Annotated in this window: 101 protein-coding genes, 1 pseudogene and 2 riboswitches (2 of these 104 cut by a window edge); of the genes and pseudogenes, 51 read left to right on the top strand and 51 right to left on the bottom strand. The window is 64.6% G+C overall.

Annotated features, from left to right (window positions below):
- From parE to K8374_RS21445, 5 genes are all read right to left on the bottom strand, one after another.
- Positions 1-852, bottom strand: the 5' end (the start) of a protein-coding gene (gene parE / locus K8374_RS21425) for a DNA topoisomerase IV subunit B (RefSeq protein ID WP_084854134.1). 1053 nt of this gene lie to the left of the window's left edge; 852 of the gene's 1905 nt are visible here — the first part of the coding sequence; it begins with the start codon at positions 850-852; its stop codon lies beyond the left edge, outside the window.
- A gap of 36 nt (positions 853-888) precedes the next feature.
- Positions 889-1497: a YqiA/YcfP family alpha/beta fold hydrolase gene (locus tag K8374_RS21430; protein ID WP_224457108.1), complete on the bottom strand. Its 609-nt coding sequence runs from the start codon at positions 1495-1497 to the stop codon at positions 889-891.
- A gap of 229 nt (positions 1498-1726) precedes the next feature.
- On the bottom strand, positions 1727-2542 hold the full coding sequence (gene cpdA, locus K8374_RS21435; RefSeq protein ID WP_224457109.1) for a 3',5'-cyclic-AMP phosphodiesterase: 816 nt from the start codon (positions 2540-2542) through the stop codon (positions 1727-1729).
- Between the two features lie 85 nt (positions 2543-2627).
- Positions 2628-3080 carry a DUF1249 domain-containing protein gene (locus K8374_RS21440; RefSeq protein ID WP_084854129.1) on the bottom strand — a complete coding sequence of 151 codons (453 nt, stop codon included), beginning with the start codon at positions 3078-3080 and terminating at the stop codon, positions 2628-2630.
- On the bottom strand, positions 3071-3688 hold the full coding sequence (locus tag K8374_RS21445; RefSeq protein WP_084854127.1) for an NUDIX domain-containing protein: 618 nt from the start codon (positions 3686-3688) through the stop codon (positions 3071-3073). Before K8374_RS21445 ends, K8374_RS21440 begins: the two co-directional genes overlap by 10 nt.
- Before the next feature lie 184 nt (positions 3689-3872).
- Here K8374_RS21445 and K8374_RS21450 point away from each other — a divergent pair, with 184 nt between their 5' ends.
- Positions 3873-4619: an RsiV family protein gene (locus K8374_RS21450; protein WP_224457110.1), complete on the top strand. Its 747-nt coding sequence runs from the start codon at positions 3873-3875 to the stop codon at positions 4617-4619.
- On the opposite strand, the gene cytX is transcribed toward K8374_RS21450, so the two are convergent.
- Together cytX and thiC are read right to left on the bottom strand one after the other, a co-directional pair.
- Positions 4588-5871, bottom strand: a complete 1284-nt coding sequence (gene cytX, locus K8374_RS21455) for a putative hydroxymethylpyrimidine transporter CytX (RefSeq protein WP_224457111.1) — start codon at positions 5869-5871, stop codon at positions 4588-4590. The two genes, K8374_RS21450 and cytX, sit on opposite strands and share 32 nt — an antisense overlap.
- A 166-nt stretch (positions 5872-6037) precedes the next feature.
- Positions 6038-7924 carry a phosphomethylpyrimidine synthase ThiC gene (gene thiC / locus K8374_RS21460; protein ID WP_070090502.1) on the bottom strand — a complete coding sequence of 629 codons (1887 nt, stop codon included), beginning with the start codon at positions 7922-7924 and terminating at the stop codon, positions 6038-6040.
- A gap of 145 nt (positions 7925-8069) precedes the next feature.
- Positions 8070-8176, bottom strand: a riboswitch (TPP riboswitch).
- Between the two features lie 158 nt (positions 8177-8334).
- Between thiC and K8374_RS21465 the strand changes: the two genes are divergently transcribed.
- A complete protein-coding gene (locus tag K8374_RS21465; protein ID WP_224457112.1) occupies positions 8335-9765 on the top strand; it encodes a TolC family outer membrane protein in 1431 nt (476 codons plus the stop codon).
- 97 nt (positions 9766-9862) lie between these two features.
- On the opposite strand, the gene waaA is transcribed toward K8374_RS21465, so the two are convergent.
- On the bottom strand, positions 9863-11131 hold the full coding sequence (waaA, locus tag K8374_RS21470) for a lipid IV(A) 3-deoxy-D-manno-octulosonic acid transferase (RefSeq protein WP_224457113.1): 1269 nt from the start codon (positions 11129-11131) through the stop codon (positions 9863-9865).
- A 52-nt stretch (positions 11132-11183) separates the two neighbouring features.
- Complete coding sequence (locus K8374_RS21475) at positions 11184-12074, bottom strand: LysR family transcriptional regulator (protein WP_224457114.1); 891 nt, start codon at positions 12072-12074, stop codon at positions 11184-11186.
- A gap of 88 nt (positions 12075-12162) precedes the next feature.
- Here K8374_RS21475 and K8374_RS21480 point away from each other — a divergent pair, with 88 nt between their 5' ends.
- The 4 genes from K8374_RS21480 to K8374_RS21495 all read left to right on the top strand — a co-directional run bounded on the left by K8374_RS21480 (position 12163) and on the right by K8374_RS21495 (position 15567).
- Positions 12163-12495 carry a DMT family transporter gene (locus tag K8374_RS21480; protein WP_084854115.1) on the top strand — a complete coding sequence of 111 codons (333 nt, stop codon included), beginning with the start codon at positions 12163-12165 and terminating at the stop codon, positions 12493-12495.
- Positions 12496-12582: 87 nt separating this feature from the next.
- The gene (locus tag K8374_RS21485; protein ID WP_224457115.1) at positions 12583-13758 is read left to right on the top strand and encodes an NAD(P)/FAD-dependent oxidoreductase; all 1176 of its coding nucleotides are present in this window, start codon (positions 12583-12585) and stop codon (positions 13756-13758) included.
- Positions 13755-14567, top strand: a complete 813-nt coding sequence (locus tag K8374_RS21490; RefSeq protein ID WP_224457116.1) for an aldo/keto reductase — start codon at positions 13755-13757, stop codon at positions 14565-14567. Before K8374_RS21485 ends, K8374_RS21490 begins: the two co-directional genes overlap by 4 nt.
- Before the next feature lie 37 nt (positions 14568-14604).
- Entirely contained in the window at positions 14605-15567 is a 963-nt protein-coding gene (locus K8374_RS21495) for a metal ABC transporter ATPase (RefSeq protein ID WP_224457117.1), read from the top strand.
- Positions 15568-15683: 116 nt separating this feature from the next.
- Here K8374_RS21495 and hldE read toward each other — a convergent pair whose 3' ends face one another.
- The 3 genes and pseudogenes from hldE to K8374_RS21510 all read right to left on the bottom strand — a co-directional run.
- Complete coding sequence (gene hldE, locus K8374_RS21500; RefSeq protein ID WP_224457118.1) at positions 15684-17105, bottom strand: bifunctional D-glycero-beta-D-manno-heptose-7-phosphate kinase/D-glycero-beta-D-manno-heptose 1-phosphate adenylyltransferase HldE; 1422 nt, start codon at positions 17103-17105, stop codon at positions 15684-15686.
- Between the two features lie 130 nt (positions 17106-17235).
- Positions 17236-19044 (bottom strand): lipid A export permease/ATP-binding protein MsbA, encoded by a 1809-nt coding sequence (gene msbA, locus K8374_RS21505; protein ID WP_224457119.1) that lies wholly within the window; start codon positions 19042-19044, stop codon positions 17236-17238.
- Between the two features lie 15 nt (positions 19045-19059).
- Positions 19060-19308: pseudogene (locus K8374_RS21510) on the bottom strand (polymerase); the annotation flags it as partial.
- Between the two features lie 94 nt (positions 19309-19402).
- Between K8374_RS21510 and K8374_RS21515 the strand changes: the two are divergent.
- Positions 19403-20008: a toluene tolerance protein gene (locus K8374_RS21515; RefSeq protein ID WP_224457120.1), complete on the top strand. Its 606-nt coding sequence runs from the start codon at positions 19403-19405 to the stop codon at positions 20006-20008.
- A gap of 2 nt (positions 20009-20010) precedes the next feature.
- Here K8374_RS21515 and K8374_RS21520 read toward each other — a convergent pair whose 3' ends face one another.
- The 9 genes from K8374_RS21520 to putP form a co-directional block, all read right to left on the bottom strand.
- Positions 20011-21105, bottom strand: a complete 1095-nt coding sequence (locus K8374_RS21520) for a glycosyltransferase (RefSeq protein WP_224457121.1) — start codon at positions 21103-21105, stop codon at positions 20011-20013.
- A 47-nt stretch (positions 21106-21152) separates the two neighbouring features.
- Positions 21153-21926 (bottom strand): glycosyltransferase family 2 protein, encoded by a 774-nt coding sequence (locus tag K8374_RS21525; RefSeq protein ID WP_224457122.1) that lies wholly within the window; start codon positions 21924-21926, stop codon positions 21153-21155.
- A gap of 64 nt (positions 21927-21990) precedes the next feature.
- Complete coding sequence (locus K8374_RS21530) at positions 21991-22947, bottom strand: glycosyltransferase (RefSeq protein ID WP_084854099.1); 957 nt, start codon at positions 22945-22947, stop codon at positions 21991-21993.
- Positions 22948-22976: 29 nt separating this feature from the next.
- Positions 22977-24392 carry a PIG-L deacetylase family protein gene (locus K8374_RS21535; RefSeq protein ID WP_224457123.1) on the bottom strand — a complete coding sequence of 472 codons (1416 nt, stop codon included), beginning with the start codon at positions 24390-24392 and terminating at the stop codon, positions 22977-22979.
- A complete protein-coding gene (locus K8374_RS21540; protein WP_224457124.1) occupies positions 24389-25285 on the bottom strand; it encodes an antimicrobial resistance protein Mig-14 in 897 nt (298 codons plus the stop codon). Before K8374_RS21540 ends, K8374_RS21535 begins: the two co-directional genes overlap by 4 nt.
- A complete protein-coding gene (locus K8374_RS21545) occupies positions 25285-26415 on the bottom strand; it encodes a glycosyltransferase (RefSeq protein ID WP_224457125.1) in 1131 nt (376 codons plus the stop codon). Before K8374_RS21545 ends, K8374_RS21540 begins: the two co-directional genes overlap by 1 nt.
- On the bottom strand, positions 26399-28156 hold the full coding sequence (locus tag K8374_RS21550) for a carbamoyltransferase (protein WP_084854092.1): 1758 nt from the start codon (positions 28154-28156) through the stop codon (positions 26399-26401). Before K8374_RS21550 ends, K8374_RS21545 begins: the two co-directional genes overlap by 17 nt.
- 242 nt (positions 28157-28398) lie before the next feature.
- Entirely contained in the window at positions 28399-29235 is an 837-nt protein-coding gene (locus tag K8374_RS21555; RefSeq protein WP_224457126.1) for a 23S rRNA (adenine(2030)-N(6))-methyltransferase RlmJ, read from the bottom strand.
- Between the two features lie 157 nt (positions 29236-29392).
- Complete coding sequence (putP, locus tag K8374_RS21560; RefSeq protein ID WP_224457127.1) at positions 29393-30871, bottom strand: sodium/proline symporter PutP; 1479 nt, start codon at positions 30869-30871, stop codon at positions 29393-29395.
- Positions 30872-31226: 355 nt separating this feature from the next.
- Here putP and putA point away from each other — a divergent pair, with 355 nt between their 5' ends.
- Positions 31227-35177 carry a trifunctional transcriptional regulator/proline dehydrogenase/L-glutamate gamma-semialdehyde dehydrogenase gene (gene putA, locus K8374_RS21565; protein ID WP_224457128.1) on the top strand — a complete coding sequence of 1317 codons (3951 nt, stop codon included), beginning with the start codon at positions 31227-31229 and terminating at the stop codon, positions 35175-35177.
- Between the two features lie 97 nt (positions 35178-35274).
- Here the strand turns inward: putA and K8374_RS21570 are convergent, their stop codons facing one another.
- Positions 35275-38085, bottom strand: a complete 2811-nt coding sequence (locus tag K8374_RS21570) for an RHS repeat domain-containing protein (protein WP_224457129.1) — start codon at positions 38083-38085, stop codon at positions 35275-35277.
- A 786-nt stretch (positions 38086-38871) separates the two neighbouring features.
- A complete protein-coding gene (locus K8374_RS21575) occupies positions 38872-39468 on the bottom strand; it encodes a hypothetical protein (protein WP_224457130.1) in 597 nt (198 codons plus the stop codon).
- A gap of 327 nt (positions 39469-39795) precedes the next feature.
- Between K8374_RS21575 and K8374_RS21580 the strand changes: the two genes are divergently transcribed.
- The 6 genes from K8374_RS21580 to yccS all read left to right on the top strand — a co-directional run bounded on the left by K8374_RS21580 (position 39796) and on the right by yccS (position 49232).
- Entirely contained in the window at positions 39796-41238 is a 1443-nt protein-coding gene (locus tag K8374_RS21580) for a TldD/PmbA family protein (protein WP_224457131.1), read from the top strand.
- The gene (locus K8374_RS21585; RefSeq protein ID WP_224457132.1) at positions 41238-42566 is read left to right on the top strand and encodes a TldD/PmbA family protein; all 1329 of its coding nucleotides are present in this window, start codon (positions 41238-41240) and stop codon (positions 42564-42566) included. The genes K8374_RS21580 and K8374_RS21585 overlap by 1 nt, the downstream gene beginning before the upstream one ends.
- A 136-nt stretch (positions 42567-42702) precedes the next feature.
- Positions 42703-44130, top strand: coding sequence for a multidrug transporter subunit MdtD (gene mdtD / locus K8374_RS21590; RefSeq protein WP_224457133.1), 1428 nt, complete (start codon positions 42703-42705; stop codon positions 44128-44130).
- 112 nt (positions 44131-44242) lie between these two features.
- Complete coding sequence (gene dbpA, locus K8374_RS21595; protein WP_263498543.1) at positions 44243-45580, top strand: ATP-dependent RNA helicase DbpA; 1338 nt, start codon at positions 44243-44245, stop codon at positions 45578-45580.
- A gap of 72 nt (positions 45581-45652) precedes the next feature.
- Positions 45653-46834, top strand: a complete 1182-nt coding sequence (locus K8374_RS21600) for an NAD(P)/FAD-dependent oxidoreductase (RefSeq protein ID WP_224457135.1) — start codon at positions 45653-45655, stop codon at positions 46832-46834.
- Between the two features lie 217 nt (positions 46835-47051).
- Positions 47052-49232, top strand: coding sequence for a YccS family putative transporter (gene yccS, locus K8374_RS21605; RefSeq protein WP_224457136.1), 2181 nt, complete (start codon positions 47052-47054; stop codon positions 49230-49232).
- Here the strand turns inward: yccS and K8374_RS21610 are convergent.
- The 10 genes from K8374_RS21610 to tkt all read right to left on the bottom strand — a co-directional run bounded on the left by K8374_RS21610 (position 49229) and on the right by tkt (position 58475).
- Entirely contained in the window at positions 49229-50176 is a 948-nt protein-coding gene (locus tag K8374_RS21610; RefSeq protein ID WP_224457137.1) for an ornithine cyclodeaminase family protein, read from the bottom strand. The two genes, yccS and K8374_RS21610, sit on opposite strands and share 4 nt — an antisense overlap.
- The gene (locus tag K8374_RS21615; RefSeq protein ID WP_224457138.1) at positions 50173-51150 is read right to left on the bottom strand and encodes a threonine/serine dehydratase; all 978 of its coding nucleotides are present in this window, start codon (positions 51148-51150) and stop codon (positions 50173-50175) included. The genes K8374_RS21610 and K8374_RS21615 overlap by 4 nt, the downstream gene beginning before the upstream one ends.
- Before the next feature lie 88 nt (positions 51151-51238).
- Positions 51239-51535, bottom strand: coding sequence for a helix-turn-helix domain-containing protein (locus K8374_RS21620; RefSeq protein ID WP_224457139.1), 297 nt, complete (start codon positions 51533-51535; stop codon positions 51239-51241).
- Positions 51536-51547: 12 nt separating this feature from the next.
- Positions 51548-52048 carry a M48 family metallopeptidase gene (locus K8374_RS21625; RefSeq protein WP_224457140.1) on the bottom strand — a complete coding sequence of 167 codons (501 nt, stop codon included), beginning with the start codon at positions 52046-52048 and terminating at the stop codon, positions 51548-51550.
- Positions 52049-52189: 141 nt separating this feature from the next.
- Positions 52190-53254, bottom strand: coding sequence for a class II fructose-bisphosphate aldolase (fba, locus tag K8374_RS21630; protein WP_084854068.1), 1065 nt, complete (start codon positions 53252-53254; stop codon positions 52190-52192).
- A gap of 98 nt (positions 53255-53352) precedes the next feature.
- Positions 53353-53682 (bottom strand): MliC family protein, encoded by a 330-nt coding sequence (locus tag K8374_RS21635; protein WP_084854066.1) that lies wholly within the window; start codon positions 53680-53682, stop codon positions 53353-53355.
- Positions 53683-53841: 159 nt separating this feature from the next.
- Positions 53842-54057, bottom strand: coding sequence for a hypothetical protein (locus tag K8374_RS21640; protein ID WP_224457141.1), 216 nt, complete (start codon positions 54055-54057; stop codon positions 53842-53844).
- Positions 54058-54089: 32 nt separating this feature from the next.
- Positions 54090-55253 carry a phosphoglycerate kinase gene (locus K8374_RS21645; RefSeq protein WP_224457142.1) on the bottom strand — a complete coding sequence of 388 codons (1164 nt, stop codon included), beginning with the start codon at positions 55251-55253 and terminating at the stop codon, positions 54090-54092.
- 12 nt (positions 55254-55265) lie between these two features.
- Positions 55266-56327, bottom strand: coding sequence for an erythrose-4-phosphate dehydrogenase (gene epd, locus K8374_RS21650; protein WP_224457143.1), 1062 nt, complete (start codon positions 56325-56327; stop codon positions 55266-55268).
- 150 nt (positions 56328-56477) lie between these two features.
- A complete protein-coding gene (tkt, locus tag K8374_RS21655; RefSeq protein WP_224457144.1) occupies positions 56478-58475 on the bottom strand; it encodes a transketolase in 1998 nt (665 codons plus the stop codon).
- Positions 58476-58785: 310 nt separating this feature from the next.
- On the opposite strand from tkt, the gene K8374_RS21660 reads away from it, so the two are divergent.
- From K8374_RS21660 to K8374_RS21680, 5 genes are all read left to right on the top strand, one after another.
- Entirely contained in the window at positions 58786-59778 is a 993-nt protein-coding gene (locus K8374_RS21660) for an ArsR/SmtB family transcription factor (RefSeq protein WP_224457145.1), read from the top strand.
- Between the two features lie 19 nt (positions 59779-59797).
- Entirely contained in the window at positions 59798-60988 is a 1191-nt protein-coding gene (gene metK, locus K8374_RS21665) for a methionine adenosyltransferase (protein WP_196145943.1), read from the top strand.
- Between the two features lie 197 nt (positions 60989-61185).
- Positions 61186-62859, top strand: a complete 1674-nt coding sequence (gene ligB, locus K8374_RS21670) for an NAD-dependent DNA ligase LigB (protein ID WP_224457146.1) — start codon at positions 61186-61188, stop codon at positions 62857-62859.
- A 61-nt stretch (positions 62860-62920) separates the two neighbouring features.
- Positions 62921-63316, top strand: coding sequence for a DUF1090 domain-containing protein (locus tag K8374_RS21675; RefSeq protein ID WP_224457147.1), 396 nt, complete (start codon positions 62921-62923; stop codon positions 63314-63316).
- A 126-nt stretch (positions 63317-63442) separates the two neighbouring features.
- The gene (locus K8374_RS21680) at positions 63443-63838 is read left to right on the top strand and encodes a DUF1090 domain-containing protein (RefSeq protein ID WP_224457148.1); all 396 of its coding nucleotides are present in this window, start codon (positions 63443-63445) and stop codon (positions 63836-63838) included.
- A gap of 122 nt (positions 63839-63960) precedes the next feature.
- Here K8374_RS21680 and K8374_RS21685 read toward each other — a convergent pair whose 3' ends face one another.
- Positions 63961-64407: a c-type cytochrome gene (locus K8374_RS21685; protein ID WP_224457149.1), complete on the bottom strand. Its 447-nt coding sequence runs from the start codon at positions 64405-64407 to the stop codon at positions 63961-63963.
- Positions 64408-64525: 118 nt separating this feature from the next.
- On the opposite strand from K8374_RS21685, the gene K8374_RS21690 reads away from it, so the two are divergent.
- Positions 64526-65677 (top strand): murein transglycosylase A, encoded by a 1152-nt coding sequence (locus K8374_RS21690; protein ID WP_224457150.1) that lies wholly within the window; start codon positions 64526-64528, stop codon positions 65675-65677.
- Positions 65678-65763: 86 nt separating this feature from the next.
- Here the strand turns inward: K8374_RS21690 and K8374_RS21695 are convergent, their stop codons facing one another.
- Positions 65764-66150 carry an MAPEG family protein gene (locus K8374_RS21695; protein WP_224457151.1) on the bottom strand — a complete coding sequence of 129 codons (387 nt, stop codon included), beginning with the start codon at positions 66148-66150 and terminating at the stop codon, positions 65764-65766.
- Between the two features lie 28 nt (positions 66151-66178).
- The gene (locus K8374_RS21700; RefSeq protein WP_196145950.1) at positions 66179-67012 is read right to left on the bottom strand and encodes an EamA family transporter; all 834 of its coding nucleotides are present in this window, start codon (positions 67010-67012) and stop codon (positions 66179-66181) included.
- Between the two features lie 384 nt (positions 67013-67396).
- Here K8374_RS21700 and K8374_RS21705 point away from each other — a divergent pair, with 384 nt between their 5' ends.
- Positions 67397-68632 carry a cation:proton antiporter gene (locus K8374_RS21705; RefSeq protein ID WP_224457152.1) on the top strand — a complete coding sequence of 412 codons (1236 nt, stop codon included), beginning with the start codon at positions 67397-67399 and terminating at the stop codon, positions 68630-68632.
- Positions 68633-68704: 72 nt separating this feature from the next.
- Here K8374_RS21705 and K8374_RS21710 read toward each other — a convergent pair whose 3' ends face one another.
- Together K8374_RS21710 and K8374_RS21715 are read right to left on the bottom strand one after the other, a co-directional pair.
- A complete protein-coding gene (locus tag K8374_RS21710) occupies positions 68705-69433 on the bottom strand; it encodes an AAA family ATPase (RefSeq protein WP_224457153.1) in 729 nt (242 codons plus the stop codon).
- 533 nt (positions 69434-69966) lie between these two features.
- Complete coding sequence (locus K8374_RS21715) at positions 69967-70368, bottom strand: acyl-CoA thioesterase (protein WP_043207235.1); 402 nt, start codon at positions 70366-70368, stop codon at positions 69967-69969.
- A gap of 179 nt (positions 70369-70547) precedes the next feature.
- A riboswitch (S-adenosyl-L-homocysteine riboswitch) is annotated at positions 70548-70643 on the top strand.
- A gap of 21 nt (positions 70644-70664) precedes the next feature.
- Between K8374_RS21715 and ahcY the strand changes: the two genes are divergently transcribed.
- The 6 genes from ahcY to K8374_RS21745 all read left to right on the top strand — a co-directional run bounded on the left by ahcY (position 70665) and on the right by K8374_RS21745 (position 78961).
- Positions 70665-72074, top strand: coding sequence for an adenosylhomocysteinase (gene ahcY, locus K8374_RS21720; protein WP_224457154.1), 1410 nt, complete (start codon positions 70665-70667; stop codon positions 72072-72074).
- Positions 72075-72219: 145 nt separating this feature from the next.
- Positions 72220-73065: a methylenetetrahydrofolate reductase [NAD(P)H] gene (metF, locus tag K8374_RS21725; RefSeq protein ID WP_196145954.1), complete on the top strand. Its 846-nt coding sequence runs from the start codon at positions 72220-72222 to the stop codon at positions 73063-73065.
- 93 nt (positions 73066-73158) lie between these two features.
- Positions 73159-74235: a hypothetical protein gene (locus K8374_RS21730; protein WP_224457155.1), complete on the top strand. Its 1077-nt coding sequence runs from the start codon at positions 73159-73161 to the stop codon at positions 74233-74235.
- 48 nt (positions 74236-74283) lie between these two features.
- Positions 74284-75072, top strand: coding sequence for a substrate-binding periplasmic protein (locus tag K8374_RS21735; protein WP_224457156.1), 789 nt, complete (start codon positions 74284-74286; stop codon positions 75070-75072).
- Between the two features lie 219 nt (positions 75073-75291).
- The gene (locus K8374_RS21740) at positions 75292-77181 is read left to right on the top strand and encodes a DEAD/DEAH box helicase (RefSeq protein WP_224457157.1); all 1890 of its coding nucleotides are present in this window, start codon (positions 75292-75294) and stop codon (positions 77179-77181) included.
- Between the two features lie 253 nt (positions 77182-77434).
- A complete protein-coding gene (locus K8374_RS21745; RefSeq protein WP_224457158.1) occupies positions 77435-78961 on the top strand; it encodes a M60 family metallopeptidase in 1527 nt (508 codons plus the stop codon).
- A 127-nt stretch (positions 78962-79088) separates the two neighbouring features.
- Here K8374_RS21745 and K8374_RS21750 read toward each other — a convergent pair whose 3' ends face one another.
- From K8374_RS21750 to K8374_RS21760, 3 genes are all read right to left on the bottom strand, one after another.
- Positions 79089-79667, bottom strand: a complete 579-nt coding sequence (locus K8374_RS21750; protein WP_224457159.1) for a YceI family protein — start codon at positions 79665-79667, stop codon at positions 79089-79091.
- Between the two features lie 34 nt (positions 79668-79701).
- Positions 79702-80253 carry a cytochrome b gene (locus K8374_RS21755; RefSeq protein ID WP_084854029.1) on the bottom strand — a complete coding sequence of 184 codons (552 nt, stop codon included), beginning with the start codon at positions 80251-80253 and terminating at the stop codon, positions 79702-79704.
- Positions 80254-80500: 247 nt separating this feature from the next.
- Complete coding sequence (locus tag K8374_RS21760; protein WP_224457160.1) at positions 80501-82141, bottom strand: flavin monoamine oxidase family protein; 1641 nt, start codon at positions 82139-82141, stop codon at positions 80501-80503.
- Between the two features lie 230 nt (positions 82142-82371).
- Here K8374_RS21760 and K8374_RS21765 point away from each other — a divergent pair, with 230 nt between their 5' ends.
- A complete protein-coding gene (locus K8374_RS21765; RefSeq protein ID WP_224457161.1) occupies positions 82372-83778 on the top strand; it encodes an adenosylmethionine--8-amino-7-oxononanoate transaminase in 1407 nt (468 codons plus the stop codon).
- A gap of 150 nt (positions 83779-83928) precedes the next feature.
- Positions 83929-84648 (top strand): 16S rRNA (uracil(1498)-N(3))-methyltransferase, encoded by a 720-nt coding sequence (locus tag K8374_RS21770; protein ID WP_224457162.1) that lies wholly within the window; start codon positions 83929-83931, stop codon positions 84646-84648.
- A 157-nt stretch (positions 84649-84805) separates the two neighbouring features.
- On the opposite strand, the gene trhA is transcribed toward K8374_RS21770, so the two are convergent.
- The 7 genes from trhA to K8374_RS21805 all read right to left on the bottom strand — a co-directional run bounded on the left by trhA (position 84806) and on the right by K8374_RS21805 (position 94360).
- The gene (gene trhA, locus K8374_RS21775; protein ID WP_224457163.1) at positions 84806-85423 is read right to left on the bottom strand and encodes a PAQR family membrane homeostasis protein TrhA; all 618 of its coding nucleotides are present in this window, start codon (positions 85421-85423) and stop codon (positions 84806-84808) included.
- A 125-nt stretch (positions 85424-85548) separates the two neighbouring features.
- A complete protein-coding gene (locus K8374_RS21780; RefSeq protein ID WP_224457164.1) occupies positions 85549-86022 on the bottom strand; it encodes a chemotaxis protein CheW in 474 nt (157 codons plus the stop codon).
- Positions 86015-90910, bottom strand: a complete 4896-nt coding sequence (locus K8374_RS21785) for an Hpt domain-containing protein (RefSeq protein WP_224457165.1) — start codon at positions 90908-90910, stop codon at positions 86015-86017. Before K8374_RS21785 ends, K8374_RS21780 begins: the two co-directional genes overlap by 8 nt.
- Positions 90911-90920: 10 nt before the next feature.
- A complete protein-coding gene (locus K8374_RS21790; RefSeq protein WP_224459379.1) occupies positions 90921-92945 on the bottom strand; it encodes a methyl-accepting chemotaxis protein in 2025 nt (674 codons plus the stop codon).
- Between the two features lie 50 nt (positions 92946-92995).
- Positions 92996-93550, bottom strand: a complete 555-nt coding sequence (locus K8374_RS21795) for a chemotaxis protein CheW (RefSeq protein ID WP_224457166.1) — start codon at positions 93548-93550, stop codon at positions 92996-92998.
- Positions 93547-93912, bottom strand: coding sequence for a twitching motility response regulator PilH (gene pilH, locus K8374_RS21800; protein WP_084854018.1), 366 nt, complete (start codon positions 93910-93912; stop codon positions 93547-93549). The genes K8374_RS21795 and pilH overlap by 4 nt, the downstream gene beginning before the upstream one ends.
- Before the next feature lie 46 nt (positions 93913-93958).
- Entirely contained in the window at positions 93959-94360 is a 402-nt protein-coding gene (locus K8374_RS21805; RefSeq protein WP_084854016.1) for a PleD family two-component system response regulator, read from the bottom strand.
- Positions 94361-94696: 336 nt separating this feature from the next.
- On the opposite strand from K8374_RS21805, the gene gshB reads away from it, so the two are divergent.
- The 14 genes from gshB (at position 94697) to K8374_RS21875 (ending at position 108598) form a co-directional block, all read left to right on the top strand.
- Positions 94697-95650: a glutathione synthase gene (gene gshB, locus K8374_RS21810; protein ID WP_084854014.1), complete on the top strand. Its 954-nt coding sequence runs from the start codon at positions 94697-94699 to the stop codon at positions 95648-95650.
- Positions 95651-95741: 91 nt separating this feature from the next.
- Positions 95742-96638 carry an energy transducer TonB gene (locus K8374_RS21815; RefSeq protein ID WP_224457167.1) on the top strand — a complete coding sequence of 299 codons (897 nt, stop codon included), beginning with the start codon at positions 95742-95744 and terminating at the stop codon, positions 96636-96638.
- Between the two features lie 136 nt (positions 96639-96774).
- A complete protein-coding gene (locus tag K8374_RS21820; RefSeq protein ID WP_224457168.1) occupies positions 96775-97344 on the top strand; it encodes a YqgE/AlgH family protein in 570 nt (189 codons plus the stop codon).
- Positions 97344-97769 (top strand): Holliday junction resolvase RuvX, encoded by a 426-nt coding sequence (ruvX, locus tag K8374_RS21825; protein ID WP_084854011.1) that lies wholly within the window; start codon positions 97344-97346, stop codon positions 97767-97769. The genes K8374_RS21820 and ruvX overlap by 1 nt, the downstream gene beginning before the upstream one ends.
- Positions 97770-97818: 49 nt before the next feature.
- The gene (gene pyrR, locus K8374_RS21830; protein ID WP_084854009.1) at positions 97819-98337 is read left to right on the top strand and encodes a bifunctional pyr operon transcriptional regulator/uracil phosphoribosyltransferase PyrR; all 519 of its coding nucleotides are present in this window, start codon (positions 97819-97821) and stop codon (positions 98335-98337) included.
- Between the two features lie 12 nt (positions 98338-98349).
- On the top strand, positions 98350-99354 hold the full coding sequence (locus tag K8374_RS21835; protein ID WP_224457169.1) for an aspartate carbamoyltransferase catalytic subunit: 1005 nt from the start codon (positions 98350-98352) through the stop codon (positions 99352-99354).
- A complete protein-coding gene (locus K8374_RS21840; RefSeq protein ID WP_224457170.1) occupies positions 99351-100622 on the top strand; it encodes a dihydroorotase in 1272 nt (423 codons plus the stop codon). Before K8374_RS21835 ends, K8374_RS21840 begins: the two co-directional genes overlap by 4 nt.
- Positions 100623-100826: 204 nt before the next feature.
- Entirely contained in the window at positions 100827-101357 is a 531-nt protein-coding gene (hslV, locus tag K8374_RS21845; RefSeq protein WP_043207181.1) for an ATP-dependent protease subunit HslV, read from the top strand.
- 74 nt (positions 101358-101431) lie between these two features.
- Complete coding sequence (gene hslU / locus K8374_RS21850; RefSeq protein ID WP_084854003.1) at positions 101432-102775, top strand: ATP-dependent protease ATPase subunit HslU; 1344 nt, start codon at positions 101432-101434, stop codon at positions 102773-102775.
- Between the two features lie 159 nt (positions 102776-102934).
- Entirely contained in the window at positions 102935-103312 is a 378-nt protein-coding gene (locus K8374_RS21855) for a gamma-butyrobetaine hydroxylase-like domain-containing protein (protein ID WP_224457171.1), read from the top strand.
- Between the two features lie 350 nt (positions 103313-103662).
- The gene (gene phaC / locus K8374_RS21860; RefSeq protein ID WP_224457172.1) at positions 103663-105339 is read left to right on the top strand and encodes a class II poly(R)-hydroxyalkanoic acid synthase; all 1677 of its coding nucleotides are present in this window, start codon (positions 103663-103665) and stop codon (positions 105337-105339) included.
- A 63-nt stretch (positions 105340-105402) separates the two neighbouring features.
- Positions 105403-106248 carry a poly(3-hydroxyalkanoate) depolymerase gene (gene phaZ, locus K8374_RS21865; protein ID WP_224457173.1) on the top strand — a complete coding sequence of 282 codons (846 nt, stop codon included), beginning with the start codon at positions 105403-105405 and terminating at the stop codon, positions 106246-106248.
- Between the two features lie 48 nt (positions 106249-106296).
- Positions 106297-107979, top strand: a complete 1683-nt coding sequence (phaC, locus tag K8374_RS21870) for a class II poly(R)-hydroxyalkanoic acid synthase (protein ID WP_224457174.1) — start codon at positions 106297-106299, stop codon at positions 107977-107979.
- A 4-nt stretch (positions 107980-107983) separates the two neighbouring features.
- Positions 107984-108598, top strand: coding sequence for a TetR/AcrR family transcriptional regulator (locus tag K8374_RS21875; protein ID WP_224457175.1), 615 nt, complete (start codon positions 107984-107986; stop codon positions 108596-108598).
- A gap of 116 nt (positions 108599-108714) precedes the next feature.
- Here K8374_RS21875 and K8374_RS21880 read toward each other — a convergent pair whose 3' ends face one another.
- The 3 genes from K8374_RS21880 to K8374_RS21890 all read right to left on the bottom strand — a co-directional run bounded on the left by K8374_RS21880 (position 108715) and on the right by K8374_RS21890 (position 110416).
- Positions 108715-109464 carry a phasin family protein gene (locus K8374_RS21880; protein ID WP_224457176.1) on the bottom strand — a complete coding sequence of 250 codons (750 nt, stop codon included), beginning with the start codon at positions 109462-109464 and terminating at the stop codon, positions 108715-108717.
- A gap of 10 nt (positions 109465-109474) precedes the next feature.
- Positions 109475-109897: a phasin family protein gene (locus tag K8374_RS21885; protein WP_224457177.1), complete on the bottom strand. Its 423-nt coding sequence runs from the start codon at positions 109895-109897 to the stop codon at positions 109475-109477.
- A gap of 243 nt (positions 109898-110140) precedes the next feature.
- The gene (locus K8374_RS21890; RefSeq protein ID WP_224457178.1) at positions 110141-110416 is read right to left on the bottom strand and encodes a polyhydroxyalkanoic acid system family protein; all 276 of its coding nucleotides are present in this window, start codon (positions 110414-110416) and stop codon (positions 110141-110143) included.
- Between the two features lie 124 nt (positions 110417-110540).
- Between K8374_RS21890 and ubiE the strand changes: the two genes are divergently transcribed.
- The 8 genes from ubiE to tatC all read left to right on the top strand — a co-directional run.
- Positions 110541-111311, top strand: a complete 771-nt coding sequence (gene ubiE / locus K8374_RS21895; protein WP_084853987.1) for a bifunctional demethylmenaquinone methyltransferase/2-methoxy-6-polyprenyl-1,4-benzoquinol methylase UbiE — start codon at positions 110541-110543, stop codon at positions 111309-111311.
- Positions 111311-111934, top strand: coding sequence for an SCP2 domain-containing protein (locus K8374_RS21900; protein WP_224457179.1), 624 nt, complete (start codon positions 111311-111313; stop codon positions 111932-111934). Before ubiE ends, K8374_RS21900 begins: the two co-directional genes overlap by 1 nt.
- Positions 111931-113541, top strand: a complete 1611-nt coding sequence (gene ubiB, locus K8374_RS21905) for a ubiquinone biosynthesis regulatory protein kinase UbiB (RefSeq protein ID WP_224457180.1) — start codon at positions 111931-111933, stop codon at positions 113539-113541. The genes K8374_RS21900 and ubiB overlap by 4 nt, the downstream gene beginning before the upstream one ends.
- 73 nt (positions 113542-113614) lie before the next feature.
- Positions 113615-114007 carry a phosphoribosyl-AMP cyclohydrolase gene (hisI, locus tag K8374_RS21910; protein ID WP_013974544.1) on the top strand — a complete coding sequence of 131 codons (393 nt, stop codon included), beginning with the start codon at positions 113615-113617 and terminating at the stop codon, positions 114005-114007.
- 1 nt (position 114008) lies between these two features.
- A complete protein-coding gene (locus K8374_RS21915; RefSeq protein WP_224457181.1) occupies positions 114009-114344 on the top strand; it encodes a phosphoribosyl-ATP diphosphatase in 336 nt (111 codons plus the stop codon).
- Positions 114345-114463: 119 nt separating this feature from the next.
- Positions 114464-114736: a twin-arginine translocase TatA/TatE family subunit gene (locus K8374_RS21920; protein WP_224457182.1), complete on the top strand. Its 273-nt coding sequence runs from the start codon at positions 114464-114466 to the stop codon at positions 114734-114736.
- Positions 114737-114739: 3 nt separating this feature from the next.
- A complete protein-coding gene (gene tatB / locus K8374_RS21925) occupies positions 114740-115096 on the top strand; it encodes a Sec-independent protein translocase protein TatB (protein WP_224457183.1) in 357 nt (118 codons plus the stop codon).
- On the top strand, positions 115093-115343 hold the 5' portion of the coding sequence (gene tatC, locus K8374_RS21930) for a twin-arginine translocase subunit TatC (RefSeq protein ID WP_224457184.1). The gene runs 541 nt beyond the window's last position; 251 of the gene's 792 nt are visible here — the first part of the coding sequence; it begins with the start codon at positions 115093-115095; its stop codon lies beyond the right edge, outside the window. Before tatB ends, tatC begins: the two co-directional genes overlap by 4 nt.

Genomic DNA, 115343 nt, shown 5'->3' on the forward strand with positions numbered 1-115343 from the left:
GACATGGGTGCCGCCCTGGGCGGTGGGGATCAGGTTGACGTAGCTCTCCTGGACACTGTCGCCGCCCTCCGGCAGCCATAGCAGGGCCCAGTCCACAGCCTCCTTGTTGCCAGCCAGGCTGCCGCAGAACGGCTCGTCGGGCAGGCGCAGGAACTCGCTGACCGAGTCGACCAGGTAGGAACGCAGGCCGTCCTCGTAGTGCCACTCGACCTTCTCGCCGCTGGCCTTGTCCTCGAAGCTGACCAGCAGGCCCGGGCAGAGCACCGCCTTGGCCTTGAGCACATGCTTGAGGCGGCTGACGGAGAACTTGGCCGAGTCGAAGTATTTGGGGTCGGGGCTGAAGTACACGCTGGTGCCGGTGTTGCGCTTGCCCACCGTGCCGACCACCTCCAGCTCGCTGGCCTTGAAGCCATCGGCGAAGGTCATCTGGTATTCGTTGCCATCGCGCTTGACCCGCACGCGGACCTGGGTCGACAGGGCGTTGACCACCGAGATGCCGACGCCGTGCAGGCCGCCGGAGAACTGGTAGTTCTTGTTGGAGAACTTGCCGCCGGCGTGCAGCTTGGTGAGGATCAGCTCGACCCCGGACACACCCTCTTCGGGGTGGATGTCCACTGGCATGCCGCGACCGTCGTCGCACACTTCCAGGGAATGGTCGGCATGAAGGATCACCTGCACCGAGCGTGCGTGGCCAGCCAGAGCTTCGTCGACACTGTTGTCGATGACTTCCTGGGCCAGGTGGTTCGGCCGGCTGGTATCGGTGTACATGCCCGGCCGCTTGCGGACCGGGTCAAGGCCCGAGAGGACTTCGATGGCGTCTGCGTTATAGGCGCTAGCGCTGGGATTGGCCATGGGGTCTCGTCGTCAGTCTGGTGAATGCAAAAAAGGTCAAAATACAGAAAAATCGAGGGTCGCATACTGCCCGCGGGCAATGCCGGCGAAGGCCAGCAGGGCCGGCAGACGGTCGGCGAAGCCTTGGAAGCTGTGGTCGCCGCCGGCCTGGATACGCAAGGCACAAGCCTGGTAATAGCGTTCGGCCTGGCGATAGTCCAGGGTTTCGTCGGCCGTCTGCAACCATACCTGATAGCGGCTGGCGTCCTGGGGCGGCGGCACTTCGAGTTCGGCCAAGGCCTGTACATGGTCCAGGGTCAGTTCCCAGGATTCGTCGGTGTACAGGTTGCGCTGGGTACCCAGGTAGCCGTCGAACAGCCGGTGCGGCCCGACCGCCGGGTTGATCAGCAGGGCCTTCAGGCCATGGCGCTCGGCCAGGTAGGTGGCATAGTAGCCACCGAGCGAACTCCCCACCAGCAAGGGGGTACCGAGCTCGGCGATGGCCGCTTCCAGCTGGGCGATGGCCTGGCGCGGGTGATGATGCAAGGCCGGCACGCGCAGTTGCCCGGCCAGGCCCAGGGCCTGCATCACCGCCTCGAGCTGGCGTGCCTTCTTCGACAGCGGCGAGCTGTTGAAACCATGGATATAGAGGATGGAACCCGACATGCTGCCCCTCGGTATCGACTGCTGTGCACCCGTCCATGCGGGCGCGGGGACGCGCAGTGTAGCGCGTTCACCGGGTTTTGGCGTCGCATCGGACTTTTCGCAACACATTCTTCAACCGCGAGTAGATCGCTCATGTTCGCGGGTAAACCCACAGATTTGACAGTGAGCCTGTGGGAGCGGGTTTACCCGCGAACGGGCCAGGCAGGCATTCACAGGGACATTTCAAGCTTCAGTATCCCGGGCTGTCGAAGTCCAGCTTCACCTCGAAATCCCGCGCCCGCTCAACACCCGTCTCCACCCGCCCATCGCCATGCAGGCGCAGCCAGCGATAACCCGGCTGCTCCTCGCTGACCTGGAAGTCCTCGCTGCGGGCCGCGAACTGGATGCAGGTCGATGGCGTGGCCAACAGGCGGATACCATCACGTTGTTCATCCCACGGCTGGTGGACATGTCCCCAGAGCACCGCCTTGACCTGTGGATAACCATGCAGGCGCGCCCACAGTTCATCGGCATTACGCAGCCCGATCGGGGCGATCCAGGCACAACCGATATCCACCGGCTGATGATGCAGGCACACCAGGCAATGCCGCTCACCGGCAGCGGCCAATGCCTGGTCCAGAATGGCCAGCTGGTCGTCGGCGAGCCAACCGTGGGTGGCATCGGGCACGTTCGAATTGAGCATGACGATGCGCCAGGCACCCAGGTCGGTCACCGCCTGCACCAGGTCGCTTCCCTGGGCCACCTCGGCCATCACCCGGGCCTCGTCATGGTTGCCCGGGAGCCAGCGGCTCGGTGCGCCAAGCGAAGCGCTCACGTGTCGAAAAGCTTCGTAGGAGGCAACGCTGCCATCCTGGGAAAGGTCGCCCGTGCACAGCAGCAGGTCGATGCGCGGCTGCTCGCGGCGCACCTGTTCGACCACATGACGCAGGCTGTCTCGGGTATTCATGCCCAGCAAGGTGCCGCCAGGGCTGGCGAACAGGTGGGCATCGGTCAGTTGCACCACATGAAGCGGCGCCGGGTCTTGGGCGTGGTTGGGCTGCGGCAAGGGCCGTCTCCTCGAACGGATTCAGGGCGATTATCGGCTGCCTGCACGCATCGGGCAAAGGGCCTTGCCCGACCTGCATCACATTTCAGCGAACGGCTTCCAGTTCATGACCACAGGCCAGGCAGTGGCTCAGCCATTCGCCCAGGAACAGGTTGAGCTGGGCCTTCTCGTCCGGCTGGTGCATCGCTGCGTTGGGGTACGGGTAGATGCTGCGCAGGCGCCGGGTGTGTTCAGCACTGACCACCTCGGCCATGCGCGCGTCGTGGTACACCTGCACCTCCAGATGCGGCACCGGCAGCCACGGCAGACTGTGCTCCTGGCGCACCCGCAGGGTGGTGGTGTACGGGCAGGCCAGCAGCACATCGAGCACCAGCACGCCGAGCATCTGGTCGCCCTGGGTCATGCCGATGCGGCGCGAGCTCTGGGTGGTGCGCATGTCCGGCAACAGGCGCATCAGGCGGGCATAGTTGGCCTCGCAGGCGGCCTGCAGCCCGGCCAGGTCGACCCGGTAGCGCTCGCGCAACAGGTTCACTTCCACATACCTCGCACTTCGTCGCGGTTCAGCGCCAGCCATTGCAGGCCGATGATGGTCGCGGCGTTGCAGATGCGCCCGTCGCGCACGGCCTGCAAGGCATCCTCAAAGGCCCAGACGCGTACACGGATGTCCTCGCCCTCCTCCTCCAGACCGTGAAGCCCTCCAGCGCCTTCGCTGCTGCAACGTCCCAGGAACAGGTGCACGTACTCGTCGCTGCCACCGGGGGATGGGAAGTAACGGGTCATCGGCCACAGCGCGCTGAACGTAAGGCCCGCTTCTTCCTCGGCCTCGCGGTGAGCGACCTCCTCGGGCTGCTCGTCCTTGTCGATCAGCCCGGCGACCATCTCGATCAGCCAGGGGTTTTCCACCTTGCCCATGGCTCCGACGCGGAACTGCTCGATCAGCACCACTTCGTCGCGCAACGGGTCGTACGGCAGCACACAGACTGCGTCGTGGCGCACGAACAGTTCGCGGCTGATCTCACGGCCCAGGCCACCGGCGAACAGTTCGTGGCGCAGGCGCAGCTTGTCGAGCCGGTAGAAGCCCTGGAAGCAATTGGCCCGTTCGACGATCTCGACCGCCTTGGGTTGCGAATTCAACGTGTCTGACATGGAAATCCTCGTTACCTCGTTTACCGCATCGCGCCATCCTACTCTGCGTGCCGCCGTGTTTCACCCCTTTCCGGCGACCGCTCAGGCAGCCGGGACAGAGCCTCTGTACTCTGTTAGCTTAGTGGCGAACCGACGGCTTCGCCGACGGTCAAAGGCCGACTCCCTTTGTTCTGCAAGGATCATCATGACGCTTGTCAAACTGACTTCCGTGGCCGTGCTGGCAATGGCCCTGGGCGCCTGCCAGAGCCTGTTCGAGCCCAACTACCGAGCCCCGCTCGAGGTCAAGCGCGACGCCTGGGAACACGTCAAGCCCGGCTGCAGCGAGAGCGACTGCCCACTGGTGAACATCGACACCATCCACTTCCCGGCCCTGCCCAAGCTCGACGCCATCGTCGAAAAACGCCTGTTGCAGCTGACCGAAGACAACCAGCGCAGCAGCGCGCCCACTTCGTTGCAGGCCTACGAACAGCAGTACCTGGCCAGCGCCGAGAAGCGCAACAGCAGCTACCTGCAAGCCAAGGTACGCGAGCAGCATGACGGGCTGGTGATCATCGAGCTGTCCAGCTACCTGGACAGCGGCGGCGCCCACGGCATGCCCGGGCGCGGTTTCATCAACTACTCACGCAAGCTGGACAAGGTCCTGACCCTGCAGGACATGCTCCTGCCAGGCCAGGAAGACACCTTCTGGAAGACCGTGGAAGAGTCCCACCGCGCCTGGATGATCAGCACCGGCATGGACAAGGACCCGGAGTTCGCCAAGACCTGGCCGTTCCGCAAGTCCCCCCATGTGGCCCTGACCTACGGTGCGGTCGTGGTCAAGTACGAGGTCTATGCCATCGCGCCCTATTCCATGGGCCACATCGAGCTGAAGATTCCCTACCCGCGCCTGAACGGCGTGCTCAGGCCCGAGCTGTTTCCCGGCCGCGGCTGAGGCTCAGCAGGCCATGCAGCCCCCCTGCCAGCAGCAGCGCTGGCAGGGTCGCCCCCAGCTCCGGCGCGACATTGGCCATCAGGTGATACGCCGCCACGCCCACCGCCCAGGCCAGCAGTGCCTGCCAGTGTAGCCCGGCCACCAGCACCGGCAGCTGCCGCCGACGAACGACGAAGTGGTCGACCAGCACCACGCCGAACAGCGGCGCGAACACCGAGCCGATCAGCAACAGGAAGTTCTGGTATTGGGCCAAGGGCGCCAGCAGCGCGACCAGGGTACACAGCACGCCGATGGCCAGGGCCAGGTGTTCGACCTTCAAGCGTACCAGCAGGCCGGTGGACACCGCCGCCGAATGGATATCGGCGAAGGCGTTTTCCGATTCGTCCAGCAGGATCAGCAACAGTGGAATGCCCAGCCCTGCTCCGGCCAGGGCCAGCAGCAGCGCATTGACTTCACCGCTGGGCGCGAACGCCAGGGTGTAGGCCACACCCAGGCTCATCAGCCAGGCATTGCCGATGAAAAAGCCCAGTGCCGTGCCGCCGAACACACGGCTGGCGCGCTGGCCGAAACGCGAGTAGTCGGCGATCAGCGGCAACCACGACAGCGGCATGGCGATGACGATGTCGAAACCGACCGCCAGCGACAGCGAACCATCGCCGGCCCGCTGCCACAGCCCAGCCAGGTCGGCCTTGGCGAACAGGTTCCAGGTCAGCCACAGGCAGGCGCCAAGCAGCAGCCAGATCCCCCATTTGCGCAGCACTTTGCGCACGAAGGCCAGCGGCCCGCTGACGGCGAGCAAGGTGGCCAGGGCGCCGAAGCACAGGGTCCAGAGCACCGGGCTGGTCCAGGCGCTGCCTTCGCCGAAGGCACGAGCGCCCAGCAGGCTGGCGGCATCACGCATGACGATGATCTCGAACGAGCCCCAGCCGACCAGCTGCAGCAAGTTGAGCAGCGCCGGCAGGCGCGCGCCATGGCGACCCAGGGTCAGGCGCAGGGTGGCCATCGCCGACAGGCCCGTGTCGCTGCCGATCACCCCGGCGGCGGCCAGCAACAGTACACCGACCGCCGTGCCCAGGACGATGGCCAGGACCGCCCCCGACAGGCCCAGGCCGGGCGCCAGCAGGGCACCGACCTGCAGGACCATCAGGCCGATGCCGAGGGAGAACCAGAGGGAAAACAGGTCGCGGGCACCGAATTGGCGCTGGCTGTGGGGGACCGGATGGTCCGGGGAGAAATGGCTGGGTGTGCTCATGAAGGCGCTCGCCGGGATGTTATTGATGTTCTTGGCGAGGACTTACGTCCTCGAATCGCGGCACAAGGCCGCCCCTACAGGGACCGCGCCGGGCGTGAACCTTGCGCTGCCCCTGTAGGAGCGGCCTTGTGCCGCGAAAGGGCCGCGAAGCGGCCCCTCAACCTGCCTAGACTTTCTTGTACAGCTGGCTGCCTTCCTGGCGGAACCGCTCGGCCTGCTCGCGCATGCCCTCCTCCACCGAGACATCGGTCGCCTCGATACGCTGGTTGGCGGCGTACTCGCGCACTTCCTGGGTGATCTTCATCGAGCAGAACTTCGGCCCGCACATCGAGCAGAAGTGCGCCACCTTGGCCGACTCCTTGGGCAGGGTTTCGTCATGGAACGCACGGGCTGTGTCCGGGTCCAGGCCGAGGTTGAACTGGTCTTCCCAGCGGAACTCGAAGCGCGCCTTGGACAGCGCGTTGTCACGGATCTGCGCGCCCGGGTGGCCCTTGGCAAGGTCAGCGGCATGGGCTGCGATCTTGTAGGTGATGATGCCGGTCTTGACGTCATCCTTGTTCGGCAGACCCAGGTGTTCCTTGGGCGTCACGTAGCAGAGCATGGCGCAGCCGAACCAGCCGATCATCGCCGCACCGATGCCGGAGGTGATGTGGTCGTAGCCCGGTGCGATGTCGGTGGTCAGTGGGCCGAGGGTATAGAACGGCGCCTCGTCGCAGCACTCGAGCTGCTTGTCCATGTTCTCCTTGATCAGCTGCATCGGCACGTGGCCGGGGCCTTCGATCATGCACTGCACGTCATGCTTCCAGGCGATCTTGGTCAGCTCGCCCAGGGTCTCGAGCTCACCGAACTGGGCCGCATCGTTGGCATCGGCGATCGAGCCCGGGCGCAGGCCGTCGCCCAGCGAGAAGCTGACGTCGTAGGCCTTCATGATTTCGCAGATCTCATCGAAATGCGTGTACAGGAAGTTTTCCTTGTGATGCGCCAGGCACCACTTGGCCATGATCGAGCCGCCGCGGCTGACGATACCGGTCACGCGCTTGGCGGTCAGCGGCACATAGCGCAGCAGCACGCCTGCGTGGATGGTGAAGTAGTCCACGCCCTGCTCGGCCTGTTCGATCAGGGTGTCGCGGAACAGCTCCCAGGTCAGGTCTTCGGCGACGCCACCGACCTTTTCCAGGGCCTGGTAGATCGGCACGGTACCGATCGGCACCGGCGAGTTGCGGATGATCCATTCGCGGGTCTCGTGGATGTGCTTGCCGGTGGACAGGTCCATGACCGTGTCCGAGCCCCAGCGAATGCCCCAGGTCAGCTTGGCCACTTCTTCCTCGATGGAGGAGCCCAGGGCACTGTTGCCGATGTTGCCGTTGATCTTCACCAGGAAGTTGCGGCCGATGATCATCGGCTCCAGCTCCGGGTGGTTGATGTTGGCCGGAATGATCGCGCGGCCACGGGCGATTTCTTCACGGACGAACTCGGGGGTGATTTCCTTCGGAATGCTGGCACCGAAGCTATGGCCGGCATGCTGCTGGTCGAGCAGGCCAGCGGCGCGGGCTTCCTGCAGCTTCATGTTCTCGCGGATGGCGACGTATTCCATCTCGGCGGTGATGATGCCCTGGCGCGCGTAATGCATCTGGGTGACGTTGGCACCGGGCTTGGCACGGCGCGGGTTGCGCACATGGGCGAAGCGCAGCTTGGCCAGGTCGGCATCGTTCAGGCGCTGCTGGCCGAAGTTCGAGCTCAGGCCGTCCAGGCGCACGGTGTCGCCGCGAGCCTCGATCCACGCCGAACGGACGTCACCCAGGCCCTTGCGTACATCGATGACGACGTTCGGGTCGGTGTACGGCCCGGAGGTGTCATAGACCAGCACCGGGGCGTTCTGCTCGCCGCCGAAATCGGTGGGGGTGTCATGCAGGCTGATTTCACGCATCGGCACGCGGATGTCGGGGCGCGAACCTTCGACATAGACCTTGCGCGAACGGGGGAACGGTTGCACGGACTGCTGGTCGACTTGCGCCGACTCGCTGAGGTGGATCGATTTTTCTTGTTGGCTCATCACAGGCTCTCCAGACAGCGTGGAATGTCGGGGAGAACCTGAAGGGGGCGCGGATTGCACCTGGGACGGTGCTGGTGCCGGATACACGGAGGTGCCTTGAGCGTGAGCTTCGACAATCCCGGACCTGGCACAAGATCTCGCCGGGAAAGCGAGCAATCTTGTTCCCTACGCAGGCGCTAACCTGATCAGGTTCAACGGGATCCGGAACTGTCCGATCTCAGCCTTCGATTCAAGGCACCCCGACAAGAACATGCGCAGTCTAGACTCAAGTGGCCAGCAAAGCCAAGCGGGTAAATGCCAGGATGATGAAAGGCACCGGGACGATTGTTGGCCGAGGCACGGGGCACTACACTGGGCCATCGTTCGATACTCAACAGTTCAGTAATTAAATTTCGTACAAGGATTGCCCTATGCTGCGCAAACTCTCACTGGCGATTGCCGTGTCTTGTGCGTCCAACGGAGTGGTCTGGGCAGTGGATGTGCCCACGACGGTGAAGACCGACCTGATCAGCGTCTACCAGGAAGCGGTCGACAACAACGCCGACCTTGCCGCCGCCCGTGCCGACTATGGCGCTCGCCGCGAAGTGGTGCCCCAGGCCCGTGCAGGGCTGCTGCCGAACCTGTCGGCCGGCGCCGAGATGATGAACACCCGCACCAAGTTCGATGAACCTTCGGTCACCTCCAACCGCAGCGGCAACTCGTGGAACGCGACCCTGGCGCAGCCGATCTTCCGCGCCGACCGCTGGTTCCAGCTACAGGCTGCCGAAGCGGTCAACGAGCAGGCCGCCCTGGAGCTTTCCGCGACCGAACAGAACCTGATCCTGCAAACCGCCGAAAACTATTTCGCGGTGCTGCGTGCCCAGGACAACTTGGCCTCGACCAAGGCCGAGGAAGCCGCCTTCAAACGCCAGCTGGACCAGTCCAACGAACGCTTCGACGTCGGACTTTCGGACAAGACCGACGTGCTGCAGTCACAGGCCAGCTACGACACCGCCCGGGCCAACCGGATCATCGCCGAGCGCCAGGTCCAGGACGCCTTCGAGGCCCTGGTGACCCTGACCAACCGCGAATACGCCTCGCTCCAGGGCGTGGTCCACACCCTGCCGGTGCAAGTGCCCACGCCCAACGACGCCAAGGCCTGGGTCGAGACTGCGGCACGGCAGAACCTCAACCTGCTGGCCACCAACCATGCCGTCACCGCCGCCGAGGAGACCCTGCGCCAGCGCAAGGCCGGCCATGCACCGACCCTGGATGCGGTGGCCCGTTACCAGAAGGGCGACAACGACAGCCTGGGCTTCTCCAACCCGCAGCCCGGCGTGCGCTACAGCGGCGATGTCGAGCAGACCAGCATCGGCCTGCAGCTGAACATCCCGATCTACAGCGGCGGCCTGACCAGCTCCCAGGTGCGCGAGGCCTACCAGCGCCTGAGCCAGAGCGAGCAGCAACGTGAAAGCCTGCGTCGCCAGGTGGTGGAAAACACCCGCAACCTGCACCGGGCGGTGAATACCGACGTGGAGCAGGTGCAGGCACGCAAGCAGTCGATCATCTCCAACCAGAGTGCCCTGGAGGCCACCGAGATCGGCTACCAGGTCGGCACTCGCAACATCGTCGATGTGCTCGACGCCCAGCGCCAGCTGTACACCTCGGTGCGCGACTACAACAACAGCCGCTACGACTACATCCTCGACAACCTGCGCCTGAAACAGGCCGCTGGTACCCTCAGCCCGCAGGACCTGCAGGACCTGGGGCGCTACCTGAAAGCCGACTACAACCCGGACAAGGACTTCCTGCCGCCGGACCTGGCCGCGGCGGCGGCCAAGAACTTCGAACGCAGGCCTTGAGCGGGGGGGGGGGGGCGAGGTGAGCGGTGCTGGTGAGATCGAGCGCCGCGCGGGCGGCGCGCGATCCCACCGGCACAGAATCAGCTCCGACGAACGCTCACAACAATTCCCCCAGCCCATCCAACAGCCGCTGCAACGCCCCCTGGTTGGCCAGCATCACCGCCCTGCCCGCCTCGCCCATGCGCCGGGCATCCTGAGGCAGCTCGACCAACCGACGCACCGCCCCGGCCAGGCCGCTGGCATCGTCCACCTCCTGCAACGCCCCTGCCTCGCGCAGCATCGCGCTGATTTCCAGGAAGTTGAACACGTGCGGGCCCGTCAGTACCGGTAGCGCCAGTGCCGCCGGCTCCAGCGGGTTGTGCCCGCCGGTGGGCACCAGGCTGCCGCCCACGAAGGCAATGTCGGCCAGGGCATAGAGGAACAGCAGCTCACCCATGGTATCGCCGAGCAAGACCTGGGTCTGGGCCTGCACCGGCATGCCGGAAGAACGGCGCACGGTGGCGAACTGTGCGTCACACAAGGCATGCACCGTATCGAACCGCTCGGGATGGCGCGGCACCAGCACCAATAGCGCATCGCCATGAACCTGTAGCAATTGCCGATGAGCCTCGAGGATCAATTCATCCTCACCCTCGTGGGTACTGGCGGCGATCCACACCGGGCGCTGCCCGGCGCCCCATTGCTCACGCAGGTCACGCGCGCGAGGCTGCAATTGCGCGTCGACCTCCAGGTCGAACTTGATCGAACCAGTCACCTGCACACACTCAGGCCGCGCCCCCAGGCTGCGGAAACGCTGCGCCTCGGTCTCGGTCTGCACTGCGATCAGACTCATCTCGGCCAGCATCGGCCGGGTCAGGCCGGCGAAACGTGCATAGCCACGGGCCGAGCGCTCGGACAGCCGCGCATTTGCCAGGGCCACAGGAATGCCGCGTTTGGCGCACTGGTGGATATGGTTGGGCCACAGCTCGGTCTCCATGATGATGCCCAGCCGCGGCCGGACATGATCGAGAAAGCGTCCCGCCGCCCAGGGCAGGTCATAAGGCAGGTAGCAGTGCTGGATACGCGGCTCGTCAGCGAACATCGCACGGATCCGCTCCGAACCGGTGGGCGTCATGCAAGTGAGCGTGATCGGCAGGTCCGGGTAGGCCTTGAGCAGGGCACGAATCATCGGCGCGGCAGCGATGCTTTCGCCCACCGACACCGCGTGCACCCAGATGCCGCCCTGGCGCATCGGCGCCAGCTTGCAAGCGAAGCGCTCGGCGATGCGCTGGCCGTAGGCCGGCGCCTTGCGCGCACGCAGGTACAGGCGCAGCGCAACCAGTGGCAGGCCCAGGTGGAAAAGCAAGGTATAGAGGGTTCTGTTCATGGCGACGCAGTGTACTAGGAACTGTGCGAAAAGGCCTGTCGGGAACCGGTCCTCAGCCAATGGCCCGCAGGTGCACGGCAAAGCGTTCCGCCAACCACTGCGCCGCCGGCCCCAGGGGCTGGTCGCGGCGCCAGGCCAGTTCGACGACCAGCGCGGGCGGGCGCCACTCGCTGTCGAGTTCGACCATCTGCGCCTGGTAGGTCGGGTACTGCACCACATGCCTTGGCAGCCAGGCCCAACCCAGCCCACGCATCAGCAGCTCGGCCATGGCGTAGAAGCTGTCGGCGCGCCACACCTGCGGGCTGATCGCTTCACCTCCGGGGTAACCGCTTTGTTGCGGGGTGATCAACAACTGCCGGTGGCGGGCCAACTGCTGGCGAGTCACCTGCCGTTCACCCGCCAGCGGATGGTCCACTGCACATACGGTGACCATCTCCACACTGCCCAGGGCACGGCGCTCCAGCGACGCAGGGATGCGCTCGTGATGAAAGAACAACCCCAGGTCGGCACGACGCTCCACCAGCTTACGCGCCACATCGCCCTGGGCGCCGCTGGCCACCTGCACTTCCAGGAAGGGGAAGCGTCTGGCCAGCTCGTCGAGGCTGTCGATCACCGGCTGGTAGGGCATGGCCTCATCCTGGGCCACACGCAGCAAGGCCTCCTGGCCGCGCATCAGGGCCATGGCCCGGCCGTCCAGGCGCTCGCACTGGCGCAGCAGCTCGCGGGCATCCTCGAGCAGGGCCGCCCCGCTTTCGGTCAGGCGCGGCTGGCGGCCGCTGCTGCGCTCGAACAAGGTCACGCCCAGATCGGCCTCCAGCAGCGCGATAGCATTGCTGATCGCCGATTGCGCCTTGTGCTGCTCCCTGGCGACAGCGGAAAACGAGCGCAGCTCGGTGACCCGTAAAAAAGTGCGCAGTTGGTCGAGATCCCAGCGTTGGGCCATGAAACCTATCTCCATAGCAGATAGGTAATGACTTTACCGCATCCGACGAAAGTCTAGAATGCCCAGCCAGCAACGGAGGACCCCGATCATGAATGCCTACACCTACCTGGCCATTGCCATCTGTGCCGAAGTCATCGCCACCGCCTCCATGAAGGCAGTCAAAGGCTTGAGCACGCCATTGCCGTTGCTGTTGATGGTCTGCGGCTATGCCGTGGCGTTCTGGATGCTGACGCTGGTGGTGCGCAGCATTCCGGTAGGTATCGCCTACGCCATCTGGTCGGGCCTGGGCATCGTGCTGATCAGCGTCGCCGCCCTGGTGATCTACGGGCAGAAGCTGGATGTGCCGGCCATGCTGGGGATGGCCATGATCGTCGGTGGCGTGGTGGTGATCCAGCTGTTCTCCAAGACTGCCGGCCACTGACCCCACTGGCTGTAGCGCCGGCGATGAGGCCCGCGCGAGCCCACAGCCTGTATACTGGGCAACTGTCCCAGTTCTAGAGGTGCCCGCATGCCATCTGCCATTTCCACTGACGTGCTGATCGTCGGCGCCGGGGTCGCTGGCCTCTGGCTCAACGCAAGGCTGCGGCGCCTGGGGTATTCGACGGTGCTGGTGGAACGCGCCAGCCTCGGTGGCGAGCAGACCATCAAGTCCCAGGGCATCATCCATGGCGGCACCAAGTACGCCCTGCATGGGGCCCTGACCGGCGCCTCCGAGGCCATCGCCGATATGCCGCGCCGTTGGCGCGAAGCCTTGGCCGGCAATGGCGAACTCGACCTTGGCAAGACCCGCCTGCTGTCCGAGGCCCACTACCTGTGGTCCCCAGGCACCCTGGCAGGCAACCTCACCAGCTTCTTCGCCAGCAAGGCCGTACGTGGAAGGGTCGATCAGGTCAAGGGCGAGCAACTGCCCCCTGCCCTGCAGGACCGCGCCTTCAAGGGCAAGGTCTATCGCCTCGCCGAACTGGTCATCGACGTGCCGAGCCTGCTCGCCAACCTGGCCGAACTGGCCGGTGACAGCCTGCTGGCTGGCGAACGGGTCGAGCCACTGTGTGAGGGCGACGAACTGATCGGTTTGCGCGTGGATGGTCGTGAAATACGCGCCCAGCGTATCGTGCTCAGCGCCGGTGCCGGCACCGAAGGCCTGCTCCACGCGCTGGGGCTGGAGCAGCCGGCCATGCAGCGCCGACCGCTGCACATGGTCATGGCCAAGGGGCCGAACCTCAAGCCACTGTATGCCCATTGCCTCGGCGGCGGGCCCAAGCCGAGAGTCACCGTCACCACCCACCCGGCCCGCGACGGCCAATGGGTCTGGTACCTCGGTGGAGACCTCGCGGAGGCCGACGGCGTGGCACGAGAACCCGCCGCACAGATCGCCGCGGCGCAGAAGGAAATCGCCAGCCTGCTGCCTTGGGTCGACCAGAGTCAGGTGCGCTGGGCCACCTTACGGGTCGACCGCGCCGAACCTGCGCAGTCGGGGTTGGTGCGCCCGGACAACGCCTTCCTCACGCAGCAGCGGCGGCTGCTGGTGGGCTGGCCGACCAAGCTGGCCCTGGCACCCGACTTTGCCGACCGCGTGCTGGCGAGCCTGGAGCACGACGGCATCCGCCCCGCCGCGCAACCTGACCTCGCCGAGCTGCCTCGCCCCGCCCTGGGCGTTCCTGCCTGGGAGCAACTGCTGCCATGAGCCTGCCGACCCTGCACGACTTCCTGCGTCCCTTGGGCAGCACCGGCCTGAAGGTCTCTCCGCTGGGCCTGGGCACGGTCAAGCTCGGCCGTGACCAGGGCGTCAAATACCCCAATGGCTTCACCATCCCTGACGATGAGCAAGCGCGCCTGTTGCTGGCCCAGGCCCGCGAGCTGGGCATCAACCTGATCGACACCGCGCCAGCCTATGGCCGCAGCGAGGAACGCCTGGGCCCGTTGCTGCGCGGCCAGCGTGACCAATGGGTGATCGTCAGCAAGGTGGGCGAAGAGTTCGACAATGGCCAGTCGCACTTCGACTTCAGCGCCGCCCATACCCGCCTGTCGGTGGAGCGCAGCCTGCGCCGCCTGGAAACCGACCGTATCGAGCTGGTGCTGGTGCATTCCGACGGCAACGACGTGCAGATCCTGGAGCAGCAAGGCGTCTACCAGACCCTGGCCGAGCTCAAGCAGGAAGGCAAGATCCTCGGCTACGGCCTATCCGGCAAGACCGTGGCAGGTGGCCTCAAGGCCCTGGAGCAAGGCGATTGCGCCATGGTCACCTACAACCTCAACGAGCAGGCGGAGCGCCCGGTACTGGACTACGCTGCCGAACACGGCAAAGCCATCCTGGTGAAGAAGGCCCTGGCCAGCGGGCATATCTGCCTGGCGCCGGGGGTCGACCCGGTGCAGGCCAGTTTCGAGCTGCTGTTCGCCCACCCCGGGGTGAGCAGTGCTATCGTCGGCACCATCAACCCGTTGCACCTGGCCCATAACGTGGCCACCGTCGCCCGAATCCTGGGCCAGCCTTGAGTCGCCCTGACGGGCGCCCAACGCAAGGAGGAGCCTCGTGCCGCGAACGCTGATCCGCAAGAACCCGAGCAACTTCAAGACCCTGCCGCTGCACGTCGAAGCCACACCCGACGGCCTGACCTACCAGAGCATCGGCATGCCGTTGAACTTCGGCCAGGTACAGCAGCGGCGCAAGGCCATCGAGCTGGCCGACCACGAACGCTTCGTGGTCGAGCTCGCCAACCTGGGGGTTTCGGTGCGCCTGACACTGCATTGGCAGCACCGGGACTACTGGGTGCTGGTGCGCCAGCGCCGGCAGGACCGCGGCGACGTGGTGCTCAAGCTGATCTCAGGCTACGTGCCCGCCCAGGAGATCAACCTGCCCCTGCATACCGCCATCCAGGAAGTGGCCGAGGAATGCCTGCTGGAAACCCCGGAAGGCTGGCTCGGCGGGCGCTTCAGCGATACCTGGCTGCCCGCGCCCTATGCCGACGCGCTGCATTATCGCGAAGCCCTGCCGTTCGTGCTCACGCCCGAGTCCGGCGCAGCGCGCCCGGTGCATTGCGGTAACCTGATGCTGCTGGAGCGGCCCCGTGCCTATGTGCACCTGCCGACGGCCTCGTTGCAGCTTATCTATGACCTGCGCTTGCAGGTGCCCCGGGAAGCCAAGTCGCTCAGCCTGTTCCATGTGGACGAGCGACTGGAAGGCGACCAATTGGTGGCGCGGCTCAATCGCAAGCGGCCGGACCTCTACCTGATGCCGCTGGTCGATGGCCAGCCGACAGCCGAACTCTATACCTTGAAGAAGGACGAACTGGTGCCAGCCAGTACCCGTGGCCTGTACCTGGCCGAGAGCTTTGCCCGGCAGGACGGCTGGGTGGTCGAGGATGAGCGGGTTCGCTGGAAGGACTGGATCAGGCAGCAGGGGCTGGTGGAGCACAAGCCGGAGCCGGCGTCACACCTGCAGCGCTTTGGTGACAAAGCGCGGGCGTTGCTGCAGCGAGCCTTGCACAACAAATGATACCTGGGCGCTGCGCGCCCCTTTCGCGGCACAAGGCCGCTCCTACAGGCCCGGCTCGGTTTTTGTAGGAGCGGCCTTGTGCCGCGAGAGGGCTGCACAGCAGCCCCAAGGGTGGGTCAATTCTTGCGAATCTTCTCGACGATCGCCGTGGTCGAGCTGTTTTCCACCAGCCCCAGCACCTTCACGGTGCCACCATAACCCTTGACGATATCGGCGCCGACCACCTGGTCGATGCCATAGTCCCCCCCCTTGACCAGCACATCCGGCTTGACCTGGCTGAGCAGGTTCTCCGGCGTGCCTTCGGGGAAGCTGATGACCCAGTCCACCGCGCCCAGGCCAGCCAGCACGGCCATGCGCCGGTCGACGCTGTTGATCGGCCGACCAGGGCCCTTGAGCCGGCTGACCGAGGCATCGTCGTTGACCGCCACGATCAGGCGATCGCCTTGGGCACGGGCCTGCTCCAGGTAGGTCACGTGGCCTGCATGGAGAATGTCGAAGCAACCGTTGGTGAAGACGATCTTCTCGTTGTGCGCCCGGGCGTCATCGATCGCCAGCAGCAGTTGCTCGAGGGCCAGCACGCCGCGCTCGGAACCTTCCTCGCGCTGGATCGCGCGGCGCAGTTCAGGGGCGCTGATGGCTGCTGTACCCAACTTGCCGACCACGATGCCTGCGGCGAGGTTGGCCAGGGCCACCGCGTGGGGCAGGTCCTCGCCGGCTGCGATGGCCGCCGCCAGGGTGGAAATCACGGTATCGCCCGCACCGGTGACATCGAACACTTCGCGGGCACGCGCCGGCAGGTGCAACGCCGGGTGGCCGGTGCGCAACAGGGTCATGCCGTGCTCACCACGGGTCACCAGCAGCGCGCCCAGGTCGAGCTCCTGCAGCAATTGCAGGCCCTTGGCGACCAGTTCGCCCTCGTCGGCGCAGCGACCGACGATGGTCTCGAACTCGCTGAGGTTCGGGGTGATCAGGCTGGCGCCGCGGTAGATGGAAAAATCCTTGCCCTTGGGGTCGGCCAGGACCGGGATGCCCTTGGCACGTGCGGCCTGGATCAGGCTCTGGTGGTTCTTGAGCGCGCCCTTGCCGTAATCCGACAGCACCAGCACCTTGATACCTTCGAGCAGGCCATCGACCTCCTCGCCCAGTGACAGCGGGTCGGTGGCGAACGGCTCTTCGAAATCGATGCGCAGCAATTGTTGGTGACGGCTCATGACCCGCAGCTTGACGATGGTCGGCTGGTGGGCAATGCGCTGGAACACCGAGCGCACACCCGCTGCATGCAGGCTGTTGGCGAGGCTGTCGGCAGCCTCGTCCTGGCCGGTCACGCCAACCAACGAGGCTGGCGCGCCCAGGGCGGCGATGTTCAATGCGACGTTGGCCGCGCCACCGGGGCGATCCTCGATCTGTTCGACCTTGACCACCGGCACCGGGGCTTCGGGAGAGATCCGCGAGGTACCGCCATGCCAGTAGCGGTCGAGCATGACATCGCCGACCACCAGAACCGGGGCTTGATCGAAACGCGGCATGGACAACTTCATGGGCAACCCATATGAAAATAGTGAACAGGGGCAGGATATTAGCACAGGGTCGGTGACGGCTTTACGGCCAGCTTCGATCTGTACGTTACCGATGATGATCGGGACCGACACGGCCCCGACCCAGGGGATATCAGGTGATGTCGGCCTTTTCCGGCGCGTCCAGCCCCATGGCATGCAGGCGGGCATAATGGCCATTTGCCTGGAGCAGCTCGGCATGGGTGCCGCGCTCGACCAGCCGGCCCTGGTCCATGACCAGGATCAGGTCGGCCTTTTCGATGGTCGACAGGCGGTGGGCGATCACCAGGGTGGTACGCCCCTGCATCACATGGTCCAGGGCAGCCTGGATGTGGCGCTCGGACTCGGTGTCCAGGGCCGAGGTCGCCTCGTCGAGGATCAGCAGCGGTGCGTTCTTCAGCAGGGCACGGGCGATCGCCAGACGCTGGCGCTGACCACCGGAGAGCAGCACGCCGTTCTCGCCGACCTCGGTGTCGAAGCCCTTGGGCAACTGGTCGACGAACTCCTTGGCATAAGCATCGGCGGCGGCGGCCTCGATGTCCGCGCGCGGCGCACCGGCCAGGTCGCCGTAGGCGATGTTATTGGCCACCGTGTCGTTGAACAGCGTGACATGCTGGGTCACCTGGGCCACATGGCGGCGCAGGTTGCGCAGGCGATACTGCTCGATCTCCACACCGTCGAGCAAGATCTGCCCGTTGGTGTGGTGGTAGAAGCGCGGGATCAACGAGGCCAGGGTGGATTTGCCGCTGCCTGAGCGCCCCACCAGGGCGATCATCTGCCCAGGCTCGGCGGTGAAGCTGATATCGCTGAGCACCTGGCGGTCGGTACCGGGGTAGGTGAAGCTAAGGTTGCGCACCTCCAGGCGACCTTCCACGCGGTCTTTTTCCACGGTGCCGGTGTCCACTTCGGGCTGCTCGTCCAGTTGCTCGAAGATGCTCTCGGCGCCCGCCAAGCCCTTCTGGATGGTCGAGCTGACTTCCGAAAGCTGGCGGATCGGCTTGGGCAGCAGGCCTGCAGCGGTGATATAGGCCACCAGGTCGCCCGCCGAAGCATCGCCACGCAGGAACAGCACCAGGAACATCAGCGATGCCATGGCGCTATAGATCACCAACTGCAGCAATGGCGTGTACAGCGCGCCGGTCTTGGTCATGCGCAGTTGCTTTTCGGTGTTGCCCTGGCTGGCGTCGTGGAAGCGCCGCTCCTCGTAGGCCTCGCCACCGAAGCTGCGCACCACGCGGTAGCCCTGGATGGTCTCGGAGGCCACATGGGTGACATCCCCCATCGCGACCTGGATCTTCTTGCTCTGCTTGCGGAATTTCTTGCTGGCAGTGCTCACCATCAGCGCGATCACCGGCAGAATGGCGACCATCACCAGGGTCAGCTTCCAGTTCATCCACAACAGGTAGGCGAACAGGAAGACCACGGTCAGGCCTTCACGGATCACCACCTTGATCGCATCGGTCGCCGCACCGGTGACCATGGTCACGTTGAAGGTGATGCGTGAGATCAGGTGGCCGGAGTTGTGGTTGTCGAAGTAGCGGTTGGGCAGTACCAGCAGCTTGTTGAACAGCTGCACCCGCAGGTCATGCACCAGCCCCAGGGAGACCTTGGCCAGGTAGTAGTTGCCCAGGAACGACCCCAGCCCCTGCCAGGCCGCGATCAGGATGATCAGCAGCGGCACGGCCTGCAGCAGTTGCAAGTCGCGCAGGTAGGGGACATTGGGGAACAGCACCGCTTGCGGATTGCTCAGCCCATCGACGAAATATTTCAAGATCCCGGCCAGCATCGGCTGGGTCGAGGCAAAGATCACGAAACCCACGATGCTCAGCAGGAAGATGCCGATATAGGGTTTGACGTAGCTCAGCAGCCGGAAATAGATCTTCAGGCTGGAGGTATGCTCCGCCGGTAGCGGTGTTTCGGCCATCATCGAGCTCGCTGTTCAGGTTGAACCGGGAATTTTACCACAGGCATCGTTTTCGGCACGCACCCAGGGCAGCAGCATGGCCAGGCCCACCGGCAACCAACTGATGAACCATTCGGCACGCGGGGTATCGGTGAGGCTGGCAGCATCGAATTGCATGGCAAGGGTGGAGAAGATCCAGTAGCCGAGCAGCACCTTGCCGAACAGCGTGCCACGGGCGCGCAGGATCTCGCCGAGGGCGAACAACCATACCGCCACCCACAGCACCCAAAAGAATCCAAATCCGTCATCATGGTGCTGACGCTTTATTTTCGGCATTATGGCCGGTCATTTTTGCTTGCCAGACGACAAGGCCCTACCCATGCAATGCTCCCGGCTCTCCCAGGTCGACTTCGATCAGCTGACACTCGGCGCCAAGGTTCTAGAGGCAGATAGCCACGGTGCCAAAGTCTACCTGCTCGGGGATGGAAATATCCTCAAGGTTTTTCGTCGCAAGCGTCTGATTTCATCTGCGCTGCTGCGCCCCTACTCACGGCGCTTCATCGATAACGCTGCGCGCCTGGCGCAGATGGGGATCCCGACGCTGGAAGTGATCAGCCATCACAAGCTCGATCTGCCGGGCCGTACCGCCGTGCTCTATCGACCGTTGCCGGGCCAGACGCTGCTGCAACTGTCGCGCGAACCGGGGTTCAGTTGGGATGTCCTGCTGCCGCAGTTGGTCGAGCTGATCCGCCAATTGCACCGTTCGGGTATCTACTTTCGCTCGCTGCACCTGGGCAACGTGGTGATGACGCCTGACCAGCGCCTGGGCCTGATCGACGTCGCGGACATGCGCTTCCTGCGTGCCCCGCTGCCGGCGCGGATGGTACGCCGCAATGTGCAGCACATGGCGCGCTATATCGAGCGTGAGAATCTCGCCAATACGTTCCCGCTGGCGGCCTTGGAGGCCGCCCTGCTTCCGGGCTGAGGCTAGCGCCCCAACAGGCTGGCGACCCCGGCCAGGAATGCTTGCCAGCTCTGCTCCGGCGCCAGCGAGCGCCGCTGGGCTGCCGCCGCGGCCTGGGTATCGAGACTGGCGCAGCGTGCGATGGCCTGGCTCCACGCTTCGACGTCAGCGACCGGCAGGTAGCAATCGGCTTCGCCCAGTTGCTCGCGGAACACCGCAAGATCGCTGCAGATCACCGGGATATCCGCCAGCACTGCCTCTTGCAGCACCAACCCAAGCCCCTCTGAGCGTGAAGGCAGCAGCAAGCCATCGAAGGCACGGTACAGCTGGGAAATGTCCGGTCGATAGCCGCACAAGCGCACGCTGCCCTCGAGCCCCAGCGCCTCGATCCGCGCCGCGAGACGATCGCGCAACTCACCATCGCCGAAAATCATCAAGTGCAGGTTGGGTTGCTGCTCGCGCGCTCTGGCGAAGGCCTCGATCAGCATTTCGAAGCCTTTGCTTTCCACCAACCGGCCCACGGCGCACAGCACACGGCCTTCGCCCTGGACAGGCAGGCCAAGTGTCTGCCGGGCGGCGTTGCGTGCAAGCAGTTGGCCGCAGAACACGGCCGGGTCCATGGCAATGCGCAGGGTGCGCACCGGCAGGCCGAGGTCCTGCTCGAGCGAGCGGGCCAGTGTACCGGACACCGCGGCGATGGACAGGCGCTCACGAGGCACACTGCGCAACAGGCTTATGTCACTGCCGCGCAGCCGGGTGGAGCCATGGAACAGGACTGCCGCGCGAACCCCGGGCAACTGGCGCAGCAGCGGCAGCATCAAGCGCGCGACACCCAGGCCATCGAGCAGCAGCACGTCAGGCTGCGCCTGGCGCAAGGCCGCGCGCAGGCGCAGGCGCAACCAGGGCACCATGAGACGCTCCGGCAGGCGGCCCTTGAGGGCCCGTTGCGGCAGGTTCCAGAGGTGGGTTTCACCCAGCCCGCCACACCCCTGCTCACCGAGCAGCAGCCAATTGCTCACGCGCACATCGGCCGGGGCATGCCCCAGCACCTGCCGGTGAACCGTGTGGATGGACGTATATTGCGCACCGCCCGACCACATCACATTGACGATGTTCATCGGGTCACGCCCCTCCGGAAAATGAATGGGCCATCAGGCACGCCGCTTCAACCGACAAGGAAACCGATCCCCGTGCCGACCACCAGCCCCACCAACAGCGTCAGTATCAGTTTCTGGCGGTCCCGCTTGCGTCGCCTGGCCTTACGCTGGACTTCCTCGGGCAAGGTCACGTGGTTGCCGAAGCCCGTGTGCAGCACCGCGTCCCCTTCCAGGGTGACCGCGCCCAGGTCCAGCTCGGCGTACCGGCGCGACAACGCCTTCTCACCAGAATAGGCGGCAAACGGCGCACAACGTTGGTAGTCGCTCAGGCGGCGCAGGCCTGGGTTGAGCGAGAAGGCTTGCCACTCGGCCTTGTCGGATAACAGCGGGTAGCACGGCACGCCTGCGATCACCTGGCGCTCGCCCAAGTGGATATACGGGCTATGGACCGCCAGGTCGTGGGCATGGCTGCGCAGCCAGACCTGCAACAGGTTCGGGCTGACCTCCAGGATTGCACGGGAATCCTCGACGAACCCCTGACGGTAGAAGCGCCAGTCGTCTTCGCAATGGAAGATGTACGGCGTCTTCACCTGGCCGTAGGCCAGATCGATGGACGGCAACTGGCCCAGCTTGGGCCGATTGACGAATACCGTGCAGTGAGGCTTCCAGTGCGCAGGTACTGCATCGTGGACCGCATCGTCCCCGGAGTCTTCGGTGATGAAGACTTCGCGGATCGGCGCGGTGTTGTATCGGTCGAAACTCTCGAGCGTTTCCTTGAGCAGGTCGAAACGCCCGCAACTGGTCACGACCACGGTGATATCACTGTTCTCAGAGAAGCGCACGGGGCTCCCTCCACCTTTGGACTGTCAACGACTCACGCATTCCCTGCGACAGGAGCGCCATTGCTCAGAACCCCAGCCTCAGGCGCAGTCGCTGCCAGGCACTCAGCGGTGGCTGCGGCCGCAGCGGGGGTTCCATGTGTTCGACGATGCTACGGCCAACCTGGGCGAAGCTGAAGCGCGAAACCGCCAGCTCCCGACCGTTGGCAGCGATGCGTGCAGCCAACGCTGGGTCCTGCCGCAGCGTGCGCAGTTTTTCCTGTAGCGTCGGGACGCTGTCGTACAGCACCACGTTGTGCATGTCCTCGAGGCCCAGGGCGCGGTTTTCCGACTCACCCTGGTCGTAGGCCAGCAGCACGCAGCCGCAGGCCATGGCCTCGAAGTTCTTGATCATGTATTCGCCCATGCCCACATCGGCGCTGACGAAGAAACGGATGCGGTTGAGCGTGTTGCAGTAGTCCTCGCCTGACTTGGTGCGAGTGACCACCAGGTTTTCCACTTGGCCGAGCTCATCGAGCAAGGCTTTTCGGCCGCTATAGGCCACGCTGCCGGTGCTGCCGACGAAGGCCAGCTCGATATCACGCTCGCGCCCCTGGTCGGTGAGCAGCTGTTCGTCATAGCCTTTGGGCACGAACACCGCGTCGAAACCTTCCTGGCGCAGGCGTTCGCTGACCATGTAGCCGGAACTGATCACTCGCGCCCACGGCAGGTGGCGGTAATGCGCACTGAACTTGCCGGTGTACTTGCAGGGGATGTAGTTCTGGTAGGCATCGTGCTCGAGGATTACCAGGTTGGGCACGGTGCGAATGAAACCGACCTGGCGGATCTCCTGCTTGAAACGCAGGAAGAATACGATCCGGTCATAGCGGGTGACATCGACTTCCCGCTTGAAGTAGCGGCGCAGGTTGCGCTGGTCCTCGCTGGTCAGCCAGCGCAGGTCGCAGTCGCAATGGGCGGCGACGCCATCGTACAGGCGGTCCAGGATCGCCCGCTGCTCCTTCTGCACCAGAAATAGGACTTTCATTGCTTTCCTTGGGCTCTGTGCGCCATCAATCATTCGTCACGCTCGCACGGGCGATGCCAGAGCAGTTCGTGGCGGCGGACCGCCTTGCGGAAGAATTCGTTTTCGCCATACACCGAAGGCTTGCGCCCGGCCAGCCAGTGCTGCAGCACCCGGCGCAGGCGGCGCTTGAACGGCGCAGGCGGCTGCAGGTCATGCATCATGCCCAGGGCCATGGCCTTGTCGCGCTGGGTGGCCAGGTCCAGTACCCGGCTGTAGGGCACCCAGGCCTGCTCGGCGCTCAGCTGTGGCGGCAGGGCCACGCCATCACCGCTGTCGCCCATGGGCCAACGGTCGTTGTCGTGCAGGTGGTTGGCGTAGTACAGCAGTGTTTCGGGTTGCCAATCGAGCCTTCGCAGGGCTTCGTGTACCGCCGCCTGGGCACAGACGTGATCAGGGTGCGGGTCGAGTTGTGGGTGCGGCATCACCAACACGTGCGGCCGGGCCTGCTCCAGCAACGCACGCAGGTCGGCCAGCAGGTTGTTCCAGGTCGGCGCGCCATCGGCGTCGCCTGGCAGAGTGAAGGCATTGAAGCGGCGGAACGGGCGGGTGTCGGCCAGGTCCGCCTCGCGCGAGCCCACCGGCTGCTGCGGCGCCGCCTGCATCGCGGGCAATTGCAGGCAGAAATAGCCCAGCTGGACGCAATGCGCCTCGGGCACCCCGGCCCAACGCGGCACGGCAATGCTGTCCCAGGCGCGCAGGCGGCCCTTCAGGCGTGCCGCCTCGGCCTTGGGCAGGCCCATCTGCTGGTAATGCTCCGCCTCGATCTCGCCGGCGGTCAGGGTGACCACCCAGGCTTCATCAGCTTGGCTGTAGAGGCCGTAGGCAGCCAGCTCGGCGTCGTCGGCATGGGGGGCGATGACCATGACTCGGCGTTGGTCCAGTTCGACCGACGGGGTTATCCACAGGCGCGGCTCGCCGACCAAGCGGCAATGGCGGCCCCGCAGGCGCAAGGCACCGGCCATCAATGGCGCCGCGAAACCGGTGAGGTTGAGAAAGCGCACGCCATCCACGCCACGCTCGAAGGCCTGGCTGTCCTGCTCCGCCTCGCCATGCAGCTCCACGCGTGGATCGAGCCAGCGCCCCAGCCAGCTGCTTTTCAGCCGCATTTCGAGAATCAGCGTTTCATCCCCGGCCAAGGCCATGTCGACCTGCAACACGCCCTCGCGAAGGCTGGCGGCAACCTGGCGAGCCTGGTCACCGAAACGGTAGGCATAGTCTTCGGCGGGCGAATAGAACAGGTGGTCGGCGAACCAAGCCTCGTGCGCCACCCACAGCAGCGGCAACAGCACCAGCGGCAACCACCACCAGGTGAATACCCCCAGTGCGCCCAACGCGATCAGGCCTGCCAGCAGGCCCACGCGCTTGTTGCGCCGATGGCGCTTGAGCAACTGCTGCTTGCGGCTCACGACTGGAACACCGGCACGGGGTTGCACCAACGGTCCTTGTATTCACGATCGGCACGACCGAAGGAGAACCGCAGCGGCTTGTTGCGCGCCCGGGCATCTTCCCAGGCGGCCTGGGTATTGAGGAAGCTCAACACGCTGCCGGGGCTGAAGGCCTTGGTCTCGGGGTCCACGCCGCCATTGACGTACTCGACGCTGACCCACTCCGGCGCCTCGACCCGGTACACCAGCTGGATGGCGATAGGGGCGCCGTCGAGCAACAGCACCGAGCCGATCAACAACTCGCGCAGGCGCTCCAGCACCTCGGCCATGCGTGCCGCGCCGGTGGCCGGAAAGCCCCAGCGACGCTGGAACAAGTCGCAGTACATGGTTGCGATTTCGGCGGCGGAGAAATCACTGATCGGTCGCACCACACCGCCCGCCTCTTCCAGCAGGCGCAACTCGCGGCGCTGGTTGTAGCGAAACTTCTTGGACAGGTCTTCGTGGGCACGCGCCATGGCCAGTTGCTCGGGCTGTGCCTTGAGCCCCTGGAACCGGCCCTGGTTCAGCTCCGACAGGTAGCGTGCGGCATGGCGCAACGGCGCACGTGCATCACCGGCGGCCGGCAGGATGATCTCGGCATTGCCGAGGTCGAACAGGCCTTTCTTGCCGTGACGCTTGAGCACGTCCTTGGACAGCGCCAGGTGCCGGCCCCAGGTAGGAATGGCCGCCTTAAGTTCGCCATCGACCTCCCAGCCCAGATAACGCACCGGAATCTGCGCCAGGTCGGCCAATTGCTCGATCACCAATGGATGGGTCGCGACGCTGCCGCCGAAACGTTGCCAGGCAGCGGCATAGGTGGCTGCATCGACAGGCGCCCAACCACGTTCGCGAAAGGCCCGGATATGATTGAGCATCACGCCTCCGCTACCAGTGCGCGCACCTGCGGCAACGCCCAGAAGGCATCGCGCACGGCCTGGTCGGAGAAGCGCTGGTGCAGCCGTTGCAGCATATGTTCGGCGCATGCCTGGCGCTGCGACGCATCGAGCCCCGCCATGTGCTTGAGGCCCTGGGCCAACTGGCCGGCGTCACCCAACGGGAACAACACGCCCACGCCTTCGACCACTTCCTGGGCACCACCACAGGCCGTGGCCAGCAAGGGCACGCCCGCGACCATGGCCTCCAGCAGGACCATGCCGAACGGCTCGTGGTCCGAACTCAGGGCGAATACGTCGAAGGCCTGGAAATACCGACGGGCATCGGGCACCTGGCCGAGGAAATCGACCTGCCCGGCAATGCCCAGCGCCATGGCCTGGGCCTTGAGCGCCGCTTCCAGACGGCCCTTGCCCAGGATCGCCAGGCGAGCACCGGCGGGCAGGCCCGGCAGTGCCTCGGCGAAACCACGCAGCAAGGTGGCCTGGTCCTTGTCCGGGTGCAGGCGCCCGACGTTGCCGACGATCCACGCCTGCGGGTCGAGCCCCAGGGCCCGGCGCGCTTCTTCGCGGGGCACCAGGCTGGCCTGCAGCGCCTGTACGTCGATGCGGTTGTACAGGGTCTGGATACGCTCGTCCGGCCACTGCGCCAGGCAGCGGCGCATGTCGTCGCGCACCGCGTCCGAGACGCCCAGCAGGCTCAGGCGCTTGCGAAAGAGGTTGGCGAACAGCCGCCGGCCCTTACGCTGGTAGTCGCCGAACGCATGGTGCACGCCGATCACCGGCAGGCCGGTGCCCAGCAGCGCCACGTAGATCGGCTTGAAGCGGTGGGCGATGCAGAAGCTGAAATCGCGCGTGGCCGTGATCTTGCGCAGGGCCGCGATGGCCCCGAGCTTCAGGCCGCGCACGGCCTTGGAGCTGAACTCCAGGAACAGCACCTCGTCCGAAGCGCAGCCAGCCGCGACCTGGGGGTCGGCCTCGCCGGTCAGGAAGACCGTGGTGACCTGGTAGCCGCGGCCCTGGAACAGGCTGGCGTATTGACGGGCGCAATCGAGGAACGGCCCGTCATAGCCATGGCAGAACTGCAGGACGCGCCGTTCAGAGCGGTTGGTCATAAGGCGCTGCGCCATCCTTGACCACCAGGATGTCTTCCATGATCAGGTACTGCAGGTCCGAGCCGAAGAACATGTTCAGCGCATCGGTCGGCGAGCAGATCATGGGTTCGCCACGACGGTTGAGCGAGGTGTTCAGCGACACGCCGTTGCCGGTCAGGTCTTCGAGGGCCTTCATCATGTCGTAGTAGCGCGGGTTGTATTCGCGCTTGAGCACCTGGGCGCGGGAAGTGCCGTCCTCGTGGACCACTTCAGGCACGCGGGTTTTCCATTCCTCGGCCACCTCGAAGGTGAAGGTCATGAACGGCGCCGGGTGGTCGACCTTGATCATCTGTGGAGCGACGGTGTCGAGCATCGACGGGCAGAAGGGTCTCCAGCGCTCACGGAACTTGATCTGCTCGTTGATCCGGTCGGCCACGCCCGGCACGCTCGGGCAACCGATAATGGAGCGGCCGCCCAAGGCACGCGGGCCGAACTCCATGCGGCCCTGGAACCAGGCCACCGGGTTGCCATCGACCATGATCCTGGCGATGCGCTGGGGCATGTCGTCGAGCTTGCGCCACTTGGGCGCGTTCGGGTGGCGGGCACAGGCGGCGATCACATCTTCGTTGGAGTACGCAGGGCCGAGATAGACATGCTCCATCTTCTCGACCGGCACGCCACGGGCGTGGGACACATAAGCCGCGGCACCGACCGCGGTACCGGCGTCGCCAGAGGCCGGCTGCACGAACAGCTCCTTGACGTCCGGGCGGGCGATGATCTTCTGGTTGAGCTTGACGTTCAGCGCACAGCCGCCGGCGAAGGCCAGTTTGCCGGTCTGCTTGAGGATGTCGCCCAGGTAGTGGTCGATCATCTGCAGGGCGAGCTTCTCGAACAGCGCCTGCATGCTGGCTGCGTAATGGATGTACGGCTCGTCGGCGATGTCGCCTTCGCGCTTGGGCCCCAGCCACTCGATCAGCTTGGGCGAGAAGTAGAAGCCCTTGCCCTTCTCTTTATAGCGACGCAGGCCGATGACGTTGGCGTACTCGGTGTTGATCACCAGCTCGCCGTTCTCGAAGCTGGCCAGGCGGGAGAAGTCGTACTTGCTGGCATCGCCATACGGGGCCATGCCCATGACCTTGAACTCGCCGTCGAGCATTTCGAAGCCGAGGAACTCGGTGATCGCGCCATACAGGCCGCCCAGGGAGTCCGGGTCGTAGAACTCCTTGATCTTGTGGATCTTGCCGTTCTCGCCGTAGCCGAAGAAGGTGGTGGCGTACTCACCCTTGCCGTCGATGCCGAGGATCGCGGTCTTTTCCTTGAAGCCCGAGCAGTGGTAGGCACTGGAGGCGTGGGCCAGGTGGTGTTCGACCGGTTCGATCTTGATCTTCTTCGGGTCGAAGCCCAGCTGTTCCAGGCACCAGACGATCTTCTTGCGGTAGCGCTTGTAGCGACGGTTGCCCATCAGGATCGCATCGAGGGCGCGGTCCGGGGCGTACCAGTAGCGCTTGGCGTAGTGCCAGCGGGCCTTGCCGAACAGGCTGATGGGGGCGAAGGGAATGGCCACCACATCGACGTCGGACGGCTTGATACCGGCCTGCTCCAGGCAGAACTTCGCCGACTCGTAAGGCATGCGGTTCTTCGCATGCTTGTCACGCACGAAGCGCTCTTCTTCGGCGGCGGCAACCAATTTGCCGTCGATGTACAGGGCCGCGGAAGGGTCATGGCTAAGGGCGCCGGACAGGCCAAGAATCGTCAATGCCAAGGGTCTAGCCTCTTCATTCGGTAGAGATGCGCCGACGGCCTCATAGGCGGACGGCGGCTAAAGGGCGGGATTATAACGCAAACATCGCGAACTGCGCGGTCGTTGTAGGAGCGGCCTTGCGCCGCGAAAAGGGCGCGCAACGGCCTCTGGCTCTCAGCTTTGGCCGTCGAGTTTTTTCCGGGGCTGCTTCGCAGCCCTTTCGTGGCGCGAGGCCGCCCCTACAAGGGAAACGTGGGGCTGGTTTATTCGGCGATCAGCCAGTCCATGCGGAAGCTACCGGCGGTCTGCGCCAGCTCCTTGGCCAGCCAGGGCAGCAGCGTCTTGAGTTCCTCCTCCAGGCCCCACGGCGGGTTGGCGATGGCCAGGCCCGAGCCGTTCAGCCCCTGCGGGCTGTCCTGGTGATGCACGTACAGCTCGACCCGCAGCAGCTTGGGCGCACCGGTGCTGGTCAGGTCCTGGTAGAAGCGCGTCAGGGAACGCTGGTCTTTGATCGGGTACCAGATCGCCGCGACGGTCTGGCGCATGCGGCCGATCGCCTCCTTCATCGCCACGGTGCAGCGCTTGAGCTCATCGGCCTGCTCGAAGGGCGGGTCGATCAACATCACGGCGCGCTTTTCCTGCACCGGCAGCAAGGCCCGGGGGACATGCCAACCCTCGCCCAGGTGCACGATCACCCGCGGGTCCTTCTTCATGTTGTCCTTGAGCAGCGGACCATCCTCGGGGTGTTTCTCGTTGAGCAACGCACGATCCTGCTGGCGCATCAGGCGCCGCGCCAGCTCCGGGGACCCTGGGTAGTAGCGCAGCTCGCCATCGGGGTTCATGCGCTTGATGATGCGCAGGTAATCGGCGGTGACGGCTGGCAGGTCATCGCGGTTCCACAGGCGGGCGACGCCTTCGAGGTATTCACCGGTACGGGTCGCCTGGTCACCCTGCAGGTCATACAGGCCAAGGCCGGCATGGGTGTCGATATAGGCGAAGGGCTGTTCCTTGCGCGACATCAAGGCGATGAGACGGGTCAGCACGATGTGCTTGAGGACGTCGGCGTGGTTGCCGGCGTGGAAGGCGTGACGATAGTTCATGGCGACTCCTGCGGGGGTGACAAGTTTACCTTGTCATGCAGGTGGCGTCAGGCCTGGATGCCAGAGTTGGCCTCATCGCCGGCGAGCCGGCCCCACAGAAACCCTGGAACCTTCAGGCCAGTGCTTGCTGTGGGGGCCGACGCCTATTCGACAGGTATTACTTGTCAGCGTGATACGCCGCGTCAGCCTTCTCGAAGCGCGAGACCATGCTGGTCGACGGACGGCCCAGCTTGCTCACCACGACGATGGCGATGCTGGCGAACAGGAAGCCCGGGATGATCTCGTACAGGCCCAGGCCAACGTAGTTCTTCCACAGGATCACGGTCAGCGCACCGACCACGATACCGGCCAGGGCGCCGTTGCGGGTCATGCCCTTCCACAGTACCGAGATCAGCACCACCGGACCGAAGGCGGCACCGAAGCCGGCCCAGGCGTAGGCCACCAGGCCCAGCACGCGGTTTTCCGGGTTGGCGGCCATGGCGATGGCGATCAGGGCCACGGCCAGGACCATCAGACGACCGACCCAGACCAGCTCAAGCTGGGAAGCGCCCTTGCGCAGGAAGGCCTTATAGAAGTCTTCGGTCAAGGCGCTGGAACACACCAGCAGCTGGCAGCTCAAGGTGCTCATCACCGCAGCCAGGATGGCCGACAGCAGCACCCCGGCGATCCAGGGGTTGAACAGGATCTTGGCCAGCTCGATGAACACACGCTCGTGGTTCTCGGTGACAGGGCCCGCTACCTCGGGGTGCGCCGAGAAATAGGCAATGCCGAAGAAGCCTACGGCACAGGTACCGGCCAGGCACAGGATCATCCAGGTCATGGAGATACGGCGGGCCTTGGCGATGGATTTCACCGAATCGGCGGCCATGAAGCGCGCCAGGATGTGCGGCTGGCCGAAGTAGCCCAGGCCCCAACCCATCAGCGAGATGATGCCGATGAAGGTCGCGCCCTTGAACATGTCGAAGTTCGTCGGATCTTGCAGCTCGATGGCCTGGAACGTCGCATCGAAGCCGCCAGTGGAGATCAGCACGATGACCGGTGTGAGGATCAGCGCGAAGATCATCAGCGAGGCCTGCACGGTGTCGGTCCAGCTCACGGCCAGGAAGCCACCGATGAAGGTATAGGCGATGGTCGCTGCGGCACCGGCCCACAGGGCGGTCTCGTACGACATGCCGAACGTGCTTTCGAACAGGCGGGCGCCGGCGACGATGCCGGAGGCGCAATAGATGGTGAAGAACACCAGGATGACGATGGCCGAGATGATTCGCAGCAGGCCCGACTGGTCTTCGAAACGGCTGGAGAAGTAGTCCGGCAGGGTCAGCGCGTCACCGTTGTGCTCGGTCTGCACACGCAGGCGGCCAGCGACGAACAGCCAGTTGAGGTAGGCGCCGACGGTCAGGCCGATGGCGATCCAGGCCTCGGACAGGCCCGCGAAATAGATGGCCCCAGGCAGGCCCATCAACAACCAGCCGCTCATGTCGGAAGCACCGGCGGAAAGCGCGGTCACCACGCTGCCGAGGCTACGGCCGCCGAGAATATAGTCGGAGAGGTTCTTGGTGGAGCGATAGGCGGCGAAGCCGATCAGCACCATTACTGCGATATAGATCACGAAAGTGATCGTCAATGGATTGCCCATGGTTGTGCCCTGGCATTTGTTTTTATGTTTAGCGACCGCCCGCGAGGCGGTTGCACCTAGGCGACGAATCCTATGCAACAACGCGAATCAGGTGCAACCATTTTTCGATGGCAAGTTGCACCCACTCGGGCATTTTCAGAAAAATCCTGCTTTTTGTATCTTTTTGGAGCATAGACAATGGTTTTCAGAAGAAAACGCACCAAGAACGTGCCTTTTCGCCGCGTAAGAAAAACCTCCAGACGAGTTGCACCTTTTCAACATAAAAATCGGGTTGCACCCGGTTGCACCTGATTTGTCCTACAGCTAATCTTGCGTCCAGCTTAGGCCACACCCGTGGCAATAACGAGGATAAAAAATGGCGACGACCACCCTTGGGGTCAAACTCGACGACCCGACCCGTGAGCGACTCAAAGCAGCTGCGCAGTCCATCGACCGCACGCCGCACTGGTTGATCAAGCAAGCGATCTTCAATTACCTGGAGAAGCTCGAGGGTGGCGCCACCCTGAACGAACTGAGCGGCCACGGCAGCAGCGCTGGCGATGACGCCGGCGAAGTCCAACCCGACCACAGCCACCAGTGCTTCCTGGAGTTCGCCGAGAGCATCCTGCCGCAATCGGTGCTGCGCTCGGCCATCACCGCCGCCTACCGCCGCCCCGAGCCGGAAGTGGTACCGATGCTGCTCGAGCAGGCTCGCCTGTCGGTCGAGCAGGCAGACGCCACCAACAAGCTGGCCGCCGGTATCGCCGAGAAACTGCGCAACCAGAAGAGCACCGGTGGTCGTGCCGGTATCGTCCAAGGCCTGCTGCAGGAATTCTCCCTGTCGTCCCAGGAAGGCGTGGCCCTGATGTGCCTGGCCGAGGCCCTGCTGCGCATCCCCGACAAGGGTACCCGCGATGCGCTGATCCGCGACAAGATCAGCACCGGCAACTGGCAGCCGCACCTGGGCAACAGCCCGTCGCTGTTCGTCAACGCCGCCACCTGGGGCCTGCTGTTGACCGGCAAGCTGGTCTCCACCCACAACGAATCCGGCCTGACCTCCTCGCTCACCCGCATCATCGGCAAGAGCGGCGAGCCGATGATCCGCAAGGGTGTCGACATGGCCATGCGCCTGATGGGCGAACAGTTCGTCACCGGTGAGACCATCGCCGAAGCCCTGGCCAACGCCAGCCGCTTCGAGTCCAAGGGCTTCCGCTACTCCTACGACATGCTCGGCGAGGCCGCCCTGACCGAACATGACGCGCAGAAGTACCTGGCGTCCTATGAGCAGGCGATCCACTCGATCGGCAAGGCTTCCCACGGCCGTGGCATCTATGAAGGCCCAGGCATCTCCATCAAGCTGTCGGCCCTGCACCCGCGCTACAGCCGCGCCCAGTACGAGCGCGTGATGGAAGAGCTGTATCCGCGTCTGCTGTCGCTGACCCTGCTGGCCAAGCAATACGACATCGGCCTGAACATCGACGCCGAGGAAGCCGACCGCCTGGAACTGTCCCTGGACCTGCTGGAGCGCCTGTGCTTCGAGCCGTCGCTGGCCGGCTGGAACGGCATCGGCTTCGTCATCCAGGCCTACCAGAAGCGTTGCCCGTACGTGATCGACTATGTCATCGACCTGGCCAAGCGCAGCCGCCACCGCCTGATGATCCGCCTGGTGAAAGGCGCGTACTGGGACAGCGAGATCAAGCGCGCCCAGGTCGAAGGCCTGGAAGGCTACCCGGTCTATACCCGCAAGGTGTACACCGACGTGTCCTACATCGCCTGCGCACGCAAGCTGTTGTCGGTACCCGAAGCCATCTACCCGCAGTTCGCCACCCACAACGCCCACACCCTGTCGGCCATCTACCACATCGCCGGCCAGAACTACTACCCGGGCCAGTACGAGTTCCAGTGCCTGCACGGCATGGGCGAGCCGCTGTACGAGCAGGTGGTGGGCAAGGTTTCCGAAGGCAAGCTGAACCGCCCGTGCCGCGTCTATGCACCGGTCGGCACCCATGAAACCCTGCTGGCCTACCTGGTGCGTCGCCTGCTGGAAAACGGCGCCAACACCTCGTTCGTCAACCGCATCGCCGACCACTCGATCTCCATCCAGGAACTGGTCGCCGACCCGGTCGCCAGCATCGAGCGCATGGCTACCCAGGAAGGCCAGATCGGCCTGCCGCACCCGCGCATCCCGCTGCCACGCGACCTCTATGGCAACGAGCGGGCCAACTCGGCCGGTATCGACATGGCCAACGAGCATCGCCTGGCGTCGCTGTCCTGCGCTCTGCTGGCCACCGCCCACAACGACTGGAAGGCTGCCCCGCTGCTGGCCTGCGCCGCCAGCGACCAACCTGCCGCACCCGTGCTCAACCCGTCGGACCACCGCGATGTGGTGGGCCACGTGCAGGAAGCGACGGTCGCCGATGTCGACAATGCCATCCAGTGCGCCCTCAACGCCGCACCGATCTGGCAGGCCACACCGCCGGCCGAGCGCGCCGCGATCCTCGAGCGCACCGCCGACCTGATGGAAGCCGAGATCCAGCCGCTGATGGGTCTGCTGGTACGCGAAGCCGGCAAGACCTTCGCCAACGCTATCGCCGAAGTGCGCGAGGCCGTGGACTTCCTGCGCTACTACGCCGTCCAGGCTCGCAACGACTTCAGCAACGACGCCCACCGCCCGCTGGGCCCGGTGGTATGCATCAGCCCGTGGAACTTCCCGCTGGCGATCTTCACCGGCCAGGTTGCCGCCGCCCTGGCCGCCGGCAACCCGGTATTGGCCAAGCCGGCCGAACAGACCCCGCTGGTCGCTGCCCAGGCCGTGCGCCTGCTACTCGAAGCCGGCATCCCCGAAGGCGTGCTGCAACTGCTGCCGGGTCGCGGCGAGACCGTCGGTGCCGGCCTGGTCGGCGATGAACGCGTCAAGGGCGTGATGTTCACCGGCTCCACCGAAGTGGCGCGCCTGCTGCAGCGCAATATCGCCGGCCGCCTGGATGCCCAGGGCCGCCCGATCCCGCTGATCGCCGAAACCGGCGGCCAGAACGCCATGATCGTCGACTCCTCGGCGCTGACCGAGCAGGTGGTGATCGACGTGGTGTCCTCGGCTTTCGACAGCGCCGGCCAACGTTGCTCGGCCCTGCGCGTGCTGTGTCTGCAGGAAGACTCCGCCGACCGCGTGGTCGAGATGCTCAAGGGCGCCATGGCCGAAAGCCGCCTGGGCAACCCAGAGCGCCTGTCCGTGGACATCGGCCCGGTGATCGACGCCGAAGCCAAGGCCGGTATCGAGAAGCACATCCAGGGCATGCGCGAGAAAGGCCGCGCGGTGTATCAGGTGGCCATCGCCAATGCCGAGGAATGCAAGCGCGGCACCTTCGTCATGCCGACCCTGATCGAGCTGGAGAGCTTCGACGAGCTCAAGCGCGAGATCTTCGGCCCGGTGCTGCACGTGGTGCGCTACAACCGCAAGGACCTCGACCAGCTGATCGAGCAGATCAATGCCTCCGGCTACGGCCTGACCCTGGGCGTGCATACCCGTATCGACGAGACCATCGCCAAGGTGGTGGACAACGTCAACGCCGGCAACATGTACGTCAACCGCAACATCGTCGGTGCCGTGGTCGGCGTGCAGCCGTTCGGTGGTGAAGGCCTGTCCGGCACCGGCCCGAAAGCCGGTGGCCCGCTGTACCTCTACCGCCTGCTGTCGACCCGCCCAGCCGACGCCATCGCCCGCCACTTCCAGTGCGCCGACGGTGAAAGCAAGGTCGACAGTGCTCTGCGCGACCAGTTGATCAAGCCGCTGCACGCCCTCAAGACCTGGGCTGGCAGCAACCAGCCCGAGCTGGCCACGCTGTGCGAGCAGTTCGCCGAGCAGTCCCAGAGCGGCATCACCCGCGTACTGCCAGGCCCGACCGGCGAGCGCAACACCTACACCGTACTGCCGCGTGAGCACGTGCTGTGCCTGGCCGACAACGAAGCCGACCTGCTGGCCCAGTTCGCCGCGGTGCTGGCCGTGGGCAGCTCGGCAGTATGGGCCGAAGGCGAGCCGGCCAAGAGCCTGCGCGCCCGACTGCCCAAGGAGCTGCAGGCCAAGGTCAAGCTGGTGGCCGACTGGCAGAAGGATGAAGTCGCCTTCGACGCGGTCATTCACCACGGCGACTCCGATCAGCTGCGCAGCGTCTGCGAGCAAGTGGCCAAGCGCGCCGGTGCCATCGTCGGTGTGCATGGGCTGTCCAGTGGCGATCACCAGATCGCCCTGGAGCGCCTGGTGATCGAGCGGGCGGTGAGCGTGAATACCGCTGCGGCGGGTGGTAACGCCAGCCTGATGACCATTGGCTGACGCTGGGGTTGTCGAAAAAAGGAGAGCTTCGGCTCTCCTTTTTTGCTTTCAGAGATATAACGATACCTGCAGCAGTGATATCAATTAACCTTGCCTATTATGTATTACGAGGATTCCCTCTATTGGCTTTAACCGCCTTCGAATAGCTTATACTGACTTCCACTCGATTTTCATTAATACCCTCGTATGACAAGGTTGGTATGCCGCCATTCTGCACCACATCAAAATACGCAGTCCGCTCGATACCAATAGCAAGCCCCTCCGTCTTCACAATTTCCGATCCGATCTGCACTTGCTCAAGTTCTATCTCTGCTTTCACCATCCATTGATCCTTCCCCTGAGTTATTGTAAATCTGGCTCCTTTGGCGTCCTGTGTGCCCAGCCTGCGCTCTGGCTGGAAGAATAGATCTTCCTTTGGACGCCCAAAAGCCAACATTACTTCATCCGCAAGCCCGTTTAGAGCACCTTGATGCACAATTTCCGACAACGCAGGCAGATAAGCACCCAACACCCGCTCATAGTTATCTTTTGTTATCTCGATATCCCTGAAGTTATCGGAAAGAGTGTCTATGGGACTACGAAAAATATATTCGGCACGAGGAAGATCCTTGAGAAACTGCTCGGAAACCGTCTTACCCTCCTGCAGGCGCTCATACTCATTTTTCGGGCGATAGGCGGGCACCCCCCCAACGAAACTAACCGTGATATTTTCACTTTCCGCTTCGCTGTTTTTATTACCCTTGATCACGACATTTTGGTCTATCTCTGGGAAATTAAGATGTTGATCCAGCGCGCTATATTCATCGCCGACCTCATCCGCAAACGTCGGCCGCCCCGTTCGCCCATCTTCATCCTTTAGCCTCACGGGATTGTTCCGCACCATTGCATAAAGATTCAGCCCATCCACCGTCCCCGCCGGGTCCGCACTCAACCAACGCCCCACCCACGGCTGGTAATAGCGATAACCGTAGTAATACAGCCCTGTCGCATCCCGTTCCTTACCCGAATACCTGATCGTTTTGTAACGCCCTTCGATCTCGTTTCGTGCCACCCAGACCGCCGTACCGCCGAACGGGTAATACTCCTCCTGGCTGATCACATTGCCCGCCCCATCGAGCTCCAATGCACTGCTGCCAATCAGGCTGTCGTAGCTGTAGCGCAGTTGATCGTTCGCAATGTCCAGCGGCTTACCGGTCTCCCAGTGCAGCATTCGAACCTGCGCGCGACCGGCTTCGCCCACCGTCATGACCTGCAGGCTTTCTGCAACCTTCTCGCCAAAGGAGGTACGCCGAAGCTCCAGCCCCGGAAGATAGGTCACCCGCTGAGTCAGCATGCCTCCAGCCGTGCGCTGGAGGCTGCTCTTGAGCACACGCTGACTGGCACTGTCGTACCGGTAGCTTTCGCGGTCGTCCAAGCCGCCTTCACGCGTCACCGGCGCGACGTATCGCACCTCGGCACGCGACGTCCAGGCCAGCTGCTGGCCTGGTAACAACACGTTCTGCTGGCCTGCTGCGCCGAACAACGCCTCGACCTGCCGTGGGTCTGTCGCAAGGCTGCTCAACACCGCACGGTTGCTGCGGTCACTAACGGTGATCTCAGTGGTATAGCTGTTGTTGGTGGCTGGGGCGCTATGACGGATCTGGATCAGATTGCCTGCGCGGTCATAGCGATAGGTGCGGGTGTATTGGGTGTAGGTGGCGCTGTCGAAGGGAGTGAGGTGCGGGAGGTTACGACCTTGCCCGGAATTCGCCATTTCGCGGCCAGTGGCACTGGCCAGTTGGTAATGGCTGTCGTAGGTATAAATGCTTTCCGGCACCATCTTCTGGTTGCGCCAGAACCGGGTAGCCTCGGCGTCGTTGCGCACACTGAGCACATTGCCCACAGGGTCGTAGGTATAGCGCAGGTCTTGAAGCACACTCGCGCCGCTCGAGTAGCGTGGCGGGCGCGTCGTCTTGATGCCAGCCAAGCGTTGCGTCATGGCCTCGTAGGTGTAGGTGGTAACCACGCCGTTGCCGTGCTCTTCGCGCAGTTTCTGCCCTGCCGCCGAGTAGGTCAGGGACTTGACGATTACCTGCTCTGCCGCCCCTTTGCGGGTCAGCCAACTGCCAACGAGCCGGCCAGCTACATCGTAAGCCAAGCGCTGCGCATTACCTGCGGCATCGATGATACCCAGCGCGGTGCCGGTAGCATCTGTGGTCGCTAACGTCGTGTGGGCCTGGGTCATCGGCTCCAGATTGCTATCCCAGGCAACAGCGTCATCGCCTCGCCAATCGATGGCTGTGTCAGGATCGTCGCCATTATTCAAAAGGCGCCGAGTGGTCGACAATGCAGCCCCCGTCAGGGCAATGCTGCCGCGCTGAACCACGCCAGCCGTGTCGTAGTGGTGGATGCACATTCCAGCCAAGTTCAGGCGTTGCTCTTCTACACTGCGGCCACCGTAGACAAAGCGTTCGGTGATGCAGCAAGCACCGCCAGCCGTTTGCTCGGTCACGTACAGCGGGCGCCCTGGGAGGGCAGCATCCTCATACTGGAAAGTTTGCGTCACGGCCTGGCTGCAATCCGCCTGGCCATCTTCATGCGTTTGTATATGGCTTATTTTCAGGCACAACCGGCCGGCAGCATCATTCAGGGAAACGGTGGTACCGGCATCGACACTTTGGGTATGCACGGCGTTCCCCAGCAAGTCGGTGATATGAATAAAGTTTGCCTGGCCCGCCTCGCCCAGCCGCGGATCCGCACTTCGACGTAAAGCACCACGGGCGTCATAGTGATGACGGGTAATACGCGAATCTGTCCGCTCCACGTCAGAGGGGTGGCGATAAAAGGCGATTTCGCGAACGGTCAGGCCACGGTCAAATACCGTCACCGTCGGGGTATTGCAATGAACTGCAGGTTCAATAACAGTCATGGAGAAAGCTGCCCTACTAAAATGACCGGGCCCCGTGGGACAGTGCTTGTGCCGCTCATACGTGATAAATAGCAAACTCAGACTACGCGCACGGCACCCAAGAAACGAAACAATTGTTCGAACCCAGCGCGGGGATATTTAAATTACAATAGCCATCCCATTTGCTCGTAAACAACCCCTAAAAGTGGCGAGCCGTACATTCCGATAGTTCTGACTGCCCCTTCTCTCCGTAGGCTGAACATCCCATCTACGCCTAGGAGACGACCGGCCAGCCAAGTCATAAACGGGTCCGTTTAAATAGCTTTAGGAAAAATTGATAGATCGACACTTGTTGTGGCGGCACCGGAACGATCCGTACGCAAATGTCCTGTCCGGCGCCTGACCGGGCTCAAGCGCTGGAGGCGGCGTGAAGTGTTGAAGCTCTGGTCGCTCTGGTTCTTCGGGACACGAAAGGTCGCGCGCGCTGTGCCTGTGGGCAGAGAACAAGTGGCTAGCGCCGCCTTCTTCTGTAGGAATGGCGGTGCGGCGGTCCTACAGGCCTTGTCAAATCAATGAGTTATGCGTTGTTCTATGAGAGCTGGCGGAGCCTGCGATGGGCCGCAAAGCGGCTCCACCGTTTGAAGGCTTGGGGCTGCTTTGCAGCCCATCGCAGGCTGTCGCCAGCTCCCACCGAGATTGCACCGCTCTCATGACTTGCGAAATCCCTGCGCGGCGGTCCGATTTACCCGGGCCAGTACAGACATCGATCAGCATCGAGCTAGCGACACGATCGGACTCACCGCAAAATCAAATCGAGCGGCCACAGCATGCCGCCAATACGAACAGGGCCATGAGAATCCATACCAGGTTGGCAACCGTCAGCGTCGCATTGCCACGCCCCAATGAATCGCCCTGTGAAACGTTGATCACCTGCTGAACCTTGACCATGGCCACCAAGGGAAGGCTCAGGCAAAGCAGAACCGACACCGCCACGGCGAACACGTATCGCACGGTCGCGGGCGTCACACCGGCCTCTTGCACCTGCATCCCGAGAAAAACCCAGGCGCAGAACAAGGCAACGTGAGGCAGCCATAGCATCAAGGTAATCCCCAATGGCGACCAGTCTACCGATCGTCCCGCGTCGCGCTCATACCGCGCTACCCGCGTAAGCAACGGGTACAGCAGCAGCCCACCGAACAGGCAAAGCAACAGCGGGACCAGCCGGACACCCTGTTCCTTTCGGTACAACAACCATTGCCGGTAGTACCAGTACGTCGTGTAGCTGCCCATGGAGAGCATTATCATCAGGATGAGCTTGGGAATGGCGACTACCTGAAAACGCGGAAGCGGCTCAGCCGGAGTCGAGGCCGAGAGGGATTCCATAGAAACACTTGTGTTGGGCATGACAACGACCTTCGTTCAAGAAAGCCGTCATCAAAAACGATGCGTGAAAGTCGTGCAGCAAGACCGTTCCCAAACCTGCATCGGACCGTTCGCAAAAAAATTGACGGAATGTAACTTCACCGTATCGCTCCCTTACAGCTGTTTCGACTCCCTGAGCTCATCGAGGCTGCCGGTTCGCCTGGGTGCGTAGCCGGCTGCGCGTTAATTCCTGACCGACAAGTACCGGGCTGCCATAATGTCCAGACATCGCCCCAGGCCAAGCCCCTAGCCGCCAAGGCAATGTATGAGGGTGGTTCTAGGGGGAGCCACCGCGCACCGGAGGTTCCCATGTTCGATTCCAGCGCCCTGCTGCATCAACGCTTCAAAGCGCTGCGCAGCTCGGCCGAGATATTTTCCCTGCGCCATGTGAAGCAGTCGCACCAGAGCCTGTCGGTGCGCCGCAATGTGGCCGAACCGCCTTCTTTCAGCCAGGACGAAGGCGCGATGCTCACCGTGCGCGTCAATGGCGTCGAGGCCTATGCCGCCACCGCCGACCTGTCCCAGGCCGGGCTGCAGCACGCCCTGGAGCAGGCCGAAGCCCTGGCCCGCACCATCGCCGCCCACAGTTTGCTTGACCTGCGCGACCAGCCGGTGACAAGCCAGCGTCACGACCATGTCTCGCCCAACTTCGACCAGCCCCTGCCAAGCCTGGCCGAGTGCCTCGAGCTGCTCGCCAGCGAATCGGCCAGCGTACCCAGGGACAGCCGCCTGGTAGACTGGCAGGCGAGCCTGGGTACCAGCCAGGTCGAGCAAACCTACCTGAACTCGGCCGGTGCCGAACTGCGCCATGCCCAACGCTTCCTGTTCCCCGGCCTGAGCGTGACTGCCAGCGATGGCCAGGACAGCCAGTGCCGCAGCCTGGGCAGGGAGAACTTCGGCCAGCAGGGCGGCTTCGAGGTCATCGAGCGCTGTGGCCTGGTCGGTGCTGCCCGCCGCATCGCGGACGAAGCCCTGCAACTGTTGCTGGCGCCCAATACCCCCAGCGGCCCCCGCGACCTGCTGCTGATGCCCGACCAGATGATGCTGCAGATCCACGAATCCATCGGCCACCCGCTGGAGATGGACCGCATCCTGGGCGACGAACGCAACTACGCCGGCACCAGCTTCGTCAAGGCGAGCGACTTCGGTCACTTGCAGTACGGCTCGAACCTGCTCAACGTGACCTTCGACCCCACCATCGGCGAAGAATTGGCCAGCTATGCCTTCGATGACGATGGCACCCAGGCGAGCAAGCAGTACCTGATCCGCGACGGCCTGTTGCTGCGCCCCCTGGGCGGGGCGTTGTCGCAATACCGCTCGGGCCTGGAGGGCGTGGCCAACAGCCGGGCCTGCGGCTGGAACCGTGCCCCCATCGACCGCATGGCCAACCTCAATATCGAACCGGGCGACCGGACGCTTGCGCAACTGGTCGCCGGTATCGAGCGCGGCATCCTGATGCGCACCAACCGCTCCTGGTCCATCGACGATGCGCGTAACAAATTCCAGTTCGGCTGCGAGTGGGGCCAGTTGATCGAGGACGGCGAACTCAAGGGCGTGGTGAAGAACCCCAACTACCGCGGCATTTCCGCCGACTTCTGGCGCAACCTGTCCGCCGTTGGTGACCACAGCACCTTCCAGGTGCTCGGCACGCCCAACTGCGGCAAGGGCGAACCCAACCAGGTGGTGCGGGTCGGCCACGCCTCGCCGGCCTGCGTGTTCCGCCAGATCGACGTATTCGGAGGGGATGCCTGATGGCCCGCTACCAACAACGTTTCGAAGACCTGCTCGGCACCCTGCGCAGTGCCATCGAGCCTGGGGAGCATTTCACCCTCGGTTACAGTGCCGAGCACTCGCAGTTCGTGCGCCTGAACCATGCCAAGGTACGCCAGGCTGGCCTGGTCAGCCAGGCCAGCGTCCAACTGCGACTGGTGCGCGATGGCCGCCAGGCGCAGCAGCAGGTCACCCTGGGCGACGACGCCGCCCTCGACAGCCAACGCCTGCGCGACGGCCTCGCACAGTTGCGCCAGACCTTGCCGCTGCTCCCGGCCGACCCCTACCTGAGGCTCGATGAAAGCGCCTGGCACAGCCACAGCCTGCTGCAGGAGCCGCTACCGGAACTGAGCGAAGTGCTGGCACTGGTCGAGCGCGAGGCCGGCGACCTGGACCTGGTCGGGATCTATGCCGCAGGCCCCATCTGCCACGGCTTTGCCAGCTCGTTCGGGGCCTTCGGCTGGCACCAGGCCAACAGCTTCAACTTCGACTGGAGCCTGTTCCATGCCAACGGCCAGGCAGTCAAGGCCAACTATGCGGGCCAGGCCTGGAATGCTGAACACTTCGTCGCGCGTCTACGCCAGGCCCGTGAGCAACTGGCATTCCTGGGGCGCCCGGCCATCACCCTCAAGCCCGGCCGCTACCGGGCCTACCTGGCCCCCGCGGCCATGGACGAGATCGCCGGCATGCTCTGCTGGGGCGGCTTTTCCGCCCAAGCGCTGGCCACCGGCAACAGCCCCCTGCAGCGCCTGTACAACGGCGATGCCTGCCTCAGCCCACGGGTCAGCGTCGACGAACAGGTCAGCGGTTCGCTGAGCCCGCCGTTTTCCGATGAGGGCTCGCCGCGCCAGGACCTGCGTCTGATCAGCGAGGGCCGCGCCCTGGAGCGCCTGGTCAGCGCACGCAGCGCTGCCGAGTTCGAACTGCAGGCCAACGGCGCCGACGGCTACGAGTCGCCGTGCGCGCTGAGCATGGCGCCGGGGCAGCTGGCATCGGCGCAGATCCTCGAGCACCTGGGCACGGGCCTGTACATCAGCAATCTCTGGTACCTGAACTACTCCGACCTGCCGGCCGCGCGCATGACCGGGCTGACCCGTTTCGCCACTTTCTGGGTCGAGGATGGCCACATCCAGGGGCCAGTCAGCACCATGCGCTTCGACGACAGCCTGTACAGTTTGCTGGGCAGCCAATTGGAAGACCTGACCCTCGAGCGGGAATTGATCCTGTCGACCAGCACCTATGGCCAGCGCAGCACCGGATCGAGTCATTTACCGGGGGCGTTGGTCAAAGCCCTGACACTGACGCTGTGATTGGAGAACAGGGGCTGCTGCGCAGCCCTTTCGCGGCACAAGGCCGCTACAGGGAACGCTGGCGGCCTTGTGCCGCGATCGAGGGCAAAGCCCTCGCCATGGAAGCATCATGCAGTTCCGGAAGAATGAGGTTCACATGCCCGAACGCGCCCCGCTGGACCCCGTCACCGCCCGCTGGATCCCTTGGGTGGTGGCCATCGCCTTCTTCATGCAGTCCCTGGACGGCACCATCCTCAATACCGCCCTGCCCGCCATGGCCCGCTCCCTGGCCGAAGACCCGCTGCGCATGCAGGGCGTGATCATCGCCTACATGCTCACCGTCGCCTTGTTGATCCCTGCCTCGGGCTGGATCGCCGACCGTTTCGGCACCAAGCGCATCTTCTTCAGCGCCATCATCCTCTTCAGCCTCGGCTCGCTGCTGTGCGCCATGGCCAATAGCCTGACCTTCCTGATCCTCGCCCGGGTCATCCAAGGCCTGGGCGGCGCCCTGATGTTGCCGGTCGGCCGGCTGGTGGTGCTACGCGCCTACCCGCGCTCGGAGCTGGTGCGAATCATGAGCTTCGTCACCATCCCCGGCCTGCTCGGCCCCCTGCTGGGGCCGACGCTGGGCGGCTGGCTGGTGGAGATCCTCAGCTGGCACTGGATCTTCCTGATCAACCTGCCCGTCGGCGCACTGGGCTGCTATGCCGTGTGGAAGTTCATCCCCGACCTGCGCGGCGTCGAGCGCACCACGTTCGACGGCCCTGGTTTCATCCTGTTCGGCGCGGCGATGGTGCTGATCACCATCGCCATGGAGGGCCTGGGCGAACTGCACCTGCCACACCTGCGGGTCATGCTCCTGCTGTTCGCCGGCATGGCGTGCCTGGCCGCGTACTGGCTGCGCGCCGGGCGCGACCCGGAGCCGCTGTTCCCGCCCAGCCTGTTCCGTGTGCGCACCTTCGCCATCGGCATCCTCGGTAACCTGTTCGCGCGCCTGGGCAGCGGCGCCCTGCCCTTCCTCGTGCCACTGCTGTTGCAGGTGGCGCTGGGCTATTCACCGGCCGAGGCCGGCATGAGCATGATCCCGCTGGCGGCGGCGGCGATGCTGGCCAAATCCATCGCCGGCCCGCTGATCGAGCGCTTCGGCTACCGCATCATCCTCACCGGCAACACCCTGCTACTCGGTGTGCTGTTGGCCAGCCTGGGGCTGGTGGACGAACAGACGCCCTATGCCCTGCTGTTGGTACAACTGGCCCTGCTCGGCGCGGTCAACTCGATGCAGTTCACGGCCATGAACACCGTGACCCTGATCGACCTGGACGACGCCCACGCCAGCAGCGGCAACAGCCTGTTGTCGGTGGTCGCGCAACTGTCGCTGAGCCTGGGGGTGGCCTGTGCCGGTGCCCTGCTTGGTGGCTTCAGTGCAGCCGGCAGCGCCGAAGGCGTGGAAAGCACGCTGGGGGCCTTCCAGCTGACCTTCCTGACCATCGGCCTGATGGCCATGCTCGCGGCAGCGATCTTCCTGCAACTCGCGCCGACGGACGGAAGGCGCGCCCGTCGTCCGGAAGCGCACATGGAGTCGTAGGGCGAATGGCCACGAGGCTGCTAGACTGTGCGGCATTTTTCGCTTCGCAACGCAGGCCCGCCTCGTGACCACCGACTCCACCGCCTTCGCCACCCTGCCGCTGTCCGCTGCCATGCTGGCCAACCTGGACGCCCTCGGCTACACCTCGATGACGCCGATCCAGGCCCAGAGCCTGCCGGTCATCCTCAAGGGCCAGGACCTGATCGCCCAGGCCAAGACCGGCAGCGGCAAGACCGCCGCCTTCGGCATCGGCCTGCTCAACCCGCTCAACCCGCGCTACTTCGGCTGCCAGGCTCTGGTGCTGTGCCCGACCCGCGAGCTCGCCGACCAGGTGGCCAAGGAATTGCGTCGCCTGGCCCGGGCCGAGGACAACATCAAGGTCCTCACTCTCTGTGGTGGCGTGTCCCTCGGCCCGCAGATCGCCTCGCTGGAGCATGGTGCGCACATCATCGTCGGCACCCCGGGCCGGGTGCAGCAGCATCTGGACAAGGGCACTCTAGTGCTCGACGGGCTCAACACCCTGGTCCTGGACGAGGCCGACCGCATGCTCGACATGGGCTTCTTCGACGCCATCGCCAGCATCATCGGCAAGACCCCGTCGCGCCGCCAGACCCTGCTGTTCTCGGCCACCTACCCGGCCGGCATCGAGCAACTGGCCGCCGATTTCATGCGCAAGCCTCAACAGGTGAAGGTCGAGAGCCTGCACGCCGACAACCAGATCGAGCAGCGCTTCATCGAGATCGACCCGCAACAGCGCCTGGAAGCCGTCACCCGCGTGCTGGGCCATTACCGCCCACAATCGTGCGTGGCGTTCTGCTTCACCAAGCAGCAGTGCGAGGACGTGGTCGCCCACCTGACCGCCAAGGGCATCGTCGCCCAGGCCCTACACGGCGACCTGGAGCAGCGCGACCGCGACCAGGTGCTGACGATGTTCGCCAACCGCAGCAGCTCGGTACTGGTCGCCACCGACGTGGCCGCCCGTGGCCTGGACATCGATGGCCTGGACATGGTCATCAACGTCGAACTGGCCCGTGATGCCGAGATCCATGTGCACCGCGTCGGCCGAACCGGGCGCGCAGGCGAGAAAGGCATCGCCATCAGCCTGGTCGCCCCTGCCGAAGGGCATCGCGCCCAGGCTATCGAAGACCTGCAGAAGCGCCCGCTGCGCTGGGAACAGCTCGACAGCCTGAAGAACAAGGGCGGTGAGCCACTGCTGCCGACCATGACCACCCTGTGCATCGCTGCGGGGCGCAAGGACAAGCTGCGCCCAGGTGACATCCTGGGGGCGCTGACCGGCGATGCCGGGATTGCGGGCAAGCAGGTGGGCAAGATCGCCATCTTCGACTTCCAGGCGTTCGTGGCCGTGGAGCGCGCCGTGGCCAAGCAGGCCATGCAGCGCTTGAACAGCGGCAAGATCAAGGGCCGATCCCTGAAAGTCCGCATCGTCTGACCTATTTTCCTGGGGCCGCTGTGCCGCGAAAGGGCTGCACAGCAGCCCCGGCAGTCTTGAAGAGGTAACACCGTGCATTCCACCGACGTGATCATCCTCGGCGCTGGCGCCGCCGGCCTGATGTGCGCCCAGCTCACCGCCCGCCGCAGCCGCCGTGTGCTGGTGCTCGACCACGCCAACAAGCCAGGCAAGAAGATCCTCATGTCCGGGGGCGGTCGCTGCAACTTCACCAACCTGTACACCGAGCCGGCCAATTTCCTCTCGCACAACCCGCATTTCTGCAAGTCGGCCCTGGCCCGCTACACCCAGTGGGACTTCATCGAGCTGGTGGCCAAGCACGCCGTGCCCTACCACGAGAAGAAGCTCGGCCAGCTGTTCTGCGACAACAAGGCCAGCGACATCCTCGACATGCTGCTGGCCGAGTGCGACGAGGCCGGCGCCGAGATTCGCATGCACACCAGCATCGAACAGATCGAGAAGACCGAAGGCGGCTACCTGCTGCAGACCAGCGCCGGCCAGTTCGCCTGCCAATCCCTGGTGATCGCCACCGGCGGCCTGTCGATCCCGACCCTGGGCGCTACCGGCTTTGGCTACCAAGTGGCGCGCCAATTTGGCCACAGCCTGCTGCCCACGCGCGCCGGTCTGGTGCCATTCACCATCACCGAGCCCCAACTCAAGGCACTATGCACCGAGCTTTCCGGCACTTCGCTGGACTGCATCGCCAGCTGCAACGGCACCAGCTTCCGGGAAAACCTGCTGTTCACCCACCGCGGCCTGAGCGGCCCGGCGATCCTGCAGATCTCCTCGTTCTGGGAGGCCGGCGACACAGTCGAACTCAACCTGCTGCCGGACCGCGATGCACTGGCCTGGCTGCAGCAGGTCCAGGCCGAGCGCGCCAATGCCGAGCTCAAGACCGTGCTGGCCGAGGTGTTCACCCGCAAACTGGCCAACCTGTTGGCCGAACAGTGGTTCGTCTCCAAGCCGATGAAACAGTACACCCCGGCCGAACTGGCCGAGGTCGCCGAAAGGCTGTCGGCCTGGCAGGTGGTGCCGGCCGGTACCGAGGGCTACCGCACCGCCGAGGTGACCTTGGGCGGCGTGGATACCCGCGAGGTCTCGTCCAAGACCATGGAATCGCTCAAGAGCCCGGGGCTGTATTTCATCGGCGAGGTGCTGGACGTGACCGGCCACCTGGGTGGTTTCAACTTCCAGTGGGCCTGGGCTTCGGCCAACGCCGCAGCGCAGTTCGTGTAGAGTAGAATCCTTTCAGCAGCACGGAACGCTTCTTGCTGGTCCGTGTGGCAATGCCGGCATTGTATTGGGGCTGCTACGCAGCCCATCGCGGGACAAGCCCGCTCCTACAGGGGTTACGCACACCCCTTTGGTAGGGCTTGTCCCGCGATGGGGCGCGCAGCGGCCCCACGATGGACGGCGCGAAAGGTATCCATTCGATCACTGCCAGCAGGCCATCATGTCATCGAGTTCGCTCCGTCATTCATTGCGTCGCCTTTGGGGCCAAGACAAGTTCAGCTACAGCATCCGGGTGACGGTCGCCCTGACCGGCAGCATGGCCCTGTGCTGGTACCAGGACGAAATGGCCCTGTTGATCCCGCTGTTCCTGGGCATCATCGCCAGCGCCCTGGCCGAGACCGACGACGGCTGGCAAGGCCGCCTGAGTGCGCTGGCCGTGACCCTGGTGTGCTTCGCCATCGCCGCGCTGTCGGTGGAGCTGTTGTTCCCCTACCCCTGGCTGTTCGCCGGCGCGCTGGCCCTGGCCACCTTCGGCCTGACCATGCTTGGCGCCCTGGGCGAGCGCTACGGCGCCATCGCCTCGGCCACGCTGATCCTTTCGGTGTACACCATGATCGGCGTGGACCAGCGCGGCGGCCAGGTCAGCGACTTCTGGCACGAACCCCTGCTGCTGGTGGCAGGCGCGGCCTGGTACGGCCTGCTGTCGGTGCTGTGGCAGGCCCTGTTTTCCAACCAGCCGGTACAGCAGAGCCTGGCCAAGCTGTTCCTCGAGCTCGGCCGCTACCTCAAGCTCAAGGCCAACCTGTTCGAGCCGATCCGCAACCTGGACCTCGAGGCCCGGCGTCTGGAGCTGGCGCAGCAGAACGGCAAGGTGGTGGCGGCCCTGAATGCGGCCAAGGAGATCATCCTGCACCGGGTCGGCAACAGCCAGCCGAATTCCAAGGTCAGCCGCTACCTCAAGCTGTACTTCCTGGCCCAGGACATCCATGAGCGGGTCAGCGCTTCGCACTACCCCTACAACGCCTTGGCCGAAGCGTTCTTCCACAGCGATGTGATGTTCCGTTGCCAGCGCCTGCTGCGCCAGCAGGGCTCGGCCTGCCAGCAATTGTCGCAGTCGATCCGCCTGCGCCAGCCGTTCGTCTATGGCACAGGTTTCGCCGAAGCGCTGGAAGACCTCAATGCCTCGCTGGAGCACCTGCGCATCCAGAGCAACCCGGCCTGGCGCAGCCTGCTGCGCTCCTTGCGGGCGTTGGCCGGCAACCTGGCGACTCTCGACCGCCTGCTGGGCGCCGCCAGCAACCCGGACAGCCTGGCCGACACCGGCGACAGCAGCCTGCTGGACCGCTCACCGCGCAACCTCGAGGACGTCTGGAGCCGCCTGCGCACCCAGCTGACACCGACCTCGCTGCTGTTCCGCCATGCCCTGCGCCTGTCCCTGGCACTGTCGGTGGGCTACGGCATGGTGCACCTGATCCACCCGACCCAGGGCTACTGGATCATCCTCACCACCCTGTTCGTCTGCCAGCCCAACTACGGCGCCACCCGGCGCAAGCTGGTGCAGCGTATCCTCGGTACCGCCATCGGCCTGACCGTGGGGTGGGCACTGTTCGACCTGTTCCCCAGCCCGATCATCCAGTCCATGTTCGCGGTGGTCGCCGGGGTGGTGTTCTTCGTCAACCGCACCACCCGCTACACCCTGGCCACCGCAGCGATCACGCTGATGGTGCTGTTCTGCTTCAACCAGATCGGCGACGGCTATGGCCTGTTCCTGCCCCGCCTGTTCGATACCCTGGTCGGCAGCCTGATCGCCATCGTTGCGGTCTTCCTGGTACTGCCCGACTGGCAGGGTCGGCGATTGAACAAGGTCCTGGCCAATACCCTGGCCTGCGCCAGCGTCTACCTGCGCCAGATCATGCAGCAGTATGCCCATGGCAAACGCGACGACCTGGCCTACCGCCTGGCCCGGCGCAACGCGCACAACGCCGACGCAGCCCTGTCCACCACCCTGGCCAACATGCTCATGGAGCCTGGGCACTTTCGCAAGGACGCAGACGTGGGCTTTCGCTTCCTGGTGCTTTCCCACACGCTGCTCAGCTACCTCTCCGGCCTGGGCGCCCATCGCGACACCGCGCTGCCGGCCGAAGTCCACGAGCAATTGATCGACGGTGCCGGCCAGGGCCTGGCCAACAGCCTCGATGAGATCGCCAACGGCCTGGCAGCGGGCTTGCCAGTGGCCGTCCACAGCGACACGGAAGAAGCCCTGGCCGATACCCTGGAACAGATGCCCGAGGAGCTGGATGAACACCAACGCCTGGTGCAGACCCAACTGGCGCTGATCTGCCGTCAGTTGGGGCCTTTGCGCACCCTGGCAGGCCACCTCATCAAGACACCTGACGCCTAGCGCTGCAGCGACGCCCAGGCGCACTGGGCGATCTGCGCGTCCTGGATCGCGACCCCCGTGAGGTCCGCCAGCGTCACCTGGTCATCATGTTCACGCCCCGGCGCCTGCCCTGCGAGCACGGCGCCCAATTCCACCAATTGCGCCCGCTCGATCAGCCCGGCCTCGAGCGCATGGGAAACTTCGCCGTACTGGCTGCACTGGGCCGCCGAGTCGACAATGATCCGCTGCGCCATCCCCACCAAAGCGGGGTCCAGCTCCTGCTTGCCGACACTATCGGCCCCTAGCGCGGTGACATGGGTGCCTGGCCGTATCCACGCCGCCTGCAGCAGCGGCTCGCGCGATGGGGTGGCACAAACGATCAGGTTGGCGGCTTGCGCGACCTCCTGGGGCTTGCTGGCGACCCGCACATTGAACCCCAGCGTCCGGGCGAACCCACGATAGGCCTCCAGCCGCGCCGGGTCGCGCCCCCACACAACCAGCTCGCGGCAGGCCGTCACCGGCATGAGGTGCGCCAGTTGCAGGCGAGCCTGCATCCCGGTGCCCAGCATGCCAATGGCCTCGACCCGGCTCGGCGCCAGCAGCCGGGCGACGATTCGCCCAGCCAGCGCAGTGCGGATGCACGTCAGCCAGCCGCCATCGGCCAGCAAGCCCAGCGGCGCCCCGGTCCTGGCGCAGAACACCAGCATCATCCCGTCGTTGCTTTCGAGCCCCTTGCCGGGGTTGTCGTAGAAACCGGTGGACACCTTCACGGTAAAGGTCTCGCTGCCTTCCAGGTAGGCCGACTTGATGCAGCAATCCCCATTGGCATGCGGGAAGGCGAAGGCTTGCACCGGCGGCACCTGCACGCGCCCTTCGGAAAAGGCCACGAAGCCTTCCTCCAGGCGCAGTACCGCCTGTTCGATGTCCAGGCTGGCGAGGATCGCCTGCCGATCGAAGACCTTCATGCGATCGCCTCGAGGTATTTTTCCAGCACAATGTTGCGCCCGCACAGCACCACCGCGACCTTCTTGCCCCGATAGGCATCGGCCATCTTCTGCATGCCGGCCATCGCCACACCCGCTGCGCCTTCGATGATCCAGCGCTCGGTTGCGGCGACATCACGCATCGCGTCCCGGATTTCCTGCTCGCTGACCAGCACGGTGCCTTTCAACAAACGCTGGCAAAGCGGCAAGGTGATACTGCCTGGCTCGACGCCACCGGCAGTGCCATCGGAGATCGTCGGCGCCTCCTCCATTTCGATGATCCGCCCTTCTTCCAGCGAACGTTGCAGGGTCGGGGCGTTGGCGGGCCAGCAACCGATCACATCCACCGACGGCGCCAGACGGTGCAGGGCTGCGCCGATACCTGAAATCAGGCCGCCGCCGCCAACCGCGACGAAGACCGCGGCCAGGTCCGGCATCTGCTCGAACAGTTCCATGCCGATGGTGCCCTGGCCCGCGATGATCTCAGGGTCGTTATAAGGTGAAACGAAGGGCTTGCCTTGCTGGAGTGCCTGGCGGGCACCTTCGAGCTCAGCCCCCAGCGAGTCCATCTCCAGCGTGCGCACATCGGCGCCCAGAGCGCGCATGGCGTCGATCTTGTAGGGTGAAGCATCGCTGGTGGTGTACACCGTCACTGGGATCCCCAATGCCTGCCCCGCCAGTGCCAGCCCCTGGCCATGATTACCTGAAGAGGCAGCGACGACGCCCTTGCCCCGCTGCGTGGCCTCGAGCAGCCGCAACTTGTTGCTCGCGCCCCGGTACTTGAACGAACCGGTGTGCTGCAAGTGCTCGCATTTGAGGTACACCTGGCATCCGCTCTTGGCCGAAAGACCGAAGCTATGGGCCAAAGGCGTCACCGCAACTTGGGGGCGCACCTCGCGATGGGCCTCGGCGATCGCGTGGAACAACGTATCGAGGTAGGCGTCGTCGATGAGCATGGGATATCCCTGTCTATATAGATATTTTGTCTACCGTAGACTTTTTATCCAAAAATAACAAGTACCCGACGGGCCTGCTCACAACCGGTCAAGGGTAGCCAAGCACTTCGCGGATCTGGCGCAGGTGCTGAATGATCCACTGCTTGTCGATCGCGCCCCAATCATGGATGCGATAGTGTCCAGCGTGGTTACGCGCCCCCGCCTGCTGCTCGAATTCGCAGACGATGTCCAGGTCGGCCAGGGCGGCGATGGTGTCCTGGGCGGTGCGCCTGGGCATGCCGGTGGCCTCCATCAGCGCCGGCACGCTGGTGGCGGTCTGGCTGTCGATCAGCCAGGCCACGTAGAGCCGACGGTAGAAACTGCTCTTGGTCTTGCTCACATCCATGCTGCTCGATCCTCAGGTGATGCCCGGTAGCTCCCGGTAGGTCAGGTAGACGCGCAGGTCGAACTCCAGTTGATGGTAGTCCGGCTCCATGTGCTGGCAGAGTTGGTAGAACGCCTTGTTGTGGTCGCGCTCACGCAGGTGTGCCAGTTCATGCACCACGATCATGCGCAGGAACTGCGGCGCGGCCTCCTTGAACAACGAAGCGATGCGGATTTCCTTCTTGGCCTTGAGCTTGCCGCCCTGCACCCGGGAAACGGCGGTGTTGAGCCCCAAGGCGCGATGGGTGAGGTCCAGACGGTTGTCGAACAGCACCTTGTCCAGGCTCGGCGCGCTGCGCAGGTAGTGCTGCTTGAGGTCCTGGGCGTAACTGTACAGTGCCTTGTCGCTCTGCACGTCGTGGCGCCCAGGGTAGCGCTGGTGCAGGTAGTCGCCCAGGCGATCGGTGGCGATCATCTGGCGGACCTGCTCTTGCAGGTGGGGTGGGTAGGCTTGCAGGTAGCGTAGGCGGGTCATGGTACGGCGGCTATTCCTGATGAGCTTGGGGCCGCTTCGCGCCCCATCGCGGCACAAGGCCGCTCCTACAGGAACCGCACATGCCTGTAGGAGCGGCCTTGTGCCGCGATGGGCTGCGCAGCAGCCCCAATGGACGCCAGATCAGTTGACCTTGGCAGCCAACTCGCCCTTGGCGTAACGCTGGAACATGCCTTCCAGGGAGATCGGCTTGATCTTGGAGGCATTGCCGGCAGTGCCGAAGGCTTCATAACGGGCGATGCAGACGTCACGCATGGCCTTGACGGTCTCGGCGAAGAACTTGCGTGGGTCGAACTCGCTCGGGTGCTGGGCCATGTAGCGGCGGATGGCACCGGTGGACGCCAGGCGCAGGTCGGTGTCGATGTTGACCTTGCGCACGCCGTACTTGATGCCTTCGACGATTTCCTCGACCGGCACGCCGTAGGTTTCCTTGATGTCACCGCCGTATTCGTTGATGACCTTCAGCCATTCCTGAGGCACCGAGGAGGAGCCGTGCATCACCAGGTGGGTATTAGGGATGCGCTTGTGGATTTCCTTGATGCGGTCGATCGCCAGGATGTCGCCGGTTGGCGGCTTGGTGAACTTGTACGCGCCGTGGCTGGTGCCAATGGCGATGGCCAGGGCATCGACCTGGGTCTTCTTGACGAAGTCGGCAGCTTCTTCCGGGTCGGTCAGCATCTGGCTGTGGTCCAGGGTGCCTTCGGCGCCGATGCCATCTTCTTCACCGGCCTGGCCGGTCTCCAGGCTGCCCAGGCAACCCAGCTCGCCTTCCACCGACACGCCGCAGGCGTGGGCGAACGCCACGGTCTGCTGGGTGACGCGCACGTTGTACTCGTAGTCGGACGGGGTCTTGCCGTCTTCCTTGAGCGAGCCGTCCATCATCACCGAGCTGAAGCCCAGCTGGATGGAGCGCTGGCATACGTCAGGGCTGGTGCCGTGGTCCTGGTGCATGCACACCGGGATGTGCGGGAACTCTTCGATCGCTGCCAGGATCAGGTGACGCAGGAAGGGGGCACCGGCGTACTTGCGGGCACCGGCCGAGGCCTGGACGATGACCGGAGAGTCGGTCTTGTCGGCGGCTTCCATGATGGCGCGCATCTGCTCGAGGTTGTTGACGTTGAAAGCCGGAACGCCGTAGCCGAACTCGGCGGCGTGGTCCAGCATCTGGCGCATGCTAATGAGTGCCATTGTGTATCTCTCTCCCGACAAGCGTCGTTGTTTCGTGCAAGCCTGCCGCAGGGGCGGTTGCTGTTCAAGTAGTGTGGGCCGCCTCGCGGCCCGGCCAGTCACGGTGCCTTGCAGCCCCGCCCAATCAGGTCGTTGGTTGCCACCCAGTACACCAGGCCTTCATCGCCCTTGGTGTGCAAGGCCAGCACGCCATCGCTGTAGAGCGCACCCGAGGCGCCCGGCTCGGACTTGAGCCGGTAGACCTGGTCGCCGCCGCCCAGACGCACGTCGACCGACTCCTGGGTGGCATCGGCGAAGCGCCAGAGCACTTCGGCCTGTGTGTCGCAGACCCAGCGGGTCCAATTGTCCGCCGGGGCGGGTTGCGGCGATTGCAGCAGCGAGCATCCTGCCAGGGTCGCCAGGGCCATCGAGGCCAGTAGCGCTTTCATTCAATTCCCTCGATTGGGGCTGCTACGCAGCCCATTGCAGCTTCGCCAGCTCCCACAGGGAAAATGTGTACCCTGTGGGAGCTGGCGAAGCCTGCGATGGGCGCACAGCGGCCCCCTGTTCAAGACCACAAAACAGCCCGCAGGTTGCCTGCCCCCCGATCAAGGGCACCCCGGCGCCTTGCGCTGGTGTTCGTCGTCGTACTTTTCCAGGCCTTCCGGGCCCATGCGCTTGTTGATCACCGGGGCCGTCTCCGCCTGCCACTGGGACTGGTAGCAACCGCCCCTGGGCGGCTGCGACGGCTCGCTGTCCGCGCCCTTGCCGGAGCAAGCGCCCAACAGCAGGGCCAGGATCATCACAGGCAATTGCTTGACCATCAGGTCGCTCCCTTTGCCAGGCGCCGTCATGCTCAGGCCTTGGCCCGTTCTTCCAGGATAGCAACGGCAGGCAGGACCTTGCCCTCGACGAACTCGAGGAATGCGCCGCCACCGGTAGAAATGTAGGAGATATCAGCGCCGACGCCATACTTGTCGATGGCCGCCAGGGTGTCACCGCCACCGGCGATGGAGAAGGCGGCGCTATCGGCGATGGCCTTGGCCAGCACCTGGGTGCCGTTGCCGAACTGGTCGAATTCGAACACGCCGACCGGGCCGTTCCACAGGATGGTCTTGGACGACTTGAGCAGCTCGGCGAACTGTTCGGCGGTCTTCGGACCGATGTCCAGGATCATGTCGTCATCGGCCACATCGGCGATGGACTTGACAGTGGCTTCGGCGCTCTCGGCGAACTCCTTGGCCACCACCACGTCCACCGGCAGCGGTACGCTGACCTTGGCGGCGATGGCCTTGGCGGTCTCGACCAGGTCAGGTTCGTACAGCGACTTGCCGACCTTGTGGCCGGCCGCGGCGAGGAAGGTGTTGGCGATGCCGCCGCCGACGATCAGCTGGTCACAGACGGTACTCAGGCTGTTCAGCACGTCCAGCTTGGTGGACACCTTGGAGCCGGCGACGATGGCGGCCATCGGCTTGGCCGGGGCCTTCAGGGCCTTGCCCAGGGCGTCCAGCTCGGCGGCCAGCAGCGGGCCCGCCGCAGCGACCTTGGCGAACTTGGCCACACCATGGGTGGAACCCTCGGCGCGGTGGGCGGTGCCGAAGGCGTCCATGACGAACACGTCGCACAGGGCAGCGTATTTCTGCGCCAGTTCGTCGGCGTTCTTCTTCTCGCCCTTGTTGAAGCGCACGTTCTCGAACAGCACCAGGTCACCGGCCTTGACCTCGACACCGTCGAGGTAATCGGCAACCAGCGGCACGTCGCGGCCCAGGGCCTTGCTCAGGTAGTCGGCAACCGGCTTGAGGCTGTTCTCGGCGGAGAACTCACCTTCGGTCGGGCGCCCCAGGTGCGAGCAGACCATCACGGCCGCGCCCTTCTCCAGGGCCAGCTTGATGGTCGGCAGCGCAGCCAGGATACGCGCATCGCTGGCTACCACACCGTCCTTCACGGGGACGTTGAGGTCTTCGCGGATCAGTACGCGCTTACCTTGCAGGTCGAGGTCGGTCATCTTCAACACGGTCATGAATGCAGTCCTTCAGGGCTGTTTGGTGCGGGTTTGGTGGACGACGCGCAGGAAGTGACCCGCGACGTCGAGCATACGGTTGGCGAACCCCCATTCGTTGTCGAACCAGGCCAGCAGGTTCACCAGGCGGGGGCCGGAAACGCGGGTCTGGCTGGCATCGACGATGGCCGAATGCGGGTCATGGTTGAAATCACAGCTGGCATGGGGCAGCTCGGTGTAGGCCAGCAGCCCCTTGAGCGGACCGTCCAGGGCAGCCTCGCGCAACACCCGGTTGACCTCGGCCGCGCTGGTGTCGCGGGCGGTCTGCAGGGTGATGTCCAGGCACGACACGTTGACGGTCGGCACGCGTACCGCTTTGGCCTGGATTCGCCCGGCAAGTTCCGGCAGCAGCCGCTCGATGCCACGCGCCAGACCAGTGGACACCGGGATCACCGATTGGAAGGCCGAACGGGTGCGGCGCAGGTCCTCGTGGTGGTAGGCGTCGATCACCGGCTGGTCGTTCATCGCCGAGTGGATGGTGGTGATCGAGACATACTCGATACCGAACGCCTGGTCCAGTACGCGCAACAGCGGCACGCCGCAGTTGGTGGTGCAGGAGGCGTTGGATACCAGGCGTTCGTCGCCGCCCAGACAGCCCTGGTTGACGCCGTAGACCACCGTGGCATCGACATCCGCTTCACTGGACATTGGTTGGGAGAACAATACCCGCGGCGCGCCAGCATCGAGGAAGCGCTGGGCATCGGCACGGGTGTTGTAGGCGCCGGAGCATTCCAGCACCAGGTCCACGCCCAGGGCGCCCCAGTCGATGCCTTCCGGGGTGGCGCTGCGCAGGACCTTCACACAGTCGCCATTGATGTGCAGGCAATCGCCATCGACCCTCACCTCGCCGGGGAAACGCCCGTGGGTGGAGTCGAAGCGGGTCAGGTATTCGAGGCTGGCCTGGTCGGCCAGGTCGTTCAACGCAACGATTTCGAAACCGGCATCCGCCCCGCGCTCGAACAAGGCGCGCAAGACACAGCGACCGATACGGCCATAACCGTTGAGTGCAACTTTGTAGGGACGCGGATGGGGCATAGGTGGCTCTTGAACTCCGGCGGTTGAACGGGGCCGCTGGGCGGCCCATTCGCGGCACAAGGCCGCTCCTACAGGGGACGACATGCGCAATACCCTGTAGGAGCGGCCTTGCGCCGCGAACGAGGGCCAAGGGCCCTCGCCTTGCCTGTATCAGTCTTCCAGCAGCTCTTCGGCAGTACCCAGGATGTTCTCCAGGGTGAAGCCGAATTCTTCGAACAGTGCCGAAGCCGGCGCCGACTCACCGTAGGTGGTCATGCCGATGACGCGGCCTTCCAGGCCCACGTACTTGTACCAGAAGTCGGCATGGGCAGCTTCGATGGCGATACGCGCGCCCACTTCCAGCGGCAACACCGACTGCTTGTAGGCAGCATCCTGGGCATCGAACACGCTGGTGCACGGCATGGAGACCACGCGGACCTTGCGGCCCTGCTCGGTCAGCTTGGCGTGCGCCTGGACCGCCAGGCCCACTTCCGAACCGGTGGCGATCAGGATCAGCTCAGGCTCGCCGGCGCAGTCCTTGAGGATGTAGCCGCCGCGGCTGATGTCGGCGATCTGCTGGGCGTCGCGTTCCTGGTGCTGCAGGTTCTGGCGCGAGAAGATCAGCGCCGACGGGCCGTCCTTGCGCTCCAGGGCGTTCTTCCAGGACACGGCCGACTCGACCGCGTCGGCCGGGCGCCAGGTGTCCAGGTTCGGGGTGCTGCGCAGGGCGGTCAGCTGCTCGATCGGCTGGTGGGTCGGGCCGTCTTCGCCCAGGCCGATGGAGTCGTGGGTGTAGACGTGGATCACGCGTTGCTTCATCAGGGCCGACATGCGCACCGCGTTGCGCGCGTATTCCATGAACATCAGGAAGGTCGCGCCGTATGGCACCAGGCCGCCGTGCAGGGCGACGCCGTTCATGATGGCGGTCATGCCGAATTCGCGCACGCCGTAGAACACGTAGTTGCCGCTGGCATCGTCGGCGCTCACGCCTTTGCAGCCTTTCCACAGGGTCAGGTTGGAACCGGCCAGGTCGGCGGAGCCGCCGAGGAACTCGGGCAGCAGCGGGCCGAAGGCGTTCAGGGCGTTCTGGCTGGCCTTGCGGCTGGCGATGGTTTCGCCCTTGGCGGCCACTTCGTTGATGTAGGCCTGGGCCTTCTCGGCGAAGTCGGCCGGCAGCTCGCCGCGTTCACGGCGCTTGAACTCGGCAGCCAGCTCCGGGTAGGCCTTGGCGTAGGCGTCGAAGCGCTGGTTCCACTCGGCCTCGAGCTTGGCGCCAGCGGCCTTGGCGTCCCACTCGGCGTAGATGTCGGCAGGGATTTCGAACGGGCCGTGGTTCCAGTTCAGCTCCTTGCGCGCCAGGGCGATTTCGTCGTTGCCCAGCGGCGCGCCGTGGCAGTCTTCCTTGCCCTGCTTGTTCGGCGAGCCGAAGCCGATGATGGTCTTGCAGCAGATCAGGGTCGGGCGGTCGCTCTTGCGGGCGGTCTCGATGGCCGTCTTGATCTCGTCGGCATCATGGCCGTTGACGTTGCGGATCACCTGCCAGTTGTACGCCTCGAAGCGCGCCGGGGTGTTGTCGGTGAACCAGCCGTGCACTTCACCGTCGATGGAGATGCCGTTGTCGTCGTAGAAGGCGATCAGCTTGTTCAGGCCCAGGGTGCCGGCCAGGGAGGCGACCTCGTGGGAGATGCCTTCCATCATGCAGCCGTCGCCGAGGAACACGTAGGTGTTGTGGTCGACGATGGTGTGGCCTTCACGGTTGAACTGGGCGGCCAGCACTTTTTCCGCCAGGGCGAAGCCCACGGCGTTGGCGATGCCCTGGCCCAACGGGCCGGTGGTGGTTTCCACGCCTGCGGTGTAGCCGTATTCCGGGTGGCCCGGGGTGCGGCTGTGCAACTGGCGGAAGGCCTTGAGGTCATCGATCGACAGGTCGTAGCCGGTCAGGTGCAGCAGCGAATAGATGAGCATCGAGCCGTGGCCGTTGGACAGCACGAAGCGGTCGCGGTCGGCGAATTTCGGGTTGCTCGGGTTGTGCTTCAGGTAGTCGCGCCAAAGCACTTCGGCGATATCCGCCATGCCCATGGGGGCACCTGGGTGGCCGCTGTTGGCCTTTTGCACGGCATCCATGCTGAGGGCACGAATGGCGTTGGCACGTTCACGACGGCTGGGCATCGCTGAGTCTCCTGGGGCTTGAAAAGGTGGTGAAACGAAAAAAGGCCGCCATTTTCGCCCACAGGCGGGGCCGGGGGCAATGACGGATGGTCGCAGTTGGGTATTTTTCCTATGTTTATGGCGTAAATCGGGACAAACCTGATGTCGCTGCCGGCCTGTTCGCGGGTAATCCCGCGCCGACAGCACGGTCTCCAGCTTGTGGGAGCGGGGTTGCCCGCGAACCGCCCCCCCTACCCGCCCGTCATTCAATATCAAAACTTTTTGATATTGGCCTTGCAGGGGCAACGATGCCTGTCTAGACTGCCGCACCATGAACCTGCGTGCGCAACCGATCCCCCAGCAAAGCGAAACCCTGGCAGCCCTGTGCAAGGCCAGTGGCGATGCCTTGCGCCTGAACGTATTGCGCGCCCTGGCCAGCGACTCCTTCGGGGTGCTGGAGCTGGCGCAGATCTTCGACGTCGGCCAGTCCGGCATGAGCCATCATCTCAAGGTGCTGGCCCAGGCCGAGCTGGTGGCCACCCGCCGCGAGGGCAACGCGATCTTCTATCGCCGAGCCCTGCCCGACAGCCTGCGCCTGGGCGGCCGCCTGCACGCGGCACTGCTCGAGGAAGTCGACGGGCTGGCCCTGCCGCAGGATGTGCAGGCCCGGATCGCCCAGGTGCAACAGCGCCGGGCGGCCACCAGCCAGGACTTCTTCCTGCGCGTGGAAGAAAAATTCCGCGCCCAGCAGGACCTGATCGCCGGCCTGCCGCAATACCGTGAAAGCCTCCTGGCCCTGCTCGACAACCTGAGCTTCGGCGCCGGGGCCACGGCCCTGGAAGTCGGCCCGGGTGATGGCGGTTTCCTGCCGGACCTGGCGCGGCGCTTCACCCAGGTCACAGCCATGGACAACAGCCCGACCATGCTCGAGCTGGCCCGCCAGGTCTGCCAGCGCGACGGCCTGGACAACGTAAACCTGCAGTTGGCCGATGCACTGGGTGCAACGGATGTGGAAGCCGACTGCGTTGTGCTGAACATGGTGCTGCACCACTTCAGCGACCCGGCCCTGGCCCTGCGCCTGCTGGCCAAACGGGTGAAAGCGGGTGGCAGCCTGCTGGTCACCGAACTGTGCAGCCATGACCAGGGGTGGGCGCGGGAAGCCTGCGGCGACCTCTGGCTGGGCTTCGAGCAGGACGACCTGGCCCGTTGGGCCCGGGTAGCGGGACTGGTTCCCGGGGACAGCCTCTATGTGGGCTTGCGTAACGGTTTCCAGATTCAGGTCCGCCATTTCCAGCGGACGACTGGCGACACTCACCATCGGTAAATTTTAGGAACCCGTCGAGATGAGCGAATACTCCCTTTTCACTTCCGAGTCCGTGTCCGAAGGGCATCCGGACAAGATCGCCGACCAGATTTCGGATGCGGTCCTTGATGCAATCATCGCCCAGGACAAGTACGCCCGCGTGGCCTGCGAAACCCTGGTCAAGACCGGTGTCGCCATCATTGCCGGCGAAGTGACCACTTCGGCCTGGGTCGACCTGGAAGAACTGGTGCGCAAGGTCATCATCGACATCGGCTACGACAGCTCCGACGTTGGCTTCGATGGCGCCACCTGCGCCGTGATGAACATCATCGGCAAGCAGTCGGTGGACATCGCCCAGGGCGTCGACCGCTCCAAACCGGAAGACCAGGGCGCAGGCGACCAGGGCCTGATGTTCGGCTACGCCAGCAACGAGACCGACGTGCTGATGCCGGCCCCGATCTGCTTCTCCCACCGCCTGGTCGAACGCCAGGCCGAGGCGCGCAAGTCCGGCCTGCTGCCATGGCTGCGCCCGGACGCCAAGTCCCAGGTCACTTGCCGCTACGAGAACGGCAAGGTCGTCGGCATCGACGCCGTGGTCCTGTCGACCCAGCACAACCCGGAAGTGTCCTACAAGGACCTGCGTGAAGCCGTCATGGAGCTGATCGTCAAGCACACCCTGCCGGCCGAGCTGCTGCACAAGGACACCCAGTTCCACATCAACCCGACCGGCAACTTCATCATCGGTGGCCCGGTGGGCGACTGCGGCCTGACCGGGCGCAAGATCATCGTCGACTCCTACGGCGGCATGGCCCGCCACGGCGGCGGCGCCTTCTCCGGCAAGGACCCGTCCAAGGTCGACCGTTCGGCCGCCTATGCCGGCCGCTACGTGGCCAAGAACATCGTCGCCGCAGGCCTGGCCGAGCGTTGCGAGATCCAGGTGTCCTACGCCATCGGCGTGGCCCAGCCGACCTCCATCTCGATCAACACCTTCGGCACCGGCAAGATCGCCGACGAGAAGATCGTGCAGCTGGTCCGCGAGTGCTTCGACCTGCGTCCGTACGCCATCACCACCATGCTCGACCTGCTCCACCCGATGTACCAGGAGACCGCTGCCTATGGCCACTTCGGCCGCATTCCGCAGCAGAAGACCGTCGGTGACGACACCTTCACCACCTTCACCTGGGAACGCACCGACCGCGCCGAGACCCTGCGCAACGCAGCCGGCCTGTAAGCGTCGCGCTTGCGCTGCCTGTGACGAGCCCCCGCCGAGCGATCGGCGGGGGCTTTTTTCATCCTGCATCGCCTGTTCCGCGCCAATCGCCGGCAAGCCCACAGAGCAACGAAACATCGTCTGACACCTTGATCGGGCACGCCCGATGGCAGCGGCCTAGGCTGAGCATTCGACGACGCCACGCACGGATGCCGGCCATGCGCTTCATGCTGTTCTTGCCCCTGTTGTTTTGTTCTTTCGCCCTCTGGGCCAATGCCTCCCCCTGCCCCGACTGGCCTGCGCAGCGCGCCAATGAAGAGGCTGCGCGGCTGGGCGAGGCCCTTGCCCGCTGGGACGATCACTACCACCGCCAGGGCATCTCCCTGGTCGCCGATGAAATCTACGACCAGAGCCTCCAACGCCTGCGCCAGCTCCAGGCCTGCTTCGGCCTGCCACAAGCGCACGCCCCGTTGTCTGGCGCCGGCGGCCCTGTTGCCCACCCGGTCGCACATACAGGCGTGGCCAAGCTGGACGACGAGCGCGCTGTGGCCCGCTGGCTCGACGGCAAGCGCAACGTCTGGATACAACCGAAGGTGGACGGCGTCGCCGCGACCCTGGTGTACCGATCCGGCCAGCTGGTGCAGGTGCTCAGCCGCGGCGACGGTGTGCGAGGCCACGACTGGAGCCGGCACATCGCACAGCTCACCGGCCTGCCGCGCCACCTGCCCGAGCCATTGGACCTGGTGCTGCAAAGTGAGCTGTACTGGCGCCTCGACCAACACGTTCAAGCCAAGGCAGGCGGCGCCAATGCCCGAAGCACCATGGCCGGGCTGATGGCCAGGAAGCAGTTGACCACTGCCCAAGGCGCAGGCGTCGGCGTGTTCGTCTGGGACTGGCCGAGCGGGCCGAGCAACCAGGGCGAACGCCTGGCTCGGCTGGCCGAACTCGGGTTCCCCGACAGCCAGCGCTACAGCGTCGCCATCGACGACATGGCGCAGGCCACCCATTGGCGCCAGCATTGGTACCGCTCGCCCCTGCCCTTCGCCACCGACGGCGTGATCCTGCGCCAGGACAGCCGCCCACCGGCCCACCGCTGGCGCGCCAAGCCGCCCTACTGGATCGCAGCCTGGAAGTACCCCTTCCAGCAGGCATTGGCCGAAGTGCGAGACGTGCACTTCAAGGTCGGGCGAACCGGGCGCATCACACCCTTGCTGCACCTGAGCCCAGTGATGCTGGATGAACGCCGGATCAGCGTGGTCAGCGTTGGGTCACTGGCACGCTGGCAAGCGTTGGACATCCGCCCCGGCGACCAGGTGGCGATCGCCCTGGCAGGCCTCACCGTGCCCAGGCTCGAAAGCGTGGTGCACCGCAGCACTGAACGACCGCCCGTCATGGCGCCGGACCCCAGCCAACATCATGCACTCAGCTGCTGGCGGCCGGACGCACCGTGCAAGCAACAGTTCCTCGCCCGCCTGGCCTGGTTGGGAGGGCGCCAGGGACTACAGATGCCAGGCGTAGGCGCCGCGACCTGGACACAGCTGGTCGAGCATGGCGCCGTCAGCGAGCTGCATGCCTGGCTCAGCCTGGAGCGCGAAGACCTGCTGGGCATACCAGGCATCAGCACGGCACGTGCGGAGCAGTTGCTGAAGGCCTTCTCGCAAGCAAGGCGCCAGCCTTTCGAGCGCTGGCTTCGAGGTTTGGGTGTGCCGGCGCCCAGCAGCCTGCAACTTGCGCCCGACTGGGCGAGCCTGGCAGCTCGAAGCGTCGAGCAATGGCGTGCCGAGCCCGGTATCGGCCCTGGGCGAGCAGCGCAACTGGTGGCATTTTTCACCGATGAATCGGTTGGCCGGGTGGCCGAACAATTGCGATCCCAGGCAATCGAGGGTTTCTAAATTCCTCGGATCAGGGCAGCATTTCCCTTTTCCGTTGCCCTGCCATCGAATGGAGTCCCCGATGAAACTGCTTTCGTCCCTTGCCCTGACTGCCTTGCTCGGCCTGGCTGCCGGCCCCCTGCTGGCCGTTGAAGAGCAACCTGGGCTGACCGGTTGCGCGGCCAAGCGCCAGGCCATCAGCGAACAGATCGAACAGGCCCGTACCAACGGCAACGCCGAGCAACAGGCCGGCCTGGAAAAGGCCCTCGACGAAGTCACCGAACACTGCACCGACGCCAGCCTGCGCAAGGAGCGCGAACAGAAGGTGCTCGACGCCCGTCACGAAGTGAACCAGCGCACCAAGGACTTGGACAAGGCGATGAAGAAGGGCGACGCCGAGAAGATCAACAAGCGCAAGGAAAAACTCGCCGAGGCCAAGAAAGAACTGCAGGAAGCCGTTGACGGGCTGGAGCGCTGATACCGCTGTAGTCGTAGGAATTTTCTGAAATCGATGCGGTAGTTCCGATCGGAGTTCACCTGGTAGCAGGAATGTAGGCACTATTCCCTACATTTTCTGTTGCTATTACTTCGAAAGGAAACCGCCATGAAACGACGCTCCTCCTTGGCGCTGATGATTGCCCTCGGCTTGGCCGCAAGCTCACTTCAAGCGGCGCAGCCCAGCCCAGGCCTGACCGGCTGCGCGGCCAAGCGCAGCGCCATCGAGAACCAGCTCGAATACGCCAGGAAGCACAACAACTGGGGCGAAATCCGCGGCCTGGAAAAAGCCCTGAAGGAAAACACCGAGCACTGCACCGACGCCGGCCTGCGCCAAGAGCGCCTGGCCAAGATCGAGAAAGCCAAGGCCGAGATCGCCGAACGCCAGGCCGACCTCCGCGAAGCCAAGGCCAAGGGCGATGCCGACAAGATCGCCAAGCGCGAGCGCAAGCTTGCAGAATCCGAGGCAGAGCTGAAACAAGCCGAGCTCGAGCTGGACAAGTGATCCTGTCAGGGGCTGCTGCGCAGCCCTTTCGCGGCACAAGGCCGTTACACCGATCGCATATGCCCGTAGGAGCGGCCTTGCGCCGCGAAAGGGCCGCAAAGCGGCCCCAACCCACCACCGCCTCAGTGGTTACGAAACTCCGTATGGCACGCCTTGCAAGCCGCCTCGACCTTGTCCATCGGCGCTTTCAGCCGCGCCCCATCGAGCGGCTGTTCACGGGTAGCGCCCACCAATTCACCCGTCACACGCTCCAGTTGCCGCGCCAGATCGTGGAAACGCGCCTGGCGCTCCCACACCTCAGGCCGCGCACTGCTGTCGCCTTCATCCTTGACCTGTGGAAAATGCTGCCAGGGTGCATGAGCCAGGCCATCGAGCTTCACGGCCCCTTCAGCGAAACGGGCACCGTCGAACGGCAGGCGCCCGCGCAGCATGCCGCCCATGTCCTCGCTGGTCTTGAGCATCTGCTTGAAGATCGCCTTGCGCTGGCCCAGGGGTGAGTTAGGATCGACACGGTCGCAAGCCGCCAGGGACAGGCCGGCCAACAGCAGAACGGTGAAACATTTCAACATCACGGTCACATTGGCAGAGGGAAAGGGCCAACAGTATCCTCGTCTGCTCGACAAAGACCAATACCCCTACGAAAACCATGGGTAGCCCACACCCGGCCACCCACTCAAGGATTCGACCATGACATCTGCTCTGCGCCACCTCGCCTGGGCGCTCCCTGCCCTGGCCCTGCTGGCCGGCTGCAATGGCGGCGAGAACGCCAAGCCCGAACCCCATGCCGTGGCGACCTACGCCTCGGCCACCTGGCAAGAGCTGCCGACCGTCAGCGACAGCGACCTGTTGGCGGGCTTCCAAGCCTGGCGCAATGGCTGCGAGAAGCTCAAGCGTGACCCGATCTGGGCCACCACCTGCGAGGCCGCCGCGCGCACGCCGGACGACGCCGCCCAGGTACGCGCCTTCCTGCAACAGAACCTGCAGGTCTACGGCTTGCGCTCGGCCGAGAACAACGCCAACGGCCTGATCACCGGTTACTACGAACCGGTCTACCCAGGCAGCCTGGAGCACACCGAAACCGCCCATGTGCCGGTCTATGGCGTGCCCGAGGACATGATCGTGGTCGACCTGGCTAGCGTCTACCCGGAACTCAAGGGCAAGCGCCTGCGCGGGCGTATCGAAGGGCGGGTACTCAAGCCCTACGACACCGCCGAGGTGATCTACCGCGACGGCGCCAAGGCACCGGTACTGGCCTGGCTGACCGACCCGATGGACCTGCAGTTCCTGCAGATCCAAGGCTCGGGGCGCATCCAGCTGGACGATGGCCGGCAACTGCGCGTCGGCTATGCCGACCAGAACGGCCACCCGTACCGCCCCATCGGGCGCTGGCTGGTCGAACAGGGCCAACTCAAGAAAGAAGACGTGACCATGGGCAGCATCCACGCCTGGGCCCAGGCCAACCCACAGCGTGTGCCGGAGTTGTTGGCCAGCAATCCGAGCTACGTGTTCTTCAGCACCCGGCCGGACAGTAACGAAGGCCCCCGTGGCTCGCTGAACGTGCCGCTCACGGCCGGGTACAGCGTGGCCATCGACCGCAAGGTGATCCCGCTGGGTAGCCTGTTGTGGCTGTCGACGACGCGCCCCGACGGCACGCCGGTGGTGCGCCCGGTGGGCGCGCAGGATACCGGCGGCGCGATCACCGGCGAGGTGCGCGCGGACCTGTTCTGGGGCACCGGCCCCGAGGCCGGCGAGCTGGCGGGCAACATGAAGCAGCAGGGGCAGATCTGGCTGCTGTGGCCCAAGGGCGCGCCGCTGCCCGACGTGCCGAAAGTGCCTTGAGGCGCAAGGGGCTGCTATGCAGCCCATCGCGGGGCAAGCCCGCTCCTACACGACCTGTGGGAGTAGGCTTGCCCCGCGATGCGGTCTTACATGGAAACCACGAACAACGCCACGATCATCGCCAGCCCGGCGAACCAGACCAGCGAACGCAGAATCGCCAGGTCAGCCAGGTAGCAGATGATGTAGAGCAGGCGGCTGGTGATATACAGCACCGCCAGCACATCCTGGGTCACCTGCTCGGCATTGCCGACGATGTCGGCCACCAGTACGGCCGCAGCGAATGCCGGAAACGCCTCGTAACCGTTCTGCTGCGCTGCGTGGGCGCGCCGTGGCAGGCCCGAGAGGGTGTCGAGAAACGCACGAGGATCATGGTTGTCGCGCAGGCCAAAGCGGCCACTGCTCAGCTTGGCCGTCAACCCGCACAGCGGCGGCAGGATGAGGGCGATCAGGATGCACCACAGGGCTACGGTCATGGACAGGACTCCTTGTTCAAATCGTTGGTCAGAGCTTCATCACCAGCATGCCTGCCAGGACCAGCCCGCAAGCTAGGAGTCTTGGCCCGCCAAAAGGTTCTTTGAGGTAGCGCATGCCCATGAGCACCACCAGGATCACGCTCAGCTCACGCAGCGCCGCCGCCTCGGCGATCGAGCCCAGGTGCATGGCCCACAGCACCAGGGCGTAGCTCAACAATACGCACAACCCTACCGCCAGCCCCAGGCGCCACTGCGTCCGCCAGAACAACGCGAACGGCGCTCGCCGTGCCACACAGGCCAGCAACGGGAACGGCCAGGCGCTGAGCAAGGTCAGCCAGACCAGGTAGTCCATCGGCTTGCCCCACAGTTGCACCGCCTTGCCGTCGAACCAGGTGTAGCAACCGATGCACAGGCCGATCAGCGCCACCACCGGCAGCATCGACCAGGGCAGCCGGTCACCGCCGCCGCCCTGCCACAACAGGCACGCCATGCCGCAGGGGATCAGCAGAATGCCGATGATCTGCTTGTCGCTCAGCGCCTCGCCGGCGAAAGCCAGGGTCAGCCCCAGCACCACCAGCGGCGACAAGCCACGCATCAGAGGATAGACCAGCCCCAGGTCACCGACCCGGTAGGCCTGGATCAGCAGGAAACGGTACAACTGCTCGGCCAGGGCCGAAGCCAGCAACCAGGGCCAGATCTCCCCGGGTGGAAAGTCGACGAAGGCCACTGCCAATACGGCGAAAACCAGGGCCACCAGGTCCATGCTGGCGATCACCAGCAAGCGCTCGCCACTGAATTTGATCAGGGTATTCCAGGTCGCGTGCAGCAGGGCGGCGACCAACACCAGCGAAGTTGCCAACACGCCTTCTGTTCCTTTTGGCTTTTTATGGCTGTGACTATATAGCGTTCGGGAGAGCGTTGTGGGAGATCATCCAGCCCTTCCGGGCTGCGCTGTCGCGCAGAGAACAAGTGGCTAGCGCCGCCTTCTTCTGTAGGAGCGGGCTTGTCCCGCGATTGGGCCGGCCCAGCCGCCGCGGCTGTATGGCAAGGGCTTCGCCCTTGATCGCGGGACAAGCCCGCTCCTACAGGGGCAGCGCTAGCCAATGGATCTACGCTTTGGGCAACGGATGGGAACGATCAGAACGAATTCGGTCAAATCCTGTGTCCCGAACCCCTCGTCAAGTCATCGAACAACTGCCCGAGCGATTCGGGCCACGACTTGGAAGCCACTGTTACAGGATTTGGGATGCTTGAACTTGTTGCTGCGTTTATTTGCCTGACCACCCTCCTCACCTACGTCAACTACCGCTTCATCGGCCTGCCGCCGGCCATCGGCGTGATGGTCACCGCGCTGTTGTTCTCCTTGATATTGCAGGGCTTGAGCCTGATCGGCTTCCCTGGCCTGGAGGCCCGCGTCGAAGGCCTGATGAACCAGATCGACTTTAACGACCTGTTGATGCATTGGATGTTGTCGTTCCTGCTGTTCGCCGGCGCCCTGCATGTCAACCTCGCCGACCTGCGCAGCTACCGCTGGCCGATCGGCCTGCTGGCCACCCTGGGCGTGCTGATCGCCACCGTGGTGATCGGTTTCCTCGCGCATTGGGTCTTCGCCCTGTTCGGCTGGGACGTGCCACTGATCTACTGCCTGCTGTTCGGCGCGCTGATCTCGCCCACCGACCCGATCGCCGTGCTCGGCGCACTGCGGACCGCCAACGCGTCCAAGCCCTTGAAGACCACCATCGTCGGCGAGTCGCTGTTCAATGACGGCACGGCGGTGGTGGTGTTCACCGTGCTGCTCGGCATCGTCCAGCTCGGCGAGGCGCCCAGCTTCGCCGACACGGCCATGCTGTTCGCCCGCGAAGCCATCGGCGGCATCGTCTTCGGTGGCGTGATCGGCTATGCCACCTACCGCATGATCAAGAGCGTCGAGCAGTACCAGGTCGAGGTGATGCTGACCCTGGCGCTGGTCATCGGCGGGTCGGCCATGTGCTATGAACTGCACGTGTCGGCGCCGATCGCCATGGTGGTCGCCGGTCTGATCATCGGCAACCTGGGGCGCAACCTGGCGATGAACGACATGACCCGGCGCTACATGGACGGTTTCTGGGAGCTGATCGACGACATGCTCAATGCCCTGCTGTTCGCCCTGATCGGCCTGGAGCTGTTGCTGTTGCCGTTCAACTGGCTGCACCTGGCCGCCGGTACCGTGCTGGCCGTGGCGGTGCTGCTGTCGCGGCTGCTCACGGTGGCCCCGGCCATCGTCCTGCTACGCCGCTGGCGCAGCGTGCCCAAGGGCACCGTGCGCGTGCTGACCTGGGGCGGCTTGCGCGGTGGCGTGTCGGTGGCCTTGGCCCTGTCACTGCCCAGTGGGCCTGAGCGCGACCTGCTGCTGTCGATCACCTATATCGTGGTGCTGTCGTCGATCCTGGTGCAGGGGCTGAGCATCGGACGGGTGGTGCGCGGGGTTACTGCACAGTCGTAATGGCAGGCTAGTGGATACCCTCGCGTTATTTCGCCCACTGATGGAGTGGGCTGCTATCGCGGGGGAATCCACTCAATCGTGCAACATTTTCTCAAGAAACGCTCCTGATGATGAGATCACAGCCCTGTAGAGATTGAACAGTTCCGTGTCCCTCGCCTGCGTGGGCTCCAGCACACCACCTTCAAGCTTGAAGAGATCACAGCCGGGCGTGAACATGAGAATCGGCGAGTGCGTGGCGATGACGAATTGAGCGCCACCCTCGGCAAGTTCGCAAATGCGGATAATGAAATTGAGTTGCCGCTGCGCAGACAGCGAAGCTTCTGGCTCATCGAGAATATAAAGACCATTTTCCTTGAAGCGATGCTGATAAAGCGCCTCCATGGCTTCACCATGGGATAACTCATGTAGATCCCGCCCGCCATAGTAAGTGTTGATTTTCGGATCAAAGCTACCCGCTGCATCGAGATTCCGAATCTCGGTCGTCACATTATAGAAACTCTCTGCCCGATAGAAGAAAAGATCCCGCTCTTTCCGATAGCCTTTCGTCAGGCGTAAGGCCTCATGCAATGACGAGTGAGTATCTTCGGTTTTAAAGTGAAAATTTCTGCCGCCACCTTCTGGGTTACATCCTAACTTAATGGCGATAGCTTCCAGCAAGGTCGATTTCCCTGAACCATTCTCTCCTATAATGATTGAAATATTTTTATTAAATCGCATAGGAAATACATGTCGCAAAATCCCTGGGGCGTGACATGCCGGTTTTAGGCCAACCTCTCTCAAGAAGAGTTTACTCAATGACATTACACGCTCCTTATACGGTTAATTGACGGCCTTGACCCTACAAGTGAAAGCGCAAGCCCAATGTCTTGGGTGATTGGCACTGAAACAGCTCTCACCGCCATGGCCGCTACTTACTCTTTTTTTCCACCCTTTTTCTCTAACGCTTCCTCTGGCATCACACTTTCTTAGACGTGATGCACGCACTACAAAAAGGAAACCCGATCCACAGCATTGCGTAACTGAAGCGCATTGTCATGGGCGCTGAAGTGCATGTATATAAACAACTACAACAGAAAAGTTTCAGCATTTTTCTATCAGCCGGGGCTGGCGAAGCATGCTGACCTGAGGCGGCGTGTCGGTGCCCCTGGTGCTGTCGTCGTTCCTGGTGCAGGGGTTGAGCATCGGACGGGTGGTGCGCGGGGTCAGCGCACAGTCTTGAGGGACCTGGGGCCGCTTTGCGGCCCTTTCGCGGCACAAGGCCGCTCCTACAGGCGGGGCGCGTAAGGTGGGAGCGGCCTTGTGCCGCGAAGGGGCTGCAAGGCAGCCCCCGAATGTCATTCCACCGCGGTGTCGGGGAACTGGTCCTGGATGTACTTGATCTCGGTGCGCCCATGCGGGGCCGGCAGGCCGTCCTCGCCCAGGTTGACGAAGACCATCTTGTCCACCGTCAGGATGCTCTTGCGGGTGATCTTGTTGCGCACTTCGCACTTGAGGGTGATAGAGGTGCGGCCGAACTCGGTGGCCGTGATGCCCAGCTCGATGATGTCGCCCTGGCGCGAGGCGCTGACGAAGTTGATCTCCGACATGTACTTGGTCACCACGCGCTGGTTGCCCAGCTGGACGATGGCGTAGATCGCCGCCTCTTCGTCGATCCAGCGCAACAGGCTGCCGCCGAACAGCGTGCCGTTGGGGTTGAGGTCTTCGGGTTTTACCCATTTGCGGGTGTGAAAATTCATCGGGACTCCTGACCTGCTTGGCTGACGTGCAGTAATGATGGCAGAGCCTTCGGCGGTGCTCCATCGAACATCGACTATCGTCTCGATTAATCGACAGAAAACCTTGGGCGTGGCCCGGTGCCACGGCTATAATCCCTGCCGATTCACATGGCCACCCGCCGCGGGGGCCATCCCGCCACCCAGCCGAGGGGCGCTGCAGCAGGTTCGACCTGTCAGGCTCGGTTGGGGCGTTGTCCGCATCGCGGACGCTTAACGCACAACGGCGCCCATTCGCACACTACGAATGGAGGCTCTCGATGAGCGCTGTAAACACGCCTGCAGGTTTTTCCGACTTCAAGGTCGCCGACATTTCCCTGGCCGACTGGGGCCGCAAGGAAGTCATCATCGCCGAATCGGAAATGCCCGCACTGATGGGCCTGCGCCGCAAGTACCAGGCTGAACAACCGCTCAAGGGCGCGAAGATCCTGGGCTGCATCCACATGACCATCCAGACCGCGGTGCTGATCGAAACCCTGGTCGCCCTGGGTGCCGAAGTGCGCTGGTCGTCGTGCAACATCTTCTCCACCCAAGACCAGGCCGCCGCCGCCATCGCGGCCGCCGGCATCCCGGTATTCGCCTGGAAGGGCGAGACCGAGCAGGAGTACGAGTGGTGCATCGAGCAGACCATCCTCAAGGATGGCCAGCCATGGGATGCCAACATGGTGCTGGACGATGGCGGCGACCTGACCGAGATCCTGCACAAGAAATACCCGGCGATGCTGGAGAAGATCCACGGCATCACCGAAGAGACCACCACTGGCGTACACCGCTTGCTGGACATGCTGGCCAAGGGCGAGCTGAAAGTCCCGGCGATCAACGTCAACGACTCGGTCACCAAGAGCAAGAACGACAACAAGTACGGCTGCCGCCACAGCCTCAACGACGCCATCAAGCGCGGCACCGACCACCTGCTGTCGGGCAAGCAGGCGCTGGTGATCGGCTATGGCGACGTGGGCAAGGGCTCGGCCCAGTCCCTGCGCCAGGAAGGCATGATCGTCAAGGTCACCGAAGTCGACCCAATCTGCGCCATGCAGGCCTGCATGGACGGTTTCGAAGTGGTCTCGCCGTTCAAGGACGGTATCAACACCGGCACCGAAGACGGCATCAACCGTGACCTGCTCGGCCGCATCGACCTGATCGTCACCACCACCGGTAACGTCAACGTCTGCGACGCCAACATGCTCAAGGCCCTGAAGAAGCGTGCCGTGGTCTGCAACATCGGCCACTTCGACAACGAGATCGACACCGCCTTCATGCGCAAGAACTGGGCATGGGAAGAGGTCAAGCCGCAGGTCCACAAGATCCACCGCACCGGCACCGGCACCTTCGACCCGCAGAACGACGACTACCTGATCCTGCTGGCCGAAGGCCGCCTGGTGAACCTGGGCAACGCCACCGGCCACCCAAGCCGCATCATGGACGGCTCGTTCGCCAACCAGGTGCTGGCGCAGATCTTCCTGTTCCAGCAGAAGTTCGCCGAACTGCCAGCCGCGCAGAAGGCCGAGCGCCTGACCGTGGAAGTGCTGCCGAAGAAACTCGACGAAGAAGTGGCCCTGGAAATGGTCCGCGGCTTCGGCGGCGTGGTCACCCAACTGACCCCGCAGCAGGCCGAGTACATTGGCGTCACCGTCGAAGGCCCGTTCAAGCCGGACACCTACCGCTACTAAGCGGCGCTGCGGGCGTCAGGCGGCGACAACCCGCCTGGCGCTCGCAGTCTGTAGATCTTGATGGATGCCCAAGCCAGGCCGGCCCACACCGCCCTGGCTTTTACTTGCAGCTTGCGGCTTGTCGCTTGCAGCTGAGGAATAAGAGATGTCACAAGAACGCCGCTACAGTTTCGAATTCTTCCCCACCAAGACCGACGCCGGCCATGAAAAGCTGATGGCCGTGGCCCGCCAGCTGGCTGGCTACAACCCGGACTTCTTCTCCTGCACCTACGGCGCCGGCGGTTCGACCCGCGACCGCACCCTCAACACGGTGCTGCAGCTGGAAAGCGAGGTGAAGATCCCGGCCGCGCCGCACCTGTCCTGCGTCGGCGATAGCAAGGATGAGCTGCGCACCCTGATCAACCAGTACAAGGCCGCCGGTATCAAGCGTATCGTCGCCCTGCGTGGTGACCTGCCGTCCGGCATGGGCATGGCCTATGGCGAGCTGCGCTACGCCAGCGACCTGGTCGAATTCATTCGCCAGGAAAGCGGTGATCACTTCCACCTGGAAGTGGCCGCCTACCCGGAAATGCACCCGCAGGCGCGCAACTTCGAAAGCGACCTGGCCAACTTCGTGCACAAGGTCAAGGCCGGTGCCGACAGCGCCATCACCCAGTACTTCTTCAACGCCGACAGCTACTTCTATTTCGTCGAGCGCGCCCGGAAGATGGGTGTGGATATCCCGGTGGTGCCCGGCATCATGCCGATCACCAACTACAGCAAGCTGGCGCGCTTCTCCGACGCCTGCGGCGCCGAGATTCCACGCTGGATCCGCAAGCAGCTGGAAGCCTACGGCGACGACACTGCGAGCATCCAAGCGTTCGGCGAGGAGGTGATCACCCGCATGTGCGAACAACTGCTGCAAGGCGGCGCACCGGGCCTGCATTTCTACACCCTGAACCAGGCCGAGCCCAGCCTGGCGATCTGGAACAACCTCAAGCTACCGCGCTGACACATTTCGGCAATAAGTGCTTAAGGAAGAGTTAAGGCTTTGGCATTAGGCTAAAGCCTTATTTCTTTCTGCAGCCCGATAAGTTACCGAACGATGCAGCCGCCCTCCGCTTCGAATCCGCAACTCATCTACCTGGCATTTGGTCGCGCTACCTATCACCAGGAAGCCTGTTTCAGCATCGTCAGTGCCCTCGCCCAGTTACGCAAGGCACCCGGCCAGGCACTGGATATCCAGGTCTATACCGACGACCCGGCCCCTTACGCGAAGCTGCCCGTCACGCTGCACCTGCTGGATGAAGCCACCCGGACGGCCTGGAGCCAACCCCATGGCTATCACTTTCGCAGCAAGCACGTGCTGTTGCGCCAGGTCTTGCAGCAATATCCCGTGGCCGCCTTGATCGACACCGATACCTTCTTTCGCGAGTCGCCTTTGCAGCTGTTCCAGCGGATCGCCCCCGGCAGCCTACTGTGCAATGCCATCGGCGGGCGCTACGACGCCAACCGGCAATGCCAGCTGTACAGCAAGCTGCAGGGCATCCTTCAGGATCGTGGCCTGGCGGATGGGCGGATGAGCCTGCTCAATTCCGGGGTCATCGGCCTGCATGCCATCGATGCCTCGGTTCTCGACCAGTCCATCGCCTTGATGGACGAGTTCCACCCTCATGTGCCCAGCGCCTACACCCTCGAGGAGTTCTGCCTGGCCGTGGCCGCACACCGTACGCTGGCTGTGGCTGCGTGCACCGATGTCATCCATCACTACTGGAGCCGCAAGGACCTGTTCCGTGCCAAGGTCCAGGCCTGGCTACGCAAGCATGGCCAAAATCCGCTCAGCGAGGCGGCGTTGGCCGATGTCGCGCTGGTCAACGACCGCCTGCCGCGCCCACCTACCTTGCACCGCCTGCGCTGCAAGGCCCTGAGCCTGACGCTGCCCAGCCACCAGCGCCAGTTCGCCCGTGAACTGCTCTATGGCTGCTACCCCTACGACAACGAATTCGACCGGGCCTGCGCCCCCGCCTGGTGGGACAAGGCGCTGGAAAACTTCCAGGGCATGCATGGCCGCAAGGACACCGAACAGCTGGGGCTGCTGCTGCGCCAGCCTGGCCTGCGCCTGTCGCTCGGCGGCAGGCACAAGGAAGTGGAAGCCCACCTGCTTCGGCCTTCGGGAGCCTGACCGCAACGGCTGCTGGCATTGGTCGCGCATTGCACGTACCCTGCCGCCATGCCCAACTTCCTGCGCCTGACCTGCATCCTGCTGCTCGCCTGCCTGAGCCCGCTGGCCCAGGCAGAGCGTTTGCGCCTGGTCAGTGACGACTGGGCCCCGTACATCTACTGGCACGACGGTCACCTCAAGGGTATCGACTACGAGGTCGCCAACGAAGTGCTCAAGCGCCTTGGTATCGATGTCGACTGGCAACTGATGCCCTGGAAGCGCTGCTTGGCCATGGTCGAGCAAGGCCTGGCCGATGGGGTGCTGGACATCTTCCAGCTCGATTCGCGCGAGCCATTTATGACCTACCCGGACGAGCCTCTTTCAGAGGTGCAGTTCGTGCTGTTCCAGGCCGCCGCCCAGCACCGCGCAGTAAAACGCCTGGAAGACCTCGCAGGCCTGACCGTGGGGACCTCGCCGGGCTATACGTACAACCCGGCCTTCAATACGTCACCGCTGTTCCAGCGCGAATCGGCCCCGACCCACGAGGCGAACTTCGGCAAGCTGATGCTTGGGCGCATCGACCTGCTGGTGACCGACCGCCGCGCGGGCCGCTACCTGCGCAGGCAACTGGGCCTGGAACAACAGGTCGAGGAGCTGCCTCTGGTGATCAGCCGCCATGCTCAGTACCTGGGCCTTGCCCGCAAACCAGGGCGCGAACGCCTGGCCACGGCCTTCGCCGACGAGCTGCGCCGCTTCAAGCAGGAGCCGGCCTATGCGGCGATCAATGCTCGCTATGAAAGCGACCCGGGAAATATTCCTGACGCCGTTGAGCAGCACGAACGCAGCACGGCGCGCTAGCTCTGTTATACTCGGGCCTTCCCGCCCGGCTCACGCCCGGACGCTCGGCCTCGCAACAGGCATCTCGACCGTCGGCCACGCACCCCCAGTGCTTCCCCGACGCTTCCAGGATGCGCAGTGAACGCCCAGCTGGACCGGACGCGATCGCATCCCGCCGATGCCCGTCGCGCCAGGCAGATCATCCCATCGGGCCCAGCCCCCACGAGAACAGGATTGCCCATGTCCTTTGCTTCCCTCGGTCTCTCCGAGGCTCTTGTCCGCGCTATCGAGGCAGCGGGCTATACCCAGCCCACTCCAGTGCAACAGCGGGCGATTCCCGCCGTGTTGCAAGGCCGCGACCTGATGGTCGCCGCCCAGACCGGTACTGGTAAAACCGGCGGCTTCGCCCTGCCGATTCTCGAGCGCCTGTTCCCGGGCGGCCACCCAGACAAGTCCCAGCGCCACGGCCCGCGCCAACCCCGCGTACTGGTGCTCACGCCCACCCGCGAGCTGGCCGCGCAGGTGCATGACAGCTTCAAGGTCTATGCCCGCGACCTGCACCTGGTCAGTGCCTGTATCTTCGGTGGCGTCGGCATGAACCCACAGGTCCAGGCCATGGCCAAGGGCGTCGATGTGCTGGTGGCCTGCCCCGGTCGCTTGCTCGACCTGGCCGGCCAAGGCAGCGTGGACCTCTCCCATGTCGAGATCCTGGTCCTCGACGAAGCCGACCGCATGCTCGACATGGGCTTCATCCACGACGTCAAGAAGGTCCTTGCACGCCTGCCGGCCAAGCGCCAGAACCTGCTGTTCTCGGCAACCTTCTCCAAGGACATCACCGACCTCGCCGACAAGCTGCTGCACAACCCCGAGCGCATCGAGGTCACGCCGCCGAATACCACGGTCGAGCGGATCGAGCAGCGCGTCTACCGCTTGCCGGCCAGCCACAAGCGCGCCCTGCTGGCGCACCTGATCACCCTGGGCGCCTGGGAGCAGGTGCTGGTGTTCACCCGCACCAAGCACGGCGCCAATCGCCTGGCCGAGTACCTGGAAAAACATGGCCTGAGCGCCGCCGCGATCCACGGCAACAAGAGCCAGAATGCCCGCACCAAGGCCTTGGCCGACTTCAAGGCCAACACCGTACGCGTGCTGGTGGCCACCGACATCGCCGCCCGCGGCCTGGATATCGACCAACTGCCTCACGTGGTCAACTTCGAGTTGCCGAACGTGGAGGAAGACTACGTCCACCGTATCGGCCGTACCGGTCGTGCCGGCCGCTCGGGCGAGGCGATCTCGATGGTCGCGCCGGATGAAGAGAAACTGCTCAAGAGCATCGAGCGGGTCACCAAGCAGAAGATCCCGGACGGTGACCTGATGGGCTTCGACCCAAGCCAGGTGGAAGCCGAAAAACCGGAAGTGCGCGAGCGCCCGCAGAACAATGGCCGTGGCGGTCGCAACCAGCAGCGCGCCGAAGGCAGCAAGGACGGCAGCGGCGGTCGCAAGGACAAGGGCAAGGACAAAGGCAAGGCCAAGCAGCAGGCCGCCGAAAAACCTGCCGACAAGGAAAAGGCCGGCGACAAGGCACAGCAGCAGCGCAAACCGCGCAACAAGAAGCCGCGCCAGCAGCAGGCCTCCCAGGGCCAGGCCGGCATCCCGCCGGTTCCGGCCGATCGTGACCCGGAAGAGTTCCTGGACGACGAGATCGACAATTTCGGCAACCGCGCCGACTATGTCAGCCCGTACCAGAACACCAAGAACCAAGGCCGCAACCGCCGCCCAGGCGGCAATGGCGGCCAGGGGCAGGCCCAGGGCCAAGGCCAGCGCAATGGCGGCGGCCAGGGTCGTGGCAACGGCGGTCAGCGCCAGGGCCAAGGCTCCGGCGAGAAACGTGCCCGCAACAGCAACAACGGTGGCGCACGCCGTGACAACAACGGCGGTGGCCGCAACCGCTCCGCCGGCCGTGACGACTTCTCCCGCCAAGAACCGGCCGTGCGCAATCCACGCGAAACCCACCAGCCGGTGATCATCCGCAAGGAGTCCAAGCTCGACCGTTACCCGACGCCCGAGCAGCTGGATGACCTGCCAAGCCGCCCACGCGGTGAGCGTCCCGCGCTGCTGACTCGCAAGGGCTGACAACCGGGTATGTTGCGCCTTTCGCTGCCAGCTCAGCGAAAGGCGCAATACCGGCAGTTGCCGAATCAAGCCACGCGAAAGTTTAGTTACCGACGCGCCTCAGTATTCTTACCGCCTCCAGTAGTACGCATCCAATAACGCCATGGATTTTGGTGGTCTGCACGTATGTTGCGCAAAACTGTTAGTTCAGCCAGTTTTTCAAACTATTGCCCACCTGAACACTGAAGAGCCATAGCGTAATAAGTGGCTCAACATGAATACTTTTACACCGTCTCCAAAGTTCAATAAAACCGAGTCCTCGACCGGCATAACTACCGCAACACCGGTCATTACTAGCCTTTCGCTCAGGCGGGGTGCAAAGAATGATGTCCGAGGAAGCACATCCGTAACCCAAGGTGTGATCGAAGCCTTCTCCAATGGTACTTGGAAAGGGATTGCCGACGTAAAAGCCGATGGACGCTTTCATAATCCCGACTTGCCAGACAGCTACCTGCTGACCGCTGATACCGTACACGTGCGCGTCAACAGTTCGGGGCTCTCCCATCCCGTCACAGCGACGGATAGCTTTGTCCATCCGCGGTCCATCTACATAGGCCCCACGGCGGCCAAAGCCAACGACCAAGCGTTTTACCAATGGAGTCTACAGTGGGCCGACTATCAACCCACCGGCTATAAATTGCCTGCCGGTAAAAGCGCCTCCCTATGGCTTGAAGGGGACGATGAAGATGTGACAGTCCTGATAGGCGTACAAGGGCTGGCTGAGCAATCGAACCGCGCGATACAAACTCCAAACATGCGCGAGGTTCGCTTACAACGCGGTGACAACCGGCTGCAGCCCGACCTTGTCGGCGGCGTGATCCATATTCGCAATACGGGTAAGTCCGGCTGCCGCGTTATTCTCGACGGCGCCTTCCAGCCCATTCCTTATTTCATCCTTGGGCAGACTCCGCCGAACGACTGGCATCGCATGCTCGATAAAAGCGATCGCCAAACAGAAGTCCAGCTCGTCGGCGACCGAGTGGTCATATCCGCCTACGCCGATACCTACCGGTTATTCGCGCACCCCGATGTTGGAGAGATTGTCAGGTCCCATGAAGAAGTCTTGAAAATCGAAGCGATTGCCGCCGGTCTGGACGGGTCTTCACCGAGGCATACGCGAAGCAATTTATGGATTCATGCCGTAGAAAGCGTATCCAGTAGTTCGCCCTATGCCACCACGGGCTACATTGGCCTGCCCCACAGTCGCACCCAAGGCAGCGAATACATGGATGCATTATTGGGCGGGCGTGCACATAAGCTTTGGGTCACTCTGCATGAGTACGGCCATCATTTTCAGAACCGGACGAACACATTGGCGCCGTTGTTCGACGAAAACTCGGTGAACATCTATGCCCTTGCAGTCGGGCGCGTCCATTCGAACAATTACAGCGAAGAGTTCCCCAAACGGTGGCCAAGCCTGAAGGCATGGTTGGCCAAGCCGCGCGACCAAAAGCACTATCCGGAATCTCCGGATACGCACGCTATCTTCGAACAGCTCAGAAAAGGATTCGGCGACCATTACCTGCCCACCTGGGACCGCTTCGCCAGGGAGAACCCGATCAACGGTAATGACCTTGTCAACTTCACCACCTCGCTATGCAAGGTGGCCAACTGCAACCTGGCGGATTTCTTTGCCGACTGGGGGGTCATCAAGGAGGGTGATGCCACCTGGCACGCGTTACATGCCTTGCGACTGCCAGCAGCACCTGCGGGGCTGATTCATCAAGTTCCATACACATAAGCATAGGGGCCACTACGCGGCCCTTCGCGGCGAAAGGCCCCTTCTACAGGCCCTGTGTGAGTCCTGTAGAAGCGGCCTTGTGCCGCGAAAGGGCTGCGCAGCAGCCCTTGCTTTCAAACCGCTCGAATTACTTCTGCTTCACACCTTCGACACTGATATCCAGGTCCAGGGTCTGGGAAGTGGCACCTGGGCCCTTGATACCGAAGTCGTTCAGGTTCAGCGTGGTGGTGGCATTGAAGCCTGCACGCTCGCCGCCCCATGGGTCCTTGCCTTCACCGTTGAAGGTAGCCTTGAAGGTGACTGGCTTGGTCACGCCGTGCATGGTCAGGTCGCCGGTCACATCGGCAGTCTTGTCGCCGGTCTTCTTCACGCTGGTGGAGACGAACTTGGCTTCTGGATACTTCTTCACGTCCAGGAAGTCGGCGCTGGCGATGTGCTTGTCACGCTCGGCGTGGTTCGACCACAGGCTCGCGGTCTTCAGCTCGACATTGATCTTGCTGTCTTCCGGCTTGGCGCTGTCCCAAGTGAAGTTACCGTCGAAGTCCTTGAAGGTGCCGTGGATGAAGCTATAGCCCAGGTGGCTGATCTTCCAGTCGACGAACGCGTGCTGGCCTTCCTTGTCGATCTTGTACTCGGCGGCCATGGCCTGGCCAGCGGAGAGCAGTGCGGTACCGAGCGCCAGAGCGGCAAAAGTCTTTTTGAACATCCTTACTTCCTTCCTATGCAATTGAGGTAGAGAGTCAAGCTTTGCGGCCCAGCATGCGGGCCAGGGTCGCGTCACGGTCGATGAAATGGTGTTTCAGTGCTGCCAAGGCATGCAGGATGGCGAAAATCACCAGCCCCCAGGCCAGGTAGAGGTGGATGACCCCGGCGACGTCAGCCTGGTCGGGCAGATCGCTGACAAGCGCCGGAACCTCGAACAAACCGAATACCGGGATGCCCACGCCGTCGGCGGTGGAGATCAGGTAACCTGCGATCATCACGCCGAACAGGCCAAGGTAGAGCAGCGCATGCCCCAGCTTGGCGGCCAGGCGGGTGAATGCCCCGTGGCTGGCCGGCGCCGGCGGTGGCGGGCTGACGAAGCGCCAAATCACACGCAACAACATCACCCCCAGCAACACCAGGCCGATGCTTTTATGCAGGTCGGGCGCGGATTTGCGCCACGGGCTGTAGTAGTCGAGGCCGACCATCCACAAGCCCAGGCCGAACAGCCCGAAGACTGCCAGGGCCACGCCCCAGTGCATGACGATGCTGACCAGGCCATAACGAGAGGACGAATTGCGCAGTTGCATGTTGGTGTGTTTCCCCGTGAAAGCTGGTGCACAGACTAGCGCGTAACGTATCGAATAAAAGCGGAAAAACTTGCTTCGGATGATCGAAAAATTAGATGTGTATTGTGTAACCTTCCCATTAAGGAAACATTAACGATAGCCGGTCAGGAATCTGTTGCCAGTGCCGACCCAATCCCTGGGCAAGCCCGCTCCCACAGGGGTGGAAGCGGGATCGTCACACTAAGGCCAGCACTGGCTACAACGAAACTCAGCCAGCCTTGGCCTTGGGTTCCGCCGCCGCCTCAGGCTCGGCCTTGGCAGGCACATCGCCCTTATCGGCACCACCGAACATCCGCGAGAAGAAGCCCGGCTTGTCTTCCTTGGTCGGCTCCTGTTTCACAGGTTCGGCCTTCGCCTTGTCGGCCTTGCCGGACGCCCCACCGAACAGGTTGGCGAAGAACCCGCCCTTGTCCTTGGCACCGGCAGTACTCGGGGTTGCGGCGACTGGCGCGACCTTGGCCGGCTCGAACGACTTGCCGTCCGCCAGGTCCTGCACCTGGCTCGCGGCACGCTGGCCACTGCGCAGCGCCCCCTCCAGCGTGCCGGGGTAGAGCGCATCGGTGTGCTCGCCGGCAAAGGCGATGCGTTGCACCGGGCGCTCCCACAAACGCCAGTACTTGCTGATCTGGCCTGGACCGTAAGCCAGGTAGGCACCACCCATTCCGGCGTCGGTGCTGTAGCGACGCACTTCATATCCGGTGAAGGCGCCACGAGCCTGTGGGTAGAAGGCATGCATGCGGATCAGCACCTGGTCGACCATTTGCTTGTCACCAAAGGCCTGCAGCAGACGGGCGTTGTCGCCCGACAGGTTGATCACCACATTGGCGCCGCCCTTGAGCGCCGGTTCGATCCACAGCATGCCAAGGCCTGCATTGCTGAAGATCTCGCCCGACATGCGTGCGCGGCTTTCCCATACCGGCTTCTTGAACTTGAGCATCAGCTGGTCACGCCAGCCGTAGTTGGTACCCTTGAGGGCAGCCAGGTGCTTGCCGTCCAGGCCTGGGGTCATCTGGATCTTCGCCAGCGCCCGCAGCGGCACGGCCATCACCAGGTAATCGGCCTGGTAGGCAACGCTGCCGACCTTGACCGTCACGCCGGTCTTGTCCTGGATGATCGCGGTCACCGGCGAACGGGTCTTGATGGTCTTGAGTTGCTTGACGAAGGCCTGGGCCAGCACCGGGCTGCCGCCTGGCAAGCGCGCGGCACGCAGGTCGCGGTCGCTGACCCCACGGTAGACGCGCGTCTGCTGGGCGAAGTAGAGCAACGACAGGCGCGACGGTTCGTCGTAACGGGTCCGGATCTGCTGGTTGACCAGTTGCCGGGCGGTGGCCGGCAACTGCAGCTTGTCGAGCCAGGTGGAGACGTTCATCTGGTCGAGGGCGAACAAGGTGCTGGTGGCCGCCGGGTTCAACGGGTCGTCGATCGAACGGGCCAGGTCGTCGAGGGTCTTCTCGTAGCGTTTGAGCGCGTCCGCGGTGGCCGGCTGCTTGGTCGCCAGGTCATTGGCGCTGTAGTACTCGCCATCGATCAGGTAGCCGGGGGTACGTACGAATTCCGGCGCAGGCAGTGTTTCGAGCTTGAAGCGGTCCAGGTACTGGTTGAGCACCGGCTGGCTCTTGCCGTTGCCGATCCATTCGCTGGTGGCCAGGCCCGAGCGCCCGCCCATACCGGTCTTCGCTTCCAGCACCGTCACCTGCCAGCCCTTGTTCTGCAGTTCGTAGGCCGCGGTCAGGCCCGCCAGCCCACCGCCAACGACGATCGCCGTGGGGCTCTTGTCCTTGGCCAGCGCACCGGCGCTGGACACACCAATCAATACCAACGCACACAGGCGTACCCAAGCAGCAGCCATTTTGGCGAACTCCGGAAATAAAGGTGACAAAAAGAGGGGAAGAACGCCCCGGGACGAGATGCGTTAAGAATACGTCAGGTATCCAGACCCTGCCAGCGTAGTGACATCAAGTGCCCGTCGGCACAGGAAATTCAGTTTTCGGCACCGCCGCATGCTGCGCGTCGGTTGTCCTGCGCGGCCCCATTGCTTAGGCTTGTCGGCCAAAGCACGCCCCGCCAGGAGATCTGCCCATGGGCCTCAACCAACAGTGGATGCAACGCGACCTGAAAGTCCTGTGGCACCCCTGCACCCAGATGAAAGACCACGAGCAGCTGCCGCTGATCCCTATCCGCCGTGGTGAAGGCGTGTGGCTGGAAGACTTCGAAGGCAAGCGCTACCTGGATGCCGTCAGCTCCTGGTGGGTCAATGTGTTCGGCCATGCCAACCCGCGCATCAACCAGCGCATCAAGGACCAGGTCGACCAGCTCGAGCACGTCATCCTGGCCGGTTTCAGCCACCAGCCGGTCATCGAGCTGTCCGAGCGCCTCGTCGCCATGACGCCGGCTGGCCTGGACCGGGTGTTCTACGCCGACAACGGCTCGTCCTGCATCGAAGTGGCGCTGAAGATGAGCTACCACTACTGGCAGAACCAGGGCCAGGTGGACAAGAAGCGCTTCGTCACCCTGACCAACAGCTACCACGGCGAGACCATCGCCGCCATGTCGGTGGGCGACGTGCCGCTGTTCACCGAAACCTACAAGGCGCTGCTGCTCGACACCATCAAAGTGCCGAGCCCGGACTGCTACCTGCGCCCCGACGGCATGGGCTGGGAAGAGCATTCGCGCAACCTGTTCGCGCTGATGGAACAGACCCTGGCCGAGCACCACGCCAGCATCGCCGCGGTGATCGTCGAGCCGCTGATCCAGGGGGCCGGCGGCATGCGCATGTACCACCCGGTGTACCTCAAGCTGCTGCGCCAGGCGTGCGACCGCTACGGCGTGCACCTGATCCATGACGAGATCGCCGTAGGCTTCGGCCGTACCGGCACGATGTTCGCCTGCGAACAGGCTGGTATCCGCCCGGATTTCCTGTGCCTGTCCAAGGCCCTGACCGGCGGCTACCTGCCCCTGGCCGCCTGCCTGACCACCGACGATGTGTACCAGGCCTTCTACGACGACTACCCGACCCTGCGCGCCTTCCTCCATTCGCACAGCTATACCGGCAACCCGCTGGCCTGTGCCGCGGCGCTGGCGACCCTGGATATTTTCGAGCAAGACAATGTGATCGAGGCCAATAAGGCGCTGTCAGCGCGCATGGCCAGCGCCACCGCGCACCTGGCCGAGCATGCCCATGTCGCCGAGATCCGCCAGACCGGCATGGCCCTGGCCATCGAAATGGTCCAGGACAAGGCCGGCAAGGTCGCCTACCCCTGGCAGGAGCGCCGCGGCCTGAAGGTCTTCGAGCATGCCCTGACCCGTGGCGCGCTGCTTCGGCCACTGGGTAGCGTGGTGTATTTCCTGCCGCCGTACGTGATCACCCCGGAGCAGATCGATTTTCTGGCCGAGGTGGCCAGCGAAGGTATCGACATCGCCACCCGCGACAGCGTCAGCGTGGCGGTGCCGGCGAATTTCCACCCCGACTTCCGTGATCCAGGCTAGCCTGCGCGTCCCTGTAGGAGCGGCCTTGTGCCGCGAAAGGGCCGCAACGCGGCCCGGCAAAATATGGAAACCTGGGGCCGCTACGCGCCCCTTTCGCGGCACAAGGCCGCTCCTACACAGTGTGCGTAGCCCTTTTTTGACGAGCCCCCCATGAGACTGTCCCGCTTCTTCATCGACGCCCCCCTGAGCCTCGGCGAACACGAGTTGCCCGAAGCCCAGGCCCATTACATCGGCCGCGTGCTGCGCATGGCCCCTGGCGATGCCGTGCAATTGTTCGACGGCAGCGGCCAGGAATTCCGTGGCCAGTTGCTGGAGGTCGGCAAGAAAGCCGTGCGCGTAGCGCTCGACGAGACCCTCCCCGGCCAGGCCGAATCGCCGCTGCAGGTGCACCTTGGCCAAGGCCTGTCGCGGGGCGAGCGAATGGATTGGGCGATCCAGAAGGCCACCGAGCTGGGCGTCAGCGCCATCACGCCGATCGTCAGCGAACGCTGCGAAGTGCGCCTCAAAGATGAACGCGCCGACAAGCGCCTGGCCCACTGGCGCCAGGTGGCGATCAGCGCCTGCGAGCAATGCGGCCGCTCGACCGTGCCGGTGATCCACCCGCCAGTGACGCTTGCCGACTGGTTGAAGGAAACCGACGCTGACCTCAAGCTGGTACTGCACCCGGTCGCAGAGCCCTTGACCCGCCACGAACGCCCGGTGCGCCTGGCCTTCCTGATCGGCCCGGAAGGCGGCCTGAGCGATGCCGAGGTGGAGCAGGCCAAGGCGGCCGGCTTCCACTCGGCACGCCTGGGCCCGCGAGTGCTGCGCACCGAGACCGCGCCGGTGGTCGCGCTGGCGGTGGCGCAGCAGCTGTGGGGTGACATCTAGTGTGGTGTTTCACAAATAACGACCATAACTCGCGGCGCTTTTTGCGCACATGCGGCGTTGTCGCTCCTCGCCGTAGCTGGGCTACGACTCGTCGCGACGCCTTGCCTGAGCGCAAAAATCGCTCGCGAGTTATTGGTCGTATTTGCAAAACACCACACTAGCGCACGTAGAAGAACACCGCGACGAAGTGCATCAGGCTGCCGGCGATGACGAACAGGTGCCAGATGCCATGCCAATGGCGGAAGCGGCTGTCGAAGGCGAAGAACAGGATGCCGATGGTGTAGAACGCCCCGCCCGCCGCCAGCCAGGCGAACCCGGCACCGCCCAGGCTGTGCAGCAGGGGCTTGACTGCCACCAGGACGATCCAGCCCATCACCGCATAGATGATGATCGACAGGATCCGCGCCTCCGAGCGCGGCTTGATCTCCTGGAGCATGCCGACCACCGCCAGCCCCCAGACCACGCCGAACAGGCTCCAGCCCCAGGGGCCACGCAGGCTGACCAGGCAGAACGGGGTATAGCTGCCGGCGATCAGCAGGTAGATCGACAAGTGATCGAGCTTGCGCATGATCACCTTCGCCCGGCCGCGGGTGCTGTGGTAGAGGGTGGAGATGCTGTAGAGCAGCAGCAAGGTGCTGCCATAGATGGAGAAGCTGACGATCTTCCAGGGGTCGCCCTGCAACCCGGCCACGACGATCAGCCAGATGGCGCCGATACAGGCCAGCACGGCACCGACCAGGTGCGTCCAGGCATTAAAACGTTCACCGTAGTACATGCAGACACAGACCTCCTGAAGCGTGCCAGGTTCCGCATCGCCGCTGCCCTCATCGCGGGACAAGCCCGCTCCCACAGGGGCGGCGCTAGCCACCTGTTCTCTGCGCAGCGGCCCCAACCCGCATACTACCCGGCGACAGGTTGCAGATCGGCGTCACGCACCATCCGCTCCAACCCCGCCAGGTCCGGCACCCTAGCCACCTGTTCGCCCACCTGCACCGCGGCCAGTTCCAGGCTGGCCAGCGGCACGTCCACGTAATTGAGCTGGCTGTCGAGCTTGCACGAGCGTGGGATGTCCTGCAGCAGCAGCGCCAGGTAGCGCAGCCCGGTATCGCCCAGGGCGTTGAGCACCACGACACGGGCCCGATCACCGCAAAGGGTTTCGCCACCACAGGCCGCCTCGAAGCCGATCAGCGGCAGCCGCTGCTGGCGCCAGTCGATCCAGCCCAGGTGCCAGGCCGGGTCATGGGCCTCGCAGGTGAACGCGCGCTGGCCGATCAGTTCGGCCACGGCGACATTGGGCAGCACCAGGGTCCGGTCGCTCATGGGCAGCAGCAGGCCGGTCAGGCTGCTGCGCTGGCCGGCGATATGTTCAAGCATGGGTCTGGCTCCAGTGGGCAATGCTCGCGAGCAATACCGACTCCTGGTACGGCTTGCCCAGGTAGTCGTTGACACCGATGGCCATCGCCCGGTCGCGGTGTTTCTGGCCTGTACGCGAAGTGATCATGATGATCGGCAGGTCCTTGAGCCGCGCGTCGCGCCGGATACGGGTGGCCACCTCGAAACCGTCCATGCGCGGCATTTCGATATCCAGCAGCAGCACGTCCGGGCGATGTTCCTCGAGCAGGGTCATGGCATCCACCCCGTCCTTGGCCGTGAGCACGTTCATGCCATGGCGCTCGAGCAGGCGGCTGGTGACCTTGCGCACGGTCACCGAGTCGTCCACCACCATCACCAGCAGACGCCGGCGTGGCGCCGGCCCGAGCAACGGCCGCTGGCCGCCATAGCCACCCGGCAGGCGCGCCAGGCGTCGCTGCTGGCCACGCAACTGGCCGAGCAGGTCGAGGATCAGCACCACCCGGCCATCGCCCAGCAAGGTCGCGCCGGACAGCCCCGGCACCGCCGCGAACTGCGGCCCCAGGCTCTTGACCACGATCTCACGGCTGGGCGACAGGCTGTCTACCTGGATGGCGAAGGATTGCTCCTGGGAGTGCACCAGCAACACCGGCAGCGGCACGCTCTGGCCCAGCAGGCTGGGGCGGGGCCTGCCCCCTTGCAGCACTTCGCCAAGGTAACGCAGGTGGTATTCGTGCCCGGCATAGACATAGCGCGGCGCACTCAACTGGTAACAGGCCTCGAGCTCCGCGGGCGGCACGCGCACGATGCCCTCGATGGTGTTGAGCGGTATCGCGTATTGTTCATCGTCCAGGTGCACCATCAGCGCCCGGTTCATGGAGACGGTGAACGGCAGGCGAATCAGGAAACGTGCGCCCTTGCCCGGGCTCGACTCGATGCTCATGGAGCCGCCCAGCTGCTTGACCTCTTCATGGACCACGTCCATGCCAAGCCCGCGGCCGGAAATCTGGGTGATCTTCTCAGCGGTGGAAAACCCGGGGCGCAGGATGAACTGCAGGATCTCGTGGTCGCTCAAGTACGCCTGCGGGTCCAGCAAGCCGCGCTTGATCGCCTTGTTACGGACCGCCTCCAGGGGCACGCCGGCACCGTCGTCGCTCATTTCGATGACGATGTCGGCGCCCTCGTGGAGCAGGTTCAGGTGAATGGTGCCCTGCTCCGGCTTGCCGGCAGCCAGGCGCACCTCCCGGGTTTCCAGGCCATGGTCGACCGCGTTGCGCAGCATGTGCTCGAGCGGCGCCACCATGCGTTCGAGCACGCTGCGGTCCAGCTCGCCCTCGGCATTGCCGACCACCAGTTCCACCTGTTTGCCCAGCTCGCTGGCCACCTGCCGCACCACACGCTGCAGGCGCGGCACCAGGCGCTCGAAAGGCACCATCAAGGTGGCCGTCAGCCCCTCCTGCAACTGGCTGTTCACCCGCGCCTGCTGCTGCAGCAGGCTGTAGGCATCCTGGGCACGCTGGGCCAGGGTTTCCTTGAGGTCGAGCAGGTCGGAGGCCGATTCGAACAGCGCCCGCGATAACTGCTGCAACTGGGAATGGCGGTCCATTTCCAGGGGGTCGAAGTCGTCATAGGCATCGCCTTCGGCCTGGTAACGGCTGGACATCCGCCCCTGGGTCTCGATATCCAGGCGCAGCAACTGGTCGCGCATGCGCTCCAGGGTGGTTTCCATTTCGTTGAGGGCGAACTGGGCATCGTTGACTTGCTGCTCGATGCGGCCCCGGATGATCGAATGCTCGCTGGCCAGGTTGCCCAGGTCGTCCAGCAGCTCGGCATCCACCTTGACCATGTCGCCTGCGGCCCGCTCCGGGGTGACCGCCGGTGCTTCGGCGGCAGGCACCTCGGCCTGTGCCTGGCCTGCGGCGCTGTCGGTCAGCGCCGCGCTGCTGAAGTTGCGGATATAGTCGATCAGCGCCGTAGCGGCGTGCAGCGGTTGGCCAAGGCGCACCGCGTCGAGCATGTGGGCGAGGCGGTCATGGCAATTCTGCAGCAGGGCGAACAATGCCGGGCTCGGCGGCAGGCGGCCAGCGGCGAGCAGTTCGTAGAGGAATTCCAACTCGTGGGCCAGGTCGCCGATCGCCGCGACCTCGACCATCCGCGCCCCACCCTTGAGGGTGTGCAAGTCGCGCAGCAGGTTCTCGACCTCAATGCTGTTGCGCGGGTCGGCCTGCCAGCGGGCCAAGGCGGCGGCGGCGCTTTCGACGATATCCGAGCTTTCTTCCAGGAAGACTTCACGCAGTTCGCTGTCGCCCGGGCTCTGGGCCTCGCCTGCCCCAGGCTCGGCAACCGGCGCGGCCGGGAAGGGCAAAGGCGTCACCGTGTCGAGGCCGACCTTGCCCATCGCGTCAGGCGCCAGGGCATCGTCCAACAGGCCACGCAGGGCCGCCACGCACTCCAGGCGTGCCTCGACCTGCTGCCCGGCGGCGATCTCGTCGAACATGTCGAGCAAGGCCTCGTGGGCCTGCTGGGCCAGGCCGAAGAAGCGCCCATTGGCGGCCAGGCTGCCCTCCTCCACGGCGCCGTACAGGTCGAGCAGCGCTTCACAGACTTCATCCACCTGCCACAGCTCGGCCAGGTGGGCCGCCTGCCCGAGGGCCGTCAGGTCATCGAGCAGGGTTTCCAGCTCCTGGCGCTCGCCCGGGTGCTCCTGCCAGCGCGACAGCAGCGATTCGGCATCGAGCAGGATGTCCATGCCCTGCGCCAGGAAGGCCGCGATACGCTGCGGGTCGCGCCCGGAGCGTTGGGCCGGGGGCGGGTTCTGCTCAAGAAATGCCAGGCGCGCATCCACCGCCTGGCCGACCTGCTCGATCAGCGCCGCGGCGTCCGGGATGGGCGCCAAGGGCGTGCTGTCGAGCTGGGCGAGGCCCAGGTGGAACAAAGCCCGGGCTGCCTCCAGCCATTCGAGCTCGGCGACTTGCAACGCCAGCCCGTGCCCTTTGTATTCCCGAACCAGACGGTCGAACGCCGTGGCCAGCTCGGCAATCGGCATGACACCCGCCATGGCGGCGCTGCCCTTGAGGGTATGCAGGGCGCGCTGCAGGCTGTCGCTGACGGGCGAGCCCTCGCCGTCCGCACCGCGCAGGAAGGTTTCCAGGCTGCCCAGGTGGCCCTGGGCCTCGTTGCGGAAGATTTCCAGCAATTGAGGGTCCAGCCCGTGGGCCGCCGCCACCGGTGGATTGTGGATGGCCAACTGATGCAGATGGCTGGACAAGGCCTCGGCCTCGGCCAGCGGCGTCAGGTGACCCACCGCGAAATCGGCCAGCAGGTCCGGCAAACGCACCAGCACCTGTTGCAAGGCCACCACACTCTCCGCCGCCAGGGTGATGCGCCCCTCCAATACGCGGTTGAGCAGGTGCTCGGCGCCCCAGGCCAGCTCCGCCAGGGCCTCGGCATGCACCATTCGCCCGCTGCCCTTGAGGGTATGCAGCGCCCGGCGTACCTCCACCAGCGCATCGCGCAAGGTGTTGTCGGCACGCCAGCGCAACCAGTGGCGTTCGATCTCCGGCAGCAGCTCGCCGGCTTCCTCGAGGAAAACGTCGCGCAGCTCGTCATCGATCGCCTCGGGCTCGAGGCAGGCCTGGGGCTGCTGGCATACCACGCCGATCGCCGCCAGGCTGGCACGGGCCATGTCGAGGAATGGCTGGGCGTCGGCCAGGGGGTCGGCTGCGCGCCATTGCAGATACATTTCGCCGGCACTCAGCGCTTCGGCCAGGTGCGCAAGCTCCTCGGCGGGCGGTTCCTGTTCCAAGTGGGCAAGCCAGCCCTGCACGTAACCGGCGCAACCACCGAACACCTCGGCCACCTCCGGCAGCATGAGCATGGACAAGGCACCGCGCACCTGGTGCAACAGGCCTGGCAGCGGCTGCAGGCGCTCGCGTGGCCAGCCGGACTCCAGGCAATCGCCGATCAGGTCCTTGGCCTGCTGCAACACCGCCAGCGCCTCGTTCAACACCAACTGGCGGATCTCGATCACGTCGGCGCCCGGCAGGTTGCCCTGGCCGCTTTCATCCAAGGGCCCGACCATGCCGTTGAGGGTCGCCTCCACGTACAGCAAGGCGCCGGCGATATCCATCAACACCGCATCGTCCACGGCTCGCTCGCCCTGGGCCAGGGCCTGCAAGGCCAGTACCTGGTCGATGATCACCCGGCGCGGTTGCTGGAAGGCCAGTACCGCCAAGGTATCGGCGACCTGGCGCAGCGGCGCCAGCAGGGCCTCCAACTGCTCGCGCTGCTGGCGATCGCCACGCACGAACAGGTCCAGCCGCTCCTTGATCCGTACCAGGTCGTCGCACAGCGCCATCACCACCGAACGCAACGCATCGCGGCCTTGCCCTGCCTGCAACTGTTCGCGCCAATTGCCCAGGGACAGGTCCAGGTCAGCCAGGTCGGCAGCCCCGGCCAGACGCTGCGCAGCCTGGCCGACCAGGCTGCCCTGCGGCAACGGCTCGACGCCTCGGCACCCGCGCAACTGGTTCAGCAACGGCACCACCACCAACGGCAGGTCGTGACGTGCCCCGCGCAGGCGCTCCAGGTACGGAGGCAACTGCTCGAGCCCCCGGAACAGCGCGCCGAGGCAATCGCCCCGGGGGCTGACCTGGCCATCGGCCATGGCCCGGCCGAGCAGCTCCAGTTCCTCGGCCAGGTGAGTCGCACCGCGCAGCTCGAGCATGCGCAGGCAGCCGTGCACCTGGTGCAGATTGTCGATGAAGAAGGCCAGCATTGCCGGGTCTTCCGGCTCGCTGGCGAAACGCTCCAGGGCCTGGCGGGCCTGACCCAGGCAGTCGAGGATGGCTGCCTTGGCCCAGGCCAGGGCAACGGTGTCGTGGCGCTCGGGGCTCACGGTCGTGGGCACCATGGCTCGCTCCTCAACGTGGTTCGGCGGGGGCCGGCAGGGTGAAGCCGGAGACCGAGCGGCGCATCTCGCTGGCCATGCGCGCCAGGTGGCGGATGCTGTCGGCGGTGGCGCCGGAGCCGGCGGAGGTCTGCGCGGTGATCTGCTGGATCACCGCCATAGTGTGGGAGATCTGCCCGGCCGAGGAAGTCTGCAACTGGGCAGCGTCGGAAATGCTGTGGATAAGGTCGGCCAGCGTCTGCGACACGCCCTCGATCTCGGCCAGGGCGACGCCGGCGTCCTGGGCCAGGCGCGCGCCGCGCACCACCTCGGCGGTGGTCTGCTCCATGGAGATCACCGCCTCGTTGGTATCGGCCTGGATGGTGCGTACCAGCGCCTCGATCTGCCGGGTGGCCGACGACGAACGCTCGGCCAGGCGCTGCACCTCGTCGGCGACCACGGCGAAACCACGCCCGGCCTCGCCGGCGAGGGAGGCCTGGATCGCCGCATTGAGGGCGAGGATGTTGGTCTGGTCGGCGATGTCGTCGATCAGGCTGACGATGTCGCCGATCTCCTGGGAGGACTCGCCCAGGCGCTTGATCCGCTTGGCGGTGTCCTGGATCTGCTCACGGATGTTGTCCATGCCGTGGATGGTGTTGTGCACCACCTCGTTGCCCTTGTTGGCGATGGCCACCGAGCGCTCGGCTACCTTCGCCGACTCGTAGGCGTGGGCCGACACCCGGTCGATCGATTCGACCATGTCACCTACCGCCAGGGACGCCTCGCTGATCTGCTCGGCCTGGTGCTCGGAGGCCTTGGCCAACTGGCGAGCGGTGTTCTGGGTGTCCTGCACGGCCGCCGCGACCTGCTCGGCACTGTGGTTGATGGTCGCCACCAGGTCGCGCAACTGGTCGACCGAATAGTTGATCGAGTCGGCGATGGCCCCGGTGAAGTCCTCGGTGACCGACACGGTGACGGTCAGGTCGCCGTCAGCCAGCTCTTCGATCTCGTCGAGCAGGCGCATGATCGCTTGCTGGTTGCGTTCGTTCTTCTCGGCGGTCTCGCGCAGCTGGCGGTGGGTGGCGCGTACCATCACCAGGCCGATGAGGATGATCGAGGCCAGGGCCACCAGCCCCAGCAGGTAGCCGCCGATGGTGGCCAGGGTGCGACCACTGGCCAGGTTCTCGAAACCGTTGGCCAGGTGCGAGGCTTCGTCGAGCAGGGTCTGCGACAGGCTGAAGATGTTGCCGGCCGCCTCGCGCACGCGCAGCAGCTCCGGCGAGGTCTCGAGGATTTCATCCACGGAGCCTGCGACGAACTGGAACAGCTCGGCGATTTCGGCCAGTCGCGCGCGGGCGTCGGCGTCCTCGACCTTGGTCACCTGGATCGCTGGGTTGCCGCCGAGCATGCCCTCGAGCACCTGGCCGAAACGGCTGGCATCGCGCCCGAAGGCATCCGCCGCCTGGGCCGAGCTGTCGTCGCCCGCCAGCACCGTGTTGACCGAGCCGAGGATGCGCTCGGCCAGCAACAGCTGGCGCTGGGCCACAGCCACCTGGCTGGCCGGCGCACCGCTCTGCAGGAGGATCTCCACGACCTTTTCATACTCGACCTGCAACTGCGGCACGGTCTCGGCCAGGGTCGCTGCCACCTGGTGCAGCGACAGCACGGTCTGCTCGCTGGCAAGGATGGTGTCGGTGTTCTTGCGCAGGTTTTCCCAGTCCTGGCGCACGGCGTCCATTTCGTCGCGCACGGCCATGGGCGCCGGCGGCAGCCCAGTGGCCTGATCACCCTCGCGCAGGTAGCGCCAGCGCCGCTCGAAGTCGTTGCGCGCATCGGACAGCAACTTGAAGGCCAACGCCTTGCCGGCCGCCGCCTCGGTGGCGTTCTTGGCGATGCGCTGGGAAAGCACGCGCAACTCGCCGGCATGGCCGATGTACTGCTTGTCGTAGTTGGCCTGGGTGTTGAGGTAGGCGAAGTTGGCGAACAGCAGGATGATCGACAGGATCAGCAGCAGGAACAGCACGGTGATCTGCGCGATGCTGCGCCGACGCGGGCTCACGACAGCCGGGGCAACGGGTGTGGCGGGTTTGTTCACGGTCGATGGGTCCTCTACAGCGCCACGTCGAGAAAGCCCGGCGCCTGGGCCAGGGCGAACGGGCTGAAGATCGCCCAGTTGCGTTCACGGGGGAAATGGCCCTGGACGAAGGGCGCGGCAGCGCGCAACAACGGCTGCGGCGGGGACAACTCCAGGCTGCTCAGGGCGAAGTGCTGCAGCCCCAGGACTTCATCCACCAACAGGCCTGCGAACAGCGCTTCATGGTCCAGCACCAGCACCCGCCGCTGCTTGCCCGCCAATGCCGGGCCAAGGCCGAAGAACGCGCTCAGGTCCATGACCGGCAACAGCCGGCCACGCAGGTTGGCCACTCCGCAAACCCAGGGCTGGACACCAGGCACCCGGCTGCTGCGCGGCTCGTGCAACACTTCGGCGACCTCGCCCATGGGCGCCACGAACCACTGCTGGGCAATACGAAAGCCGATACCGCTCCACTGTTGCTGGCGGGTGTCCTGGGGCGGTTGGTCGGCCACCAGCAGACGGCAGCGCCGGTCGATGTCCAGCAGCAGTTCGAAGGCGGTCAGCGACGCGCCCTGCGGACGGGTGGTCAAGCCCCGATGACCTCTTTGAGCTTGTCGATCAGCGCCGCTTCCTCCACCGGCTTGGTCAGGAAGTCCCGCGCGCCCTGGCGCGTGGCCCAGACCCGGTCGGTTTCCTGGTCCTTGGTGGTCACCACGATCACCGGAATGGCGCGGGTCTCGGGGTCCTTGCTCAACTGCCGGGTGGCCTGGAAACCGTTCATGCCGGGCATGACGATGTCCATCAACACCGCGTCGGGCTTTTCCTGGCGGGCCAGGGCCACGCCATCGGCGCCGTTGTCGGCCTTGAGCACCTGGTGGCCATGCTTCTCCAGCCAGGCGGTCAGCTTGTACATCTCTGTCGGCGAGTCGTCGACGATCAAAACTCGGGCCATGCTGTTTCCCCATGAAGGAAAGAAGACACCGCCATGGCGGGCGGGGTCAGGGTGCGTGTTGGGCCTGCGCGGCGAACCCGGGCACATGGGCCCTGATCGCATCGAGCAGTTCTTCCTTGCTGAACGGTTTGGTCAGGAACTGGTCGGAGCCGACCACCCGGCCACGGGCCTTGTCGAACAGGCCGTCGCGCGAGGACAGCAGGATGACCGGGGTGTCCTTGAAGGCGCTGTTCTGCTTGATCACGGCGCAGGTCTGGTAGCCGTCCAGGCGCGGCATCAGCACATCGACGAAGATGATCCGGGGCTTGTGATCGACGATCTTGGCCAGGGCATCGAAGCCGTCGCTGGCGGTGATCACCTCGCAGCCTGCTTCGCCGAGCAACATCTGGGCGGTGCGGCGGATCGTGCGGGAATCGTCGATCACCATCACCTTCAGGGGTTGTTCCATAAGTTGGGCTACCATCGCGGCTCTGGCTGACATCCGGGGCCGCTTCGCGCCCCATCGCGGGGCAAGCCCGCTCCTACACGGCCCTGCGACAACAGAGCCCCGAGCCCGGCACAGACCCTGTGGGAGCGGGCTTGCCCCGCGATGGACTGCGCAGCAGTCCCAAGCGACATCATGCTTGGCTCCTGTGAACGGCATCAAGCACTATGCCTGGCATTTTTAGCACAGTCCGCAGGGGCATTCCATCCGCCGCCCCCTTGACCATCGGCGTTCCCGGCGCCACCCTGAGCCACTTTTCATCGAACCATCGCGGCAATCGCCGCCAATGAGGAATTACCCATGAGCGTTCGCCTCGGGATTGTCATGGACCCCATCGCGTCCATCTCCTACAAGAAGGACAGCTCGCTGGCCATGCTGCTGGCGGCCCAGGCCCGTGGCTGGACCCTGTTCTACATGGAGCAGCGCGACCTCTACCTGGGTGCAGGCCAGGCCCGCGCGCAAATGCGCCCATTGAAGGTGTTCGCCGATCCGGCCCGCTGGTTCGAGCTGGGCGAAGAGCAGGACAGCGCCCTGGCCGACCTGGACGTGATCCTGATGCGCAAGGACCCGCCCTTCGACATGGAATTCGTCTACAGCACCTACCTGCTGGAGCAGGCCGAGCGCGAGGGCGTGCTGGTGGTCAACCGGCCGCAGAGCCTGCGCGACTGCAACGAGAAGCTGTTCGCCACCCAGTTCCCGCAGTGCATGGCGCCGACCCTGGTCAGCCGCCGCGTGGACATCCTGCGCGAGTTCGCCAACAGCCGCGGCGACGTGATCCTCAAGCCGCTGGACGGCATGGGCGGCGCCTCGGTGTTCCGCCACCGCAAGGACGACCCGAACCTGTCGGTGATCCTCGAGACCCTGACCCAGCACGGCACCCAGCAAATCATGGCCCAGGAGTACCTGCCGCAGATCGTCGACGGCGACAAGCGCATCCTGATGATCGACGGCGAGCCGGTCGACTACTGCCTGGCACGCATCCCGGCCAGCGGCGAAACCCGTGGCAACCTGGCCGCCGGGGGGCGTGGCGAGGCCCGCCCGTTGACCGAGCGCGACCGCTGGATCGCCGCCCAAGTCGGCCCGACCCTGCGTGAAAAAGGCCTGCTGTTCGTCGGCCTGGACGTGATCGGCGACTACCTCACCGAGATCAACGTCACCAGCCCCACCTGCATCCGCGAGATCGACGCGGCCTACAACACCGATATCGGCGGGCAACTGATGGATGCCATTGATCGCCAGCTCAAGGCGCGCTGACCGCCGACGCGGAGCAATTTCGCGCAGTGGGGTATGATGCCAGTCCTTTTCGATTGAGCCGCCACCCCGCTTTGCGGTTGCTGGATACCTGATGACGCTGCCTGCCGACATCCCCGCCGACCTGCTGCCTCCCCGCGTCCGCCCTGCGGACCGGCTCGGCTTCACCCTGTTCCTGGCTGCCCTGGTGCACCTGGCGCTGATCCTGGGCGTGAGCTTCACCATCGCCAAGCCCAGCGAAATCCGCCGCAGCATGGAAATCACCCTGGCGACCTTCAAGAGCGAGAAACCGCCCGAGAAGGCCGACTTCCAGGCCCAGGACAACCAGCAGGGCAGCGGCACCCTGGAGAAGAAGGCGGTGCCCAAGACCACCGAGGTCGCGCCGTTCCAGGACAGCAAAATCAACAAGGTCACCCCGCCCCCGGCCGCTAAGCGGGAAAGCCCGCCGGCCCCGCAGAAGTCCGCCGTGGCCACCAAGGCGCCCAAGCCGCAGAAGGTCGAGCCCAAGCCCAAGGAAAGCAAACCACAGCCCAAGCCCCAGGCGGTGCCGGACTTCGACAGCTCGCAATTGTCCAGCCAGATCGCCAGCCTCGAGGCGGAGCTTTCCAACGAACAGCAGCTGTACGCCAAGCGCCCGCGCATCCACCGCCTCAACGCTGCCTCGACCATGCGCGACAAGGGCGCCTGGTACAAGGAAGAGTGGCGCAAGAAGGTCGAGCGGGTCGGCAATCTCAACTACCCCGAGCAGGCGCGTCGCCAACAAATCTACGGCAGCCTGCGGATGATGGTGTCGATCAACCGCGACGGTTCGTTGTACGAGGTGCTGGTGCTGGAGTCCTCCGGCCAGCCGGTGCTCGACCAGGCAGCCCAGCGCATCGTCCGCCTGTCGGCACCGTTCGCACCGTTCACCGGCGACCTGGCCGAGTTCGACCGGCTGGAGATCATCCGCACCTGGCGCTTTGCCCGCGGTGACCGCCTGTCCAGTAATTGAATGATGGTTGGTCCGTAGGGCTTGAGTGTGCGGTGGCGCACGCGTCATCAGGCGCCCCCAAACCACCAACCTGCACAACGCCCAGCAACACACTGGCACCTTGTCAGCCTCGCCACCTGACGCCACACTATCACCCATGAAAACCCTCAGCCCGAGCTACCTCAAGCACCAGTTCCTCATCGCCATGCCGCACATGGCCGACCCGAACTTTGCCCAGACCCTCACCTATATCGTCGAGCACAACGCCAATGGCGCCATGGGCCTGGTGGTCAATCGGCCTCAGGAGCTGAACCTGGCGGACATCCTGGAGCAGCTGCGTCCGGACGAGGTGCCGCCGGCCAGCACCCTGCAGGTGCCGATCTACCAAGGTGGCCCGGTGCAGACCGATCGCGGTTTCGTATTGCACACCAGCGAATGCAGCTACCAGGCCACCGTCGAGCTGCAGGGCCTGTCGCTTTCCACCTCCCAGGACGTGCTGTTCGCCATCGCCGATGGCGTAGGGCCGAAACAGAGCCTGATCACCCTGGGCTACGCCGGCTGGGAGGCAGGCCAGCTGGAAGCCGAGCTTGCCGACAACGCCTGGCTCAACTGCCCGTTCGACCCCGAGATCATCTTCGGCCTGGCCAGCGACCAACGCCTGGAGGCCGCCGCCGCGAGCCTGGGCATCAACCTCAGCCTGCTGACCAGCCAGGCGGGCCACGCCTGATGGCCGAATTACGCCTGCTGCTGGGCTTCGACTACGGCAGCAAACAAATCGGCGTGGCCGTCGGCCAGGTGATCACCGGCCAGGCCCGCGAGCTGTGCACGCTCAAGGCCCAGAACGGCGTGCCGGACTGGGCCCAGGTGGAAAGACTCATCAAGGAATGGAAGCCCGATGCCATCGTCGTCGGCCTGCCGCTGAACATGGACGGCACGCCCAGCGAGATGAGCGAGCGCGCCGAAAAGTTCGCCCGGCGCCTGCATGGCCGCTACAACCTGCCCGTGCACACCCATGACGAACGCCTGACCACCTTCGAAGCCAAGGGCGAGCAGATGGCCCGCGGCATGCGCCACGGCAGCTACCGCGACAACCCGGTCGATGCCATCGCCGCCGCCCTGCTCCTGCAAGGCTGGCTGGAGGCCAACACTTAAATCCGCTTTGCCGCCGGCCCACCCGGCGCCCCCTCCCGAGGAGCACGCAATGAGCCTACCCAACCCCGCCGACCTGATCCGGCAGATGGCCGTCGACCTTCGCGCCCACCTGGCCCGCCGTGCCATCACCGAGCCACGCTTCATCGGCATCCGCACTGGCGGTGTGTGGGTAGCCCAGGCCTTGCAGCAGGCGCTGGGCGACAGCAGCGCGCTGGGCACCCTGGACGTCTCCTTCTACCGCGACGACTTCAGCCAGAACGGCCTGCATCCGCAGGTGCGCCCTTCGGAACTGCCCTTCGAGGTCGAAGGCCAGCACCTGGTGCTGGTGGACGACGTGCTGATGAGCGGGCGTACCATCCGCGCCGCGCTCAACGAACTGTTCGACTATGGCCGCCCGGCCAGCGTCACCCTGGTCTGCCTGCTGGACCTGGACGCCGGCGAACTGCCGATCCGCCCCAACGTGCTCGGCGCCACCTTGCAACTGGCGCCCACTGAACGGGTAAAATTGACCGGACCCGCACCGCTCGCCCTCGAGCGCCAGGACCTCGCCACCGCTTCCGCCCTTTAAGAGTCCCCCGCGATGACGCCATTCGACGCCAAGCGCCCGCTGCAGCTCAATGACCAGGGCCAGCTGCGCCACTTTCTCTCGCTCGACGGTTTGCCCCGCGAACTGCTGACCGAGATCCTCGACACCGCCGACTCCTTCCTGGAAGTCGGTGCCCGGGCCGTGAAAAAAGTCCCGTTGCTGCGCGGCAAGACCGTGTGCAACGTGTTCTTCGAGAACTCGACCCGCACCCGCACCACCTTCGAACTGGCCGCCCAGCGCCTGTCGGCCGATGTGATCAGCCTGAACGTGTCGACCTCCTCGACCAGCAAGGGCGAGACCCTGTTCGACACCCTGCGCAACCTGGAGGCCATGGCCGCCGACATGTTCGTCGTGCGCCATTCCGACTCCGGCGCCGCACACTTCATCGCCGAGCACGTCTGCCCGGATGTGGCGGTGATCAACGGCGGCGACGGCCGCCATGCGCACCCGACCCAGGGTATGCTCGACATGCTGACCATCCGTCGCCACAAGGGCAGCTTCGAGAACCTCTCGGTGGCCATCGTCGGTGACATCCTGCACTCGCGCGTGGCCCGCTCCGACATGCTCGCGCTCAAGGCGCTGGGTTGCCCGGATATCCGCGTGGTCGGCCCGAAGACCCTGATCCCGGTAGGTATCGAGCAATATGGCGTGAAGGTCTATACCGACCTGGCCCAGGGCCTGAAGGACGTCGACGTGGTGATCATGCTGCGCCTGCAGCGTGAGCGCATGGCTGGCGGCCTGCTGCCCAGCGAAGGCGAGTTCTACCGCCTGTTCGGCCTGACCACGGCACGCCTGGCCGGGGCCAAGCCCGACGCCATCGTCATGCACCCGGGCCCGATCAACCGCGGCGTGGAAATCGAGTCGGCGGTGGCCGACGGCGCCCATTCGGTGATTCTCAACCAGGTCACCTACGGCATCGCCGTGCGCATGGCGGTGCTGTCCATGGCCATGAGCGGCCAGGCCGCGCAACGTCAACTCGACCAGGAGAACGCCCTGTGAGCATCAGTATTCTTGGCGCCCGGGTCATCGACCCCAGCAGCGGCCTGGACCAAGTCACCGACCTGCACCTGGACGGCGGTCGCATCGTCGCCATCGGCGCCGCACCAGCAGGCTTCAGCGCCAGCCGCACGCTGCAGGCCGACGGCCTGGTCGCAGCACCCGGCCTGGTGGACCTCGACGTCGCCCTGCGCGAGCCGGGCTACAGCCGCAAGGGCAACATCGCCAGCGAGACCCGCGCCGCGGTGGCCGGCGGCGTCACCAGCCTGTGCTGCCCGCCCCAGACCCGCCCGATCCTCGATACCTCGGCCGTGGCCGAGCTGATCCTCGACCGCGCCCGTGAAGCCGGCAACAGCAAGGTCTACCCGGTCGGCGCGCTGACCAAGGGCCTGGAAGGCGAGCAACTGGCCGAGCTGGTCGCCCTGCGTGACACCGGCTGCGTTGCGTTCGGCAATGGCCTGAAGGACATTCCCAACAACCGCACCCTGGTCCGCGCCTTGGAATACGCCGCCACCTTCGACCTGACGGTGGTGTTCCACTCCCAGGACGGCGACCTGGCCCAAGGCGGCCTGGCCCATGAAGGTGCCATGGCCAGTTTCCTCGGCCTGGCGGGCATCCCGGAAACCGCGGAAACCGTGGCCCTGGCGCGCAACCTGCTGCTGGTCGAACAGACCGGCGTACGTGCCCACTTCACCCAGATCACCAGCGCCCGTGGCGCGCGGCTGATCGCCCAGGCCCAGCAGCTGGGCCTGCCGGTCACCGCCGACGTGGCGCTGTACCAGCTGATCCTCACGGACGAGGCCCTGCGCGACTTCTCCAGTCTCTACCACGTACAGCCTCCGCTGCGCACCGCCGCCGACCGCGATGGCCTGCGCGAAGCGGTGAAGGCCGGGGTGATCCAGGCGATCTCCAGCCATCACCAGCCCCATGAACGCGACGCCAAGCTGGCCCCGTTCGGCGCCACCGAGCCTGGCATCAGCAGCGTCGAGCTGCTGCTGCCGCTGGCCATGACCCTGGTGCAGGACGGCCTGCTCGACCTGCCGACCCTGCTGGCCCGCTTGACCTACGGCCCGGCCAAGGCCATGCGCCTGCCGGCGGGCGAGCTGAAGGTCGGTGCGGCGGCGGACCTGGTGCTGTTCGACCCACAGGCCTCCACGGTCGCTGGCGAGCAATGGTATTCGCGTGGCGAGAACTGCCCGTTCATTGGCCACTGCCTGCCAGGCGCGGTGCGTTATACCTTGGTCGACGGGCACGTTTGCCACGAGGCCTGACAGACCGCGTCACCCTTTTCGCGGGTAAACCCGCTCCCACAGGGGCCTCGATACCCCTGTGGGAGCGGGCTTGCCCGCGAATGCCGCAACGCCAATGGTCCTGCCCCAGCGCAACCATTCATCCCCCACGGTTGAAATCCTTCCCCCCACCCCCATATGAGTCTGCAACAGGCATTTTCGCCCCGCTGCGTGGAGACTCTTCCCTTGACTACCATCGTTTCAGTCCGCCGCCACGGCAAAGTCGTCATGGGCGGCGACGGCCAGGTTTCCCTCGGCAACACCGTGATGAAAGGCAATGCGAAGAAAGTCCGCCGCCTGTACCACGGCCAGGTCATCGCCGGCTTCGCCGGTGCCACCGCCGACGCCTTCACCCTGTTCGAGCGCTTCGAAGGTCAGCTGGAAAAACACCAGGGCCACCTGATTCGTGCCGCCGTGGAACTGGCCAAGGAATGGCGTACCGACCGTTCCCTGAGCCGCCTGGAAGCCATGCTCGCCGTGGCCAACAAGGACGCCTCGCTGATCATCACCGGCAACGGTGACGTGGTCGAGCCCGAGGATGGCCTGATCGCCATGGGTTCCGGCGGCGCCTACGCCCAGGCCGCGGCCCGCGCCCTGCTGAACAAGACCGACCTCTCGGCCCGCGAAATCGCCGAGACCGCCCTGAACATCGCCGGCGATATCTGCGTGTTCACCAACCACAACCTGACCATCGAGGAGCAGGACCTGGCCGAATAATCAGTTGTTCTGGCGTCCCGCCGCGAGCGGGGCTTTTCCACGCTGATTCATTCCGCCCGAGGACCATTTTCATCATGTCCATGACCCCCCGCGAGATCGTCCACGAACTCAACCGCCACATCATCGGCCAGGACGACGCCAAGCGCGCCGTGGCCATCGCCCTGCGCAACCGCTGGCGGCGCATGCAGCTGCCGGCCGAGCTGCGTGCCGAAGTCACGCCCAAGAACATCCTGATGATCGGCCCGACCGGCGTGGGCAAGACCGAAATCGCCCGCCGCCTGGCCAAGCTGGCCAACGCACCGTTCATCAAGGTCGAAGCGACCAAGTTCACCGAAGTCGGCTATGTCGGCCGTGACGTCGAGTCGATCATCCGCGACCTGGCCGATGCCGCGCTGAAGATGCTGCGCGAGCAGGAAATCATCCGCGTGCGCCACCGCGCCGAAGATGCCGCCGAGGACCGCATCCTCGACGCCCTGCTGCCCCAGGCCCGGGTCAGCAGCTTCTCTGAAGAGGCGTCGCAGTCGAGCACCGATTCCAACACTCGCCAGCTGTTCCGCAAGCGCCTGCGCGAAGGCCAGCTGGATGACAAGGAAATCGAGATCGAAGTGGCCGAGTCCATGGGCGTCGAGATCGCCGCGCCGCCCGGCATGGAAGAAATGACCAACCAGCTGCAGAGCCTGTTCGCCAACATGGGCAAGGGCAAGCGCAAGGCGCGCAAGCTCAAGGTCAAGGAAGCGCTGAAGATGGTCCGCGACGAGGAAGCCAGCCGCCTGGTCAACGAGGAAGAACTCAAGGCCAAGGCCCTGGAAGCGGTCGAGCAGCACGGCATCGTGTTCATCGACGAGATCGACAAGGTGGCCAAGCGCGGCAACGTCGGCGGTGCCGATGTGTCCCGCGAAGGCGTGCAGCGCGACCTGCTGCCGCTGATCGAGGGCTGCACCGTCAACACCAAGCTGGGTATGGTCAAGACCGACCACATCCTGTTCATCGCCTCCGGCGCGTTCCACCTGAGCAAGCCGAGCGACCTGGTGCCCGAGCTGCAGGGCCGCCTGCCGATCCGCGTCGAGCTCAAGGCCCTGACCCCGGAAGACTTCGAGCGCATCCTGCAGGAGCCGCATGCTTCGCTGACCGAACAGTACCGTGAGCTGCTCAAGACCGAAGGCCTGAACATCGAATTCGCCGCCGAGGGCATCAAGCGCCTGGCCGAGATCGCCTACCAGGTCAACGAGAAGACCGAGAACATCGGTGCCCGTCGCCTGCACACCCTGCTCGAGCGCCTGCTCGAAGAGGTGTCGTTCAGTGCCGGCGACCTGGCCAGTGCCCACGACGAAGCGCCGATTAAGATCGACGCCGCGTACGTGAACAGCCACCTGGGCGAGCTGGCGCAGAACGAAGACCTGTCGCGCTACATCCTGTAAGCCCGCACGGGGCCGCTGCGCGGCCCTTTCGCGGCGCAAGGCCGCTCCTACCTGGGCACGCGCATTGCTGTAGGAGCGGATGGGCTGCGCAGCAGCCCCCTTGCACATTGGCCGGATTCTCCCGAAGCTTGCATCATCAGCTCACGAGAGATCCAGCCCATGGCCCGCCTCCCCACCGCCATCAACCTGCACAAAGCCTCCAAGACCCTCACCCTCACCTATGGGCCGAACGAGGTCTACCACCTGCCCGCCGAATTCCTGCGGGTGCACTCCCCTTCCGCCGAAGTCCAGGGCCACGGCAACCCTATCCTGCAATTCGGCAAGATCAACGTCGGCCTCGTCGGCCTCGAGCCTGCCGGCCAATATGCACTGAAACTGACCTTCGACGACGGCCATGACAGCGGCCTGTTCACCTGGGAATACCTCGAGCAGCTGTGCCTGCGCCAGGAGGCACTGTGGGCCGAGTATCTCGATGACCTGCACAAGGCCGGCAAATCCCGCGACCCGTCGGAGACCGTGGTCAAGCTGATGCTCTAGCGCAGGGCCTGCGGGATTTAGAGCGCATTTTCTAAAGTCATCTGCTTGAATGCCCTTGCACCTGCCGATCACAGGCTGTCTTGCGCATTACATGAAAGTCGGGTAACCAATGGAGCTGGCAAGTTCCCTGCATCGTCCATCGTGCGATCAGGGCCGGGCCGGCATGTAGAGGTCGCGAGCGAAAGCAGGCTGTCTTCACCCGCAGGAAAACCCGCCGCTCGTCGCCACACGCATCCGGCCCGCAACCGCTGTTTCTTATCACTGGGTCACCCGAGCAGCAGTACCGGGCAGTCGTCTGTGTACCCGCCACAGCCAACCGGTACTCGTCTCAGGACAACGGAGCGTCGTAGATGAGTAAGCACAACGATGAGTTGCAGCGGCAGGCCTCGGCCAACACCCTGGGCCTGAACCCGGTCATCGGCATTCGCCGCAAGGACCTGCTGAGTTCGGCGCGCACCGTATTGCGCCAAGCGGTTCGCCAGCCATTGCACAGCGCCAAGCACGTGGCGCATTTCGGCCTGGAACTCAAGAACGTGCTGCTGGGCAAGTCCAACCTGCAGCCCGGCAGCGACGACCGCCGCTTCAGCGACCCCGCCTGGAGCCACAACCCGCTGTACCGCCGCTACCTGCAGACCTACCTCGCCTGGCGCAAGGAGCTGCACGAGTGGATCGGCAACAGCGACCTGTCGCCCCAGGATGTCAGCCGCGGGCAGTTCGTCATCAACCTGATGACCGAGGCGATGGCGCCCACCAATACCCTGGCCAACCCGGCAGCGGTCAAGCGCTTCTTTGAAACTGGCGGCAAGAGCCTGCTCGACGGCCTGTCCAACCTGGCCAAGGACATGGTCAACAACGGCGGCATGCCCAGCCAGGTGAACATGGATGCCTTCGAGGTGGGCAAGAACCTGGCCACCAGTGAAGGGGTGGTGGTGTATCGCAACGATGTGCTGGAATTGATCCAGTACAGCCCCATCACCGAGCAGGTGCATGCCCGCCCGCTGCTGATCGTGCCGCCGCAGATCAACAAGTTCTACGTCTTCGATCTCAGCCCGGAGAAGAGCCTGGCACGCTTCTGCCTGCGCTCCAGTCAGCAGACCTTCATCATCAGTTGGCGCAACCCGACCAAGGCCCAGCGCGAATGGGGCCTGTCGACCTATATCGACGCACTCAAGGAAGCGGTGGACGCCGTGCTGGCGATCACCGGCAGCACGGACCTGAACATGCTGGGTGCCTGCTCGGGGGGCATCACCTGCACCGCCCTGGTCGGCCATTACGCTGCACTCGGCGAGAACAAGGTCAATGCCCTGACCCTGCTGGTCAGCGTGCTCGATACCACCTTGGACAACCAGGTCGCGCTGTTCGTCGACGAACAGACCCTCGAGGCCGCCAAGCGCCACTCCTACCAGGCCGGTGTGCTCGAGGGCAGCGACATGGCCAAGGTGTTCGCCTGGATGCGCCCCAACGACCTGATCTGGAACTACTGGGTCAACAACTACCTGCTCGGCAACGAGCCGCCGGTGTTCGACATCCTGTTCTGGAACAACGACACCACGCGCCTGCCGGCCGCCTTCCACGGCGACCTGATCGAGATGTTCAAGAACAACCCCCTGACCCGCGCCGACGCCCTGGAAGTGTGCGGCACGTCAATCGACCTGAAGAAGGTCCAGTGCGATATCTACAGCGTCGCCGGCACCGCCGACCACATCACGCCGTGGCAGTCCTGCTATCGCTCGGCCCACCTGTTCGGCGGCAAGATCGAGTTCGTGCTGTCCAACAGCGGGCATATCCAGAGCATCCTCAACCCGCCCGGTAACCCCAAGGCACGCTTCATGACCGGCGAGGACCGTCCGGACGATCCGCTGGCCTGGCAGGACAACGCGGTCAAGCACGCCGATTCCTGGTGGCTGCACTGGCAAACCTGGCTGAGCGAGCGCGCGGGCGACCTGAAGAAAGCCCCCGCACGCCTGGGTAATCGCACTTATAGCGCTGGCGAGTCAGCACCGGGCACTTATGTGCACGAACGATAGGCCACCGCGATCATGGCCATTTGATACGATGACAGAGCGACTTATCCACCTAGAGTTTCGTGCATGGCGCAACCGTACATTTTCAGGACCGTGGAGTTGGACAACCAGTCCATCCGTACCGCGGTCCGCCCAGGCAAGTCAGAGCTGACGCCGCTGCTGATCTTCAACGGCATCGGCGCCAACATGGAGCTGATCTTCCCGCTCATCGAGGCGCTGGACCCGGACATCGAAGTCATCGCCTTCGATGTGCCCGGTGTCGGGGGCTCTTCCACGCCCAGCCGTCCGTATCGTTTCCCCGGCCTGGCCAAGCTCACCGCACGCATGCTCGACTATCTGGACTACGGCCAGGTCAATGTCATCGGGGTTTCCTGGGGCGGGGGCCTGGCCCAGCAATTCGCCCATGACTACCCCGAGCGCTGCAAGAAGCTGATCCTCGCCGCCACCGCTGCCGGTGCCTTCATGGTGCCCGGCAAGCCCAAGGTGCTGTGGGCGATGGCCAGCCCCCGACGCTATGTACAGCCCTCCTATGTGCAGTACATCGCGGCGCAAGTCTACGGCGGCGGTTTCCGTCGCGACCCCGAGCTGGCCCTGCATCATGCTGCCAAAGTGCGCTCCAGCGGCAAGACCGGCTACTACTGGCAACTGTTCGCGGGCCTGGGCTGGACCAGCATCCACTGGCTGCACAAGCTCCACCAGCCGACCCTGGTGCTGGCCGGCGACGACGACCCGTTGATCCCGCTGATCAACATGCGCCTGCTGGCCTGGCGAATTCCAAATGCCCAGCTACACATTATCGACGACGGGCACCTGTTCCTGATCACCCGGGCCGAGGCGGTCGCGCCGATCATCATGAAATTCCTCCAGCAGGAACGCCAACGCGCGGTGATGCACCCCCGCCCCGGAGGCTGACAACCCATGACACACGAACCCGGATGATCGCTGACGACGGAGTGAGGGATGAAAGACAAACCGGCAAAAGGGACGAGACCGGTCCCCGCTGCGAGCATCAATGTACAGAACGCGATCACCGGACTGCGCGGTCGTGACCTGTTCTCCACGCTGCGCAACGTCGGCCGCCTGAGCCTGGGCAACCCGTTGCACACCGCACACCACCTGCTGGCCCTGGGCAGCCAGCTGGGGCGAGTGATGCTCGGCGAAACGCCGCACCAGCCACACCCGCGCGACAACCGCTTCAGCGACCCGACCTGGAGCCAGAACCCGTTCTACCGCCGTGGCCTGCAAGCCTACCTCGCCTGGCAGAAGCAGACCCGCCAATGGATCGAGGAAAGCTCGCTGGACGACGACGAGCGCGCCCGGGTGCACTTCCTGTTCAACCTGCTCAACGATGCCTTGGCACCGAGCAATTCGTTGCTCAACCCGTTGGCGGTCAAGGAACTGTTCAATACCGGCGGGCAGAGCTTGGTGCGCGGCCTGGCCCACCTGGTCGACGACCTGCGCCACAACGATGGCCTGCCACGCCAGGTGGATGAACGCGCCTTCGAGGTTGGCGTCAACCTGGCGACCACACCCGGCGCGGTGGTGTTTCGCAACGAATTGCTCGAGCTTATCCAGTACCGGCCGATGAGCGAGAAACAGTACGCCCGGCCGCTGCTGATCATCCCGCCCCAGATCAACAAGTTCTATATCTTCGACCTGGGACCGACCAACAGCTTCGTCCAGTACATGCTCAAGAGTGGCCTGCAGGTGTTCATGGTCAGCTGGCGCAACCCGGACCCGCGTCATCGCGAGTGGGGCCTGTCCAGCTATGTCCAGGCGCTGGAGGAGGCGCTCGCGGCATGCCGCAGCATCACCGGCAGCCGCGACCCGAACCTGATGGGCGCCTGTGCCGGCGGGTTGACCATGGCCGCATTGCTGGGCCACCTGCAGGCCAAGCGTCAGCTGCGCCGGGTGCGCAGCGCCACCTACCTGGTGAGCCTGCTGGACAGCCAGTTCGACAGCCCCGCCAGCCTGTTCGCCGACGAACAGACCATCGAGGCCTCCAAACGGCGCTCCTACCAGCGTGGCGTGCTGGACGGCGGCGAGGTGGCGCGAATCTTCGCCTGGATGCGGCCCAACGACCTGATCTGGAACTACTGGGTTAACAACTACCTGCTTGGCCGCACGCCCCCGGCGTTCGACATCCTCTACTGGAACGCCGACAACACCCGCCTGCCCGCTGCCTTTCACGGCGAGCTGCTGGACTTCTTCAAGCTCAACCCGCTGACCCAACCGCAAGGGCTGCACGTGTGCGGCACGCCTATCGACCTGGGCCAGGTCGACCTCGACAGTTTCACCGTCGCTGGCAGCAACGACCACATCACCCCGTGGGACGCCGTCTATCGCTCGGCCCTGCTGCTCGGAGGCGATCGCCGCTTCGTGCTGGCCAACAGCGGCCATATCCAGAGCATCATCAACCCGCCCGGCAACCCCAAGGCCTTCTTCCTGGAAAACCCGACGCTTTCCAGCGACCCACGCGCCTGGGTGCACGATGCCACGCGCCACGAAGGCAGCTGGTGGCCGCAATGGCAGGCCTGGATCGCCCAGCGCTCCGGCCGGCTGAAGGCGCCGCGCAGCGAGCTGGGCAACGCCACCTACCCACCGCTGGGCCCGGCACCGGGCAGCTACGTACGGACACGTTGAGCGGATGAAGACCCGCGACCGGATCCTCGAATGCGCCCTGCAGTTGTTCAACCAACAGGGTGAGCCGAACGTCTCGACGTTGGAAATCGCCAACGAACTGGGGATCAGCCCAGGCAACCTGTACTACCACTTCCACGGCAAGGAGCCGTTGGTGCTGGGCTTGTTCGAACGCTTCGAGGAAGGGCTCCTGCCGCTGCTCGATCCCCCCATCGGGGTGCGCCTGGGGGCCGAGGACTACTGGCTGTTCCTGCACCTGATCGTCGAGCAGATGGCTCACTACCGGTTCCTGTTCCAGGACCTCTCCAACCTGACCGGGCGGCTGCCGAAACTGGCCCGGAACATGCGCAGCCTGATCAATGCCCTCAAACGCACCCTCGCCGCCCTGCTGGCCAGCCTGAAGGCACATGGGCAGGTGACCAGTGAGACACAGGCGCTGGGGCAACTGGTGGAGCAGATCACCCTGACGTTGATGTTCTCGCTGGATTATCAGCGCGTGCTGGGGCGCCAGGGGGATGTGGGAGTGGTGGTGTACCAGGTGATGATGCTTGTGGCGCCACACTTGGTGGAGCCGGCGCGGGAAGCGGCGGAGCAACTGGCGGGGAAATACCTGGAAGGGTAGGACCGCCTGCGCGGGCTCAATCGCGGGACAAGCCCGCTCCCACAGATGCAACGCCCTCCGGGAGGTTTGCGCTGAACCTGTGGGAGCGGGCTTGTCCCGCGATATAGGCGACGCAGTCAGGCCTGGGAAGCCGGAGTGGCCGCTGCCGCCGGGACGTTGCTGGCCGGTGCCGCTGCCGGTGCTGCATTGACTGCCGCTGCAGCCTTCGTGACTGCCGCTTTTGCCGGCGCCTTCTTCACTGCAGGTTTTTTCGCCGCAGGCTTTGCCGCCGGCTTGGCAGCTGCTGGCTTGGCCGCAGCCGCCTTGGCTGCAGGTTTTGCCGCAGCGGCCTTCGCCGCAGGTTTTGTCGCAGCCTTGGCAGCAGGTTTTGCCGAGACGGTTTTAGCCGCCGGCTTGGCTGCCGCCTTGGCCAGGGGCTTGGCGGTCGTCTTGCTGGCTGCAGCCTTCGAAACCGGGGCCACCGAAGCGCCGGTCAGTTTCTCGATCTGCTTGGTCAGGCTATCGACTTGCTGGTGCAGGGCCTTGATCTCGTTGCGGCTCGGCACGCCCAGGCGCGAAATGGCGCTGTTCAGACGCTTGTCGAAAGCCTCCTCCAGCTCGCTCCATTTGCCCAGCGCGCGCTCCTTCACATCCGACACCCGCGAGGACGTCGCGGACTTGGCGGTGTCGGCAGCCGAGCCTGCGCTTTTCTTCGCCTGCCTTTCAGCCTTCTCGCCGTCCTTGACCAACGAATCGAACAGCTTGGGGCCGTCCTGGTCGATCTTGGAATAGATGCCCAGGCCAGCCAGCCAGATCTTGCGCGAGTACTTTTCGATACCGCCGACCCACGAGCCGCCTTCTTTCTCGGTGTTCTTCTTGCCAGCCATCCTGCTCTCCTTATGGTTTGCGCGCGACACGCTCGAGCAACTCGGTCAGCTGTTCGAGTTTGATGGACAGCGCCTCAACGTCATGTTTAGACGCAATGCCGAAGCGATTCAAGGCGCGGGCGACCCGTGCATCGAAAGCTTTTTCGATCTTGTCCAGTTGAACTTCGACCCTGCCGCGTACGCGGCTTGCTTCAAGGGTCGCTTCGTCGATCGAGTGGTTGGCCGCATCGAGTTGTTGACCCAGGCGTTTCTTGCCACGTTTCTCGATGCTTTCGCCGGCCTTGACCAGCTCCTTGAAGTAATCCGAACCTTCCTGGCCAACGCGGGCATAGGCACCCAGGCCTGCCAGCCAGATCCTGCGCGCATAGCCGCGCACCTCACCCAGGGTGCTGCCCGGGGCATCGTCCTTTTTCCTAACGTTCACGTTGGCCATGTTCGGCACCTCATGCTCATGAAGGGACATGTGCCCATTGAATGCGGGCTCGAGCATAAGGTAGGGCGAAAAATTAGAATGCTCACCCTAAGCAACAAGGAAGGCTGAGGCTACAGGGTGTCCCGCGGGATGCAGCAAGGACCGCTCCACACCACGCGGTGGCAGTGGTGGGAGCGACTGTCTTGAGTTGCCTGCCCCGGCGATGGGGCGCATAGCGGCCCTGTTTCGGCCGGCAGTCGACGATCAGGCCAGTGCCTTGTCCAGCGCCCGCTCGATCTCACCCTTGATGGTGCCGCTCATCATCGACAGCATCATGCCGAGCTTGAGCTCCACACGGATGGTGTCCTCGCCGATATGCACGCAGCCGTTGGCGCCGCTGCGCGCCACATCGACGCGGTCGCCCTGCCAGTTGGCCTTGAGGTCGTATTCGCGGGTCAGGCGCTCCACCAGCGCCTCGGCCTTGGCGCGCGCGGCTTCACGGCCGAGAGAGTGCTTGCGTTCAACGCTGATCTGGGTCATGCGGGTAATCCTGGATATCAACACAATGAACGCATTATGCCCGTGCCCATCCAACGGAGCACCCCGCCAAGACAAATTGGCCCGATGCCCCTAGAATGGCGGTAATTTTTTCCGGTGAAGCGATATGAACGACCAGCGCAAAGGCGACCACGCCGAACCCACCACCCATTTCGGCTACCAGAACGTACCCGAGAGCCAGAAGGCGAAGAAAGTCGCCGAGGTGTTCCACTCCGTAGCCGCCAAGTACGACCTGATGAACGACGTCCTCTCCGGTGGCATGCACCGGTTGTGGAAGCGCTTCACCATCGAGCTGTCCGGCGTGCGCAGCGGCAACCGGGTGCTGGATATCGCCGGCGGCACGGGCGACCTGGCCGCCAAGTTCTCGCGCCTGGTCGGCCCTACCGGCCAGGTGGTGCTGGCCGACATCAACGAGTCGATGCTCAAGGTCGGTCGCGACCGCCTGCTCGACCGTGGTGTGGCCGGCAACATCGAGTTCGTCCAGGCCGACGCCGAGAAGCTGCCGTTCCCGGACAACCACTTCGACTGCGTGACCATCGCCTTCGGCCTGCGCAACGTCACCCACAAGGAAGACGCCATCCGCTCCATGCTGCGCGTGCTCAAGCCCGGTGGCCGCCTGCTGGTGCTGGAGTTCTCCAAGCCGACCAATAAATTCATGTCCAAGGCCTACGACGCCTACTCGTTCGCCTTCATGCCCCTGGCCGGCAAGCTGATCACCAACGACTCGGAAAGCTACCGCTACCTGGCCGAATCGATCCGCATGCACCCGGACCAGGAAACCCTCAAGGCCATGATGGTCGACGCCGGCTTCGACCGCGTCACCTACCACAACATGACCAGCGGCATCGTCGCCGTGCACCGGGGGATCAAGCCCTGATGCTCCTGGCCGGGCTGCTCGCCAGCGTCGAGCACGGGCTCAACCGCGTGCTGCGCATGGACAGCACGGCCCTGCCGCGCCTGGCCGCGCTCGAGGGCAAGGTGGTCGAGATCGACTGCCTGCAACCGGCCCTGCAGCTGTTCATCCTGCCAGACGACGAAGGCCTGATGCTCGCCGCCCACTGGGAGGGCGAGGTCGATTGCACCCTGCGCGCCCCAGCCGGCAGCCTGGCGCAACTGGCCTTGGCCAAGGACAAGACCGCCGTGCTGCACAGCCCGCAGGTCGAGCTGCACGGTGACAGCGCCGTGCTGCTCGACCTGGTCGGCGTGCTCCAGGACCTGGAGCTGGACTGGGAGTACGAGCTGTCGCGCTGGCTGGGCCCCGTGGCCACTGCCCTGGTCGCCGGGCATATCCGCCTGCGCGCCCGCTGGACCCGCCAGGGCCTGTCACGCTTCAGCCAGAACCTCTCCGAATACCTGGCCGAAGAATCCCGCACCCTGGTCGGCCGGCGCGAAGCCGAAGCGGCTTTCAGCGAGCTCGATGCCCTGAAGGTCGACATTGAACGCCTCGAGGCACGCATCCGTCGCCTCGCCCGATCCCTTGATACCAGCGATAACGCATGAAGCTGCTCGCCGTCCGCCGTCTGTTGCGCATCCAGCGCGTCGTGATCCGCTACCGCCTCGATGACCTGCTGTTCGACCTTCCCCTGCCCTGGTGGCTGATGAGCCTGCGCCTGCTGCTGCCCTGGCGCTGGCTGCCGCGCAAGCCGTCCGCGCTCAGCCGGGGCGCGCGACTGCGCATGGCCCTGCAGGACCTGGGGCCGATCTTCATCAAGTTCGGCCAACTGCTGTCCACCCGCCGCGACCTGCTGCCCGCCGACATCGCCGATGAGCTGATGCTGCTGCAGGACCGGGTGCCGCCCTTCGACCCGAAGAAGGCTGTGGAACTGATCGAAGAGCAGCTTGGCGCCAAGGTCGGCGAGGTGTTCAGCCGTTTCGACGTCGAACCGCTGGCTTCGGCCTCGGTGGCCCAGGTCCATGCCGCGCGCCTCAAGAGCGGCGAGGAAGTCGTGGTCAAGGTCGTGCGCCCGGGCCTCAAGCCGGTGATCGCCCAGGACCTGGCCTGGCTGTTCCTGATCGCCAAGGGCGCCGAGCGGGTGTCCGCCGACGCGCGCCGCCTGCACCCGGTCGAGGTGGTCAGCGACTACGAGAAGACCATCTACGACGAGCTCGACCTGCTGCGCGAGGCGGCCAACGCCAGCCAGCTGCGCCGCAACTTCGAAGGCTCGGAGCTGATGTACGTGCCCCAGGTGTACTGGGACTGGTGCCGCCCCAAGGTGCTGGTGATGGAGCGTATCTATGGCGTGCCGGTCACCGACCTGGCCACCCTGGCCGACCAGCGCACCGACATGAAGCTGCTGGCCGAGCGCGGCGTGGAGATCTTCTTCACCCAGGTGTTCCGCGACAGCTTCTTCCACGCCGACATGCACCCGGGCAACATCTTCGTCAGCACGGTCAAGCCGTGGAGCCCGCAATACATCGCCATCGACTGCGGCATCGTCGGCAGCCTCACCGGCGAAGACCAGGACTACCTGGCGCGCAACCTGATTGCGTTCTTCAAGCGTGACTATCGCCGTGTCGCCCAGTTGCACATCGACTCTGGCTGGGTGCCCGCCCAGACCAAAGTCAATGAGTTCGAAGCGGCGATCCGCACGGTGTGCGAGCCGATTTTCGAAAAGCCGCTCAAGGACATCTCCTTCGGCCAGGTGCTGATGCGCCTGTTCCAGACCGCCCGGCGCTTCAACATGGAAGTCCAGCCGCAGCTGGTGCTGCTGCAGAAGACCCTGCTCAATATCGAAGGCTTGGGCCGCCAGCTGTACCCTGACCTGGACCTGTGGAGCACAGCCAAGCCGTACCTGGAGCGGTGGATGCGCGAGCGCATGAGCCCCAAGGCGGTATTCGGCAACCTGCAGAGCCAGGTGGAACAACTGCCGCACCTGGCCGACATGACCCGCGACCTGCTCGAACGCCTGTCGCAACCGCACCTGCACGACCCGCAGATGCCCGAGCGGCGACGCCAGGGCGACCGCTGGGCCCTGCGCCTGCTGGGCGCCGGCCTGCTCGCAGGCGGCGCCACGCTGGCGGCCGGCGCCGCCAGCCTCAGCGCCCCGGCCGCCTGGCCGGCCTGGCTGATGCTTGCGGCCGGGCTCTACCTGGTCGTGCGCCAATAGCCAGCTGCGCAGCTGGCTGGCACACTAGCGCAAAGGGCCCGGCACTGGCGCGGGCCCGGATTTGGAGTCGACGATGAAAGACTGGCTGGACGAGATCAAGTGGAACAGCGAGGGCCTGGTGCCGGCGATCGCGCAGGACCACAAGACCGGGCGCGTACTGATGATGGCCTGGATGAACCGCGAATCCCTGGCCCTGACCGCCGCTGAACAACGTGCCATCTACTGGTCGCGTTCGCGTGGCAAACTGTGGCGCAAGGGCGAAGAGTCGGGGCATGTGCAAAAGCTGCACGAGATGCGCCTGGACTGCGATGCCGATGTGATCATCCTGATGGTCGAGCAACTAGGCCACATCGCCTGCCATACCGGCCGTGAAAGCTGCTTCTACCGCGTCTTCGAAGACGGCCAGTGGAAAACCGTCGACCCGGTCCTGAAGGACCCGGATGCCATCTATAGCGCAGGACACTGACATGAGCGACACCCTCAACCGCCTCGCCGAGGTGCTCGAGCAACGCAAGCAGGCGGCGCCCGACAGCTCCTATGTGGCCAGCCTGTACCACAAGGGCCTGAACAAGATCCTCGAGAAGCTCGGCGAAGAGTCCGTGGAGACCATCATCGCCGCCAAGGATGCCGCCGTCAGCCAGGATTGCAGCGATGTCATCTATGAAACCGCCGACCTGTGGTTTCATAGCCTGGTGATGCTCAGCGCCCTGGGCCAGCATCCCCAGGCGGTGCTCGACGAGCTGGAGCGCCGCTTCGGGCTTTCCGGGCATGACGAAAAGGCCGCGCGCCAGCCGTCTGCCTGAACTATTACCGGGGGCGCCTTGCAGATTCGCAGTTCCCTGTAGGAGCGGCCTCGTGCCGCGATGGGCTGCAACGCAGCCCCAAGGGTCAACAGACCGACACACATTTTCAGGAGTACGAAATGGGTATTTTTGACTGGAAACACTGGATCGTCCTGCTGGTCGTCGTGGTCCTGGTCTTTGGCACCAAGAAGCTGAAGAACCTGGGCAGCGACCTGGGCGAATCCATCAAGGGCTTTCGCAAGGCCATGAACGAGGAAGAGACCAAGCCGGCCGAGCAGACCCCGCCACCGGCGCAACCCGCCCAGCCCGTGCAGAACACCGCGCAGCAGAACCAGGGCCACACCCTCGAAGGCCAGGCCCAACCGGTCCAAGAGCCGCAGCGGAAAGACTGACCCATGTTCGGCATCAGCTTCAGCGAGCTGCTGCTCGTCGGCCTGGTCGCCCTGCTGGTGCTCGGCCCCGAGCGCCTGCCCGGTGCCGCCCGCACCGCAGGCCTGTGGATCGGCCGGCTCAAGCGCAGCTTCAACAGCATCAAGATGGAAGTCGAGCGTGAGATCGGCGCCGACGAGATCCGTCGCCAGCTGCACAACGAGCACATCCTGTCGATGGAACAGGAGGCCCGGCGCATCCTCAACCCGCAGACGCCACCGGCCCAGCCGAGCAGCACCGAAGCACCTGCCAACCCGACGGCGAGCACACCTGCGGCCCCGGCCACGCCATCCGAGCCTCCCCAACCGCCACGAGCCCCATGAGCGATAGACCGGAAACCGACCAGCCGATGCCGCTGGTCTCGCACCTGACCGAACTGCGCACCCGCCTGCTGCGCTGCGTTGCCGCCGTCTTCCTGATCTTCGCCGGGCTGTTCTCCTTCGCCCAGCAGATCTACACCCTGGTCTCGGCACCCTTGCGCGCGCACTTGCCGGCCAACGCGACGATGATCGCCACAGACGTGGCCTCGCCGTTCCTGACGCCGTTCAAGCTGACCATGATCGTCTCGCT

It is taken from the genome of Pseudomonas sp. p1(2021b) (assembly GCF_020151015.1).
Lineage (GTDB): Bacteria > Pseudomonadota > Gammaproteobacteria > Pseudomonadales > Pseudomonadaceae > Aquipseudomonas > Aquipseudomonas putida_K.

What these genes read in the sequence shown, in the direction of transcription:
- K8374_RS21430 (WP_224457108.1), bottom strand. Translation starts at nt 1,497, where the DNA reads ATGTCGGGTTCCATCCTCTATATCCATGGTTTCAACAGCTCGCCGCTG.
- K8374_RS21445 (WP_084854127.1), bottom strand. Translation starts at nt 3,688, where the DNA reads ATGTCAGACACGTTGAATTCGCAACCCAAGGCGGTCGAGATCGTCGAA.
- K8374_RS21450 (WP_224457110.1), top strand. Translation starts at nt 3,873, where the DNA reads ATGACGCTTGTCAAACTGACTTCCGTGGCCGTGCTGGCAATGGCCCTG.
- cytX (WP_224457111.1), bottom strand. Translation starts at nt 5,871, where the DNA reads ATGAGCACACCCAGCCATTTCTCCCCGGACCATCCGGTCCCCCACAGC.
- thiC (WP_070090502.1), bottom strand. Translation starts at nt 7,924, where the DNA reads ATGAGCCAACAAGAAAAATCGATCCACCTCAGCGAGTCGGCGCAAGTC.
- K8374_RS21465 (WP_224457112.1), top strand. Translation starts at nt 8,335, where the DNA reads ATGCTGCGCAAACTCTCACTGGCGATTGCCGTGTCTTGTGCGTCCAAC.
- waaA (WP_224457113.1), bottom strand. Translation starts at nt 11,131, where the DNA reads ATGAACAGAACCCTCTATACCTTGCTTTTCCACCTGGGCCTGCCACTG.
- K8374_RS21475 (WP_224457114.1), bottom strand. Translation starts at nt 12,074, where the DNA reads ATGGCCCAACGCTGGGATCTCGACCAACTGCGCACTTTTTTACGGGTC.
- K8374_RS21480 (WP_084854115.1), top strand. Translation starts at nt 12,163, where the DNA reads ATGAATGCCTACACCTACCTGGCCATTGCCATCTGTGCCGAAGTCATC.
- K8374_RS21485 (WP_224457115.1), top strand. Translation starts at nt 12,583, where the DNA reads ATGCCATCTGCCATTTCCACTGACGTGCTGATCGTCGGCGCCGGGGTC.
- K8374_RS21490 (WP_224457116.1), top strand. Translation starts at nt 13,755, where the DNA reads ATGAGCCTGCCGACCCTGCACGACTTCCTGCGTCCCTTGGGCAGCACC.
- hldE (WP_224457118.1), bottom strand. Translation starts at nt 17,105, where the DNA reads ATGAAGTTGTCCATGCCGCGTTTCGATCAAGCCCCGGTTCTGGTGGTC.
- msbA (WP_224457119.1), bottom strand. Translation starts at nt 19,044, where the DNA reads ATGGCCGAAACACCGCTACCGGCGGAGCATACCTCCAGCCTGAAGATC.
- K8374_RS21515 (WP_224457120.1), top strand. Translation starts at nt 19,403, where the DNA reads ATGCAATGCTCCCGGCTCTCCCAGGTCGACTTCGATCAGCTGACACTC.
- K8374_RS21520 (WP_224457121.1), bottom strand. Translation starts at nt 21,105, where the DNA reads ATGAACATCGTCAATGTGATGTGGTCGGGCGGTGCGCAATATACGTCC.
- K8374_RS21530 (WP_084854099.1), bottom strand. Translation starts at nt 22,947, where the DNA reads ATGAAAGTCCTATTTCTGGTGCAGAAGGAGCAGCGGGCGATCCTGGAC.
- K8374_RS21540 (WP_224457124.1), bottom strand. Translation starts at nt 25,285, where the DNA reads ATGCTCAATCATATCCGGGCCTTTCGCGAACGTGGTTGGGCGCCTGTC.
- K8374_RS21545 (WP_224457125.1), bottom strand. Translation starts at nt 26,415, where the DNA reads ATGACCAACCGCTCTGAACGGCGCGTCCTGCAGTTCTGCCATGGCTAT.
- K8374_RS21555 (WP_224457126.1), bottom strand. Translation starts at nt 29,235, where the DNA reads ATGAACTATCGTCACGCCTTCCACGCCGGCAACCACGCCGACGTCCTC.
- putP (WP_224457127.1), bottom strand. Translation starts at nt 30,871, where the DNA reads ATGGGCAATCCATTGACGATCACTTTCGTGATCTATATCGCAGTAATG.
- putA (WP_224457128.1), top strand. Translation starts at nt 31,227, where the DNA reads ATGGCGACGACCACCCTTGGGGTCAAACTCGACGACCCGACCCGTGAG.
- K8374_RS21570 (WP_224457129.1), bottom strand. Translation starts at nt 38,085, where the DNA reads ATGACTGTTATTGAACCTGCAGTTCATTGCAATACCCCGACGGTGACG.
- K8374_RS21575 (WP_224457130.1), bottom strand. Translation starts at nt 39,468, where the DNA reads ATGCCCAACACAAGTGTTTCTATGGAATCCCTCTCGGCCTCGACTCCG.
- K8374_RS21580 (WP_224457131.1), top strand. Translation starts at nt 39,796, where the DNA reads ATGTTCGATTCCAGCGCCCTGCTGCATCAACGCTTCAAAGCGCTGCGC.
- K8374_RS21585 (WP_224457132.1), top strand. Translation starts at nt 41,238, where the DNA reads ATGGCCCGCTACCAACAACGTTTCGAAGACCTGCTCGGCACCCTGCGC.
- mdtD (WP_224457133.1), top strand. Translation starts at nt 42,703, where the DNA reads ATGCCCGAACGCGCCCCGCTGGACCCCGTCACCGCCCGCTGGATCCCT.
- dbpA (WP_263498543.1), top strand. Translation starts at nt 44,243, where the DNA reads ATGCTGGCCAACCTGGACGCCCTCGGCTACACCTCGATGACGCCGATC.
- yccS (WP_224457136.1), top strand. Translation starts at nt 47,052, where the DNA reads ATGTCATCGAGTTCGCTCCGTCATTCATTGCGTCGCCTTTGGGGCCAA.
- K8374_RS21610 (WP_224457137.1), bottom strand. Translation starts at nt 50,176, where the DNA reads ATGAAGGTCTTCGATCGGCAGGCGATCCTCGCCAGCCTGGACATCGAA.
- K8374_RS21615 (WP_224457138.1), bottom strand. Translation starts at nt 51,150, where the DNA reads ATGCTCATCGACGACGCCTACCTCGATACGTTGTTCCACGCGATCGCC.
- K8374_RS21620 (WP_224457139.1), bottom strand. Translation starts at nt 51,535, where the DNA reads ATGGATGTGAGCAAGACCAAGAGCAGTTTCTACCGTCGGCTCTACGTG.
- K8374_RS21625 (WP_224457140.1), bottom strand. Translation starts at nt 52,048, where the DNA reads ATGACCCGCCTACGCTACCTGCAAGCCTACCCACCCCACCTGCAAGAG.
- fba (WP_084854068.1), bottom strand. Translation starts at nt 53,254, where the DNA reads ATGGCACTCATTAGCATGCGCCAGATGCTGGACCACGCCGCCGAGTTC.
- K8374_RS21635 (WP_084854066.1), bottom strand. Translation starts at nt 53,682, where the DNA reads ATGAAAGCGCTACTGGCCTCGATGGCCCTGGCGACCCTGGCAGGATGC.
- K8374_RS21640 (WP_224457141.1), bottom strand. Translation starts at nt 54,057, where the DNA reads ATGGTCAAGCAATTGCCTGTGATGATCCTGGCCCTGCTGTTGGGCGCT.
- K8374_RS21645 (WP_224457142.1), bottom strand. Translation starts at nt 55,253, where the DNA reads ATGACCGTGTTGAAGATGACCGACCTCGACCTGCAAGGTAAGCGCGTA.
- epd (WP_224457143.1), bottom strand. Translation starts at nt 56,327, where the DNA reads ATGCCCCATCCGCGTCCCTACAAAGTTGCACTCAACGGTTATGGCCGT.
- tkt (WP_224457144.1), bottom strand. Translation starts at nt 58,475, where the DNA reads ATGCCCAGCCGTCGTGAACGTGCCAACGCCATTCGTGCCCTCAGCATG.
- K8374_RS21660 (WP_224457145.1), top strand. Translation starts at nt 58,786, where the DNA reads ATGAACCTGCGTGCGCAACCGATCCCCCAGCAAAGCGAAACCCTGGCA.
- metK (WP_196145943.1), top strand. Translation starts at nt 59,798, where the DNA reads ATGAGCGAATACTCCCTTTTCACTTCCGAGTCCGTGTCCGAAGGGCAT.
- ligB (WP_224457146.1), top strand. Translation starts at nt 61,186, where the DNA reads ATGCGCTTCATGCTGTTCTTGCCCCTGTTGTTTTGTTCTTTCGCCCTC.
- K8374_RS21675 (WP_224457147.1), top strand. Translation starts at nt 62,921, where the DNA reads ATGAAACTGCTTTCGTCCCTTGCCCTGACTGCCTTGCTCGGCCTGGCT.
- K8374_RS21680 (WP_224457148.1), top strand. Translation starts at nt 63,443, where the DNA reads ATGAAACGACGCTCCTCCTTGGCGCTGATGATTGCCCTCGGCTTGGCC.
- K8374_RS21685 (WP_224457149.1), bottom strand. Translation starts at nt 64,407, where the DNA reads ATGTTGAAATGTTTCACCGTTCTGCTGTTGGCCGGCCTGTCCCTGGCG.
- K8374_RS21690 (WP_224457150.1), top strand. Translation starts at nt 64,526, where the DNA reads ATGACATCTGCTCTGCGCCACCTCGCCTGGGCGCTCCCTGCCCTGGCC.
- K8374_RS21695 (WP_224457151.1), bottom strand. Translation starts at nt 66,150, where the DNA reads ATGACCGTAGCCCTGTGGTGCATCCTGATCGCCCTCATCCTGCCGCCG.
- K8374_RS21705 (WP_224457152.1), top strand. Translation starts at nt 67,397, where the DNA reads ATGCTTGAACTTGTTGCTGCGTTTATTTGCCTGACCACCCTCCTCACC.
- K8374_RS21710 (WP_224457153.1), bottom strand. Translation starts at nt 69,433, where the DNA reads ATGTCATTGAGTAAACTCTTCTTGAGAGAGGTTGGCCTAAAACCGGCA.
- K8374_RS21715 (WP_043207235.1), bottom strand. Translation starts at nt 70,368, where the DNA reads ATGAATTTTCACACCCGCAAATGGGTAAAACCCGAAGACCTCAACCCC.
- ahcY (WP_224457154.1), top strand. Translation starts at nt 70,665, where the DNA reads ATGAGCGCTGTAAACACGCCTGCAGGTTTTTCCGACTTCAAGGTCGCC.
- metF (WP_196145954.1), top strand. Translation starts at nt 72,220, where the DNA reads ATGTCACAAGAACGCCGCTACAGTTTCGAATTCTTCCCCACCAAGACC.
- K8374_RS21730 (WP_224457155.1), top strand. Translation starts at nt 73,159, where the DNA reads ATGCAGCCGCCCTCCGCTTCGAATCCGCAACTCATCTACCTGGCATTT.
- K8374_RS21735 (WP_224457156.1), top strand. Translation starts at nt 74,284, where the DNA reads ATGCCCAACTTCCTGCGCCTGACCTGCATCCTGCTGCTCGCCTGCCTG.
- K8374_RS21740 (WP_224457157.1), top strand. Translation starts at nt 75,292, where the DNA reads ATGTCCTTTGCTTCCCTCGGTCTCTCCGAGGCTCTTGTCCGCGCTATC.
- K8374_RS21745 (WP_224457158.1), top strand. Translation starts at nt 77,435, where the DNA reads ATGAATACTTTTACACCGTCTCCAAAGTTCAATAAAACCGAGTCCTCG.
- K8374_RS21750 (WP_224457159.1), bottom strand. Translation starts at nt 79,667, where the DNA reads ATGTTCAAAAAGACTTTTGCCGCTCTGGCGCTCGGTACCGCACTGCTC.
- K8374_RS21755 (WP_084854029.1), bottom strand. Translation starts at nt 80,253, where the DNA reads ATGCAACTGCGCAATTCGTCCTCTCGTTATGGCCTGGTCAGCATCGTC.
- K8374_RS21760 (WP_224457160.1), bottom strand. Translation starts at nt 82,141, where the DNA reads ATGGCTGCTGCTTGGGTACGCCTGTGTGCGTTGGTATTGATTGGTGTG.
- K8374_RS21765 (WP_224457161.1), top strand. Translation starts at nt 82,372, where the DNA reads ATGGGCCTCAACCAACAGTGGATGCAACGCGACCTGAAAGTCCTGTGG.
- K8374_RS21770 (WP_224457162.1), top strand. Translation starts at nt 83,929, where the DNA reads ATGAGACTGTCCCGCTTCTTCATCGACGCCCCCCTGAGCCTCGGCGAA.
- trhA (WP_224457163.1), bottom strand. Translation starts at nt 85,423, where the DNA reads ATGTACTACGGTGAACGTTTTAATGCCTGGACGCACCTGGTCGGTGCC.
- K8374_RS21780 (WP_224457164.1), bottom strand. Translation starts at nt 86,022, where the DNA reads ATGCTTGAACATATCGCCGGCCAGCGCAGCAGCCTGACCGGCCTGCTG.
- K8374_RS21785 (WP_224457165.1), bottom strand. Translation starts at nt 90,910, where the DNA reads ATGGTGCCCACGACCGTGAGCCCCGAGCGCCACGACACCGTTGCCCTG.
- pilH (WP_084854018.1), bottom strand. Translation starts at nt 93,912, where the DNA reads ATGGCCCGAGTTTTGATCGTCGACGACTCGCCGACAGAGATGTACAAG.
- K8374_RS21805 (WP_084854016.1), bottom strand. Translation starts at nt 94,360, where the DNA reads ATGGAACAACCCCTGAAGGTGATGGTGATCGACGATTCCCGCACGATC.
- gshB (WP_084854014.1), top strand. Translation starts at nt 94,697, where the DNA reads ATGAGCGTTCGCCTCGGGATTGTCATGGACCCCATCGCGTCCATCTCC.
- K8374_RS21815 (WP_224457167.1), top strand. Translation starts at nt 95,742, where the DNA reads ATGACGCTGCCTGCCGACATCCCCGCCGACCTGCTGCCTCCCCGCGTC.
- K8374_RS21820 (WP_224457168.1), top strand. Translation starts at nt 96,775, where the DNA reads ATGAAAACCCTCAGCCCGAGCTACCTCAAGCACCAGTTCCTCATCGCC.
- ruvX (WP_084854011.1), top strand. Translation starts at nt 97,344, where the DNA reads ATGGCCGAATTACGCCTGCTGCTGGGCTTCGACTACGGCAGCAAACAA.
- pyrR (WP_084854009.1), top strand. Translation starts at nt 97,819, where the DNA reads ATGAGCCTACCCAACCCCGCCGACCTGATCCGGCAGATGGCCGTCGAC.
- K8374_RS21835 (WP_224457169.1), top strand. Translation starts at nt 98,350, where the DNA reads ATGACGCCATTCGACGCCAAGCGCCCGCTGCAGCTCAATGACCAGGGC.
- hslU (WP_084854003.1), top strand. Translation starts at nt 101,432, where the DNA reads ATGTCCATGACCCCCCGCGAGATCGTCCACGAACTCAACCGCCACATC.
- K8374_RS21855 (WP_224457171.1), top strand. Translation starts at nt 102,935, where the DNA reads ATGGCCCGCCTCCCCACCGCCATCAACCTGCACAAAGCCTCCAAGACC.
- phaC (WP_224457172.1), top strand. Translation starts at nt 103,663, where the DNA reads ATGAGTAAGCACAACGATGAGTTGCAGCGGCAGGCCTCGGCCAACACC.
- phaZ (WP_224457173.1), top strand. Translation starts at nt 105,403, where the DNA reads ATGGCGCAACCGTACATTTTCAGGACCGTGGAGTTGGACAACCAGTCC.
- phaC (WP_224457174.1), top strand. Translation starts at nt 106,297, where the DNA reads ATGAAAGACAAACCGGCAAAAGGGACGAGACCGGTCCCCGCTGCGAGC.
- K8374_RS21875 (WP_224457175.1), top strand. Translation starts at nt 107,984, where the DNA reads ATGAAGACCCGCGACCGGATCCTCGAATGCGCCCTGCAGTTGTTCAAC.
- K8374_RS21880 (WP_224457176.1), bottom strand. Translation starts at nt 109,464, where the DNA reads ATGGCTGGCAAGAAGAACACCGAGAAAGAAGGCGGCTCGTGGGTCGGC.
- K8374_RS21885 (WP_224457177.1), bottom strand. Translation starts at nt 109,897, where the DNA reads ATGGCCAACGTGAACGTTAGGAAAAAGGACGATGCCCCGGGCAGCACC.
- K8374_RS21890 (WP_224457178.1), bottom strand. Translation starts at nt 110,416, where the DNA reads ATGACCCAGATCAGCGTTGAACGCAAGCACTCTCTCGGCCGTGAAGCC.
- ubiE (WP_084853987.1), top strand. Translation starts at nt 110,541, where the DNA reads ATGAACGACCAGCGCAAAGGCGACCACGCCGAACCCACCACCCATTTC.
- K8374_RS21900 (WP_224457179.1), top strand. Translation starts at nt 111,311, where the DNA reads ATGCTCCTGGCCGGGCTGCTCGCCAGCGTCGAGCACGGGCTCAACCGC.
- ubiB (WP_224457180.1), top strand. Translation starts at nt 111,931, where the DNA reads ATGAAGCTGCTCGCCGTCCGCCGTCTGTTGCGCATCCAGCGCGTCGTG.
- hisI (WP_013974544.1), top strand. Translation starts at nt 113,615, where the DNA reads ATGAAAGACTGGCTGGACGAGATCAAGTGGAACAGCGAGGGCCTGGTG.
- K8374_RS21915 (WP_224457181.1), top strand. Translation starts at nt 114,009, where the DNA reads ATGAGCGACACCCTCAACCGCCTCGCCGAGGTGCTCGAGCAACGCAAG.
- K8374_RS21920 (WP_224457182.1), top strand. Translation starts at nt 114,464, where the DNA reads ATGGGTATTTTTGACTGGAAACACTGGATCGTCCTGCTGGTCGTCGTG.
- tatB (WP_224457183.1), top strand. Translation starts at nt 114,740, where the DNA reads ATGTTCGGCATCAGCTTCAGCGAGCTGCTGCTCGTCGGCCTGGTCGCC.